Here is a 112,263-nt window from a genome sequence, read left to right as displayed (position 1 = left end):
GCGACATTCACGCCAGCGCCGACTATCGCGCCCATCTGATCGGCGTTCTGACCAAGAGAGCCGTGGCCGCGGCGAAGTGAGGTAAGCCGAGAACGCGAGCGTCCTCTGGGATCGCAGGTGTCTCGCCTGCTCTTGGCAACGGGACGCTCGCGGAAAGGAAGATGCAGGCGAGACGCCTGCGGTCCCAGGATCATGCCCGAACCAGAATTCTTCACGGATCTTGCGAAAACCCGCCTTGAAGTGGTGATCGCCAACATCACCACGCTCGCGGTGGACGCCATCGTCAATGCCGCCAACACCTCCCTGCTCGGCGGAGGGGGTGTGGACGGCGCCATCCATCGTGCCGCCGGACCGGAACTGGTGGCCGAGTGCCGCATGCTGAACGGCTGCAAGGTCGGCGATGCCAAGATCACCGGCGGATACCGGCTGCCGGCCCGCCACGTCATCCATACCGTCGGCCCGGTCTTCAACGGCGGCGGCCAGGGGGAGGCGGCGAGGCTCGCCTCCTGCTATCGGCGCAGCCTGGAAGTCGCTGCTGCCAACGCCATTGCCTCCATCGCCTTTCCGGCCATCTCCACCGGGATCTACCGCTATCCCGCCGACGAGGCGGCCGGCATCGCCATCGCGACCGTGACCGATACCCTGCCGTTGCTCACGGCGCCCCCTTCGCTGATCGTGTTCTGCTGCTTTGACGCGGGCACGGCCATCCATTACCGCCAGGCCTTCGCGGATGCGGGCCTCGCCCCCTTCTGATGCCGGAGGGCTCAAGAACCGATATCCCACGGTTTCGCTTCGACCTGACGGGACTCGTCCTCTAGAGCAAAGTGCGATATCTCTGAATCGTACTTTGCTCTAATTCTTTGTTTTTACGTGTTTTCTTAATCGAAAAGTCTTTCAACTTTTCTGGAAAACACTCTAATGCCGGCAGATTTCAGGAGTTTGCCTTGCCTACCCCCCTTCCCGCTTCCATCGACGCAACAGCCGCCCTGCTCGCCGAGGCCGATTACGTGGCCGGACGAGACCTTGCCACCGTTTTGTTCCTTGCCCTGCGCATGGGCCGACCGCTCTTCCTGGAAGGGGAAGCCGGCGTCGGCAAGACCGAGATCGCCAAGGTGCTGTCCGCGACGCTGGGACGCCCCTTGATACGCCTGCAATGCTATGAAGGCCTCGACATCGCCTCGGCGGTGTATGAATGGAACACCATGGCGCAGATGATCGAGATCCGCCTGGCCGAGGCCGGCGGCAGCGTGGACCGCGCAAGCCTGGGCTCCGATCTCTTCTCCGAACGCTTCCTGATCGCCCGGCCCATCCTGGAGGCTGTGCGCCCTCAGGCCGGTGGTGCGCCGATCCTGCTGATCGACGAACTCGACCGCACCGACGAAGCCTTCGAAGCCTATCTCCTGGAGGTCCTCTCGGATTTCCAGGTCACCATCCCCGAATTCGGCACGGTCAAGGCGGAATCCCCGCCCATCGTGGTGATCACCTCCAACCGCACCCGCGAGATCCATGACGCTCTCAAGCGGCGCTGCCTCTATCACTGGGTCGACTACCCCAGCGCCGAGAACGAGCTCGAGATCCTGCGCCGCAAGGTACCCCATGTACCGGCCAAGCTGTCGCGCGAACTGATCGGCTTCGTACAGGCACTGCGCCGGGAGGACCTGTTCAAGTCCCCGGGCGTCGCCGAGATGCTGGATTGGGCCACCGCCCTGACCGAGCTCGACGCGGTGGCGCTCGATCCCGCCCTCGTCTCCGACACGCTCGGCGTGCTCCTGAAATATCAGGACGACATTGCCCGCCTCTCCGGCAGCCAGGCCAAAAGGCTGATCGACAGCGTCAAGGCCGGGGCGCAGACCCATGCCTGAAGGTTGCAGCTTCCTGGCCGAGACGCGCGTTCTTTACCCTCTCCTGGAGAGGGAGGGGCGACGCGAAGCGTCGGGGTGGGGTGAAAAGGTGCGCTCTTGCCGGACTTGGATTGGCGAGACGGAATTCTTGCGAGGTGGTCACCCCACCCCGAACCTCCGGTCCGACCCTCCCCCTCCAGGAGAGGGTAGAAAGTCGTCCCGTTCATCCATGGCGGGAGTGGATGATGGCTGACCCCATGCCAATCACGCCCAGCCGCCTTGCCGACAACATCGCCTATTTCGGCCGCTTGCTGCGCGACGCCGGCCTGCCGGTCGGCCCCGCCAGCGTGCTCGATGCCATCCGGGCGGTGGAGACGGCAGGCCTCGGCGCCAGGCAGGATTTCTACTGGACGCTGCACAGCGTTTTCGTGACGCGGCATGAGCAGTCCCTGCTGTTCCGCCAGGCCTTCGAGTTGTTTTGGCGCCAGCGTGCCCTCACCGAAAAACTCATCGCCATGATGTCTCCCCAGGCGGTGGCGATGAAGGAACCGCCCAAACCCAAGGCCGGTGCCCAGCGCGTCAACGACGCCTTCTACAAGGAACCGCCTCGCGAGGTGGAGGAAAAGCAGCTCGTCGAGTTCGACGCGCGTCTGACCATGTCGGAGCGCGAGATTCTCAAGCAACGGGACTTCGCCCAGATGACCGCGGAGGAAATCGTCGCGGCCAAGAAGGAGATGGCGCAACTGCGGCTGCCCTTCGACATCCAGCCGACGCGCCGCCTCAGGCCCGGGGGCAGTGAGGTCATCGACCTGCGAAGGACATTGAGGGCTGCCATGCGCAGCGGCGGCGATCTCGTCACCATCGCCTATCGGCAAGCCGGCGAGAAACACCCGCCCCTCGTGGCGCTTTGCGACATATCCGGCTCGATGGCGGATTATTCCCGCCTGTTCCTGCATTTCCTGCATGCGATCTCTGAAAAGGGCCGGCGCGTGCATGCCTTCGTCTTCGCCACGCGGCTGACCAACATCACCCGGTCCCTGCGCACGCGTGACCCGGACGAAGCACTCGAACATGCCTCCCGTGCCGTCAGGGACTGGGATGGCGGCACCCGCATCGCCCATTGCCTGGAACGTTTCAACAAGGACTGGTCGCGCCGCGTGCTCGGCCAGGGCGCCACGGTGTTATTGATCACGGACGGGCTGGAGCGCCAGGTCGATCCCGGCCTCGCCAAGGAGCTCGATCGCCTGCATCGCTCCTGCCGTCGCCTGATCTGGCTCAATCCGCTACTGCGCTTCGATGCCTTCGAAGCACGGGCCGCCGGCATCAAGGCCATGCTGCCGCATGTTGACGAATTCAGGACCATTCACAATCTGAGGAGCATGGGCGATCTGGTGAAAGCCCTCGACCGCAAGGCCGATGCCTCAGCCGATCCCAAGAGTTGGTTAAAACGCGTTGGTTGACGGGCAATACAGTTCACTTAAGGAGGAAACCTTCCGAATTGTCATAGCCGGGCTTGCCCCCAACCGGACCGGTTGTCCGGTGTAGATCCACAAGCCACCCGCGCAACAGAGGCCAAGCCTGGATTGCGGGGTCAAGCCTGGATTGCCGGGCCCTAGCCCGGCAATGACAAAGGTTGTGCAAACTCCAAGACGCTCAAGTGAACTGCATTGCGGCTGAAAGCCCTGTTTCAAGGAGCAATTTCGATGAGTGATACTGCCAGCAATTTCGCCTCCGACACCGACATCCTCGCCAGCGCCCAGCACTGGCGGGAACAGGGCAAGGGCGTCGCCATCGCCACCGTGGTGGAGACCTGGGGCTCGGCGCCACGGCCGACGGGCTCGAACCTCGTGATCGACGAGGACGGCAATTTTCTCGGTTCCGTCTCCGGCGGCTGTGTCGAAGGTGCGGTGGTCACCGAAGCACTCGACGTCATCCAGCAAGGCAAGCCGCGCCTGCTCGAATTCGGCGTCGCCGACGAGACCGCCTGGCGGGTCGGCCTGTCCTGCGGCGGCACCATTCGGGTCTATGTCGAGAAACTGGACTGAAGGCCCCCTTCTTTCGCAACATTCCCGCAGGCTCTGCCATGAAACTTGCCACCCTCCAGGCCCTCAACCAGGCCAAAGCCGCCCGCAAGGCCGTTCTTCTCGTCACCGATCTCGACACAGGTGAGGAACGTCTGGTCGAGGAAAGCGCGATCCCGGCCGATCCGCTCGCCTCCGTGCTTTCGCAGCAATTGCGGCAGGGTCGCTCCGCCACGATCGAGCAGGACGGCAGGCGCCATTTCATCACTGTCCACGTGCCGCCGGTACGTCTGGTGATGATCGGCGCCGTCCATATCAGCCAGGCCCTGGCGCCCCTGGCCCGACTCGTCGGCCAGGATCCGATCATTGTCGACCCGCGCACCGCTTTTGCCACGCCCGAGCGCTTTCCCGGTGTCAAACTGTTCGCCGAATGGCCCGATATCGCCTTGCCTCCCCTCGGCATAGACCGTTACACCGCCTTCGTCGCCCTGACCCACGACCCGAAAATCGATGACGGAGCGCTGATACATGCGCTCGAACGCGATTGCTTCTATGTGGGAGCGCTTGGTTCGCGCAGGACGCATGCGCGCCGCATCGAAAGGTTGTGCGAGGCCGGGGTTGGCGAGGCGGCGCTGGCACGTATCCATGCGCCTATCGGCCTCGACATCGGTGCCATCAGCCCGGCCGAGATCGCCGTCTCGATCATGGCCGAGATCACGAGCGCACTTCGATTGGAAAGCGGCGAGAGGCAACCCAGGCCACCCGCCCTGTCAAAACCCTGTTACAAGTGATTGTTTTTTCATGTTTTTCGGTGAAATTTCTATCGATCAGGCTCTAGGCGGCGTTGCTGTCCATTCGATCCGCAAGGGCGGGCTGGTCCTCAAGAAAGGCACGCATATCCGGCCGACCGAAATCGAAGCGCTGCGCCGCGAAGGGGTCGAGTCCATCGTCATCGCCAGGCTCGATCCCGGCGATGTCGGCGAGGACATTGCCGCCGAGCGCATCGCCGCAAAACTGAGAGGCCATGGCGTGCGAGTAGCCGAGCCTTTCACCGGCCGGGCCAATCTGTTTGCCGAACAGGCCGGCGTGCTGGTAATCGATCGCGACGGCGTCGACAGGGTGAACGCCATCGACGAGAGCATCACCTTCGCAACTCTCCCCGCTTTCGATACGGTCAAGGCCGGCGAGATGATTGCGACGGTCAAGATCATCCCCTTTGCGGTCGAGGCTCCGACATTCGAGCGCGCGCTCGCCAGCCTGGGTGCCCCGATCATCCAGATCGCTCCCTTCCGCCCGCTCAAGGTCGCCGCCGTCTCCACTCTGCTTCCCGGCCTGAAGGAAGGCGTGATCGCCCGCACCCTCCAGGTCCTGAAAGAGCGCCTGGCGCCGGCCGCGGCCAGGCTCGTCCTCGACGAAAGGGTGCCGCACCAGGCCCCTGCCCTGGCGCAGGCGCTCGAGCGCGCCAAGGCGGCGCAGGCCGATCTCACCATCATCTTCGGTGCCTCGGCCATTGCCGACCGGCGCGACGTCATTCCCGCGGCCATCGAGATATCGGGTGGCGCCGTCGAACATTTCGGCATGCCGGTCGATCCGGGCAATCTCCTGCTGCTGGGGCGTTCCGGCACGATGTCTGTGCTGGGCGCACCCGGCTGCGCCCGCTCGCCCAAGGAAAACGGCTTCGACTGGATCCTGCATCGACTGCTGGCCGGCCTGCCGGTCACGCGCGCCGACATCGTCGGCCTCGGCGTCGGGGGCCTGCTGATGGAGATCGTCAGCCGTCCGCAGCCGCGCGCCGCCGCCGAAAAGCCGGCCGCGAGCCCTCCGACCGTCGCGGCCATCGTCCTTGCCGCTGGCCGCTCCACGCGCATGGGCGGGCCGAACAAGCTGCTGGAGGACTATGCCGGCAAGCCGCTCGTCCGTCACGCGGTGGAAGCGGCGCTTGCCAGCCGGGCCAGTTCGGTCACGGTGGTCACAGGCCATCAGCAGGCGGAGGTTCGTGCTGCCCTTGCGGGGCTGGCTGTTACCTTCGTGCATAATCCGGCCTTCGCAGACGGCCTCTCCACCTCGGTGCGCGCCGGCATTGCGACCCTTCCTGTCGAATGCGACGCGGCCCTGATCGCGCTGGGCGACATGCCGCTGGTGGATGGCGCCCTGCTCGACCGGCTGATATCGGCCTTCGAACCCGACAAGGGTGCCCTCATCGTGCTCCCCGTCACGCAGGGGCAGCGCGGCAACCCGGTGATCTGGGCGCGGCGATTCTTCGATGAGCTGCAAGCCATCGAGGGCGATGCCGGCGGCCGACAGATTCTCAAGGCGAACAGCGATGCGGTGGTCGAGATTCCCGTCTCTTCGATCGCCGCGAGCTTCGATGTGGACACCCAGGAGGCGCTAGCGCGGTTGCGACAAATCCCAACCTGACATTTTGTTGCTAAGCCCGGCGCCGACGCTTTCGTCTACACAGTATGTGCGCAATTATTCAGCAACATTCTTTCCCTTGATGAAGGATAGTATGGCTATCGAAATTTTTGTGTGGATCTAGACGAAATCTAACAGCCATTACACGTTTGTACGACTGGAGCCATTCAGCCGCTAAATCGTTTTTTCGGCGTTACTAGGTCAAAATTGACGCTTCCGGCGCCAGCCGACGCTATAAAATTCGCCGGGCTGCATAAATATTTCGTGATTTCCAGAAACTTCGCCTTCGAGACCACCACGGTGATTGTCAGTTTGCAAAGCGCTTGCTATGACAGGAAATCGTCGAATGACTGCCTGTCTCTTAGGCAAAAATCCCGCCAAAGGGAGACCAGGAGAAGCAAGGACGGCGTCGACAGAGGGGAAAGTTTGTAGACGATGGCAGAGTTTTTACAGCAGCTCATCAACGGGCTGGCGGTAGGATCGCTATATGGTCTCATCGCCGTAGGTTACACGATGGTGTTCGGCATCATCGGCATGGTGAACTTCGCTCATGGCGATCTGTTCATGCTCTCAGCGATCATCGCCTTCATCTGTTTCGTGATCCTGGTCACCTTGCTCGGCCTTTCATCGGTCATCGTGGCCTTGCTGGTGGTGATGGCAATCGGCATGGTCCTCACCAGTGTCTGGAACTGGGCCATCGAGCGCATCGCCTACCGTCCTCTGCGCGGCTCCTTCCGCCTTGCTCCCCTGATCTCCGCCATCGGCGTCTCCATGGCACTGTCGAACTTCGTACAGGTCAGCCAGGGCGCCGAGTCCAAGGCGATCCCCCACGCGGTAGACGCCGCCCTCAGCGCCAAGTACCAGATCTGGTCGGAGGTCTCGGCGGACGGGCGCGCCATGGACGCCTCGCTCTCTCTCAAGGCCATCCTGATCTTCGTCACCACCGCCGTGTTGCTGGCGATCTTCTGGTACATCGTGTCCAGGACCTCGCTCGGCCGCGCCCAGCGCGCCTGTGAGCAAGACCGCAAGATGGCCGCCCTGCTGGGCGTCGATGTCGATCGCACCATTTCCATCACCTTCATCATGGGTGCGGCCCTGGCCGCCGTTGCCGGCCTGATGTTCCTGGTGCTCTATGGCTCCGTGAACTTTCGTGACGGCTTCGTGCCTGGTGTGAAGGCCTTCACCGCCGCGGTGCTCGGTGGCATTGGCTCCCTGCCCGGCGCCGTGCTGGGCGGCATGCTGATCGGCCTGATCGAGAAACTCTGGGAAGGTTCCTTCGAGGGCGACGTTGCGGCCTATCGCGACGTCGCGGTGTTCTCCGTGCTCGCCATCACGCTGATCTTCATGCCGCAAGGCCTGCTGGGACGCCCCGAAGTGGAGAAGGTGTGATCATGGCCGCAACCGGCACCACGCGTATTTCATCGGCCGAGCTGTTCAAGGATCTCATCTTCTGGGCTGTGATCTCCACCTGCATGTTCCTGCCTGTGGTGGGGCTGACGACCTATTCCGACCAGGCGACCAACAGTTTTCGCTTCAACCTCCTCAATCCCGATTTTGGCTTCGGCAAGCGCTTCGGCGGCTTGATCACCACCGCCGTCCTCGTCGGCCTCATCGTCCTGATCCGCCTGTTCGTCCTGCTGCGCCCGCAGCGCCCGGAACACAAGGCGCCCTCCAAATTCGCGGCGACCATGACACGGATCGGCATGTCGCCCTGGGTGATGTGGTTCGGCGCCGGGCTTGCCGTCGTCTTCCCGCTGGTCATGCTGTGGGGTCTCGGCGACAAGGGGTCTCTGAAGTGGATCGACAGCTACGGCATCCAGATCATGATCTACATCATGCTGGGTTGGGGGCTGAACATCGTGGTCGGCATGGCCGGCCTGCTGGACCTGGGCTATGTCGCCTTCTATGCCGTCGGCGCGTATTCCTACGCGCTTTTGTCCGTCTATTACGGCATGACCTTCTGGGAGTGCCTGCCGATCGCGGGCTTCCTCGCCGCACTCTGGGGCATCATCCTCGGCTTTCCCGTGCTGCGCCTGCGCGGCGACTATCTCGCCCTCGTCACGCTCGCCTTCGGTGAAATCATCCGCAGCGTGCTGGTGAACTGGAAATCCTTCACCCACGGCAATGACGGCATCACCTCGATCAAGCCGCCCACCTTTTTCGGCATCCCCTTCACCGCCGGGCCGAACGGTTTTGCCAAGACCTTCGACCTCGCCTTCTCGCCGATCTACGGCAAGATCTTCTTCTACTATGTCATTCTCATTCTCGCGGTGATGACGGCCTATATCACCAGCCGTATGCGCCGGCTGCCGGTTGGCCGCGCCTGGGAAGCGTTGCGCGAAAACGAGATCGCCTGCCGCTCGCTCGGCATCAACACCACCACCACCAAGCTCGCGGCTTTCGCCAGCGGTGCCTTCTTCGGCGGCCTCGCCGGTGCCTTCTTTGCAGCCAAGCAGGGCTTCATCAATCCCGAGAGCTTCGTGTTCCAGGAATCGGTGATGGTGCTCGCCATCGTGGTGCTCGGCGGCTCGGGCAGCCTCCTCGGCGTGGTCGTGGCCGCCATCCTGCTCGTCGGCGGCTCGGAGATCCTGCGTGAACTCACCTTCATGAAATGGATCTTCGGACCCGATTTCGACCCGAGCCAGTATCGCCCTATGATCTTCGGCCTCGCCATGGTCTCGATGATGCTGTGGAAGCCGCGTGGTCTCATCTCCAATCGCGCTCCGACCGTCTATCTGAAGGAACGCAAGATCGTCTCCGGCGCCCTTGTACAGGAAGGTCACGGATGAGCGCGCCCGGGAACAACGACATGATCGACCCTGCCCTCGCCTCGCACGCCCATCCTGAACAGCACTGGCATGGCGATCCGATCCTCAAGGTCGAGAAGCTGACCATGCGGTTCGGAGGCCTTACCGCCGTCAACGCCGTCTCGTTCAATTGCGGCCGGGGCGACATCACCGCTTTGATCGGCCCCAACGGTGCCGGCAAGACCACGGTGTTCAACTGCATCACCGGCTTTTACAAACCAACGGAAGGCCGGATCGGCCTGCGTCACGGTTCGGCGGCGGCCTGGGACGAATTCGACGCCCTGACCGCCACCACCCTGCAAAAGCTCAGCCATGGCCAGGATACGCTCTATCTGCTTGAGCGCATGCCAGACTTCATGGTCTCCCGCCAGGCAAAGGTTGCCAGAACCTTCCAGAACATCCGCCTCTTCGCAGGCATGACGGTTCTGGAGAATCTGTTGGTCGCCCAGCATGTTCACCTGATGCGCGCGTCGGGCTTCTCCGTCTTCGGCATTCTCGGCCTGCCCACCTACAGCCATGCCGAGAAGGCCGCGGTCGAGAAGGCGAAATACTGGCTCGACAAGACCGGCCTGATGGCGCGTGCTGACGATCCGGCTGGCAGCTTGCCCTATGGCGACCAGCGCCGCCTGGAGATCGCCCGCGCCATGTGCACCGAGCCGGTCCTGCTTTGCCTGGACGAACCGGCAGCCGGCCTTAATCCGAGGGAAAGCCTCGACCTCAACAAGCTGCTGCGCACGATCCGTAACGATCACGAGACCTCTCTTCTCCTGATCGAGCACGACATGTCCGTGGTCATGGAGATTTCGGACCATGTGGTGGTGCTCAATTACGGCACCAAGATCTCTGACGGCACGCCCGAGCAGGTCCGCAACGATCCTGCCGTGATCGCCGCCTATCTCGGCACCGACGAGGAAACGGAGAGTTGAACATGTCCTCGCCCCTGCTGACCGTGCGTGGCGTCCACACCTATTACGGACAGGTGCACGCTCTCAAAGGTGTCGACGTCGACATCAACCCGGGTGAGATCGTCACCATCATCGGCGCCAATGGCGCCGGCAAGTCCACCTTGATGATGACGGTTTTCGGCTCGCCCAAATGCCGTGTCGGTTCGATCTCCTTCGACGGGCAAGACATCACCGATATGCCGATGCATGAAATCGCCCGGCTGCGCATCGCCCAGTCCCCCGAGGGACGGCGCATCTTCCAGCGCATGACGGTCTACGAGAACTTGCAGATGGGTGCCGAGATCGACGGCAATGCCCATTTCGCCGAGGACCTCGAGCGCATGTATACGCTCTTCCCCCGTCTGAAAGAGCGTGCCAGCCAGCGTGGCGGTACACTTTCAGGTGGCGAACAGCAGATGCTGGCGATCGCCCGCGCCCTGATGAGCCGGCCTCGGCTCTTGATGCTGGACGAGCCCTCGCTCGGCCTCGCGCCTCTCATCGTCAAGCAGATCTTCGACGCGGTGCGGGTGCTCAACGAGACTGAGAAATTGACCGTTTTCCTCGTCGAGCAGAATGCTTTCCATGCGCTGCGGCTAGCGCATCGAGGCTATGTCATGGTCAACGGCGCGATCACCATGTCCGGCACCGGCAAGGAACTGCTCGCCCGGCCCGAAGTGCGCGCAGCCTATCTGGAAGGGGGTCATTGAGATGGAAACCTATCTCTATGAGGACAAGCTGTTCGTCTTCGTGCTCGTCACCTTGCTGATGGGTGGCTGGGCCGCCTGGATGACCGGCAAGGCCAGCGCCTCGACCTGGAGCCGCTACCCGATCTTGTTCTTCTATCTGGTGCTGCTGACCATGGCCGTGCGCTTCCTCCACCAGGCGCCGTTCGGGGGCAACATGTTTTCCCCCTATTACTTCGTGGTCGATCTCGTCATCATCCAGCTCATCGGCCTCCTGTCTTATCGCGTCCGGCTCGCCAAGCAGATGGTCGGCAAATATGGCTGGATGTTCCAGCGATCGGGAGCACTTGGCTGGGGCGCACGCTCGAGCGGGGAATGATCGAATACAAGCAACAACGAAATCGGATGAGCTGTACGCGCAACTTTGGCTGACGGCCTCGTTCACGTCCTGACTATCCGCAGACCGGAGCCGCAAGCTCCACCAAGCCACTGGGAGAACGACATGAAAAAAGTCTGGTTGACAGGCGCAGCGCTGGCGGCAGGCCTGCTGCTCAGCACGTCCGCCTTCGCGCAGATCAAGATCGGCATCGGTGCACCGATCACCGGTCCGAGTGCTGCCTCCGGAGCCCAGATCAAGCAGGGCGCGGAACTCGCCATCAAGAACCTCAATGCGGCTGGCGGCGTGCTCGGACAGAAGCTGGAATCGACGGTCGGCGACGACCAGTCCGATCCCAAGCAGGGCGTTTCGGTTGCCAACAAGTTCGTCGGCGACGGCGTGACCTGGGTGGTAGGACACTACAACTCCGGCGTGACCATCCCCGCTTCGGAGGTCTATGGCGACAACGGTATCGTCGCCATCACCCCTGCCGCCACCAACGAAAAGGTAACCGACCGCAAGCTCTGGGGCATGTTCCGCACCTGCGGCCGCGACGACCAGCAGGCCAAGGTCTGGGTGGACTATGTCAAGGCCACCTATCCCGGCAAGAAGGTCGCCATCGTCCATGACAAGACCACTTATGGCCAGGGCTTGGGCGAAAACGCCAAGAAGCTGATGGCGGCCGACGGCATGAAGGAAGTCCTGTTCGAAGGTGTGAACACCGGCGAAAAGGACTATTCGGCCATCGTCACCAAGCTCAAGGCGGTTGGCGCCGACGTGCTGATCTATGGCGGCCTCTACACCGAAGCGGCCCTGATCCTCAAGCAGTTGCGCGACCAGGGCATGCAGACCGTGATGGTCTCCGGCGACGGCCTGGTCTCCTCGGAATTCGCCACCATTGGCGGCGATGCCGTGATCGGCACCCAGATGTCCTTCGCGCCCAAGGCCGAGGATGATCCGTCCAACGCCGCCATCGTCAAGCAGTTCAAGGACAGCGGCTTCACCCCGGAAGGCTATACGCTGAAGGCCTATGCGGCGGTCCAAGTCCTGGCCCAGGCCGCGGAACAAGCCAAGTCCGCCGATCCGCAGAAGATCGCCGAGGTCATGCACTCCGGCAAGGCCTTCAAGACGGTGATCGGCGATGTCTCCTATGACGACAAGGGCGACATGAAGCAGATCGACTACGTCATCTTCTCCTGGAAGAAGGGCCCAGACGGCAAGATCGACTTCTTCCAGAACAAGTAATCTGCCTTCTTTTCCACGATACCTCAATCGCCCCGGTTCGCTGGGGCGATTTCTTTGAAGGCCCCCTCTTCACGGCTCGGATTGGGCCGTGACGTAGGACATGACGCAGGGAGAGAGGACTAACCCGCCCTCCCCTTTGCGAATTCGCCTGAATTTCCGTGACAAGCCGTTGGAAATTTAGACAATGGCGTCATCGGGTGCAGCCGAACCGATCCAGAAAAGAACGGTCTGCGCCCAGTACAACAGGGAAGAACCCCCATGAACAAACTTTCATTGGCCGGCGCTGTACTCGCGGCGGGCCTCGCCTTGGGCGGTAGCGCGCAGGCGCAGATCAAGCTCGGCGTCGGCGGCCCGATGACCGGCCCTGCCGCCTCCTACGGCCTGCAGACCAAGGCAGGCGCCGAGATGGCGGTGAAGGACATCAACGCCAAGGGCGGCGTGCTCGGCCAGAAGATCGACGTCAGCGTCGGCGACGACCAGGCCGATCCCAAGCAGAGCGTCTCGGTCGCCAACAAATTCGTAGGCGACGGGATAACCTGGGTCATCGGCCATGTGACCTCCGGCGGCGCCATCGCTGCTTCGGATGTCTATGCCGACAACAACATCATCAACGTCACGCCGTCGGCCTCCAGCGAGAAGCTGACCGATCGCGGTTTGTGGAACACCTTCCGGACCTGCGGCCGCGACGACCAGCAGTCCAAGGTGTGGGCGGACTATGTCCTGGCTCATTTCAAGGACAAGAAGATCGCCATCGCGCATGACAAGCAGACCTATGGCGAAGGTCTTGCCAAGGGTGCGAAGAAATACCTCAACGATGCCGGCGTGAAGGAAGTGCTTTACGAGGGCGTGAACGCTGGTGAGAAGGACTATTCCGGTCTCGTCACCAAGCTGAAGTCCAGCGGCGCCGACGTGCTGCTGTGGGGCGGCTACTACACCGAGGGTGCGCTGATCCTCAAGCAGTTGCGCGACCAGGGCGGCAAGACCATCATGATGGGCGCCGACGGCCTCAACTCGCCAGAATTTGCCACCATCGGTGGTGATGCCGTGGTCGGCACGCTGATGACCTTCGCGCCCAAGATCGAAGACTACCCGGCCAATGCCGATCTGGCGAAGCGCTTCCGCGAGGGCGGCACCGATCCGGCCGGCTTCACCCTGCTGGCCTATGCCGGCGTGCAGGTGCTGGCCCAGGCGGCCGAAGAAGCCAAGTCCGCCGATCCGCAGAAGATCGCCGAGGTCATGCATTCGGGCAAGAAGTTCCAGACCGTGATCGGCGAGATCTCCTACGACAAGAAGGGCGACCTGGCCCAGCCGGCCTATGCCATCTACAGCTGGAAGAAGGCCGCGGACGGCAAGATCGCCGCCGAGCAGAACCCCTCCTGAGGCCTCTGTCTCCATCGCGATGAATGAACATGACCCGCTCCGGTTCCACCGGGGCGGGTTTTTATCTGGCGGAATTGGCGCTCTTTCGAAAAGCCCTGAACGGGCCTTCCCCTCTAAAACCAATCCCGCGTGAAGTTTGACGCGCTGACCGGTATCAGCCGAGCTTACTCAGGATCGGAAAGGTGTTCTGCAGCCAGATCGCGAAATCGGCCATGCCGCCGGTCAGGAAGGCAACGCCTGCGACCACCAGCAGCCCGCCCATCGCCTTCTCCACCGTGCCGAGATGAGTCCGGAAGGAGCGCAGGAAACGCATGAAGGGGTTCATGGCAAAGGCGGCCACCACGAAAGGCAGTCCCAGGCCGAGCGTGTAGATGGCGAGCAAGGTCACCCCCTGGCTGACGCTGCCATCCTTGCCCGCCACGGCGATCACCGTGCCCAGAACCGGCCCGATGCAAGGCGTCCAGCCAAAGGCGAAGGCCAGCCCCATCACGAAGGCGCCCCACGGGCCGGAGCCTGTGCCGGCCTGCAGGCGCGCCTGGCGATAGAGCAGGGAAATGCGCAGGATCCCGAGAAAATGCAGGCCCATGGCGATGATGACGATACCTGCCAGCAGATAGAAGGGATCGATCGAGTTGGCCCATGAGGCGGGGAGAATCCCCTTCTCGGCCAGGGCGCTGAGGCCACTGGCCATCGCCCTGCGCAGGACGAGGAGATAGGAGGCGCCGGCACCGAGAGAGATGAAGATGGTGGCAAGGCCGGCCACGAAGCACAGGGCCGAGATCACCGCACGGCGGCGGATACTCTTGTCGATGGTCTGTCCCGTCATCTCGTCCAGCGTGGAGCCGGCTAGGAAGGTCAGATAGGGCGGCACCAGCGGCAGCACGCAGGGCGAGAGGAAGGAGAACAGGCCGGCCACGAACACGGCAGGCAAGGTAATATCGGCCATGGACCCATCCAGAACAGGCATTTACGCGTCTGCACCGCCTTTGGGCGGCGAAACCCTTGCTCTAGCGCGCCCACGCCTTTTGCCCAAGCCCGTTTCGTCGAACTCCCTGTCTCGTGATCGGAAGTGATACCAGGAGGCATTGAAAATGACTCCTGGTTCCGTCCCGCGATTTTCGCCAAATCTTTGATTTGGTGTCGGAAATTGCGGAGTGTTCAAGTCTCATATGCGTCAGCATATTCGAGACTTGGTATGATGTCGCAGGGCTGCCTCGGCATGAGGCCGATTGTCTCGCTCCGCCGGCGGTGCCAAGCTGCCGACGATCGGAGAACGATTCATGCGCAATCTCATTACCGATGTCGCCGGCGTGCTGGTCGGCAATGCCGAAGACGCCAGGATCGCCTCCGGCACGACGGCGGTGGTGTTCGAGGAGCCGGCCGTGGCCGCCGTCGACGTGCGCGGCGGCGCACCGGGCACGCGGGAAACCGACCTGCTCGCCCTGGAGCGGACGGTCGAGCGCATTGATGCGATCGCCTTGTCGGGCGGTTCGGCTTTCGGCCTGGAAGCCGGCGCCGGCATCGGGGCCTGGCTGGCCGAGCACGGCCGCGGCTTCCAGGTCGGCGCCGTCAGGGTTCCGATCGTTCCCGGTGCCATCCTGTTCGACCTCCTCAATGGCGGCGACAAGCGATGGGGACGCTATCCGCCCTATCGCGAACTCGGTTTCGCCGCGGCCGGGGCAGCGGCCGATACGTTCGCGCTGGGATCGGCCGGCGCCGGGCTGGGCGCCACCACGGCCGGTCTGAAAGGCGGGCTCGGTTCGGCCTCGGTACGATGCGGGCTTCATACCGTCGGGGCGCTGGTGGCCGTCAATGCCCTCGGCAGCGCGAGCATCGGCGACGGCGCTCATTTCTGGGCAGCGCCTTATGAGCAGGCGGGGGAGTTCGGCGGCTTCGGCCTGCCAGCTCCATGGCCTGATGATGCGCTGGCGTTGCGCCACAAGGCCATGCAGGCCGGCAACACCACGATTGCGGTGGTGGCGACCGATGCCGTGCTCACCAAGGCACAGACCAAGCATTTCGCAGTGATGGCGCAGGATGGTCTCGCCCGGGCTATTCACCCGATCCATACCCCGCTCGACGGCGATACCGTGTTTGCCGCCGCCACGGGGCGCCTAGTGCTCACTGAGCCGATCGGCGATCTGATCGCCCTCGGCACCGCGGCGGCGCATGCCCTGGCACGGGCCTGTGCCCGCGCCATCTACGAAGCAAGCGCCCTGCCCTTCCCCGGCACTCTCCCCAGTTGGCGGGATCGCTTCCAGGGAGTGCAGAGGTCCTCGTCCACCGTATAGTCGGAATTCTGATTTGCAGGTGACGTTCCTGTGTCATTGCGAGCGAACAACGGAATTACGGCTCTGATCCTGGGCTGTATTTCCAAAAACGGGCGAGGACGCCCGCGCTCCCAAGCACCGCCTCAACGATTGCAATAGGCGGCCGGCTCTGGCAGGTACTGCCCGTTCACCGCGAACTTTCCAGCCCAGGATATGCCATGTCTCGCCCGATCATCATTGCCCCCTCCATTCTCTCGGCCGATTTCGCCGCACTCGGCGCGGAAGTCCGGGCGATCGAGGAGGCCGGCGCCGACTGGGTGCATTACGATGTGATGGACGGGCATTTCGTGCCGAACCTCACCATCGGCGCCGGCGTCGCTGCTGCCTTGCGCCCGCATGTGCGCACCAAGCTCGATGCCCATCTGATGATCTCGCCGGCCGATCCCTATGTGGAGGATTTCGCCAAGGCCGGCTGCGACACCATTACCATCCACGCCGAGGCCGGCCCGCATCTGCATCGCTCGTTGCAGCATATCAGGAAGCTCGGCAAGCGCGCGGGCGTGGCAATCAATCCGGGCACCTCGCCCGAGGTGGTCGACTATGTGCTCGACCTCGCTGACCTCATCCTGGTGATGACGGTCAATCCCGGCTTCGGCGGCCAGGCCTTCATTCCCGAGACCTTGTCGAAGATATCAGCCATCCGGGCCCGGGTGGGCAAGCGCGACATCGATATCGAGGTCGATGGCGGCATCACGCCAGAAACCGCACCGCTGGTGGTGCGGGCCGGCGCCAATGCGCTCGTCGCCGGTTCCTATGTATTCAAGGGCGGTCCATCCGCCTATGCCGCCAACATCGCCGCCATTCGCGAGGCTGCGACCGCCGCCCGCTGAGATATCGCGGCTCTCCCGTTTTCGATTTGCGTTTCACTTTCCCGGTGCCGCGCCTAAAAGGGCGCAAAAGGACCCTGCCATGATCCCACGCTATAGCCGCCCGCAAATGGTCTCCATCTGGGCGGAGCAGTCCCGTTTCCGCATCTGGTTCGAGATCGAGGCCCACGCCACCGACAAGCTGGCCGAGCTCGGCGTCGTGCCCAGGGAAGCGGCTGCCAAGGTCTGGGAGAAAGCCAGGGACGCAACCTTCGACGTGGCCCGCATCGACGAGATCGAACGGGAAGTGAAGCACGACGTCATCGCCTTCCTCACCCATCTCGGAGAGATCGTCGGCCCGGAAGCACGCTTCCTGCATCAGGGCATGACCTCTTCGGACGTGCTCGACACCTGCTTTGCCGTGCAGCTTTCGCGGGCCGCCGACCTGTTGATCGCCGATGTCGACGAGGTGCTCGCGGCCCTTCGCAAGCGTGCCTTGGAACATAAATACACGCCCACCATCGGCCGCAGCCATGGCATCCATGCCGAGCCGGTCACCTTCGGCCTCAAGCTCGCCCAGGCCTATGCCGAGTTTGCACGCAACCGCGAGCGCCTCGTCGCCGCGCGCAAGGAAATCGCCACCTGCGCGATATCGGGCGCCGTCGGCACCTTCGCCAATATCGATCCGGCTGTAGAGGCCTATGTGGCGGAGAAGATGGGCCTTGCCGTCGAGCCGGTCTCTACGCAGGTGATCCCGCGCGATCGCCACGCGATGTTCTTTGCGACTCTCGGTGTCGTCGCCTCCTCGATCGAACGCCTCGCCACCGAAATCCGCCATCTCCAGCGTACCGAAGTGCTGGAAGCCGAGGAGTTCTTCTCCGCCGGGCAGAAGGGCTCGTCGGCCATGCCCCACAAGCGCAATCCCGTGCTGACCGAAAACCTCACCGGCCTCGCCCGCATCGTGCGCTCGGCCGTGACGCCGGCTCTGGAGAACGTGGCGCTCTGGCATGAGCGCGACATCTCGCACTCCTCTGTCGAACGCATGATCGGTCCCGACGCCACAGTCACGCTGGATTTCGCCCTGGCTCGCCTTGCCGGTGTGATCGACAAGCTGATGATCTACCCGGAAAACATGCGCCGCAATCTCGACCGCCTCGGCGGCCTGCACAACTCGCAGCGCGTGCTGTTGGCCCTCACCCAGGCCGGCGCCAGCCGCGAGGATTCCTACCGCCTGGTTCAGCGCAACGCCATGAAGGTCTGGCGTGGCGAAGGCGATTTCCTCGCTTTCCTCAAGGCCGATCCTGAGGTCTCCGCCCTGCTTTCGGATGCAGCTCTCGAAGCGATGTTCGACGAGGGCTACCATTTCAAGCATGTCGACACGATCTTCGATCGCGTCCTCGGCTCAGAAACCTGAGCCAAGGCGCGGGAACCTGCGCCGAAATCGAGCGTTCGCTTGATAGTTGTGGACGAGCGGCGCCGCGGGAGCATCCTGGCTTCCGGTTCGCCGCCTCGCTCCAATGCAGATTCGTTGATCGGGCCACAGGCACGATCAACGAATCTGCAAGATATCAAAGATTTGCAGAGTTTCTCGGCGAGACCTGTTCGCCGGCCTCGTCGGGAAACTCTGCTTGGAATAGGCTCATGGTCTTGAGTCGCGGCGGCCTCGATCGCCTGACGATGCACTCAATCGAGCCGGGGAAACATCGACGTGCGCATTTCCGATACCGACATCCTGATCGTACCGGGCCTCGGCAATTCCGGCCCGGGTCACTGGCAGTCGCGCTGGCAGGCGAAGCTCTCGACCGCCCGCCGCGTCGAGCAGGACGACTGGGACCATCCCGAGCGTGAAGCCTGGGTGAACAGGCTCGTGGAGGCGGTGCAGGGATCGAGCCGGCCAGCCATCGTCATCGCCCATTCGATCGGCGTGATCACCACCGTGTTCGCGGCCGAGCGTCTGAAGGGGCATGTCATCGGTGCGATGCTGGTGGCGCCGTCAGATTGGGACAAGCCGGATCTGCTGCCGGGCTATGATCTCAATTTCAATCCGATCCCGATGACGGCCCTGCCCTTCCCGTCGCTCCTGGTGGCGAGCCGGAATGATCCCTATTGCGAGATCAACCGCGCCAGTTCCTTTGCCGAGGCCTGGGACAGCGAATTCGTCGATGCGGGCGAAGCCGGCCATATCAATGTGGAATCCGGCCACGGTCCCTGGCCGGAAGGCCTGTTGCGCCTGGCTTCGTTCCTGTCAAAACTCATGCACGAGAGCCAATAGCGCGCCCTAAAGAGCTCAATAACTCGGGCCCGCTGGCCCCGCATGGCCGCGCGCAGCCTTCAAAGCGGCCTGGGCGCCGGCGGTAAGGAAGGCCCAATCCGAACCGATGCCCATGATGTCGAAGCCAAGCTCGGCATTGCGGGCCGCCGCTTCGCCATTGCCGCAATAGATCGCCGTCAGCTTGTTGCGGGCTTTGGCCGCGGCGAGAACCCGTTTGATCACTTCGACCGATTCCGGGAGTTGATGATCGAGCCTGGCGCCCTTGCTCAGGCTGATCGACAGATCGCTTGGCCCGACGAAGACGCCATCGAGACCCGGCACGTCGAGGATCTCCTCCAGCGCATCGGCCGCCTGCCGCGTTTCGATCATCGCGAGCGCAATCAATTGATCGTTGGCGGCGGTGCGATAGCTTTCCGTCTCCGCACCGAACAGGGAAATGGCGCGGGTACCGCCCCAGCTCCGACCGCCAACCGGTGGGTATTTCAAGGTGTCGACCAAGCGGCGGGCATCCTCCACCGAATTGATCATCGGCAGGATGGCGAGCTCGGCGCCAACATCATAGAGCCGCGCGGCATCGCCGAAACCGTCCAGGCCGACCCGCACGCCCGTCGGCGTGTTGGCCAGATGTGCTGCGCTGATCGCATCACGCGCTTCGCCGAAGGAAGCCTCGCCATGCTGCAGGTCGATGATGACGGCGTCGAACCCGGCGCGACCGAGCGCCTCTGCCATACGCGGATAGCCCGCCCCCATCCAGGCCGCAAAGATCTTTTCGCCTTTGGCCAGGCGCGTGCGCAGCGTGGGGGCAGTCATCGCATTTCCGATCACATTGCTGCGATGCCCCGCCGAGGCGGGGCATCGTGAAAGATGGGTTGAATGAACACGGCCAAACGCCGTCGCTCAAACGCCGTTTTGGATTTCCTGCACAGCACGGCCGAGCAACTCGGTCATGACCTGGCGGACCTGCGGCTCGCTCATGCTCAGATTGGCTTCGGCGAAATCGCTGAGCACCTTGCGCACCACGTCGTGGTCGCCGGCCTCCTCGAAGTCCGACAGGACGACTGATTTGGCGTAGGCGTTGGCTTCGTCACCCGAAAGGCCGAGTTTTTCGGCGGCCCACAGGCCAAGGAGCTTGTTCCGGCGAGCGGTCGCCTTGAAGCGCAGATCCTCATCATGGGCGAACTTGCTTTCGAAAGCCTCTTCCCGCTTGTCGAAGGTGGTCATCCGTTAAAATCCTGTTCAGCTACCGGTTTTCCTTGAAGGACCGGCCATGCCTGTTGCATATAGGCGCGCAATCCCCAAATCAAATTAATGCGCCGTAACGCCCTCTCCTCCCGGGATGCCGGGCGTCTTGAAACTACACTCACGCCGGGCACTAGAAAATGTGCTTTGGCTCGATTCGTGAAGCTTGGTTCTGATCGGGCGCCCTGCCTGCACGAAGATTGTGCGCGGGGGCATGATCGGGTAAGTTGGCCGTGTCTCCGGTTTGCGCCCGCAAATCGAATCGCCAATTGCGCCGGCCACGGATCGCATTTCCAGGAGCCCAGGCCCTTTGACGGATTTTCTCAAACCACGGTACATCCCGATGAACCGCCGCCGCCGCATTTACGAAGGCAAGGCGAAGGTCCTCTATGAGGGTCCCGAGCCCGGCACGCTGATCCAGCACTTCAAAGACGACGCCACCGCATTCAATGCCAAGAAGCACGAGGTCATCGACGGCAAGGGCGTGCTCAACAACCGCATTTCCGAATATCTGTTCCAGAACCTCAACGATATCGGTGTGCCCACCCATTTCATCCGCCGCCTCAACATGCGCGAGCAGTTGATCCGCGAGGTGGAGATCATTCCGCTGGAGATCGTGGTCCGCAACGTCGCCGCCGGTTCCATCGCCACGCGCCTTGGCATCGAGGAAGGCACCCAGCTTCCCCGCTCGATCGTCGAATTCTACTATAAGAACGATGCCCTCAACGACCCGATGGTATCGGAAGAGCACATCACCGCTTTCGGCTGGGCCAGCCCGCCTGAGCTCGACGACATCATGGCGCTGGCCATCCGCGTCAACGACTTCCTGTCCGGCCTGTTCCTCGGCGTCGGCATCCGCTTGGTCGATTTCAAGATCGAATGCGGACGCCTGTGGGAAAACGACATCATGCGCATCGTGCTGGCGGACGAGATCTCGCCGGACTCCTGCCGCCTGTGGGACACCAAGTCGAACGACAAGCTCGACAAGGATCGCTTCCGCCGCGACATGGGCGGGCTCGTCGAAGCCTATACCGAAGTCGCCCGCCGTCTCGGCATCATGAACGAGATGGATAATGTCGTCGTCAAGGGGCCCAAGCTGGTTCAGTGATCGCCTTGAGTGCAACAATGCGTAAGGGGCTCGCGCGTTACGGCGTTCGAGCCCTTTTCGCTGGCGTGGGTCTCCTGACCCTTGCTGGCTGTAGCCTGTTCGACCTGTGGGCCGGCGATCCGGCCGTGTCACTGCCGGATTCCCGTTCCTGGGTGGTGTTGCCGATGCGGGCCTTCGTCTCCCGTGAGAATATCCGCGTCGACGGGCTGCAACTCTGCACCAAAATGCGCTGTGGCTATGATGCGGCGATCGAGCGCTTTACCGTCACCGGCCCGGATGCCCTGGCGATCGAGCGTTCCTTGGCCGAGCCCCAGCGGCTTGCCGCACTGCTTGCCAAACCCGACGCCAAGGCCAAGATCCCGCCCCCCAAGGTGAGCGTCGACAGTTTCGGCTCCGGCGATTGGAAGGGCATTCAGCTCGCGATGACGGGCGGCAAGAAAGCCCACCACATCAACGCCTATGCCGTCGGGCAGCGCAAGGCAGGCGAGACAAGCTTCATCGTCGTCATTGCCGGCGAACCGCGCATCGCCAGGAAGCTCATCGACGAGGCGACGCAGTAGCGCCCGTAGCGCCACGCCGAAAAGTGAATGCTGCTTTTCGGCATGATACGACAACAGCGACCTGCTACGGAATCGGATACCGTCCATGGACGACAAGAAACTCAGCAAATTCATGAGCCTCGTGCTTCGCCACGCGCCTGAGACGGCCGACCTGGTGCTCGACGCGCAAGGCTGGGTCGAGATCGACGATCTCACCAAGGCCGCCGCCGAACAGTTGGGAGCCGGCCGGCAGGACATCGAACGGGTTGTCAGGGAAAGCGACAAGCAGCGCTTCGTCATCGCCGGCACGCGCATTCGCGCCAACCAAGGCCACAGCGTCGATATCGATCTCGGCCTTGCCGCCACCGTGCCGCCTGCCGAATTGTGGCACGGCACCGCAGCCTGCAACCAGGCCGGCATTTTCGCCGCCGGCCTCCAAAAACGCTCGCGCCAGCACGTGCATCTGTCCGATGACCACGATACCGCCCGCAAGGTCGCGATAAGGCGCGCCGGCCCCTGGATCATCCTGCAGGTGGATGCCCGGGCGATGCAGGCGGAGGGGCTGCGGTTCTATCACAGCGACAACGGTGTCTGGCTGACCGAGGCCGTACCATCCCGTTTCCTCAGCGTGTTCGAGACATTTTCCCGGCCCGATCGGCAAGGCAATGATTGAACCATCGCCCGGACTGCTTTAAGCGCAAGCCAAAGATTTCTCTTCGTTGGAAGGCAGGTGCTGCATGAAGGCCCGTGTGATCGTTACGCTCAAGAACGGCGTCCTCGACCCCCAGGGCAAGGCGATCGAAGGCGCTCTTGCTTCGCTTGGCATCAAGGATGTCGCTGGTGTGCGCCAGGGCAAGGTGTTCGACATCGAACTTGGCCAGGCTGATGCCGAGACGGCGCGTGAAACGCTGAAAGCCGCATGCGAAAAGCTCCTCGCCAACACGGTGATCGAGAATTACAGCATCGACATCGCCTGATGTCATTCCGGCTGCGGCCTTGCCTGGCCCGGCTGGTTGCAGCCGCGCTGTGCCTGGCCGGAGCCGACAATGCGTGTCTCGCGGAAGAACTTGTCGAGACCGGCGGCTTCAACCTGCGCTATGATGACACCGTCTGGGTCAGGGAGACATCCGCGCCGCCGACCTTGCTCGCCTTGCGCTGCGCCGCCCCGGCCTGCCCCCCGCACGCGGTTGCGACCTTCCTGTCCGACGAACGAACCCTGCCGCTCCCGGGCTTTGCCGCCTTCGGTCCCGGAGCCGCGACAGGGGCCATGATCGAGCTGCGGATCCAGAGTCTCACCCCCGGCTCGCGCATTCGCGGCCGCCAGCCAGTCGAACCGATCATGTTAGGTGGCGCGACGGGCTATCGCGGCCTCTATGACATCGAAGACCGGGCTTTGGCGAAGACTGCCGCCGCCGTCGCCTTGCTGCGGCTTGATAACACCACCCTGGAAATAAGAATGAAGGCCGACCGGCTAACGCCGGCCGACCTGATCCTGTTCGATCGCCTCTTGGAGAAAATCGAGCTCAAAGACTGAGAGCGCCGGCGTTGCCGGCCCGGCCTATCGAGCTCTACACGGTCGACGCCTTGAGGCCGGCGACACCCGCGACGATGGCGAAGGCGCTGACGATCTTCATGGCCGTCAGCGGCTCACGCAGGAAGATGTAGCCGAAGATCACCGTTCCGAGCGTACCGACGGCCGTCCAGATCGGATAGGCGACACTGACCGGCAGGCTCTTGAGCGCCAGGGTCAGCAGGCCGACCCCGCCGATCACGGCGATGACGGTTATGGCCGTCGGAAGCGGACGGGTGAACCCCTCCGCATATTTCATGCTCAGGGCGAAAATCACTTCGAAGACCGCTGCTGCGGCCAGATAGAGCCAAGCCATGATGGCTATCCTTTGCAAAATTGAATTCATCTCATGTGAAACACGAGCCTTCCCCGCCGTATTAAGTGATTGACTTTCAAAACAACAAATTCGAAGTTCTCACTCGATGGATGATTTCAATTCATGCATAACAATCCTGGGCCCGACCACGGCGTGATGTCGATGCGCGTGGGAAAGATAACGCGGCCACGGGATGGAGCCTGGCCCGTCGTGTCAGCTCGGAGCCGATGATGCGCCGCTTGCCGCCCCTCGCCTCCCTGCGCACCTTCGAGGCCGCCGCACGGCAGGAAAGCTTCAAGAAGGCAGCGGCTGAACTCGGCGTCACCGCGACCGCCGTCAGCCACCAGATTCGCCAGCTCGAAGCCTATCTCGACGCGTCCCTGTTCGAACGGCAGACCCGCAGGGTTCGCCTGACCGTCGAAGGCCGCAGCCTCTATCCGGCTTTGCGCGCCGCCCTGGACGCCATGGCCGACGCTGTCGAAACCGTCAGAAAACGCCCGCGCCGGCGCATTGCGACCCTCTCTGCGACCGTCGCCTTCACGGCAAAACTGCTCGTGCCGCGCGTCGCCACGCTGCGCAGCCTGCATCCTGGCTGGGATCTGCGCCTGCACGCCTCCGACGACACCGTAGACCTCAACGCCGGCGATGCGGACGCCGCCATCCGCTATGGGCTCGGCCACTATGCCGGCATGACCACCCTCCCCTTGCTGACGGACAGATTCGCACCGGTCTGCAGTCCCCGCCTGCCCGTGTATGAACCGATCGATCTCCCCAGCGCAGCGCTCCTGCATTTCGACTGGGGCCCGATCGCCTCGACGGTGGACGTTCCCAATTGGCGTAGTTGGGCCCGGCGCGCCGGCGTGGAGCACCTCGATCCAGACAGCGGCATCAGCTTCAACGACGAAAGCAGCGCCATCCAGGCTGCCATCGCCGGCCAGGGCGTTGCTCTGCTGAGCCTGTCGCTGGTCGCCGACGAACTTGCCTCGGGCGTGCTGGTGCAGCCCTTCGGCCCGATCATGGAGGGGCTGAAGTTCAGCTTCGTCTATCCGGAAGGCGCGGAGAACCGGCCGGCGGTGGCCGTGCTGAAGGACTGGGTCCTGGCCGAGTTTGCCGAGGGTGCTCCTCGCTCACCCGAGCAAGACGGCAAGACTGCCGCCACACCGGGGCATTCAGGGTAGTTTCGCCCAGTTTCCGGGCTCGGCTTCCACTCTTTGCTTGACCCCGCTGCCCCTCTGGAACCATATGCGCACGCAAGGCAGAGGCTGGACGCCACAGTCTCCAGGCATCATTGCCGCAACGAACAAGCAGGATCCGATGAAAGCAGCTGTCGTCATTTTTCCCGGTTCCAACCGTGAAGGGGACGTCGCCAAGGCCCTCAGGCAGGCCGGCGCACATGTCGACATGATCTGGCATGCCGACACCGAGCTGCCGGCAGGAACCGATCTGGTCGTGCTCCCCGGCGGCTTCTCCTATGGCGACTATCTGCGTTGCGGCGCCATCGCCGCCCGTGCCGCCATCATGGATGCCATCCGCCACCACGCCGAACGTGGCGGCCTCGTGCTCGGCATCTGCAACGGCTTCCAGATCATCACCGATGGCGGCCTGCTGCCCGGCGTGCTGATGCGCAATGCCGATCTCAAATTCATCTGCAAGCGTGTTCATCTCAGGGTAGAGCGCACCGATACGGCCTATACCAACATCTATCGCCAGGGGCAGGCCATCGATGTCTGCGTCGCCCATGGCGAGGGCAACTACTTCTGCAGCTCCGAGACCTTGACGCAGCTCGAAGGCGACGGCCTGGTGGCTTTCCGTTATTGCGATGCCGCCGGCAAGGCCAGCGCCGCGACCAATCCCAACGGCTCGCTCAACAATATCGCCGGGATCTATTCGGCCAATCGGCGCGTTCTCGGCATGATGCCGCATCCCGAAAACCTGATCGATCCCCTGGCCGGCGGCACGGATGGTCGCGGCCTGTTCACCAGTGTCGTCAACGCCATGGCTTCGGCCTGATCGTCGACGACGATGCAGGATTGAGGGCCAATGACGCGCAAGGTTCACCTGATCACCACGGGCGGCACGATCGCCTCCCGGCGTGACGAAAGCACCGGCGACGTTGTCGCCGGCCTCGACGGACAGGCGCTGCGCGCCATGCTGCATGATCCGCTGCCCGGGATCGAGATCGAGGTCGAGGAGTTCTGCAACCTCAACAGCTTCGCCATCGACCTGCCCATGGCCTTCGCCTTGGCCACTCGCATCAACGAGCTTCTGGCGCTGGAAGATTGCGAGGGTGTGGTCGTCACCCACGGCACCGACACCATGGAGGAGAGCGCCTATCTCGCCGACCTCCTGCTCGCCTCGGACAAGCCTGTGGTCTTTACCGGCGCCCAGCGCGCAGCCGATGAGCCCGATGCCGACGGCCCGCGCAACATTGCCGATTCCATCCGCCTCGCTGCGGCGCCCGCCGCGCGCGGGCTTGGCGCGATGATCTGTTTCGAGCAGGAATTCCACGCCGCCCGAGATGTGAGCAAGACGCATACCTCGCGCACCGACACTTTCATGTCCTGGGAACACGGCAAGCTCGGCGAGATCGACGCAGGTGCGATCTGCCTGCATCGTCGCCCGGCCCTGCGGCGCGCCTACGCACCCAGCACCATCGAGCCCAATGTCACGCTGATCCGCCTCGCCATGGGCATGGATGGCGGTTATCTCAATTATGCCGCCGATCACGGCAGCAAGGCTATCGTGCTGGAAGGGTTCGGACGCGGCAACACTCCGCCAGCCGTGACCAAGGCCGTCGCTGATGTCATCAAGCGTGGCGTTCCGGTGATCATCTGCTCGCGCTGTCCGCGTGGTCGGGTGCTGCCCGTCTATGGCAATGGCGGGGCTACCGATCTCCAGCGCGCCGGAGCCATCTTCGCCGGAGACCTCAGCGGCCATAAGGCACGTCTTCTCGCCGCCGTCCTGCTTGGCCAGGGTCTCGACATGGAAGCGCTGCGGGCGGAAATCGAGTATCTGGGCGGTTGACCGCCCCGCGTCGGGTTACCCGGCTCGTCACCAGTGCCATCTGCACCAAGGGCCATGCCCGCCATCGACCCGGTTCGAAGCGTCTATTCAATCGTTTTCAGTCCGCGAGAAATCAGACCCGAGCAGTCATGGCGGCCCCTGTTGCGCCGCCATGACTGCCGGGATGGTTCAGGCGGCTTCGCTGAGAGTCACCATCGTTTCGGTGTTGATCGGGGGATGGGGCACCAGGCTGGCTTTGCTCTCATCCGCCCACCGCGCCAATCTTACGATGCGGACCTTGTCGAGGTCGGTATCCGCAGCCTCCACCGGCTCCACGGTACTGAGCCCGGCATTGGAAACGAAGAAAGTGTGGTCCCCGAAGATTGAGATGAGTTCCTGAACGATCGGATTGGATTCGGGAATGACCCGGCTATCCATCTGGGTCAGAGCGCGTTCGATTCGCACCGATGTCAGCTTCATGGCGTCGTCCTTTCGGGTTGAGTGGCTTGTCTGTCGACGGAGTGACGTCACGGCTGTCCTGCTCACCATCGGCATTAATCGCCTCCCGCCCCTCAGGCGGTTCGAGACGTGGAAGACACTCCGGCTGCCTCATTGTCAGCCCGGCATCCACGTCCCGGCGTCAGGAACTTCGCCGACGCCCATCCTTGTCGCGAAATCTGGCCATAGTCTGCCTCAAGCATGACCATTGCGTGAAAGAGCCGCCTCAGGCGGCCGCTTCCAGGGCCTCAAGCAATTCCTCTTCGCTGATCTGTCCCTCGGTGCGCGGCGCGACGACCACTTGCTTGCCCAGCAGATGCTTTACCTTGTGCGCCACCGGCAAACAGCGCCGATCATCGCGGTGGTAGACGTGGTAGCCGTCACCCGGGTTCACGCCGACATCCAGCGCGCAGCCCTTGCTGACGAAATGCCAGACACCGTTGCCGTCCACTATTCTGACCTTGTTCATCGAAATCTCCATATCTTCAAAAAACGGGCGGCCACCCGCAGGTAACAGATGGCCCCCGGCCGCAAGCGCCCGGAGCAAACTGCCGTTCTTTACAGGGTGATCACCGGAGCTGGCGGCGCCAAAACAGGCCCATCGTCCGGACGAGCCGGATTCCGCCCTTGGGATGGCACCCTCTATGCATGGTGAATGGGGCCATTGTCCGGCGCTGCCACGTCGACGGCTTGGCCATTCGTGCCAACTGCATGCCTCGGGCGCAGTCCAGCCATGCGAGATGCGCTCGCAAGCAAAATTCCATCTCGTCCGGCCGCGCTGTTAACGTTGTCGCAGAAGTTCTGCATGAATCTGCTATCGCGTGTGCGATTTGGCACATCCTGCGCCGGTGATTCATATCAGGTCGTGCGCAGGCACACAGCGGGTTGCCAGCCCGCCACGGTGATGCGATTCTGATTTCGGTCCACTGGAGCAGGCATATGAACCCTCATTCTTCCCGTCAGCGTCTTGCTTGGGGCTTGTCCGGAGCCGTTGCGCTCTCGCTGCTGCTGGCCGCCTGCGGTCCGCGCTCCGGCGAAGCCGGCCGGCCGGACGTTTCCAACCAGCAGCCGGTCGTCACGGCGGACGGCACCCAGCAGTTTCCCGTGCCGCAGGCCGGCCGGGCAACCCTTGCCCACAAGCTGACCCAACTCGTCTCGGGCCGCATCGCGGATGCCCGCATCTCCAACGGCTGGCGCACACCTGCCGCGGCGAAAGCCCATCCAGACGAGTATGCCGCCTGCGTCAGCGCCGATTCCGGCAGCGGCCAGCAGGTCTTCCTGATCGTCACCAATGGCGCGCGAACCGGCGACGTCATCTCCGGCTCCAAGGCGGCCGAGCGTTGCGCCGACGGCAATCGCGTCACGCAATGGGCTACCTTGCCGGAGGCCATGGGCCAGAGCTGATCGGAGCTCCTGCGTTCATTCGACTTGATAAAAAAATGGCGGCCCGTGGCCGCCATTTGCATTTGTAGCGCTTTGCGCTACTTGTCTGCCCTCTGCCGCCACGTCCCTCAGAAGGCGCGATAGGTCAGGACCGTGCGCGTATTCGCGATGCCGGGGATGGACTGCACCTTCTCGCCGACGAAATGACCGATATCGACATCGTCATTCACGTAGAATTTGGCGAGCACGTCGAAGTCGCCGGCAATCGAATAGATTTCCGAGGCGATTTCAGCTTCGGCCAAGGCGCTGGCGACCTCATAGGTGCGGCCGAGCTGGCATTTGATCTCCACGAAAAAGGTCCGCATTGCCGATACTCCGAGACTGGAAACGATGATCTGCCCACAGGAAGGCCAACAAATTTGCGGTGTCAATGCGGATCGCGACGCCTGCATGCGATCAATGGTTTACATTCGGCTCGGATACCCCTATCGCCTGCCGTGAACAGAAGCGCTGGAGCGCTGCGCTGGGGCTTGCCGGCCGGAGCCATAGGCCGTCCGCCTGATCCCTGCCGAAGCGCTGCATTGACAGGAGACTGATCCGGCATGTCCGTCCACTCGGAACCCGCCATCACAGCCGAACTCATCGCCCAGCACGGGTTGAAGCCGGATGAGTATCAGCGGATCCTGGATCTGATCGGACGCGAGCCGACCTTCACCGAGCTTGGCATCTTCTCGGCGATGTGGAACGAGCACTGCTCCTACAAGTCCTCGCGCCTCCATCTCAAGAAGCTGCCCGTCACCGGCAAATGCGTGATCCAGGGCCCGGGCGAGAATGCCGGCGTGATCGACATCGGCGATGGGCTCGCCGCTGTCTTCAAGATGGAGAGCCACAACCACCCCTCCTATATCGAGCCCTATCAGGGCGCGACGACGGGCGTCGGCGGTATCCTGCGCGACGTCTTCACCATGGGCGCGCGCCCGATCGCCTGCATGAACGCTCTGTCCTTCGGTGCGCCCGATCATCCCAAGACCCAGCACCTCGTTTCCGGCGTGGTCGCGGGGGTCGGCGGCTACGGCAATTCCTTCGGCGTGCCGACGGTCGGCGGCCAGGTTCGCTTCCACACCCGCTATGACGGCAACATCCTGGTCAACGCCTTCGCGCTCGGCCTCGCCGAGCAGGACAAGATCTTCTACGCCAAGGCCACCGGCGTCGGGAACCCGATCGTTTATCTGGGCTCCAAGACCGGCCGCGACGGCATCCACGGCGCCACCATGGCCTCGGCGGAGTTCGACGACAAATCCGAGGAAAAGCGTCCCACCGTGCAGGTCGGCGATCCCTTTGCCGAGAAGCTGTTGCTCGAAGCCTGCCTGGAACTGATGGCGACCGATGCCATCATCGCAATCCAGGACATGGGCGCGGCCGGCCTCACCTGCTCGGCCGTGGAAATGGGCGCCAAGGGCGATCTCGGCATCGAGCTCCACCTCGAAAAGGTGCCGGTGCGCGAAGCCGGCATGACCGCCTATGAAATGATGCTGTCCGAGAGCCAGGAGCGCATGCTCATGGTGCTCAAGCCCGGCAAGGAAGCTCAGGCCGAGGCAATCTTCCGCAAATGGGGCCTCGATTTCGCCGTGGTTGGCAAGACGACGGACGATCTGCGCTTTCGCATCTTCCACAATGGCGATCTGAAGGCGGATTTGCCGATCAAGGAACTGGGCGACGAAGCGCCCCTCTATGACCGCCCCCACGTCCCCTCGCCCAAGCAACCGGTGCTCGAGGCCGGATCGCTCAAGACGAACCTGTCGATCGGCGAGGCGCTGCTCAGCCTGATCGGCTCTCCGGAACTGGCATCCAAGCGCTGGGTCTACGAGCAATATGACACGCTGATCCTCGGCAACTCGATCCAGACGCCTGGCGGCGATGCTGCCGTGGTGCGGGTGCTCGACGGCCCCAAGGGACTGGCGATGACTTCCGACGTGACACCGCGCTATTGCGAAGCCGATCCGGTCGAGGGCGGCAAGCAGGCCGTCGCCGAAGCCTGGCGCAACATCTCGGCCGTGGGCGGCCTGCCGCTCGCCGTGACCGACAATCTCAATTTCGGCAATCCCGAGCGCCCCGACATCATGGGCCAGTTCGTCGGCTGCCTCGACGGCATCGGACAAGCCTGCCGTGCCCTCGATTTCCCTATCGTTTCCGGCAATGTCTCGCTCTACAACGAGACCAACGGCCGCGGCATCCTGCCGACCCCGACGATCGGCGGTGTCGGCCTCGTCGACGACGTTGCCGTGACGGCCTCGATCGCCTTCAAGGCTGAGGGCGAGACCGTCATGCTGGTCGGCGTATCAGGCACCTGGCTCGGACAGTCGATCTGGCTCGCCGAGGTTCTCAAGCGTGAGGAAGGCGCCCCGCCGCCGGTCGACCTTGCCGTCGAAAAGCGTCATGGCGACTTCATCCGGGGCCAGATCCGCGCCGGCAACCTCAAGACCTGCCATGATATTTCGGATGGCGGCCTTGCCGTCGCCGTCGCCGAGATGGCGCTGGGACGTGGCATCGGTGCGGACCTGTCGCAGGCCCCGCAGGGCAGCGAGCCGCATGCCTTCTGGTATGGCGAAGACCAGGCCCGTTATGTCGTCGCGCTTGCGAGCGAAAAGGCCGAGGCCTTCGCCAAGGCGGCAGCCGATGCCGGGGTCCCCGTCACCACGCTGGGCACAACCGGCGGCAATGCCTTGATCCTGCCCGAAGGCCGGCCCATCCTGGTTTCGGCGCTGAGCGAGCGTCACGAATCGTTCCTGCCGACGCTGATGGGCTCTACGCGCCAAGCTGCCTGACAAGTCGCCTGAAGAGGATCTATTTCCAATGCCGATGCCGGCCGCCGACATTGAAGCGATGATCAAGGAAAGTTTCCCCGATGCGAAGATCGAAATTCGCGATCTCGCCGGGGATGGCGATCACTACGCCGCGACGGTGATTTCCGAAGCATTCCGGGGAAAGTCCCGCGTCCAGCAGCACCAGATGGTCTATGCGGCGCTCAAGGGCAAGATGGGCGGCGTGCTGCACGCGCTTGCGCTCTCCACGAGCGCCCCCTGATCGATAAATTATGTTAGGTTGAGCCCTGACATTGCGCGCGAGTGTGCTTACATACTCGGCATTATCCGCGTCAGATCCAGCATTACCAAGATCGAGATTGAGCCATGAGCGATATCGCCACCTTCATCGAAAACGAGATCAAGTCCAACGACGTCGTGCTCTTCATGAAGGGCAACAAGGCGTTCCCGATGTGCGGGTTCTCCGGACAGGTCGTGCAGATCCTCGATTATCTCGGGGTCGACTACAAGGACCATGACGTGTTGCAGAATCCAGACCTGCGCAGCGGCATCAAGGACTTCTCGAATTGGCCGACGGTACCGCAGATCTACGTCAAGGGCGAATTCCTGGGCGGCTGCGACATCGCTCGCGAAATGTTCCAGTCTGGCGAGTTGGTAACCTTCCTGCAGGAAAAGAATATCCCGGTAAAGGCTCCGGCCAAGGCCTGATCGCCACTGCAAACCAGTAAGCTTGTCGCAGATACCAAGCCAGGCTGACAGCCTGGCTTTTTCGTTGGCAGGACCTGAGCCGGAGAGAGCCATGAGCAAATTGCTGATCGTCGGGACGGTGCGCCTGCCGGCCGCCAATCTGTCCGCAGCGCGCCCGGCCATGAAGCGCATGGTGGAGAGCAGCCGCGCCGAAGAGGGCTGCGAAGAATATTCCTACGCCGAGGACGTCTTCGATGCCGGTCTCATCCATGTGAAGGAGATCTGGCGCGACCACGCCGCCCTGGACCGCCATTTCGCCTCACGGCACATCGCCGAATGGCGGGCGAGTTGGCCCGGCCTCGGCATCGGCGAGCGAAATCTGCGCTGCTATGAGATCGGGGCGCCCCGCGCGACGTGAGGCTCGGGCATTGGCGGTGCTCCCTTGGAGCAATACGCTCTAGCGGCCCTTCATCACGTTGACGATCACCACGCCGAGGATCGCCAGTGCGCCGCCCAGCATGCCGACGGGCGTGGGTACCTCGCCGAGCCAGAGGAAGCCGATCAGCGTGGCCGTCGGCGGCACGCCATAGAGGAAGTTGGACGCCCGCGCCGCCGAAAGGCGCTTGAGGGCAATGGCCCAGGTAACGTAGCCGATCGCGGTGGGAAAGATCACGAGATAGGCGACGGCCCAGTTCACCTCGGCCGGAGCAACCGCCATGGCCCGGATCGTGGCCGGCACCGCCGGCAGCAACGGCAGGGCGCCGATGAACAGGATCCAGGCGGTGATTGCCAGAGCCGGAAACCGTCCGAGCAAGGGCTTTTGCAACACACTGGCAATGGCAGCGCAGACCGCGGCGCCGAAGATCATCAGCGCGTTGGGATCGAGCCTGAAGCCCGTATCCGTCGCTACGGCGATCAGGGCGACACCGGCGAAGGAGGTGGCGGTGCCGACCCAACCCCAGCGCCCGAAGCGTTCGCCGAGCGCGAAGATCGCGATCAGAGCGGTGAGCACCGGCATGGTGTTGATGATGAAGCTGGCCGGGCCAGCCGGCACGGTCTGCTCGCCGGTGTTGAGCAGCACGGCATAGACGGCAATGAACAGCACGGCCGCAATGGCGAGGCGCAGGAAATCCCGCGGCAGCGGCATGGGCGGACGCACAGCCACCAGATAGGCCAGACCGATGGCCCCGGCCGCGACGTAGCGTGCTGCGGCAAGTTCCATCGGCGTCAAGGCGGTCAGGCAGACACGGATCAGCGCGAAGGACGAGGCCCAGGAGAGAATGGTCACCAGAATGGCACCGAAGGCGACCGCGTCGAATCCGCTCTTCTTGTTGGCTACCTCAGCCTCACAGGCCACGCTGCTCATTTTCGTCTCCCAACTCTCAATTGTATTCCTGACCTAGCCTCCTTCGACGTGCTTGAAAAGCACCTCAATCAATGATCTTGTGTGCCTATGGTTCACAGCTCACCCAACCTTCCCCCCCTCGACACGCTCGAAACCTTCGCGCGGGCAGCGCGCCTCGGCTCCTTCTCGGCTGCAGCCGAGGAGAGTGGCGTCACCCATGGCGCCGTCTCCCGCCAGGTGTCGCGCCTGGAGCGCTGGATGGGCTTACGCCTGTTCGAGCGCAAAGCCCGTGGCGTCAACCTGACGCCGGAGGGCATGCGATTCTTTGCTCGGACGGAAGAAGCCCTGGCCCTGCTCGGCAATAGCGGCGAGCGCTGGTCGCCGCGCCGCGCCAAGGCCGTTGTACGCCTGTCGGTGACGCCCTCGGTCGCTTCGCTCTGGCTGTTTCCCCGGCTTACGCGCCTGGAAGGCAGCGACATCCACCTCGAACTGGTCCTCGAACACCGGCTGGCGGATCTGGGCGAAGGCAGCGATCTGGCTGTTCGTTGCGGCAAGGGGCCCTGGGCCGGCGTGCGCGGCGTGCAGCTCTGGCAGGAAAAGGCCTTTCCGATCGCCTCCCCTGCTCTTGCCAAACGCCTGCGGCACGGCAATGACGCGCACGCCTTGCTCGAACTGCCGATCCTGCACGATTCCAACATCGAAGGATGGCGACGCTGGCTGTCGCCCGAGGGCGTGGATTATGTGCCGCGCGGCCAGGACCGCCGCTTTGAAGACTACAACCTGGTCATCGATGCCTGTTGTCAGGGGCTCGGCATCGCGCTGGCGCGGCCTCCCCTCTCAGCGGCCGCCCTGGAGGACGGGCGCCTGGTGCAGGTTTCAGACCGAACGATCGATTACCACGTAGCCTTTCATCTCATCCGGTCGGACGAGGCGCTGCGTGGCCCCGCGGCGGAACTGGCCCGGCGCTTTTTGCGTGAAGCCGGCCATGACGAGGCCGATATCGCTGCCTTTACCGCTCCGGGCCGGAAGGGCTGAGCAAGCCCTCCCGATCAATTTTCCTGTTCGCCGAAATGTCGCCGCCAGATCGGCGCAATGGCAGGCCGCTGCGCCACGGTCTCGGCGATCCGGGTCAGCTTCGGGCATTCCCTGGCGCGCCATTCATTGCCGATCGCCCAATTGCTGATGGCGGCGATGGCGAGGTCGATGGCCGAAAACCCCGACAACAGGAAGCTGCCTTCGGCACTGGCGGCCTGCTCCACAAATTGCCAGCGCTCCCGAATGCGCTGGCGCACGCGCGAACGCATCGCGGTCTCGTGCGTTTCGGGCGGAGCGAAACGCAGGGGATAATCGTAGAGTTCGATGAGAGGATAGATCTCGGCCGCCACATGAATCAGCCAACGCAGTGCATGGCGCCGGTCCGGGGCATCCCGAGCCGGCATCAACCGCGCTTCGGGGTGTTCTTCGCTCAGAGCCAGCAGAATGGCGGCCGATTGCACGATCGTGGTTCCGTCGTTGAAGCGTAGCGCCGGAATCTTCCCCAAGGGATTGATCGCCAGATATTGAGCGGTGTGCTGCTCGTCCTTGGTCAGATCGATATCGATCAGGTGAACATCCTGCCCTGCCTCGGCCAAGGCGGCCTCGACCATGAAAGAGCCGGAATCCGGTTCGCCCCAAAGCGTGTAACCCATACAGACCTCTTAGCATCGACCGGCTGCAGAGCCGGTCACCTCCCGACATTATATGGCGATGGGGGAAGACCGCCCCAATCTCTTACTTGTTGGTTCTGTGCAAACCCCTGCCGCTGTTCTTGCTTGTTTCGCCAGCTCGTCGGATCCGACCATAAGCGACTGAGCGGGCGTGTCGCATGATCTTTTTGCAATACGGCCATCCCGATTTGCGGGCCTTCCAGAGTGCACAGCCTGATCAACCAATAAAAAGGGCCGCCAAAATGGCGGCCCTTATAGAAGATCTCAGTTCGTTTCGCTTAGCGCGAATAGAATTCGACGACCAGATTCGGTTCCATCTGGACCGGATAGGGCACATCCTGCAGCGTGGGAACGCGGACATACTTCGCGGTCAGCTTGCCGTGATCGGCCTCGATGTAATCGGGAACGTCACGCTCGCCGGAAGCAACGGCCTCGAGCACCAGCACGAGCTGCTTGGAGGCTTCCTTGACCTCGACGACATCACCCGGCTTGACCTTGTAGGAGGGGATGTTGACGCGGCGGCCATTGACCTTGACGTGGCCATGGCTGACGAACTGACGGGAAGCGAACACCGTCGGCACGAACTTGGCGCGATACACCACCGCATCCAGGCGCTGCTCGAGCAGGCCGATCAGGTTGGCGGAGCTGTCGCCCTTCAAACGGCGGGCTTCTTCATAGATCTTGCGGAACTGCTTTTCCGAGATCGAGCCATAATAGCCCTTCAGCTTCTGCTTGGCGCGGAGCTGGGTGCCGAAATCGGACATCTTGCCCTTACGGCGCTGACCGTGCTGGCCAGGACCATATTCGCGGCGGTTGACGGGGCTCTTCGGGCGACCCCAGATATTTTCGCCAAGGCGGCGATCGATCTTGTACTTAGCGTTATGGCGCTTCGACATTCGCGTCCTCTATGGTTTGCGAAGTTTATGAGGAACGCGCCCTCCTCTCCCGGAAACCGGGCGACAGACAACCGGAGACCGGCCATCACGGGAGCGTAAAACATCACGCGGGACCAAAAGGCCCCGCGTGTGGCGTTCGCTTAGTCGAAAGATTGCTGCATGTCAATTCCAAGACAGGATCCAATAGCCTGTACCCTGGGCAACTCGACAGTAGCATGGCGGATGTCTAGGTTGGGCGCGCTCGGCCCATGTGAGTCTTCATTGATGAAAATCCTTTCCCTCTCCGTCGCCTTTCTGGCGGCCTCCGTAAGCTTTGCCAGTGCAGCGCCGCTTGAAACCTACACGGCCCGCCTCTCCAGCGCGGATCACTTCAACACGAACGGCGAAAGGCTCACCTCCGTCGCCGCGATCATCCGGCAGGATCGTGCCAACTTCTATCTGGGCTACCATCGCGATCGGGAAGACGAATCCGACCGTTTCTTCTCCAGCAAGGAGAACCGCGCCCGCCTGGAGAACATGCTCAATCGCGGCCGCATCAGTGCCTCCGCGGCGGATGCCGTCGTGAACGGGTCACCGCTGATCAATGTCGAGATCTACGAAGATTTCATCGTCGTGACGGTCGACTAGATCGAGCGCGGGCGGATGAGGCGTCTCCCCATCCTTGCTGCCCTCATCGCCTGCATCGTCGGTCCGTCCGCCCCGGTACAGGCCGAGCCCGGCCGGCACTGGCAGGCCGTTCCCAACGAAAGCGGCTGGACCGCTGACACGGCCAAGGCCGTCACGGCCTATGCCGGCACCTACCGCCCGACAGCGCTTGCCGTAATCCGGGACGACCGTATCGTGGCCAGCGCCGGCGATCCCAGCCGGCGCGTCAACGTTGCCTCGGTCCGCAAGAGCCTGCTGAGTGCGCTCTACGGCATTGCCATCGGCGAGAACAGGATCGCTCTCGGCGACAGCCTGCAGAAGCTCGGCATCGACGATATCCCGCCCGCTTTGACCGCCGACGAAAAGCAGGCCGATGTCCGCGACCTCTTGATGGCCCGCTCCGGCGTCTATCATCCCGCCGCCTATGAAACCGCCGATATCCGCAACGAGCGTCCAGCGCGCGGAAGCCACCCCCACGGCACGTTCTGGTTCTACAACAATTGGGATTTCAACGTCCTCGGCACGATCTATCGCCAGGCGAGCGGAGAGGACATCTTCACAAGCTTCGAAAAGCGCATCGCCCATCCGATCGGCATGGAGGATTTCTCGGCAAGGGACGGGCGATACGTCTTGTCTCCCCTCTCGCGCCATCCGGCCTATCCCTTCCGCATGAGCGCGAGGGATCTTGCCCGCTTCGGGCTGCTCTTCCTCAATCAGGGGCGCTGGAACGGCCGCCAGATCGTCCCCGCCGCCTGGGTTCGCCAGTCCACCGCCGCCTATTCCCCCGTCCCCAAACGCAAAAGCGCCTATGGCTATCTATGGTGGTCTCTGCCGGCTGAGACTTGGGGTGAAGGCGCAGCCATGGCTGCAGGCTATGGCGGGCAATTCCTCGCCTATATTCCGACAAAACGCCTCGTCATGGTGCAGACCGTCGATCCGGCACAGAACCCGGCCGGCATCCATATGAGGGATTTCATGGCGCTGATGCAGCAGATCGCCACGGCCGCTCCCTGAGCGATGGCCGTCATCAGCCTTCCGCAAAATCGCGACATGTCCTTCGGCCTGCCGGCGGCGCTGCTTCTGCACGCCATTGCCTTGGCCGTGCTGTTCCTTGCTCCCCGCCCCGCACCGCTGATACCGCCCCCCGAAAACAGCATCGAGGTAGAGTTCGTCGAGGAAATCCCGAAACCGGCCTCGCCGGCGCCAGCGGCCCTCCCGCTGCCAGCCAAACCGCAGGCGCCGGCTCCCTCCCTTGATGTCACTCCGCCGGGAGGGGCGACAGCTCCCAGGCCAAGCGAGGCGCCGGTGCCGCCTCCGGCGATGATCCAGGCCAGGAGAATTCTTTCCGATCTTGCTTTGGCGGATCCACGCAGCCGGCAAGCCAGGAAGATGCTGCCTCTCCTGGGCCGCAACGAGCGCATGGAGCAATTGTGCAACATCGAGGCCATGGCCCAGTTGCGGGCCTGGAATCACGATCTCGAGCCCGATCTCACGATCGCCTATGCGCTGGCTGAAACAAGGATTGCAGATGCAAGCGTAACGGCCGATGGGGCGGCATTCCGGAGCCGGAAGCAGTGGTTCGTCCTGAAATATCGCTGCACCCTCACCGCCGGCCTCACCAGGGTTTCAGCTTTCGAATTCCAGGCCGGCACAACCATACCCAGGAAAGACTGGAGCCGTTTCAACCTGCCCGTGGGCGACAAGCCGCAGGATTGAGGCCGATACGAAACGGCCTGCGATAAACCTATGTCTCGCCACGCCGCAATTCATCGGCCAATTCATAGGTCTGCGCCGATATCGGCGCCAGTCCGGGTCCATCCAGCATCGCGTTGATGACCGCATGGGCATGATCGAGCGCACTGCCGGCGACATAGTCTCCATCGAGCCAGTCGGGCAATTCATTGAGCACATTGGTGAGGCAGGCCAGAAGCAGGGCCTCGCTGTCCGTCAGATTACTTCTGATGCGCTTGAATTCGGCGGCCACGATCGTCGGATGTTCATCGTGAGGCAGAGGCTGGAAGGTCATGGCGTTCTTTCCGAGATCGTCGACGTCCAGCCCACCCATGGGCATCCTGCCGCGACGGGTCTTAGCTGGAGATTAGACAGGAAGTGGCTCCGGAGCGGCGCGGCCTCAGGCCAGTATGTTGACCGCCCGGGCGGCGACCAAGGCAACCGTCAAAAGAGAGATCATTGCCTCGGCGAGCATCAAAAGCTTGGCCCTCGGGGTCAGCGGCATCGTATCCGTCGGCGAAAATGCCGTGGCATTGGTGAAAGCCACAAACAGATAGTCGACGAAGCCGGGCAGCCAGTCACGCAGATGCGGATCGCTCAGGGTCATCTGCGGAAATAGGAAGTCGGAGCGGGCTCGCTCGACCAGGCCGCAGGTCGGCGGGCCGCCGCGGTCCGTGCTCCAGAACCACAGGGCGAACACGATGATGTTGGTGACCCAGATGTTGAGCGCATCGATCAGCAGCGTGGTGCCGTTTCCGGCATGGCCTGCGATCAGCGTTTGAACCAGCAGGAACAACGCCCCGCAATTCATGATGCTGATGACCGCCGTCAAAATGAGAGCCGTCCGGCGGATCATGACGCGGAAACGATTGACCGCCTGCCAATGGTGATCGGCCACTGCGTTGCGGATACCGGCCTGCGTCCACGCCGTCGCGATAGACAGGGGGATCAGCAATATCAGTTCGACAGTCGGGGCCAGCCAGCGAGGCCCGAAGGAAAGCTGATTGATCACCAGCAATTGCAGGCACACGATGATCAGCACGGCGCCGCGCGCCAGCCAGAAATCGAGAGCCCTATGCCGGAAGACAATATGGCGTTCACGCATGGGAACCTCGGAAGGGGGAACGAGCCCGGATGGGGAAAGAACATCAGACATAGGCAAACACGGTGGCCACCATGCCCAACGCGCCAAGGGCCAGGGAGCAGAGCCAGGGCCAGCGCCGGCCGCGGGTGATGATCGACAGGGTCGCCACCGCGATGGAGACATGCAGCAGCGTGACCGCCAGGGTCAGGATATGGTGGCGATGGGCACGCCTGTCGCTGTCGCGCAGTCTTGCGTCGACATGTCCTTCGATTTCGACGGCCTGCGCCTGAATCGCCTTGGCATCGTCGTCATTGTGCTTGGCCTTGGCGAGAAAGTCGTCCTTGGTCGGCCCACCGCCCGCGGCCGCGATTTCATAGGCATTCTTCTTGATGCTCTTGGCTTGGTAGAAGGCCCATTGATCGCTCGCCTTGTTCTGCAGATAGGCCGCCTCGCTCTTGTCGTTGATGGCTTCGGCGGTCTCCAGCGACTCGAAACTGCCGATCGTGGCGGCCAGGACGGCGAGAACGGCAATCGTAACCGACACCGTGATCAGGAAGGGATTGCCGTCATGGGCCGCGCGCTCGGCATGCTCGGCGTGCTCGAGATGTTCCTGCGTTTCGTCTTCCATCGGCATATCCATCGCCATTCAACGGTCGCTCGAGCATTTACTGGCAAGGAGCGTGCCATGCCCTTGATTGGCGACGGTGGCCGCGGCCTCAGGCCTCCGCGGGCAGACAATTCGAGTAGGAGGCCTGCACGCCGTGGAGGAAACTACAAAACGCGTAAGGCAGGCGTCTCCGCTGCGCCGGGCATATCGCCAGGGACAAGCGCCCTCACCGCAAGGAAAAGGGCATGCGACCCTTCGAGGATCGCATGCCCTTTCTACGGCGCCGTTCCCGGCACGATGTCCTTGGATCGGCGTCAGGCCCGCTTCAGCAGGCGCAGCACAAGAAGCAAGATGACCGCTCCGACGACCGCGAAGACGATCTCATTGACGATCGCGCTGCCAATATGGATGGGAATGTAGGGCTGCACGAAGCCGCCGATGAACGAGCCGACCACGCCGACGATGAGATCGCCGATGAGGCCGAAGCCGCCACCACTGACGAGCAGGCCGGCAAGCCAGCCGGCCACGATACCCACGATCAGGAAAGTGAGCAGATGCATGGCAAACCTCCAACGATGAGGTTGAGCCTCAACCGGCCTTGCCGCCGCTCTTGATGCAGGTTTGGCGGAACTTCTTGCGATCCTTGCCGTGAAGTCCCTTGGCATCGGCCTGGGCGGAGCAGGCCTGTGACGCCGCCGACTGCGGCGCCTTCGTCTTCGCCTTTGCAGGAGCTGTCGTGGCGGCGGGCGGCGTGGCAGGCGCCGGTGTTGCGGTCTGCGCGAAAGCGCCGGTCGTAACAAATCCAGCGACGACGACGGAGGCCAACAGCGTGCTGATCTTCATGATGAGCGTTTCCAGGTTGAGCCCCCAGCCCAACCGCAGGTTGCCACCGTTCCCGCACCAACACAATGACGCTGCGGTACATCCCAAAGTATAGGGTATGGCGGCAACAGACCGCATCAGTCCAGGAAACGCCTTACAGTATCGGCTCCGCCGAAAACCAGCGTCCCCTCTTCGGCTCTATGCTCTAATGCCAACCAGGCGGCAGGGTTTCCACCGCAACCGCAGGAAGGCCACGGGCCGCAAGAACGCTCCGAAGTTCATCGGTCAGGCCGGCGCCACCGGTGAACAGGGCCAGACCGTCCTCCACCACCGTGCGCGGAGGAATTGGGCCCGCGAGATCGGCGGCGCGGCGGGCGATGGCCGGGGCGGGATCGAGCCAGGTGACCGGCCAGGGGGCGACTCGCTTCATCGCGTCCAGCACCAGCGGATAATGCGTGCAGGCCAGCACCACCACATCGGTGCGCTTGCCGTCACGATCGACGAAACAGGGGGCGATTTCACGAGCAATCGCCGCATCCTCGACGGGCTGGCCGCGCAATACGGCCTCCGCCAGGCTGGCCAGCCCCACCGCGCCGACGAGTTCCACCTCGATGGCGGCGGCGAAGGAACGGATCAGCTCGCGCGTATAGTCACGCTTGACGGTACCAGGCGTCGCGAGAATCGCCACCCGCCCCGTCTTCGTCAGCGCGGCGGCCGGCTTGATCGCGGGCACGGTGCCGACGAAGGGCACGGAGAAACGCCGGCGGAGAATGGGCAGGACGATTGTCGAGATCGTGTTGCAGGCAATGACGACCAAAGACGGCTGATAACGCGGGATCAGCCGCTCCATTACCTCGACGACGCGTTCGACCACGACGTCCTCGGCCAGGCGTCCATAAGGGAAAACGGCATCATCGGCGGCATAGACGAAGCGCGCGCCGGAAAGCGTCACTCGCAATTCGGAAAATACGGTGAGGCCACCGAGGCCGGAATCAAAGACAAGGACAGTTGGAGCGCGGTCAGACATGACCGCAGCTCCATAAACCGTGCCAGCCAGAAGGTCGACCCTCTCCAGAAGACTAACCTTCCTGGGACGCTCTTCGGAATGATCGATACCATCCGGAATCAATCGCTGCATGTCGTGTTGCCCGTACGCACTACCCAACCGGGCGCACGCCTATTCAAACCCAGATGAGTGAATGAAGCGTTTCAATCGTGATCTTTTTTTGATCCCAAAGCGGCACGTCCGGGAATTTCCTCAATAGACATCGGCAGGCAGCGCCTCTTCACTCCACCTCGTGAAGGGAAAACGCGCCAGATTCGAATTGCCGTAACGCCGATCCCCCGTCACTTCCTCGCCGACCCAGCCCGGCAATGAAACCGGCTGATCCTCATGCTCGAGCTCCACTTCGGCCAGCACCAAGCCGTCATTGGCTCCGGTGAACACGTCGACGGCCCAGCCCAATCCACCATGGTGGACATCGTGACGCGTCTTGGAAACGAGAGGCTCGATCGAGAAGCGCCTGATGATCTCGACGGCATCGGCCTGGGGGATCTCATACTCGAACTCGTGGCGGGTCCTCGTGCCCGGTTCGCTCTTGAGCGTGATGAAGCCCTTGTCGCCATAGATGCGGATGCGCGCCCGCAGCAGCGGCGTGCGGCAGAAATAACCCTGCCGGATGATGGCGGAACCCCGAACCTGCTGGCGCCAGTCGTCGTTGCGGACGAGAAATTTGCGTTCGATCTCGACAGCCATGAAACACCCATTCCGATGGAAATGGGCGCAGCCTAGCGCCCCCTTATGACAGGGGTTTCGCGTTCGGATTCGCTCAGTCGCGCTTGATACGCGTGCCCTGCCGGCCGCCGATGAGCGAGGCGACCGCTCCGCGCAAGGTCTGGACATCCTGTTCGGTCATCGCCAGCCGATGCCAGATGTTGCGGAAATTGCGCACCATGATTTCGCGCTTTTCAGGCGGATAGAAGAAGGAAACAGCGTCGAGTTCCTTCTCCAGATAGTCGAAGAAGGCGAGCATATGCTCGCGCGTTGCCGGCGGAGAGGTTCGGCTAGGCGCGATCGGCGCCTTGCCGCCAGAGACCAGCTTCCACCACTCATAGCCAACCAGCAGCACTGCCTGGGCGAGATTGATCGAGGTGAAGGCGGGACTGACGGGAAAGGAAATGATGGCATCGGCGAGCACCACGTCGTCGTTGGAAAGCCCCATGCGCTCCGGGCCGAACAGGATGCCACTACGCGCACCCTCCCCTGCCAAGGCCTGCATCTTCGTAGCCCCTTCGTCGGCAGCGAACACGTCCTTCATCTGGCCGCGCTCGCGCGCGGTGGTGGCGAAGACGTAATTGAGATCAGCGATCGCCTCTTCGGTGGTCTCGAACAGCCTGGCGTTGTCCAGCACGGCAGAAGCGCCGGATGACGCCTGGCGTGCGCCCTTTTTCGGCCAGCCGTCGCGCGGGGAAACCAGGCGCATCTCGCTAAGGCCGAAATTCATCATGGCTCGCGCACACATGCCGATGTTCTCTGCAAGCTGGGGGCGAACCAGGATCACGGCGGGAGGCGTCACGGTATTGCTCGCATTCGAGTGGGACATCACGACAGGGGCCTGGAAACAGGAAAAGTCCGGGCTGCATAGACCATTCGGCGGATAATGACAGCTTCTTTGCGCCGTCAGAACCAGGACGGTCCTTGTTCCCACGGATACAGGGCGGCAGCCGGCGTCCGGGTCAATGTGCCCGAACGCACCGCCGGGCCGGATCTGCGTCGCTAGGATGCCTTCATCAACAAGGGCACGAACCCGGCTTTAAAGGACCACGATTATGCGCAAGACCTTTCTCACCCTCGCCTTCGCCGCCACGGCCTTCACCGCCGCCACCGCCGCGTCCTTCGCCGATGACTGCGACAATGGCTATGCGAGCGCCTCCAATTACCCCACTTATTCCAATTCCTACCGCGTGACGCAGACCTATAGCCGCACCACCTATTACGACTGTCGGACGGTGAGCTATCGCGTCTGGGATGATTATGCGCAGAGCTACATCTATCGCACCCGCGAAGTGTGCAACTGACCTCGATAAGCCTGCCCCATCAGCCATAGACGTGTTGCCGACACTCCCGTGAGCCCCGCTCCGGGAGTGTTTTGCCGTGCCGGTTCCTCAGTACTCTCGCATCCATGACATGGCGGAAGCCTGCAGGCACAAATCAGTTGCCGAAGCCCGAAGCAGGTGGCAGTTTCGACCGACAGGTTCCTTTTAATCGTGACATCGGCATGATCGGGAGGAACCTGCAAAGTCTCAAACATTTGCGGCCGGTGCGATCCATCCGCGGGTCTTTCCGGGAAACGCTGCTGAGGTCATCGAGCGGCAAGTCATCGAGGTCATCCCGTTGCTGGAAAGACACGCCCCCTGACCACCCCATTCTGCAATTCACGGAGCACTCAGCGCCGATCCATGCGTCGGCGTGAGCGCTTTTTCTTGCCCTGACTCCGACCCGCCAAGGAAGCCAGCGTATGAGCGCCACACCTCCCACCATCATCTACACGCTGACCGATGAAGCCCCGGCCCTGGCAACGGCCGCTTTCCTGCCCATCGTCCGCACCTTTGCCGCGCCCGCCGGCATCGACGTCACCACCAGCGATATTTCGGTCGCCGGCCGCATCCTGGGCGAGTTCCCGGAATTCCTGACCGACGAGCAGCGTGTTCCCGACAATCTGGCGGAACTCGGCCGACTGACGCTGCTGCCCGACACCAACATCATCAAGCTGCCCAATATTAGCGCCTCAGTGGCGCAATTGGCGGCCGCCATTCGGGAATTGCAGGCCAAGGGCTACAAGATCCCCGACTATCCAGAGAACCCCAAATCGGACGAGGAAAAGGTGATCCGCGCCCGCTACGCCAAATGTATCGGCAGCGCGGTGAACCCGGTGCTGCGCGAGGGCAATTCGGATCGCCGCGCACCGCTGGCGGTGAAGAACTATGCGCGCAAGAACCCACACAGCATGGCTGACTGGAGCCAGGCCTCACGCACGCATGTCTCGCACATGCATGACGGGGACTTCTATCATGGTGAGAAGTCGCTGACGCTCAACAAGGCGCGCGAGGTCAAGATGGAGCTGATCACCAACAGCGGCGAGACCATCGTCCTCAAGCCCAAGATCTCGCTGCAGGATGGCGAGATCATCGATTCGATGTTCATGAGCAAGAAGGCGCTGCTGGATTTCTACGAACAACAGATCGAGGACGCGCACAAGACCGGCGTGATGTTCTCGCTCCACGTGAAGGCGACCATGATGAAGGTGTCGCACCCCATCGTGTTCGGTCACTGCGTGAAGATCTTCTACCGCGACGCCTTCGCCAAGCATGGCAAGCTGTTCGACGAGCTCGGTGTCAACGTCAACAACGGCATGGTCGACCTTTACAACAAGATCGCCACCCTGCCGCAAAGCAAGCAGGACGAGATCAAGCGCGATCTGCATGCCTGCCACGAGCATCGGCCCGAACTGGCGATGGTCGACTCGGCCAGGGGCATCACCAATTTCCACTCGCCCAACGACATCATCGTGGACGCCTCCATGCCAGCCATGATCCGCAATGGCGGCAAGATGTGGGGCGCGGACGGCCGCTTGAAGGACGTCAAGGCCGTGATGCCGGAAAGCACCTTCGCCCGCATCTATCAGGAGATGATCAACTTCTGTAAATGGCACGGCGCTTTCGATCCCCGCACCATGGGCACTGTGCCGAATGTCGGCCTGATGGCGCAGCAGGCCGAGGAATATGGCTCGCACGACAAGACTTTCGAAGTCCCGGAGGACGGTGTGGCCAACATCACCGACCTTGCGACCGGCGAGGTGCTGCTGAGCGAGACTGTCGAGCAAGGCGACATCTGGCGCATGTGCCAGGTCAAGGACATGGCCATTCGCGACTGGGTCAAGCTCGCGGTCACCCGCGCCCGCAATTCGGGCATGCCGGCTTTGTTCTGGCTGGACCCGTATCGCCCGCACGAGGCGCAGTTGATCGCCAAGGTGAAGACCTATTTGCGCGACCACGACACCACCGGTCTCGACATCCAGATCATGAGCCAGGTGCGCGCCATGCGCTACACGCTGGAGCGGGTGATCCGTGGCCTGGACACGATTTCGGTCACCGGCAACATCCTGCGCGATTACCTCACCGACCTGTTCCCCATCATGGAGCTCGGCACCTCGGCCAAGATGCTGTCGATCGTACCCTTGATGGCCGGCGGCGGCATGTATGAAACGGGCGCCGGCGGCTCGGCTCCCAAGCATGTGCAGCAATTGGTGGAGGAAAACCATCTGCGTTGGGATTCGCTGGGCGAATTCCTGGCGCTGGCCGTTTCGCTGGAGGATCTCGGCATCAAGACGGGCAATGCCAAGGCCAAGCTGCTCGCCAAGACGCTGGACGCTGCGACCGGCAGGCTTCTGGACAACAGGAAGTCCCCCTCGCCTCGCACCGGCGAGTTGGACAACCGGGGCAGCCAATTCTATCTGGCGCTGTATTGGGCGCAGGAGCTCGCCGGCCAGACGGACGACCCCGCGTTGCAGGCGCAGTTCAAGCCGCTGGCCGAGACGCTGGCGCGCGACGAAACCAAGATCCTGGCCGAACTCGCGGCCGTGCAAGGCAAGCCCGCGGATATTGGTGGCTATTATCTGCCCGACCGGCAGAAATGCGAAGCCGTGATGCGTCCGAGTGCCACCCTCAACGCCGCGCTGGCGCAGGTGAAACGCGCCTAGAGAGAGCAGAATCAATCGCGACCAGCCTTCTCCACAAGGCAGGGTAAGGCTGGTCGCGCCCTATCGTCCAAGAATGATGCGAAGGCGCGCCCCTGGCCAAATCCGGCCGCATGGCTATGCTCCCGCCACCACCTCCAGGAGGGCAATCCCATGAGCGATGAACTCGTCTTCTACACCAATCCAATGTCGCGCGGCCGCATTGCCCGCTGGATGCTCGAGGAAACCGGCCAGCCCTATCGCACCGAGATCCTCGACTTCGGCACGAGCATGAAGTCCGTCGACTATCTCGCCCTCAACCCGATGGGCAAGGTGCCGGCCATTTCGCATCGGGGCGTGGTCGTCACCGAGGGCGGCGCCGTCTGCGCCTATCTCGCCGATGCCTTTCCGCAGGCCGAACTGGCGCCTCCATCCGGCTCGCCGCAGCGGGGCCTTTATTATCGTTGGATGTTCTTCGCGGCCGGCCCGGTCGAGGCCGCCGTGACCAACAAGGCGCTCAATATCGAGATCCCCGACGAGCGCAAGCGCATGGTCGGCTATGGCTGCTATGCTGACGTGATCGATGCGCTCGACTATGCGGTCTCCCAGAACGAGTTCATCGCAGGAGACCGCTTTTCGGCGGCGGATGTCTATTTCGGTTCGCAGATCGGCTGGGGCCTGATGTTCAAGACGATCGAACCGCGCCCGGCTCTCGCCGCCTATTGGCAGCGAATCGCCAACCGTCCCGCCGCCATCCGGGCCCGCGAAATCGACGACAGGCTGGTCGCCGAGGCCAAGCAGGCCCAGGCCTCGCCATGAAGACCGGGTTTCGCCCGGCAAACAGCCATTGTCCCTGCCTCAAGCTTTTTTGATTTGAATGAGACGCCTCAAATCGCAAAGACGCGTTGAACCGGGGAGTTAGGCCAAAGTGCGTTTTCCCCCAAACGCACTTTGCTCCGGCGAACTTCCCCCGGCCGAAAGGCGGTGCTATAGCGCCGCCGATATTTCCCAATGAATGAGGCTTGTACGATGGCGAAGATCAAGGTGGCCAATCCGGTCGTCGATATGGATGGCGACGAGATGACCCGCATCATCTGGCAGCAGATCAAGGACAAGCTGATCTTCCCCTATCTCGACCTCCAGCTTGACTATTACGACCTCAGCATCGAGAACCGGGACAAGACCCGCGACAAGGTTACCGTCGAGGCGGCCGAGGCCACCAAGCGCCACGGCGTGGCAGTGAAATGCGCCACCATCACGCCGGACGAAGCCCGTGTGAAAGAGTTCAATCTCCAGGAAATGTGGAAGTCGCCCAACGGCACCATCCGCAACATCCTCGGCGGTGTGATCTTCCGCGAGCCCATCATCTGTCGCAACGTACCGCGCCTGGTACCGGGCTGGACCCAGCCGATCGTCGTCGGCCGCCATGCCTTCGGCGACCAGTATCGCGCCACCGATTTCCGCTTCCCCGGCAAGGGTACGCTGACGATCAAGTTCGTCGGCGAGGACGGCACGGTGATCGAGAAGGAAGTGTTCAAGTCGCCGGGCGATGGCGTGGCGCTGGCCATGTACAATCTCGACGAGTCCATCCGGGAGTTTGCGCGCGCCTCGTTCAATTACGGTCTGGCCCGCAATTTCCCGGTCTACCTGTCGACCAAGAACACCATCCTCAAGATCTATGACGGGCGCTTCAAGGACATCTTCGCCGAAGTCTTCGCGAGTGAATTCAAGGCCGAATTCGACAAGCGCAAGCTCACCTATGAGCATCGCCTGATCGACGACATGGTCGCTTCGGCGCTGAAATGGTCCGGCGGCTATGTCTGGGCCTGCAAGAACTATGATGGCGACGTGCAGTCCGACATCGTGGCCCAGGGCTTCGGCTCGCTCGGCCTGATGACCTCCGTGCTGCTCAGCCCCGACGGCAAGACGGTGGAAGCCGAAGCCGCCCACGGTACGGTGACGCGCCATTACCGTGAGCACCAGAAGGGCAAGGAGACCTCGACCAACTCCATCGCCTCGATCTTCGCCTGGACGCGCGGCCTTGCCCATCGCGCCAAGCTCGACGACAATGCCGAACTCGCCAAATTCGCCGCCACGCTGGAGAAGGTCTGCGTTTCCACGGTCGAGACCGGCTTCATGACCAAGGATCTGGCCCTGCTGGTCGGCCCCGATCAGAGTTGGCTGTCGACCACCGGCTTCCTCGACAAGATCGACGAGAACCTCAAGAAGGCCATGGCCTGATTTCAGGAGCGCGGGCTTTCAGCCCGCTCTTCCTTTCATAGTCGCACTGCGTCCAAGAGCGGACGAGATGTCCGCCCTTCCCAATGAGGTCCCTCCATGTCCGCCATCGACGCCCGCCTTGCCGAACTCGGCATCACCCTGCCCACCCCGGCCGCTCCTGTCGCCAATTATGTCGGCACGGTGCGCACCGGCAATCACCTCGTGATCTCGGGCCAACTCTGCTTCAACCATGAGGGTAAGCTGGCCGCGACCGGCAAGCTCGGCACCGGCACGGTCACGGTCGAGGACGCCCGCGTCGCGGCCCGTTACTGCGCCATCAACATTCTGGCGCAGATCAAGGCCGCCGTCGGCTCCCTCGACAATGTGGTGCGCGTGGTCCGCCTCGGCGGCTTCATCGCCGCTGCTCCGGAATTCACCACCCATCCGATGGTGATGAACGGTGCCTCCGACCTGATGGTCGAGGTGTTCGGCGACAAGGGACGCCATGCCCGCTCCACCGTGGGCGTGCCCTCGCTTCCTCTCGACGCCACTGTCGAGGTGGAAGCCCTGATCGAAGTCGCCTAGAGCAAAGCGCATTCAAGCCGAACGCTTCTTTGCTTTAGTTCTTTGTTTCGGCGCGTCCTTGCATTTCCTGGCGTCTCCGCCGAATCGCAAAACGCCCTGAGGTCGAGCTTTGGCAGGGGCATGAGTTTGAACCATGCCCCTTGCATCCGGGACGATTGTGCCCAAATTCCTCTGGCAGGCGTCAGTAGAGGGAATGCGAGCTTGAGCGAACACGGCTTTACGATCAAGGCAGCTTCCTCGATCGAAGCCATTGGACGCCAGGCCTGGGATCGCTGTGCCAATCCCCTCGCCGCAACGCCCCAGCCTTGTTCTTCTAGCCACCGCCCTGGCACCGAGGACGAAGTGGCGGCTCCAGATCCCTCGGCCGAGCATTTCAATCCCTTCATTTCCTACGATTTCCTGCACGCTCTCGAAGCAAGCGGCTGTGTCGGCGGGCGCTCGGGCTGGACGCCTCTTCATCTCTTCGTCACCCATGAAGACGGTCGCGTCGCCGGCGTCACGCCCGCTTACGGCAAGAACCACAGCCAGGGCGAATATGTCTTCGACTGGGGCTGGGCCGATGCCTATGAGCGCGCCGGCGGGCAGTATTACCCCAAACTCCAGGTCAGCATCCCCTTCACGCCGGCCACGGGCCGCCGCTTCCTCGTCGCCCCGAACGAGGATCCCGAGCTCGTCTCATCCGCCCTGGTGAGAGGCGCCAAGGCAGCCCTGTCTTCCATCGGCGGCTCCTCGATCCACGCCACCTTCATCGGCCATGGCGACTGGCAATGGCTTGGCGGCCAGGGGTTCCTGCAGCGCACCGACCAGCAGTTCCATTGGCTCAATGAGGGCTATGACGATTTCGAGGCCTTTCTGACCTCTCTTGCTTCACGCAAGCGCAAGACCATCAAGCGCGAGCGGCGCGATGCGCTCGCCAACGGCATCACCATCGAAAGGCTGACCGGAACGGCTATTACGAAGGAGGCCTGGGACGCCTTCTATGGCTTCTATATGGATACAGGCTCCCGCAAATGGGGGCGCCCCTATCTCAACCGCAAATTCTATGCCTTGATCGGCGAGACCATGGCCGAGCATGTCCTGCTGGTGATGGCCAGGCGCGAGGGACGTTACATCGCCGGAGCCATCAACTTCATCGGTTCCGACACGCTTTACGGCCGGAATTGGGGCTGTATCGAGGACCATCCCTTCCTGCATTTCGAGGTGTGCTACCATCAGGCCATCGAGTTCGCCATCGAACGCCGTCTGCGGCGCGTGGAAGCCGGGGCCCAGGGCGAGCACAAGCTCGCTCGTGGCTATCGGCCCGTGACAACCTATTCCGCCCATTATATTGCCGATCCCGGTTTCCGTCGGGCGGTCGACGACTATCTCGCGCATGAACGCGCTGAGATTGCCGCCCATCACGAAGCTCTCGACGAGGCAACGCCCTTCAGGAAAGGATAGCGGCATGACCGCTTATGATCCCGACAACATCTTCGCCAAGCTGCTGCGTGGGGAAATTCCCAACCACACGCTCTACGAGGATGATCGCACCCTCGCCTTTCTCGACATCATGCCTATTGTCGACGGCCACGCCCTGGTGATCCCCAAGAAGCCCGCCCGCAACATCTTCGATGTAGCGCCGGAGGAACTCGGCTATCTCGTTCAGGTCGCCCAGAAGGTCTCCCTGGCCGCTTGTAAAGCGTTCGGCGCGGACGGCCACACGCTGCGCCTGCATTCGGAAGTCTCGGGCGGGCAGGAAGTGCCGCATATCCATTTCCACGTCTTGCCAATGAAGACGGGTGTTGCCGTCCGTCCCCGCGCCATGGCCGATCACGCCGTCCTCGCCCAGCATGCCGCGAAGATCCGGGCTTTGCTGTAGGTCTGGAGTGCGGACTTCCAGTCCGCTCCTGGAAACATCGCGCCAACAGAGGGAGAAGAGCGGACATCGCCCCGTGAATTCACGGGGCTGAGAAGTCCGCGCTCCCAGGAAAACCCCTTCACACCACCTGACAAAACTTACCCCGGCAAAATTTCTTGCGTCTTGATTCGCCTTGGCAAGTTTTTCTTCACCATCCCGCGCAATAGTGATTCTCACTGAGGTCGCGTTGAGTTGGAGTTCGTCATGTTGGTCGCAAGTGCTGTCGATATCACTGTCGGCTGGCTTTGGCACACTGCCTATCGGGCCCGCCATCACTGGAAACTGAACCGAGAAGGTGCCTTGGTCGCCGCTGGTTTTGTGGCTTTCGTCGGCGCCATCGACGCCGCCCGCTCAATCCACGCAACACCGGCCGTATCAGCCGCCGCCGCGGCGGTGACTGTGCCAGCCCCTGTGACGGCACCGGTCATTGCCAACCTCGCTCCGGCGCCGGCTGCACCTCTGCCTGCGGCCAATGCCAATTCGATGCAGGCCGCTGCCGATCCCACCGTCGCGCCGCAATTTCCGATCATTCAGGATCAGACCGGTTCGATCGACCAAGCCGATCCGATCGAGACGATTCTGCCGATGGATCCGGAAGCCCAACGCGATGATCCCATCGCACGCAAGATCAACGAGCGTTTCGGCGACGCCACCGAAGCACCTGTGGTCAAGAAGCCCAAGCCGCGCCCGGTGAAGACCGCCGAAGCCAAGCCGGCCAAGCCCCCGGTCAAACCCGCCAAGAAGAAGCCTGAAACCGCGGCTCAGTAAGGCCCATTCAACCCCATGCAGAAGAAGGCGGGCCAATGCCCGCCTTCTTGCTTTTGTACCCTTCGTCAGCCTCGTTGCGACCAAAACTGACGTAACGGAAGGATCGTCATCCCGCTTGTTTGGGCGTACCCCCTTGCCGCGTCATCATCGTGGCCATCGCCGACCAAGCTGCAAATCTGCAGAAAAGGCCTGAGAAACAAGCGGAAATCGTGGCTTTAGCTGGCAAAACCATTGACATTTCCTGGCCTAACCCTATGGTCGCGCCGTCCGGGCCCACCCGATAGGGCCCTGTTCGTCCGTGCGGCGATGCGAGCCGCCCTCTGCCGTCCGATCGGGGCGGCCTCTGTAGGTTCGACATTTCCGCAATGAGCTTCGCTGAACTCGGTCTCTCGTCAAAGGTCCTCGCTGCTGTGGAAGCGGCCGGATACACTACCCCCACGCCCATCCAGGCCCAGGCCATTCCGCACGTGCTGCAGCGTCGCGACGTACTCGGCATCGCCCAGACGGGCACCGGCAAGACGGCGGCCTTCACCCTGCCGATGCTGACGCTGCTGGAGAAGGGCCGCGCCCGCGCCCGCATGCCGCGCACGCTGATCCTGGAGCCGACCCGCGAATTGGCGGCACAGGTCCAGGAGAATTTCGACCGCTATGGCAACAAGAGCGGCCTGTCGGTCGCCCTCTTGATCGGCGGCGTTTCCTTCGGTGACCAGGACGCCAAGATCACCCGTGGCGTCGACGTGCTGATCGCCACGCCCGGCCGCCTGCTCGATCATGTCGAGCGTGGCAAGCTGCTGCTCACCGGCGTGGAGCTTCTCGTCATCGATGAAGCCGACCGTATGCTCGACATGGGCTTCATCCCCGACATCGAACGCGTCTGCAAACTGGTGCCCTTCACCCGGCAGACCCTGTTCTTCACCGCGACGATGCCGGCCGAGATCAAGCGCATCACCGACCAGTTCCTGCACAATCCGGTACAGGTAGAGGTCGCCCGCCCCGCCACCGCTGCCGCCACGATCACCCAGGCGCTGGTGCACACCAAGTCGACGCCCGCCGAAAAGCGCGTGACCCTGCGTCGGCTGATCCGCTCGGCGGAGAACCTCCAGAACGCCATCGTCTTCTGCAACCGCAAGTCGGAAGTCGCCATCCTGCACCGGTCGCTGGTGCGCCACGGCTTCGGTGCCGTCGCGCTGCATGGCGACATGGATCAGCGCTCCCGGATGGCCGCGCTGGAAAGTTTCCGCAATGGCGAGATGCCGATCCTGGTGGCTTCGGACGTCGCCGCGCGCGGCCTCGATATTCCCGAAGTCAGCCATGTCTTCAATTTCGACGTGCCTGTCCATGCCGACGATTACATTCATCGCATCGGGCGCACCGGCCGCGCGGGCCGCTCCGGCTGGGCCTTCTCGCTGGTTTCCTCGGCTGACGGCAAGCATGTCGCGGCCATCGAGACGTTGACGGGCATCAAGATTCCCTTCACCGGCGATCCGCCTCCGATCGAGGGGGACGACGAGGAAGAGATCCACGCCAAGCCGCGGCGCGGGCGTCGCGAGCGCGGCGGCAAAAGCGAGGAGCCTCGGCAGCAGGGCAAGTCTCGCGAGGCCAAATCCCGCGAGGCCGAGCCCCCGCGCGAACGCGAGGCGAAACCAGCGCGCGAACGCGACGAGACGCCCAAAGTGCCGCGCCACGAGCCGCAGCAAACGACTGAACAGCGCCGCCCGCAATCCTCCAGGCCCCATCGGCGCGACGAGGATGACGGTCCGGTTGTGATCGGCATGGGCGACCACGTGCCGTCCTTCCTGCTCACGCCGATCCGGCGCAAGAGCAACGGCTGAGTCGATACCTTTCACTCAAGACGAATGAAGCGCATTTGCTTTCTCCCGCAAGGGGAGAAGGTTGTCGCGCCTCAAACCTGTTCTAGCTCCACCAGCGTTCCCGAGAAATCCTTGGGATGCAGGAACAGGACCGGCTTGCCGTGCGCACCGATCTTCGGTTCGCCATCGCCGAGAACACGCGCTCCAGCCTGTTTCAACTGGTCCCGGGTGGTCAGGATGTCGTCGACCTCGTAGCAGATATGGTGCATACCGCCGTCGGGATTCTTGTCGAGGAAACGGGCGATCGGCGAGTTCTCGCCCAGTGGTTCCAGGAGCTCGATCTTGGTGTTGGGCAATTCGATGAAGACCACGGTGACGCCGTGCTCCGGCAGGGCCTGGGGCTGCGAAACATGCGCGCCGAGCGTATCGCGATAGACGGATGTCGCAGCATCGAGGTTGCGCACGGCTATGGCGACGTGATTGAGGCGACCGATCATGCGCCCACCCGCTTCTGGCCCGGCACAGCAAGAATGCCGCCGGTGAGCGCCTTGCCGACGCCGGTGCTGGATGGAAAGGTCAAGGGTAGCTCCTTCAGGGATCGAGCAGCCAGATAGGCAAAAGCCTGCGCTTCCATCATGGCAGCCGACCAGCCGAACTCGTCAGCCGTACGCACCGGCACGCCGGTCTCGGCGCGCAGGAAATTGAGAATTGCCGGATTGCGGGCACCGCCACCGCAGACGATCCATAATTTCGGCTCGGCAGGCAGCCATTGCCGCGCCGCCGCCGCGCTGCGAGCGGTGAAGGCGGCCAGGGTCGCCACCGCATCCGGCGTGGGCAGATCCGCAACCGCCTCGCGGGAAAAAGCGTTGCGGTCGAGCGATTTGGGTGGTGCCTCACCGAAATAGGGATGCGCCATCAATTGGCCGAGTATGTTCTCGTCGACCTTGCCGGCCAGGGCCTGCCGGCCGTCCTGGTCCAGGGCGACACCGGTGCGCTCCATCATCAGATCGTCGATCAGCGCATTGGCGGGTCCGGTGTCGAAGGCAATCGGATCGCGCCCCTTGGCGACGTAGCTGACATTGCCGACACCGCCGAGATTGAGTACGGCGACGGGACCGGCCAGTTTGGCGGCTTGCACCAGCGCCTGGTGATAGACAGGCACCAGTGGCGCGCCCTGCCCCCCTTCGGCGACATCGGCGGCCCGCATGTCATAGACGGTCCGGATACCGAGACTGTCGGCCAGCGCCTGACCATCGCCGAGTTGCACCGTCAGCCGTTCCTGCGGGCGATGCAGCACCGTCTGGCCATGAAAGCCAATGACATCGATATCGTCAGGACTGAGATCATGCGCCTTCAGGAAATCCGAAACGACGTCGGCATGTTTGCGGGTGATCAGCCGCTCGGCCGCGACCAGAGCGCCGGGGCGCTCGTTACGACTCTTCACCGCCACCGCATCGGCGAGAGCCCGCCGCAGTAAAGTGCGCTCTTCCTCACTATAGGCGAGTTCGACCGTCGGTCCCATCTCGACCGTATCAAGACCATCCGTCTCGATCAGGGCGGCGTCGATACCGTCCATCGAGGTCCCGGACATCAGCCCGAGTGCCGTCATCATCGTCTTCATGCGCAAATCACCCGATTTCTCGGCACCCCTGTACCAAAGCGCCGCCAAACCTGTTAGACGGCGCCTAGAGAAGTTATATGCCGTTTGAGAGCGTTTGCCATGACCGCGTTAAAATCCGATTTCCTGCGTACCCTGACCGAGCGCGGCTATATCCACCAGGTATCGGATCTCGAGGGCCTCGACGAAAAGGCGGCCGCCGGGCGCATCACCGCCTATGTCGGTGTCGATCTCACGGCAAGCTCGCTGCATATCGGCCATCTCGTACCAATCATGATGATGCACTGGCTGCAGCGGACCGGCCATCGCCCGATCACCCTGATGGGCGGCGGCACGACGCGCGTGGGCGATCCGTCGGGACGTGACGAGACCCGCCGTATCCTGCCGCTCGAACAGATCGAGGAAAACAAGCGCAGCATCCAGCGCGTCTTCTCCAAATTCATCAGCTACGAGAACGACAAGGCCATCATGGCCGACAATGCGGAGTGGCTGACCAAGCTCAATTATATCGAGATGCTGCGCGACATCGGTCGCCACTTCTCGGTCAACCGCATGATGTCCTTCGATTCGGTGAAGCTGCGGCTCGACCGCGAGCAGGAGCTCTCCTTCATCGAGTTCAATTACATGATCCTGCAAGCCTATGATTTTGTAGAACTTTCCAGGCGCCATGACTGCGTGTTGCAAATGGGTGGTTCGGATCAGTGGGGCAATATCATCAACGGCATTGATCTCGGCCGCCGCATGGGCACGCCGCAGCTCTACGCCCTTACCTGCCCGCTGCTGACCACCGCTTCGGGCGCCAAGATGGGCAAGACCGCCGCCGGCGCCGTCTGGCTCAACGACGACATGCTCTCGGCCTATGACTACTGGCAGTATTGGCGCAACACCGAGGACGCCGACGTCGAACGCTTCCTCAAGCTGTTCACCACTTTGCCGCTTGACGAGATTGCCCGCCTCGCCGCCCTTGGTGGTTCGGAAATCAACGAAGCCAAGAAGCGCCTGGCCACCGAGGCGACCGCGCTCGTCCATGGCCGCGACAAGGCCGAGGCTGCCGAGGAAACCGCCCGCAAGACCTTCGAGGAAGGCACGCTGGCCGGCGACCTGCCGAGCTTCGAGCTGCCGGGCCTCAGCGAGGGTGTCGGCCTCCTCAATGCCTTCGTGCAGGCAGGCCTGGTGCCGTCCACCAGCGAGGCCCGCCGCCAGGTCGCCAACGGCGGCCTCAGGGTCAACGACGTCGTGGTCAGCGATCCCAAGGCTATGCTGACCAAGGCCGACGTCACCGCCGACGGCGTGATCAAGCTGTCGATGGGCAAGAAGAAGCACGTGCTGGCCAAGCCGGTGTAATTCGGTGTGCCGGTCTTCGGACCGGCATTGATATGTCTTGCTCCCGGAGGGGAGCTGCCGGTCACGCTCCATCTCTTGGTGGAGCTGAGAAGACCGGCTCACCGGCTTACTCGCTCTTCTGCTCCGCCTGTAGCGAGGCCTGATGGGCCTGCGCCTGCTTGCGATAATAGATGACGCCGAATGGAATGGTCGCCAGATAGCCGACGGTTAGCGAAGTCAGCGACTCCCACGGATAGAGCGCCAGCAGCATCACCACCACCACGGCGACGACGAAGATCGGCAGCACCCATTCGCGCGGAATGCGGTTGCCCAGCTTCTTGCCCGAGAAGGTTGGGATGGTGGAGATCATCAGGAAGGCGATGAGCAGCACATAGGCGAGCTCATATTTGGCATGGCTCGGCTCATGCGTGAGGCCGAGGAAATCCAGATAGATCGGCAGCAGCACCGTGCAGGCCCCGGCCGGTGCGGGCATGCCGGTGAAGAAGTTCGCCTGGAAGGCCGGCCGGTTGGGATCGCTGCTCGTCACGTTGAAGCGGGCAAGGCGCAGCACCATGCAGATGGCGAAAACCAGCGAGCCGATCCACCCAATGGATCGCAGATCGTGCAATCCCCAAAAATAGAGGACGATGCCGGGAACCACGCCGAAATTCACGAAATCGGCAAGCGAATCGAGTTCCGCACCGAATTTCGAGGTGCCCTTGAGATAACGCGCCACACGCCCGTCGATACCGTCCAGCAGCGCCGCGACCACGATACAGCCGATGGCGAGGTCGAGCTTGTTCTCGATGGCCAGGCGAATGGCCGTCATGCCCGCACAGAGCGCGAGGAGCGTGATCATGTTGGGAATCAGCACGCGCAGCGGAATGGCACGCCGCTTCGTTCCCTCGGGATCCGGACTTCCAGGCTGAAAAGGCGGGAAGAGCGGGTCCATGATCAGCCGACGCGATGGGTCAAATTCGGCATCGCGGCATTGGCATCCGCCAGGATCGTCTCGCCGGCCACCATCTTCTGGCCGATACCGACCAGGGGGCGCACCCCTTCGGGCAGATAGACGTCGACGCGCGAGCCGAAGCGGATCATGCCCAGGCGCTGGCCGACGGCGACGTGCTCGTTCTCGTTGGTCCAGCAGACGATGCGCCGCGCCACCAGGCCGGCGATCTGCACCACACCGTAGCGGCTGGTTCCCGTGTCGATGATGAAGCTGTTGCGTTCATTGTCCTCGCTGGCCTTGTCGAGATCGGCGTTGAGGAACTTGCCGGGCTTGTAGGCGATCTTGGTGATCGTCCCCGTCACTGGGCTGCGATTCACGTGGCAGTCGAAGACGTTCATGAAAACCGAGACGCGCAACAGTGACTGGTTGGCCAGTCCCAGCTCCGGTGGCGGCAGCACATTGGCGATCTGGCTGACCACGCCATCGGCCGGCGAGACCACCAGGCCCTCGCGCACCGGCGTCACCCGCTGGGGGTCGCGGAAGAAATAGGCGACCCAGGCCGTGATGATCAGCAGCGGCCAGAACAGAACCTTGATCCATACCAGCGCAATCAGCGTGGCCACGCCGGCGATCCCGAGGAAGGGATAGCCCTCGCGATTGATCGGCACTAGGACTTTGCGAATGGAGGCGGCTAGCGACATAGGCAGGGTTCCAGTTTCGCGACCTGCCTATCTCATGCAGCGGATAAAGACCAGAGCATGTCGTTATCGACAAGAGTGGCTGCCCGCACCTTGTGCAAACTGAAATGGCTGATACAGTTCTGGGCAACCGAACGTCAGATGAGGTCGCTTTATGCCAGAGGACGCCCCACAAGCGGGAGCGAGCCGGACACCCGTTGTTCAACTCGACAATATTCACAAGAGTTTCGGCCTCCTGGAAGTCCTCAAAGGCGTTTCCCTTACGGCCCATGAAGGCGATGTCATCGCCCTGATCGGAGCGTCAGGCTCGGGCAAGAGCACGATGCTGCGCTGCACGAATCTGCTGGAGGTTCCCAATTCCGGCCGCATCCTGATCGGGAACGAAGAGATTCGCCTGAAGCCGGACGGCCATGGCGCCATGTCGGTGGCTGACCACAAGCAGCTCCAGCGCATCCGCAGCCGTTTGGGCATGGTGTTCCAGAGTTTCAATCTGTGGGCGCACCGCACCGTGCTCGAAAACGTCATCGAGGCGCCGGTGCATGTCCTTGGCGAAAGCAAGGCCGAGGCGATCGCCCATGCCGAGCAATTGCTGCACAAGGTCGGCCTCTACGCCAAGAAGGACGTCTATCCCGCCTTCCTCTCCGGCGGCCAGCAGCAGCGCGCGGCGATCGCACGCGCCCTTGCCATCCGCCCTAAGGTGATGCTGTTCGACGAGCCGACCTCGGCGCTCGATCCGGAACTGGTCGGCGAGGTGCTCAAGGTCATCCGCGATCTCGCCGCAGAGGGCCGCACCATGTTGCTGGTGACTCACGAAATGGCCTTCGCCCGCGATGTCGCCAACCATGTGATGTATCTCTACAACGGCAATGTCGAGGAGGAAGGCCCGCCACGGAAGGTGTTCGGCAATCCCAACAGCGAGCGTTGCCGTCAATTCGTCACGCCGCGCCAGCACTAACACGACCTGCATGGCAGTCAGGTTCGCTTGACGAAAAAGTTCGGGGGGCAGGAGGGCACCAGAACTCACGCATCAAGTACGAAAACCCAAGAAAACGTTGAAAAAACAGACATCCATCAGGGGACCAAAATGAAACACTTCAACGCCAAGTTCCTCGTGGCGAGCGCCTTCTTTTGTGGTGTGGCCTTCGCCTCAGCCCAGGCCGACACCATCAAGGTCAGCGTCGCGGCCGAACCCTATCCGCCCTTCGCTTCGAAGGACGCCTCCGGCCAGTGGGTCGGCTTCGAAGTCGATCTGGCCAAGGCTGTCTGCAAGGCCGCCAAGCTCGACTGCGAGGTCGTCGCCACCGCCTGGGATGGCATCATCCCCGCCCTGATCGCCAAGAAGATCGACGTGATCTGGGCCTCGATGACGATCACGCCGGAACGCTCGGCCCAGATCGGCTTCACCATCCGCTATTACAACACGCCGCCGGAATTCATCGGCAACAAGGCCGACAAGTTCGACTTCACGCCGGAGGGCATGAAAGGCAAGTCGATCGGCGTGCAGACCAGCACCATTCACGCCCAATATGTCCAGAAGACCTATCCCGATGCCGACATCAAGAGCTACGGTACCCAGGATCAGGCCAATGCCGATCTGGCGGCGGGCCGTCTCGACTTGGTGATGGCCGATGCCGCCGCGCTCGACGACTTCCTGGCCGGCAAGGACGGCCAATGCTGCGAGATGAAGCTTTTCCCCAAGGATCCGGTGTTCGAAGCCGGCGTCGGCGGAGGCCTGCGCAAAGAGGACACCGACCTGAAGGCAAAGCTCGATGCCGGCATCAAGGCCGTCTATGCCGATGGCGAGTTCGATGCGATCCAGAAGAAATACTTCAAGTACGACGTCGGTACGCCGCCGAAATGAGGCAGGCCGCTGGGTTCGCTCCTATTGAGCTGAACCGAGCTTTCTCCAGCCGGCCTGAGAGTTCAGGCCGGCTCCTCTTCTTTCTGCGGGGTCGGGCGTGGAAGCTTTCTGGAATCTGCTGATGACCGGCTGGGGCGTATCGCTGCTCCAGGGCCTGGTCATCACCATCGAAATCTCGGTCGGTGGCTATCTGACCGGCCTGTTGATCGGCGGCCTCGTCGCCTGGGCCAAATTGCGTGGGCCGCGCTGGCTGGTCGCGCTCGCCAATGGCTACTCCACCATCTGCCGCGCCGTGCCCGAGGTGCTGCTGATCCTGATCCTCTATTATGCCGGCCAGCAGGGCCTCAATGCCCTGATGGCCTGGCTGGGTTACGGCACGCTGGGAATCGGCGGTTTCTTCGCCGCCATCACTGTGCTCGGCGTGGTCAACGGTGCCTATACCTCGGAGATTCTGCGCGGTGCCGTGCTCGCCTTGCCGAAAGGCCAGGTCGAGGCGGCCCGCGCCTATGGCATGCATGGCTTCGGCCTGTTCCGGCGCGTCGTCCTGCCCTTGATGATTCCCTTCGCCTTTGCCGGCCTGACCAATCTCTGGATGACCATGCTGAAGGACTCGGCGCTGATTTTCGTGGTCGGCTATAACGAGCTCACCTTCACGGCCGTGCAGGCTGCCGCGTCGACGCGCATGTATTTTCCCTTCCTGCTGCTCTGCGGCGCGATCTATTACGCGCTGACGCAATTCTCCAACATCTTCATCAAAATGTTCGAGCGTCACATCCGGCGCTGGACTCCCAAGCTGGGGTGACCATGGCCGCGGATCTGGCAAGCTGGTTTTTCGACAATTTCGGCTGGATCGGCAAATATTGGCCGGCCATCCTCAGCGGCTTCTTCACCACATTGAAGCTGCTGTTCTTCTCACTGCTCTTCGGTTTTCCCCTGGCCGTTCTGGTCGGCTTCGGCCGGGTTTCCAAGAACAAGCTGGTCTACGCCATCGCCTCCAGCTTCGTGTCCGTCATTCGCGGCACGCCCTTGCTGGTGCAGATGTTCGTCTATTACCAGGGCCTGGGCTCGCTCTTTCCTTCCATCCCCGGCATCCGGCAATCCTTCATCTGGCCGATCCTGAAGGATGGCTATTACTACGTCATCTTCGCCCTGGTGCTGAGTGTCGGCGCCTATGTCGGCGAAGTCGTGCGCGGGGCCCTGCTGTCGGTGCCCCGTGGCGAGTTGGAAGCGGCTCGCGCCTACGGCTTTCGCGGCTTCGCGCTGGTGCGCCGCATCTGGCTGCCCCGCGCCATGCAGGCGATGATGCCGACCTTTGCCGGTGAGACGGTGCTCTGCCTGAAATCGACCGCTCTGGCCTATCTGGTCAGCGTCCAGGACCTTCTGGGCCAGATCAACATCATCCGCTCACGCGAGGCGATCACCTATACGCCACTCCTGGTGGTGGCGGTCGGCTATCTCATCACCACGCTGGTGATCGAAGCTGTCTACAGGCGCCTGGAGGCTGGTTTCGCCAAGACGATGAAACCGCACTGAGAAACGACCGAACCCGAGACGCCGGTCGAGAATCGGTTCCCCGGGCTCAGTCTTCACGAAAGTCTACGGATATTGGCGGCGGAACGCCGCCTCAGGCGTGCCAGCGCAGCGACATGCAGGACAGGCCTGCATCGATCTTGGCGATCTGAGATGTCGGCAGCCGGACGACACTATAGCCTTCAGCTTCGAGCAAGGTTGCCGTGCGGGGATAGTCGATGCCGACGAAAATCCGGTCGTTCACCCGCAACGCGTTGGCACCCGCCTCCTCGCCTTCCGGCGTCAGCAGTACCCGCATGCCCTCGAACACGCCCGAAGCGGCGAGTCGGTCCGTCGACAGCATGGTGGTATCGTCGAGCAACGAACAATCGGACTTGAAATGCAGCACACCCGGCGGCGTGGTGACGACGACGCCCTTGCGGCCGAGTTCAGCCAACAGGCGGATCAGTTCCTCCGCACCTTCCCGCGTGGTGCGGTCGGAGAGGCCGATCATCACCGCCTGGGGCGTCACCAGCACATCACCGCCATCGACAAAACCCGGCCCCTGCAACGCCAGGACCTTGTCGAAGCGGCCGCGCAGCACGGGCGCAATCTCGGCCGTCTCGCCGAAACGGCTCTTGGCGCCGACCCGCAGCAGGATCGCGCCTTCCGGGAACACCAGGGCCGGATCTTCCACGAACAGCGAATCCGGGAAAGTCTCCAGGGCAGGCAGTACCTCGACGGCAACCCCCGCAGCCTGCAAGGCCTCGATATAGAGGCGGTGCTCGGTCGAAACCCCTTCATGGGTCGGCGCACCCCGATCCTCGGCCCGCAGGCCCTGGATCACGCTCGCCGGCGGCAGGCGCACGATGGCATTGTCGAATGCATAGACGGGATAGGTGCTCATACCGGCTCCGTTCGAAGGGGATTGAAGCCCGCCAGCTTCACTCTTCCGGCGGACGATATTGAATGACCTGGGTCCACAGCCCATAGGCGGCGACAGCCGCGAACATCAGGCCCCAGAACTGGTTGCCATTGTAGAGTTCGACCCCGGCCCAGACCGCCGGCAGCACGCAAAGCAGCACGCGAACCCAGAGCGGCCTCATCCAGTCCGGCGTGTTGGGCTGGGCCATCGGCTCAGGCCTCTGCCAGCGCTGCGGCGATGGCGTCGAGGGCAATCTGGGCCTTGGCACCGTCGGGGCCACCGGCCTGGGCCATGTCGGGCCGTCCACCACCACCCTTGCCGCCGAGAGCTTCCGAGCCCTTGCGCACGAGATCGACGGCATTGAAGCTACCGGTGAGGTCCGCCGTCACACCGACGACAAGGCCGGCACGGCCATCCTCGGAGGTCGCCACGATGGCGACGACACCGGAACCGACCTGCTTCTTGCCTTCGTCCGCCAGCGCCTTGAGATCCTTCAACTCGATGCCGGTGACCGCCTTGGCCAGCAGCCGGGTCTTGCCGACCATGCGGATTTCGCTGTCGCCCCCGCCGCCGCCCATGGCGAGCTTCTTGCGCGCCTCGGTCAGTTCACGTTCGAGCTTGCGGTTCTCCTCAACCAGATTGGCAAGGCGGTCCCCGGCTTCGGGCACGGGCGTGCGCAGCACATCGGCCAATCCCTGGAGCAGACGGCTCTCATTGACCAGATGCTTACGGGCTCCCTCCGCCGTCATCGCCTCGATGCGCCGCACGCCGGCTGCGACCGCGCCGTTGGAGACGATCCGGATCAGGCCGATGTCGCCGGTACGCCGCACATGGGTGCCGCCGCACAATTCCACTGACCAGGCCTTGTTCGAGCCGGGCTGGCGCTGCCCCATCGAGACGACCCGGACCTCGTCGCCATATTTCTCGCCGAACAGCGCGCGCGCACCGGAAGCGATCGCATCGTCCACGCTCATGAGATGCGTGGTCACCTCGCTGTTGTCGAGCACGACGGCATTGGCGAGATCCTCGATCTCCTTGAGTTCCTCATCCGAAATGGGCTTGGGATGCGAGAAGTCGAAACGCAGACGGTCCGGCGCCACCAAGGAGCCCTTCTGGGCAACGTGATCGCCCAGCGTCAGGCGCAAGGCCTCATGCAGAAGATGCGTGGCCGAGTGATTGGCACGGATCGCGGAGCGGCGCGCATGATCGACCACGAGTTCGAGCGGCTCCTGCACCTTGAGCGTGCCCTCCTCGACGGTGACGGCATGCACGAAGAGATCGCCGAGCTTCTTCTGGGTATCGGTAACGGTGACCTTCAGGCCACCGGCCTGCACCGTGCCCGCATCGCCCTGCTGGCCGCCAGACTCGCCGTAGAACGGCGTCTGGTTGAGGATCAGGAAGCCCTTCTCGCCCTTGCCGAGGTGATCGACCGGCTTGCCGTCCTTGACCAGGGCCAGGGCAACGCCCTCGGCGGTCTCCGTCTCGTAGCCGAGGAATTCGGTGGCGCCGACCTGCTCGCGCAGGCCGAACCAGACTGTCTCGGTGGCCGCATCGCCGGATCCCGCCCAGGCGGCCCGCGCCTTGGCCTTTTGCTGCTGCATGGCAGCCTGGTAGCCTTCGAGATCGACCGAGATGTTGCGCGCGCGCAGCGCATCCTGTGTCAGGTCGAGCGGGAAGCCATAGGTGTCGTAGAGGGTGAAGGCGACATCACCCGAAAAGACCTGGCCGTCGCCGAGCTTCACGGTCTCGGCGTCGAGTAGGGCAAGGCCGCGCTCCAGCGTACGGCGGAAGCTGGTTTCTTCCAGGCGCAGGGTCTCGCTGATCAGGGCCTCGGCCCGCACGAGTTCGGGGTAGGCGGCGCCCATCTCGCGCACCAGCGCGGGCACCAGCTTCCACATGACGGGATCCTTGGCGCCGAGCAGGGAGATGTGACGCATGGCGCGGCGCATGATGCGGCGCAACACATAGCCCCTGCCCTCGTTCGACGGCAGCACGCCGTCGGCGACCAGGAAGGAGGAAGCCCGCAAATGGTCGGCGATGACGCGATGGCTGGCAAGCGCCGGCCCTTCGGCCGGCACGCCGATCGCCTCCACCGACGCGCGGATCAAGGCCTGGAAGAGGTCGATGTCGTAATTGTTGTGCTTGTGCTGCAGCACGGTGGCGATGCGCTCGAGGCCCATGCCGGTGTCGATCGAGGGGCGCGGCAGGTTGACGCGCTCGCCACCGACCAGTTCCTCGAACTGCATGAAGACGAGGTTCCAGATCTCGATGAAGCGGTCGCCATCCTCATCCGGCGAACCGGGCGGCCCACCCCAGATATGCTCGCCATGATCGTAGAAGATCTCCGAGCAGGGGCCGCAGGGCCCGGTATCGCCCATGCGCCAGAAATTGTCCGAGGTCGGAATGCGGATGATGCGATCGTCCGACAGGCCGGCGATCTTCTTCCACAGCCGATGCGCCTCATCGTCCTCGGAGTAGACGGTCACCAAGAGCTTGGAAGCCGGCAGGCCGAAATCCTTGGTGATCAGGTTCCAGGCGAGCTCGATCGCGCGATCCTTGAAATAATCGCCGAAAGAAAAGTTGCCGAGCATCTCGAAGAAGGTGTGATGCCGTGCCGTGTAGCCGACATTGTCGAGATCATTGTGCTTGCCGCCGGCGCGCACGCATTTCTGCGAGGTCGCGGCACGCGAATAGGAGCGCTTCTCGATGCCGGTGAAGACGTTCTTGAACTGCACCATGCCGGCATTGGTGAACATCAAGGTCGGATCGTTGCGTGGCACCAGCGGCGAAGACGCCACGGCTTCATGGCCGTTCCGCACGAAATAGTCGAGGAAGGTGGATCGGATCTCGTTGACGCCGCTCATGTCCAATTTGCCTATTTGGCCCAAATGCCTGTTTTGGCTGGTCCCTTCCTTTCGGCATGGCCAGCAACATGGTGGTGGGGCGTTGTAGCGGGGCTGTTTCGGCCTGTCGAGGCGCGCATACATGAAAAACCCGACTGCCGGGAGCGACAGACGGGTTATTCGGTGTGAATTGGCTCTGCTTAGGCCAGACGTGAGAAGCCGGTCGAGGCCGACCTCATTCGCCCTCGGCTTCGGACGGGTCGATATTGTCGAGGATACGCTCGGCAATCAGGCCGGCATTCTGGCGAATCTGGCCCTCGATCTTATCCGCCACATCCGGATTGTCCTTGAGGAACTGCTTGGCGTTCTCACGGCCCTGGCCGAGACGCTGGCTCTCATAGCTGAACCAGGCGCCTGATTTTTCGACCACGCCGGCCTTGACGCCGAGGTCGACCAATTCGCCCACCTTCGAGATGCCTTCGCCATACATGATGTCGAATTCGATCTGCTTGAAGGGCGGCGCCACCTTGTTCTTGACGACCTTCACGCGGGTCTGGTTGCCGACCACCTCTTCCCTGTCCTTGATCGCGCCGATACGGCGAATGTCGAGGCGGACCGAGGCATAGAATTTCAGGGCGTTGCCGCCCGTGGTGGTTTCCGGGCTGCCATACATCACGCCGATCTTCATGCGGATCTGGTTGATGAAGATGACCATCGAGTTGGAACGCCCGATCGAGGCCGTCAGCTTGCGCAGCGCCTGGCTCATCAGGCGGGCCTGCAGGCCGGGCTGCACATCGCCCATTTCGCCTTCGATTTCGGCCTTGGGCGTCAGCGCCGCCACGGAATCGATGACGATGACGTCGATCGCCCCCGAGCGCACCAGCGTGTCGCAGATTTCAAGGGCCTGTTCGCCGGTATCGGGCTGCGAGATCAGCAATTCGTCGAGATTGACGCCCAGCTTGCGGGCATAGACCGGATCGAGCGCGTGTTCGGCGTCGATGAAGGCGCAAACGCCGCCTCTCCTCTGGGCCTCGGCGACGCTGTGCAGCGCCAGCGTGGTCTTGCCGGAGGATTCCGGCCCGTAGATCTCGATGACGCGCCCCTTGGGCAGGCCGCCGACACCGAGCGCAATATCGAGACCAAGGGAGCCGGTGGAGATCGCCTCCACCTCCATCGTCTTGGAACCCTTGCCGAGCCGCATGATCGAGCCCTTGCCGAAAGCGCGTTCGATCTGTGATAGGGCGGCGTCGAGCGCCTTCGTCTTGTCCATGGAGCTTCCTTCGACCAAGCGCAGCTGCGTCTGACTCATATGCCCGTTTCCCTATCAAGCACGAACGGATTCGTCATCCGAACCAATCGTTTTCAACACTGGGCTTGCATCTTGTCGCAATTCAAAGCCCCGTGGCGGTATGTACCCATTTTGTTCTCATTCATGCAAGTTCTATTTTTGTTCTCATCGTTCTTATTTAACAGAAGCTGACTGCTCGGTGCAGGCCGACCTTCGATAAATCATCATACCATTGCACCATCGGGCTTGCGCCCGAAGCCCATCCCCGTCCACACTCACCGTCGGCAGGATGCGCCGGCAACCCGCGTCGGAAATGCGGGACAGGAAACGGGACGATTGCAATGACGAATGCGCAGGAAAGCGTCGGCTTCATCGGGGTCGGCTATATGGGCCATGGCATGGCCAAGAACATCGTGGAGAAGGGCTACGCCCTGACGGTGATGGGCCACCGCAACCGGGCGCCGGTGGAGGATCTCGTGGCCCGCGGCGCCAAGGAGGCCAAGACCCCGCGCGAGGTGGGCGCCGCTTCCAGCATCGTCTTCCTCTGCGTCACCGGTTCGCGACAGGTGGAAGCGCTGGTACACGGTCCCGATGGGCTGAAGGCCGGCCTGAAGCCGGGGGCCGTCGTCGTCGACTGCTCGACCTCCGATCCCAATTCCACCCTCGCCCTCGCGGCCGAACTCGCCGAAGCCGGCATCGATTACGCCGATGCGCCGCTCGGCCGCACGCCGAAGGAAGCCTGGGAAGGCACGCTCGATACCATGGTCGGCGCAAGCGACGCCCTGTTCGAGCGCCTCAAGCCGGTGATATCAACCTGGGCCGGACGCATCGTGCATATCGGCGGCACGGGCGACGGTCACCGCATGAAGCTGCTCAATAATTTCCTGTCGTTGGGCTATGCCGCCCTCTATGCCGAGGCCCTCGCTTTGTCGCAGAAGGTCGGCATCACACCCAAGCGCTTCGACAGCGTCATCCGCGGCGGCCGCATGGATTGCGGTTTCTACCAGACCTTTTCGCGCTGGGTCCTGGAGGGCGACAAGGATGCCCACAAATTCACCATCGCCAACGCCTACAAGGATCTAAGCTATCTGGAGGCGATGGCCAGTGCGGCAGGATTGGTCAATCCGATCGGCAATGCCGTGAAGAACTCGTTCGGCGTGGCGATGGCCGCCGGTGGCGCGCAGCGCTACGTGCCGATGCTAACCGACTATATCGGCAGCCTGAACGGCACCGATCTTACCCCGGCCAATCAGAACTGACCGGGCGCCGAATACAGGAACGCCGCGCCCAGGAGAGCGCAGCGTCCATGCTTCTTCCTCTATAGGCCGGATCAGAAGGTGCGGCGCAGACGCACACCTGCACCGACAGCGTCGACCGTCTTGGTGTTCGCGCCCTCCGCGTCCTTGTTCTGGTACCAGACTTCAGCGCCGGCAATGAAGCCCTTGACGATGGTGTAGTTCACCTGGCCGCCGATGACGTAATATTTGAAATTGTCGCTGACGTTGGTCGCCACGCGCGGCGCATCAAAGTCCAGGTAACCACCAAACAGCACGGCCTGCAGTTGCTTGGTAACGTTCAGGCCAGCCTCGGCCTGCACGGCAAAGCCCTTGGCGCTGTCGAGATCATATGGCGCGCCGTTGGTCGGATAGGCATCCCAGCCCCCGATACCCAGAAGCGAGGACCCATTCGGGTTGGAAGCAGCGCCGACACCGAGATAGCGCGTCGCACCATCGGCATAACTGGCTTCGACGGCCACATAGCCGCCTTCCAGAACCGGAATGTTCACATTGCCGCCGAAGCCGATCGAGTAGCCCCATTTGTCACCGTAATTCGACACGGCGGAGCGATTCTGGTGAAGAGCGCCCATGATCTGCAGGCGGCCCCAACCGTTCTTGTTGTCGTCATAGCCGATCACGCCGACGATGTCGGGCACCTGCGAACCGCCGAGGCCGCGAATGTTGGCATTGCCGGTATTGCCGAAGGTTGTGGTGTTGGCACGATGATCGCGGCCATCTTCGATCGACAGGGTGGCGTAGGCCTTGTCGAATTGAGCCGTATAGCTGATCAGGTTACGCCGGCCCTGCTCGCCGAAATAAGGGGCGAAAAACTCGGCCTGATAATTGGGATCGTAGAAGGCGTAAGGCGACCAGGCGTAACCGGCCGTCAATCCGCCAAACTGCAGATAGGCCTGACGCACCTGGAAGGTGTCGTGCGTGGCCGCACCCGCATTCGATTCAGCCTGGAGTTCGAAGAAGGAGCGCAGCATGCCCCAGTCGGTCTGGGTACGGGCATCGAAGCGGATGCGGGCATTGGTTCGAAACTGCGTCTGGCTGATGTTGCGCTTGCCCGTCGCATTGCTGGGCGCCTGCGCATACCAATAGTCGGCCCGGATCTGGCCACTGATCTTGAGGCAGGTATCGGTGCCCGGAATGTAGAAGAAGCCCGGACCGAATGCCGTACAGACCTTCACATATTCAACGGCTTCGCCCTTGCTCATGGGCAAGTCCGCAGCAGAAGCTGCGACGATGCTGAGAAATCCAGCGCCAGCGCCGAGTAAAATTGCACGAATAGACATGGAAATACCCCGATCTTATAAGATAGCCCTCAATCAGGGCCGCTCTCTTCGAAAAGCTGGCAAACCAATATTCAGCCAATCGAAGAGGCGCGGTCGTTGTGCACCGCGATATCGAAGCTTTCCTCCCAGGCGAGACATTACACAATGTTAAGGTAAGTCATCGTTCTGACACAAAAGGGCTTTGTCCATGACAGTTGCGATTTTGCAACAACACGCAGAACGTGCATGAAAAAGGCCCCTCCCTTTTCAGGAAGAGGCCTCGCCGAAAAGCAGGGTGAGCGAACTCAACCCAGATTGAGTTCCTTGAAGAAATCATTGCCCTTGTCGTCGATGACGATAAAGGCCGGGAAGTCCTCGACCTCGATGCGCCAGACCGCTTCCATGCCGAGCTCGGGATATTCGAGCACCTCGACCTTCTTGATGCAGTCCTGGGCGAGGCGCGCGGCGGGGCCACCGATCGAACCGAGATAGAAGCCGCCATGCTTGGCGCAGGCCTCGCGGACCTGGGCGGAACGGTTGCCCTTGGCCAGCATCACCATCGAGCCGCCGGCCGCTTGGAACTGGTCGACATAGGCGTCCATCCGGCCCGCCGTGGTGGGGCCGAAGGAGCCCGAGGCATAGCCGGCGGGTGTCTTGGCCGGGCCGGCATAGTAGACAGGATGGTTCTTGAGATAATCGGGCATCCCCCCACCCGCTTCCAGGCGCTCGCGCAGCTTGGCATGGGCAAGGTCGCGGGCCACGATGATGGTGCCGGTCAGCGACACGCGCGTCTTTACCGGATGGCGCGACAGGGTTTCCAGGATGTCAGACATCGGCTGGTTGAGGTCGATCTTCACCACCGCCCCGCCAAGCTTGCTCTCATCGATCTCCGGCAGGAAGCGCGCCGGATTGTGCTCGAGCTCCTCGAGGAAGACACCCTCGCGGGTGATCTTGCCCATGGCCTGGCGATCGGCCGAGCAGGAAACGCCAAGGCCGATCGGCAGGCTGGCGCCATGGCGCGGCAGGCGGATGACACGGACGTCGTGGCAGAAATACTTGCCGCCGAACTGGGCGCCGACCCCGAGCGACTGGGTGAGCTTGTGCACTTCTTTCTCGAGCTCGAGGTCGCGGAAGGCATGGCCGAGTTCGGAGCCCTCGGTGGGCAGGCTGTCGAGATAGCGCGCCGAAGCGAGTTTCACGGCCTTCAACGTGATTTCGGCAGAGGTACCGCCGATCACCACCGCCAGATGATAAGGCGGGCAGGCTGCCGTACCGAGCGTGAGGATCTTCTCCTTCAGGAAAGCGATCAGGCGGTCCTTGGACAGGATGGAGGGTGTGGCCTGATAAAGGAAGGTCTTGTTGGCCGAGCCGCCGCCCTTGGCAACGAAGAGGAACTTGTAGGCCTCCTCCCCTTCCGCGGAAATGTCGATCTGGGCCGGCAGATTGGTCTTGGTGTTCTTCTCCTCGAACATTGACAGCGGTGCGAGCTGCGAATAGCGCAGATTCTTCTTCTCATAGGCATCGCGGATGCCCTGGGCGATGGCGCCCTCGTCCTCACCTTCCGTCCAGACTTTGCGGCCCTTCTTGGCCATCACGATGGCCGTGCCGGTGTCCTGGCACATCGGCAGCACGCCACCGGCGGCGATGTTGGCGTTCTTGAGGAGGTCATAGGCGACGAAGCGGTCATTGTCCGTCGCCTCGGGATCTTCCAGAATGTTGCGCAATTGCTGGAGATGGCCGGGGCGCAAGAGATGATTGATGTCCATGAAGGCCTGCTCGGCCAGAAGCCGCAACGCCTCGCCATCCACCTGCAGAATCTCGCTGCCTCCGAGCTTTTCGACCCGCACGCCCTCGCTGGTCAGCTTGCGGTAGGGCGTCTCGTCCGCTCCCAGGGGGAACAGGGGAACGTGGGGATAGCGGGAATTGGCAGCGGAATCGGCAGGCATGGAGAGGATCTCCGAACAGAGCGTTTTGCGATTTGACGGCTTCGGCAAGAATCGCAAAGACGCGTCAAAACAAGGAGCTAGAGCAAACAAGCGTTTCCGTCTAAACGCGCTTTGCTCCAGGGCTGGCAGAGGTGGCGCAGGGGTGCCACCGGTTTGGCCCTGATTTAGTCGTTTTTCTCACCGCTGCCTATGATCAATTGGAATCGTTCCATGCTGAAGCCCCCTCGGCCTTTCGTGCACGGCCAGACGAGGCACTCAGGCAGGCGCCGCCATCGACACCGGGCTTGTGGTTGCGATTGAAGCCGAGCAAAGGCCGCCGCGAGGTCGCGATCCAAGGGCAACCTATGATCGCATGGCATGCCTATATAAACATGTCTTTATGTCGACCTTGACTTTCACGACGTCTTGTCGTTTGCTTGCCCAGTCGAGGTTCTTCCATTCTCGCAATGGAAGCTAAGAGGGAAGCCGGTGCGATGCCGGCGCTGCCCCCGCAACTGTAGACGGCGAGAACTTGCCTCATCATGCCACTGCCTGCCCTGCGCAGGTGGGAAGGCAGGCAAGCTCGGTGAGCCGTGAGCCAGGAGACCTGCCCCGACGAATGTAAACGTCCTCGGGCGGGGTGTCCCGGTGGTTGCTTGACCAAGTCAATGTCCTTGGCCGCGTCAGGCGCTCCCGTACGGCCTTTGCCCCCAGTTCTTCATGGGGTCTGCCGATGTTCAAGCTTCAAACTGCCATCATGCGTGAAGGTGCAGTCGATCCGACTGCTCGACGACGAATGCGTTGCGGCGTGCCCTAACGGTACGCCGCTCCCTCCTCGATCCGATCCATTCACCACGAACCGGGACCTATCGGTCACCGGCCGGAGACGCGCATGTCCATTCCCATTTCGACGCTCGGCACGCCACGCATCGGCCCACGTCGCGAACTCAAGACGGCCCTCGAAGCCCACTGGGCCGGAAGGCAGAACGAGACCGCCTTGCTCGCAACGGCAGCCCAGTTGCGCGCGAGCAACTGGGCTCGACAGAGCCTGCTCGGCGTTACCCATATCCCGTCCAATGACTTTTCGCTCTACGATCAGGTTCTCGATATGAGCGCCGTGGTCGGTGCCATCCCCTCTCAATATGGCTGGGAGGGTGGCTCCGTCCCGCTTTCGACCTATTTCGCCATGGCGCGCGGCAGGCGGGGCCATGACGATCGTGGCCATGAGGGCTGCTGCCATGGCGGCGGCGGTGTCCCCGCTCTCGAGATGACCAAATGGTTCGACACCAACTATCACTACATGGTTCCCGAATTTCGCCGCGGCCAGGCCTTCGAACTCGCTTCGGCCAAGCCCATTGACGAATTCAGGGAGGCCGTAGCGCTCGGCTTCCACACGCACCCCGTGCTCATCGGCCCGGTGACCTATCTGCTGCTCGGCAAGAGCAAGGACGAGGGCCTGGATCCGCTCACCCTGCTGCCAGGCCTCTTGCCCGTCTATGCCGAGATCCTGCACAGGTTGGCCGCGGCCGGCGCGGACTGGGTGCAGTTCGACGAACCCTGTCTCGTGCTCGATCTCGACGAGAACGCGCGGGCCGCCCTGCGCCATGCCTATGGCGTCCTTTCCAGCACGGTCTCCGATCTGAAGATCATGATCGCGACCTATTTCGGCGGCCTCGGCTACAATCTCGACCTGGCACTCGACCTGCCCAGCGCCGGCCTGCATCTCGACCTGGTGCGGGCGCCAAGCCAGCTCGGGCAGGCGGTCGCACGAGCCAGCGCCGACAAGGTGCTATCGCTGGGCGTGATCGACGGGCGCAATGTCTGGCGGAGCGACCTGACTGCCCTTCTTGATCGGATCGAGCCGGCGGTTGCAGCCCTCGGCCCCCACCGCGTCGTCCTCGCTCCGAGCTGTTCCCTGTTCCACGTTCCCTACGATGTCGAGGCCGAGAGCGCGTTCGATCCTGAACTCCGGAGCTGGCTGGCCTTTGCGATACAGAAAATCGGGGAACTGAAGACCCTGTCGGCAGCCCTGGTCGACGGGCGGCGGGCCGTCGCTGATGAACTCGCCCAATCGGACGCAGCAGCTGCGGCCCGCCGTGTATCCGCTCGTATACATGATGCCGGCGTCGCCGCCCGCATGGACGGGCTCACGCCGGCCATGAGCGAGCGCCGGCATCCCTACACGCTGCGCCGCCGGGCCCAGGAATGGCTCGGCCTGCCGCAATTTCCCACCACGACCATCGGTTCCTTCCCCCAGACCGACGCCGTGCGCAAAGCACGCGCTGACCACGCAAAGGGCTGGATCGACGACGCCGACTATCAGCGTTTTCTGCGACAGGAAACCACCCAGGCGATCACTTGGCAGGAAGAGATCGGCCTCGACGTTCTCGTGCATGGCGAATTCGAGCGCAACGACATGGTGCAGTATTTCGGCGAGCAACTGGCCGGCTATGCCTTTACCCAGCATGGCTGGGTCCAGAGCTACGGCTCGCGCTGCGTGCGCCCGCCGATCATCTATGGCGATGTCTCGCGTCCCCGGGCCATGACGGTGGAATGGGCACGCTTCGCACAATCCCTGACCAAGCGTCCTGTCAAGGGCATGCTGACCGGACCGGTCACCATGCTGCAATGGTCCTTCGTGCGGGACGACCTCGAGCGCGAGCAGGTCTGCCGGCAGATCGCCCTCGCCTTGCGCGACGAGGTCGGCGATCTGGAACGGGCCGGCATCCGCATCATCCAGATCGACGAGCCGGCCATTCGCGAAGGCCTGCCGCTCAGACACGCCGAAAAGGAGGCCTATCTGACCTGGGCGGTCGCCTGTTTCCGCCTCGCCGCCTCAGGCGTCGACGATGCCACGCAGATCCACACCCATATGTGCTACTCGGAGTTCAACGACATCATCCATGCCGTTGGAGGCCTGGATGCAGACGTGATCTCGATCGAGACTGCTCGGTCCAAAATGGAACTTCTCGATGCGTTCCGGGCCTATCGCTACCCCAACGAGATCGGGCCGGGCGTCTATGACATCCACTCTCCCCGCTGCCCCACCGTGGCGGAGATGCGCGACCTCCTTGCCAAGGCACGCGAGCGGATCGCCGGCGATCAGCTCTGGGTCAACCCCGATTGCGGCCTGAAAACCCGCAGCTGGGACGAGGTCCGCCCGGCCCTCGTCAACATGGTTGCCGCCGCCCGCAAACTTCGTGAAGAGACCGCTCCAGCGAGAGTGGCGGCGTCCGCGTGAAAAACCTGCCGGGGGACAAATTTCGTCCTCCGGCACGCCTTGTCCCCGTTGAAAAAAAGGGCATCATACACCATGTATTGACATAGAGACACCCAGGCATACTAGATGCTGTATCCACAGGTCCTCGGATTCGCTGTCCGAGGCTAAGAGGGAATCCGGTGAGCCCGAGAGCAAAGCGCGTTTGGTGAAAACGCACTTTTCCTCGAACTTTTTGTTCGACGCGTCTTTGCGATTTGAAGCGACGCTTTCAAAACACAAGACGCTCTAGGGCAAAGCCGGGGCTGCCCCCGCAACTGTAAGCGGAGAGCGGGCTGTCGCTGTGCCACTGGCCGGAAGGCGGGTTCAACCCGCCCTTCGCCGGGAAGGCAGACAGTTCGCAACGACCCGCGAGCCAGGAGACCTGCCTGTGGCTGGTTATCGTTTCCTCGGGCGGGGTGCCCCGACGGATCGCTTTGCTCGTGGCGCATATGCCTGCGCCGACGCGGAACGCGTTCCTTCGGCCCAAGCCTCCAACATTTTGGGGTTTGCCGAATGTCTTTCGATCTCGAAACTGCCACGACCACAAAGACGCCTTTTCCGGCTGCCGGCGCCGACAGGGCGAAGCCGGCCTCGGAACCGGGCTATCAGGTCATTCGCCGCAACGGCGCCGTCACGCCTTTCGATGCCTCCAAGATTTCGGTGGCCCTGACCAAGGCCTTTCTCGCCGTCGAGGGCAATTCGGCCGCTGCTTCGCGCCGGGTGCATGACATTGTCGCCGAACTCACGGCCCAGATCGTTGCCGGCCTGACCCGCCGTGCCGATGCGGGCCGAACCTTCCATATCGAGGACATCCAGGACCAGGTGGAACTCGCCTTGATGCGCGGCGAACACCACAAGGTGGCGCGTGCCTATGTGCTCTATCGCGAACAGCACGCCCAAGAGCGCGCCCTGGAACGAGCAACCGAGACAGAGGCACGGACCGCCATCGCCCCTGCCCTGCGGATGAAGACGGCGGAGGGCTCCTTGCTACCGCTCGACCACGCGCGCCTCACCGCCCTGGTGCGCGAAGCCTGCGCAGGTCTTGCCGACACCGATGCAGAGACCGTGCTGAACGAGACGCAGCGCAATCTCTATGACGGCATCAGCCAGGACGAACTGGCGATCGCGCCGATCCTCGCCGCCCGCACCCTGATCGAGACCGAACCTGATTACGCCAAGGTCAGCGCCCGGCTGCTCAACGACAAGCTGCGCCGCGAGGCGCTCAGCTTCGTCGGAGGCCGTCCCGACCAGGCGACGCAGGCCGAGATGGCGACCCGCTACGCCGAGTATTTCCATGACTATATCCGCGTCGGCATCGCCAACGAACTGCTCGACCCGGAGCTCGGCCGCTTCGACCTCGCCCGCCTTGCCGCTGCCCTCAAGCCCGAACGCGATCTCAAGTTCGACTATCTCGGCCTGCAGACACTTTATGACCGCTATTTCCTGCATGTGCGCGGCACGCGTTTTGAGCTGCCGCAGGCCTTTTTCATGCGCGTGGCCATGGGCCTGGCCTTGCGCGAGATCGACCGGGAGGCGCGGGCGATCGAATTCTATGATCTTCTCTCCTCCTTCGACTTCATGGCCTCGACGCCGACTTTGTTCAATTCGGGAACGCTGCGCGCCCAGCTCTCCTCCTGCTTCCTGACCACTGTGTCCGACGACCTCGAAGGTATCTTCAAGGCGGTGAAGGACAATGCGCTGCTCGCCAAATATTCCGGTGGCCTCGGCAATGACTGGAGCAATGTGCGTGGGCTCGGCGCCCATATCAAAGGCACCAACGGCGAAAGCCAGGGCGTGGTGCCCTTCCTCAAGGTCGCCAACGATACCGCAATCGCCGTCAATCAGGGCGGCAAGCGCAAGGGCGCGGTCTGCGCCTATCTGGAGACCTGGCATGTCGACATCGAGGAATTCCTCGATCTTCGCAAGAACACCGGTGACGACCGCCGCCGCACCCATGACATGAACACCGCCAACTGGGTGCCGGATCTGTTCATGGAACGTGTGGAACAGGATGGCCCCTGGACCCTGTTCTCACCGGACGAAACGCCGGACCTGCACGACCTCTACGGTCCCGCCTTCAAGGTCGCCTATGAGGCGCATGAGGCACGCGCCGCGCGCGGCGAGCTCCGCGTCTTCAGGCAGATCCGGGCCATCGATCTCTGGCGCAAGATGCTGACCATGCTGTTCGAGACCGGGCATCCCTGGATCACCTTCAAGGACCCCTGCAACATCCGCTCGCCCCAGCGTCACGTCGGCGTGGTACATTCCTCGAACCTGTGCACCGAAATTACGCTGAACACCTCCCATGACGAGGTTGCCGTGTGCAATCTCGGCTCGGTCAACCTCGCTGCCCATGTCGACGCCGACGGCCTGATGTTCGACAAGCTCAAGGCGACGGTGACGACGGCGATGCGCATGCTCGACAACGTCATCGACATCAATTTCTACACCATTCCCGAGGCACGGCGTTCCAACCTCAAGCACCGGCCCGTCGGTCTCGGCATCATGGGCTTCCAGGATGCCCTGCAGGCCCTGCGCCTGCCCTATGCCTCCGAAGCCGCCGTGTGCTTTGCCGACGAGAGCATGGAAGCCGTGTCCTTCCATGCCATCTCGGCCTCAACAGACCTGGCGGCCGAGCGTGGTCGCTACCCCAGTTTCGATGGCTCGCTGTGGTCGCAGGGCGTCCTGCCGATCGACTCGGTCGGCCTGCTGGCCGAGACGCGCGACAACGCGGCCTTCGATACCGGCACGACCGTGCCCTGGGACGCCCTGCGCGAGCGGGTGAAGACCGTCGGCATGCGCAATTCCAACACCATGGCGATCGCGCCGACGGCGACGATCTCCAACATCTGCGGCGTGTCCCAGTCAATCGAGCCGGCCTATCAGAACCTCTTCGTGAAATCGAACATGTCGGGCGATTTCACAGTGGTGACCTCGGCCCTGGTCCACGATCTCAAGGCACGGGGCTTGTGGGACGAGGTCATGATCTCCGATCTCAAATATTTCGACGGCTCTCTCGGCCAGATCGATCGCATCCCCGAAGAGCTGAAAGCGCTTTACGCCACCGCTTTCGAGATCGACACCGCCTGGCTGATCGAAGCCGCGGCGCGTCGGCAGAAGTGGATCGACCAGGCCCAGTCGCTCAACCTCTATATCGCCAATCCCTCCGGCAAGAAGCTCGATACGCTCTACCGCCTGGCCTGGAAGCGTGGCCTGAAGACGACCTATTACCTGCGCTCGCAGTCGGCCACCCATGTCGAGAAATCGACGCTGAAGGGCACCGACGGCAAGCTCAACGCCGTCTCTGCCACGGTGCCGCACGCGGCCGCGCCGATCCTGATCGAGACTCAGCCGGAAACACTGCAGTCGGAAGCGTGGGGCAAGGCCTGCTCCATCCACGACCCCGACTGCGAAGCGTGCCAGTGAGCCGAGAACGAGGTGCGATTTTTCCCTTTCGCGCCTTGCTCTCCAACTCTTTGTTTTGACGCGTTTTCTTAAGCGAAAAGTCTATCAACTTTTCTGGAAAACGCTCTGAGGATAAGAAAACGATGACGATGCTCGACTGGTCCGAACCCACCTCGCCCGCAGCCCAGCTTCCCCTGCCACAGAGCACGGCGGATGCGACCGGCCTCGGCGCGATCGACCGCAAGGGCGGCCGTGTCACGGTCGACGAGAAACGGATGATCAATGCCCGCGCCGACGTAAACCAGCTCCTGCCGCTCAAATACAAATGGGCCTGGGAGAAATATCTCGCCGGCTGCAACAACCATTGGATGCCGACCGAGGTATCGATGCAGGCGGACATCGCGCTGTGGAAGTCCAAGGACGGCCTGACACAGGACGAGCGGCGCATGCTCAAGCGCAATCTCGGCTTCTTCGCCGCCTCCGAGAGCCTGGTCGCCAACAATATCGTCCTGGCGATCTACCGCCACCTCACCAATCCTGAGTGCCGGCAATATTTGTTGCGTCAGGGTTTCGAGGAGGCCGTACATACTCACACCTTCCAATATATCGTCGAGAGCCTCGGGCTCGACGAGGGCGAACTCTTCAACATGTATCGCGAGATCCCCTCGATCACCGACAAGGCGGCCTGGGCGCTCAAGCATACCCAGCATCTCGACGATCCCGATTTCAAGACCGGCACGCCGGACGCCGACCAGGCCTTCCTGCGCGATCTCGTCGCCTTCTACGTCATCTTCGAGGGCATGTGGTTCTATACCGGCTTTGCCCAGATCCTCTCGCTCGGCCGGCGCAACAAGATGGTGGGGATCGCCGAGCAGTATCAGTACATCCTGCGCGACGAGAGCATCCATCTGAACTTCGGCATCGACGTGATCAACCAGATCAAGATCGAGAACCCGCATCTGTGGACGCTGACCTTCCAAGCCGATCTCCAGCAGATGATCCGCGAAGCCGCTGAACTGGAGGCCGCCTATGGCCGGGACACCATGCCGCGCGGCTTCCTCGGCCTCAACGCGGTGTCCTGCGAACAATACATGCATTTCATCGCCAACAGGCGCTGCGCCCAGCTCGGGCTCATGCCGGTATTCCCGGACGTGGAGAACCCCTTCCCCTGGATGAGTGAGGCGATGGACCTGAAGAAGGAGAAGAACTTCTTCGAGACGCGTGTCATCGAATATCAGAACGGTGGCGCGCTGAGCTGGGATTGAAGGCACGCTTTCGAGGTCTTCGGAACAAATCGGAGGAAAGCTGGGATGGGGAATCATGGCCCCTCATCCAGATTTCAGATCCCAACATCTCGAAAGGAGTGGGACAGGTTGCTCCATCATCCCCCGCCACGCGGGGAATGATGGACATTCAATGTCTCCTTCCCGACCTTCCGTCCTCAAGCTCTCGATGACAATGTCCTGAACACACCATCATCCGTCGCATCGCCTCTAGTCGGTGCGCCGACTCGATGTATTCTAATCCTCATTCGAGGTGCCGGTTCGCCCCCAAGGCGGGCCGGAGAATTGGGAAGCCGGTCCAAATCCGGCGCTGCCCCCGCAACGGTAGAGGAGAAGATCGCGGCAAGTGCCACTGGGTCGGGAAGACCTGGGAAGGCGTCGCGATCGGGCCGGAAGGCCGCTCCTGAGCCCGGAAACCAGCCACGAAGAAAACCGACGGACGCGGTGGGCGTTCCGGGAGGAGGTTTGGCTGCGCCTTTTCACCGGCGCAGATCACCGAGCCGCTTTCCCATCCCGCTGCCAAGTCAACGCATTGGTTGTCACGCGGGATTTTGACATGACAGCGCATCAGGACATGCTGGGCCGCCTCCGGACCCATCAACCGGGCACCACGCTCGAGGGCAAATTCTACACAGACCCGGAGTACTTCCGGCTGGATATGGAGAATATCTGGTACCGTGAATGGCTGTTCGCGGGCCATGATTGCGAGCTCGGCAAGCCGGGCAGCTATTTCACTCTCCAGGTCGGCGACTATCCGGTGATCGTGCTGCGCTCCGGTGACGGCGCCATCCGCGCCTTTCACAATTCCTGCCGGCACCGGGGATCACGGCTCTGCGCGGCCGAGCGCGGCAGCGTCGCCAAGCTGGTCTGCCCCTATCATCAGTGGACCTACGAGCTCGACGGGCGCCTGCTGTTCGCCCGCGACATGGGCCCCGGCTTCGACGCCACGCAATATGGGCTGAAGCCCGTGCATTGCGAGAGCGTGGCCGGCTATATCTGGATCTGCCTTGCCAAGGAGGCACCCGATTTCGAGACCTTCCGCGCCGGCGCCATGCCCTATCTGGCACCGCATGGCCTGAAAAACACCAAGGTGGCCTTCGAGAGCACCATCGTCGAAAAGGGCAATTGGAAGCTGGTGTGGGAGAACAACCGCGAGTGCTACCACTGCGCGGGTAATCATCCCGAGCTTTGCCGTACCTTCCCAGAAGCCCCGACGGTGACGGGTATCCAGGGTGCCGACAAGGATCCGCTCATCGGCCAGCATTGGCGGCGTTGCGAGGAAGCCGGCCTGCCCAGCACCTTCAGCATTTCCGGTGACGGCCAGTTCCGCATGGCCCGCATGCCGCTGCTGCGCAATGCCGCCAGCTATACGATGTCGGGCAAACCGGCGGTGCAACGCCCCCTCAGCCCGACGATCGAAGAAGGCAATATCGGCGCCCTCCTGCTCTTCCACTATCCCACCACCTGGAACCACGTGTTGGGCGACCATGCCGTGAGCTTCCGCGTGCTTCCGATCGGGCCGAAGGAAACCCAGGTCACCACCAAATGGCTGGTGCACAAGGATGCGGTCGAGGGGGTCGACTACGACCTCGAGGAACTCACCCATGTCTGGCAGATGACCAACGACCAGGACCGCCAGATCGTCGAGGAAAACCAGCTCGGCGTCTCTTCGCCCCTCTACACGCCCGGACCCTACGCCCCCGAACACGAGGGCGGCGTTATGCAGTTCGTCGAGTGGTATCGCAACGCCATGGAAGCGGCGCTGGGTAACGACGGCGTCCGCCTGCGCAGCGTGGCCTAGCGCCTTTTCACCCTCCCCTGGAGGGGGAGGGTCGGACGAAGTACGGGGTGGGGTGAGAAACACAGCAGCCGGTGAAAATCACCCCACCCCGACGCTTCGCGTCGACCCTCCCCCTCCAGGGGAGGGTGTTAGCGAAACCGACATATACAAGGGCAGACATCATGCCGATCGCCACACAAAAATTCAGGCATATCGACGAAACGCCGCCGTGGAACGATCAGAGCCAGGCGCTCGAATGCGTTTCGATCATCCATGAGGGCCGCGACGTCGCGACCTTCACCTTCCGCGCCGCCGAACAGGGTTGGTTCCGCTACGAACCCGGCCAGTTCATCACGCTGGAGATCCCGGCCGAGGCCGGGCCGGTGCTGCGCACTTATACGCTGTCGTCGAGCCCTTCCCGCCCGCTTTCTATCAGCGTCACCGCCAAGGCGCAGGCCTCCAGCATCGGCACGCGCTGGATGCTGGACAACCTCAAACCCGGCACGCGGTTGAAGGCCTACGGCCCGCTCGGCCAGTTCAGCTTCTCTCGTCATCCGGCAGAAAAATACCTCTTCATCTCGGCCGGATCCGGCATCACGCCGATGATGTCGATGACCCGTTTTGCCGAAGACCACGGCGCCGCCACCGATATCGCTTTCGTCAACTGCGCACGCCGGCCGGGCGAGATCATCTTCCGCCAGGAGTTGGAGCGCATGGCCGGACGCATGCAGCGCCTCCGCCTCGCCTGGATCGTGGAAGAGACCGAGGCCCATGAAGCCTGGACCGGCTTCCAGGGTCGGCTCAACGCTCCGGCCCTGCGCTTGATCGCACCGGATTTTCGCGAGCGCGAAGTGTTCTGCTGCGGCCCCGCGCCTTTCATGGCAGCGGTCAAGGACATGCTCGAAGCCAATGGCTACGACATGCGCCGCTATCATGAAGAGAGCTTCCAGCCGGCCGAAACTCCAATGGAGGACATCGGTGCGGACGAAGCCCTTGCCGGCGAAGCCAGCGTGGCCTTCACCAGATCCGGCATCGAGGTGCCGGCCTCCAGCCGCGAGACCATTCTTCAGCTCGCCCGCGGCGCCGGCCTCAACATTCCGACCGGTTGCACAATGGGCCTGTGCGGCACCTGCAAGGTACAATGCCTGTCGGGGGAGACCGCCATGACCCACCAGGGCGGCATCCGCGAGGAGGAAATCGCCGCCGGCCTGGTGCTGGCCTGCTGCACCCGGCCGCTCGGCCGTGTCGAGATCGAGGCTTGAGATGACGATTGCCGCGCAGAACACCGTCGACGTCGACGCCGCCATCGTGCACTCCATCCTGGAGGCTTCTCGGGACGAAGGTCCGACACTGCCAGAAGAGCGAGCCCGCACCTTGATGCTGGCCTGGATCCTCAGCCGCGAAGACGGTGCGGACCTGGCCAGGGAAGCCGTCGATCTGAAAGTCCTGCTGCTCGAGGCCTCGATCCCGGACAATCCGCTGCTGCCGCATCTGAGCAGCCTGCTCGACGAGGTGCGCGATCATGTCGGTCGGCGACGAGGCCGGCGGCGTTTGCGGGCAGATGCCTAAGCCAGCCAGATATAGCAGAGGTTAGAGGGCGGACGACACATCCATAGGCGCGGGATCAAGGCGAAAAGCGCAATAATATCCTCCCCTGGAGGGGGAGGGTCGACCCATAGTGTCGGGGTGGGGTGAACTTCTTCGCAAGAACTGCCGCTTTTGTCGGCAACGAGGCGGATAATCACCTCACCCCGGCCTTCCAGGCCGACCCTCCCCTTCCAGGGGAGGGTAAAGAATTGAGGCCTCGCTGCCTTGACCCAGCGCCTATGGACGTCTCGTCCGCCTCTTCCCCTCCATGTATCTCGCTCCCATCCCAGCATCATCAGACAGAAAACCGGCGCTTCCGGGATAGTTCACCTTGACCTCTCTTTTCTCAACGCTATCATATAAGGATATCTTGATATCGTAATTCCGTTATAGGAGCTTGTGATGAGCGCTCCGGTCGAAGCCCTGTTCGCCGCGCCTGCCCCAACCGATCGGGGCGCGGAGATCCTCGCCGCCCTTACCGCCGCCGCGCGCGAGCGCATCCTGATCCTGGACGGCGCGATGGGCACGCAGATCCAGGGGCTCGGCTTCGAGGAGGACCATTTCCGGGGTGAGCGCTTCGTCGGCTGCGACTGCCATCTCAAGGGCAACAACGACCTTCTCACCCTCACCCAGCCTGCCGCGATCGAGGCGATTCATTACGCCTATGCCATGGCCGGGGCCGACATCCTGGAGACGAACACCTTTTCCTCCACCTCGATCGCGCAGGCCGATTACGGCATGCAGGAGGCGGTCTACGATCTCAATCGCGACGGTGCGCGCCTCGCCCGCCGAGCCGCAATCAAGGCAGAGCAGCAGGACGGGCGCCGGCGCTTCGTCGCCGGCGCGCTTGGCCCAACCAATCGCACCGCCTCCATCTCGCCGGACGTCAACAATCCCGGCTATCGCGCCGTCAGCTTCGATGACCTCCGGATCGCCTATGCCGAGCAGATCCGCGGCCTCATCGACGGCGGCGCCGACATCATCCTGATCGAGACCATTTTCGATACGCTCAACGCCAAGGCCGCCATCTTCGCCTGCGAGGAAGTGTTTGGCGAAAAGGAAGTGCGCCTGCCCGTGATGATCTCGGGCACCATCACGGATCTCTCAGGCCGCACCCTCAGCGGGCAGACGCCGACGGCGTTCTGGCACTCGGTGCGGCATGCCCGTCCCTTCACCATCGGCCTCAACTGCGCGCTCGGCGCCAATGCGATGCGGGCGCATCTCGACGAGATCTCCACGGTCGCGGATACCTTCGTCTGCGCCTATCCCAATGCCGGCCTGCCCAACGAGTTCGGCCAGTATGACGAGAGCCCAGAGGCGATGGCGGCGCAGATCGAGGGCTTTGCCCGCGACGGCCTGGTCAATATCGTCGGCGGCTGCTGCGGCTCGACGCCGGAGCATATCCGCGCCATCGCCGAAGCGGTCGGCCGGCACGCGCCGCGCCCGATTCCAGAGATCGAACCCAAGATGAAGCTGTCGGGGCTCGAGCCCTTCACGCTCGACGCGACCATCCCCTTCGTGAATGTGGGCGAGCGCACCAACGTCACCGGCTCTGCCAAGTTTCGTAAGCTCATCACCGCCGGCGACTATGCGACCGCACTCGACATCGCCCGCGACCAGGTCGCCAATGGCGCCCAGATCATCGACATCAACATGGACGAGGGCCTGATCGATTCCGAAAAGGCCATGGTCGAGTTCCTCAACCTGATCGCCGCCGAGCCGGACATCGCCCGCGTGCCGGTTATGATCGATTCCTCGAAATTCTCAATCATCGAGGCTGGGCTGAAATGCGTGCAGGGCAAACCGCTGGTCAATTCGATCTCCATGAAGGAAGGCGAGGAAGCCTTTCTTCACCATGCCCGCCTGGTGCGGGCCTACGGCGCGGCCGTGGTGGTGATGGCCTTCGACGAACAGGGACAGGCCGATACGCTGGAACGCAAGGTCGCCATCTGCAGCCGAGCCTATAAGCTCTTGACGGAGCAGGCGGGCTTCCCGCCCGAGGATATTGTCTTCGATCCCAACATCTTCGCCGTCGCCACCGGCATCGAGGAACATAACGGCTATGGCGTCGCCTTCATCGAGGCGACGCGGCAGATCAGGACCACCCTGCCCCACGCCCATATTTCGGGCGGTGTATCCAATCTCTCCTTCTCGTTCCGCGGCAATGAGCCGGTGCGAGAGGCCATGCACGCCGTGTTCCTCTACCATGCCATCCAGGCCGGCATGGACATGGGCATCGTCAATGCCGGGCAACTCGCCGTCTATGAATCCATCGATCCGGACTTGCGCGAAGCCTGCGAGGATGTCGTGCTCAACCGGCCCTCGCGCGGGGCGCTGAACCCGACCGAACGCCTGCTCGAACTGGCCGAGCGTTTCCGTGGCGCCGCCGGCAAGGAAGCTAAGGAAAAGGATCTCGCCTGGCGTGAGTGGCCGGTCGAGCAGCGCATATCCCATGCGCTCGTCAATGGCATTACCGAGTTCATCGATGCCGATACCGAGGAGGCGCGTCTTGCGGCCGCACGTCCCCTGCACGTCATTGAAGGGCCACTGATGGCCGGCATGAACGTGGTTGGCGATCTCTTCGGTGCAGGCAAGATGTTCCTGCCGCAAGTGGTGAAGTCGGCTCGTGTGATGAAGCAGGCCGTCGCCAGCCTCCTGCCCTATATGGAGGCCGAGAAGCTTGCCAATGGTGGCACTGGCGAACGCCAGAGCGCCGGCAAGATTTTGATGGCGACCGTGAAGGGCGACGTGCACGATATCGGCAAGAACATCGTCGGCGTCGTGCTCGCCTGCAACAATTACGAGATCATCGATCTGGGCGTGATGGTGCCCTCCGCCAAGATCCTCGAAGTTGCGCGGCAGGAGAAAGTCGACATCATCGGGCTGTCAGGCCTGATCACCCCCTCGCTCGACGAGATGGTGCATGTCGCCGCCGAGATGGAGCGCGAGGGCTTCGACATCCCCCTCCTGATCGGCGGTGCCACCACCAGCCGCGTCCACACCGCGGTGAAGGTGCATCCGCGCTACGACCGCGGCCAGGCGGTCTATGTCACCGATGCCAGCCGTGCCGTCGGCGTGGTCTCCAGCCTGCTCTCCCCGACGATCAAGCCGGGTTATGTCGAAACCGTCCAGGTCGAATATACCAAGGTCGCGGCGGCCCATGCCCGCAGCGAGGCCGACAAGCTGCGCCTGCCCCTCGCCAAGGCCCGGGCTAACGCCCACAAGGTGGATTGGACCGGCTTCGTCGCCCCCAAGCCGGGCTTCCTCGGCACGCGCGTGTTCGAGAATTACGATCTCGCCGAGCTGGCGCGCTATATCGACTGGACGCCCTTCTTCCAGACCTGGGAGCTCAAGGGGCGCTATCCTGCCATCCTCTCCGACGAGAAGCAGGGCGCGGCCGCTCGCCAGCTCTTCGACGATGCCCAGGCTATGCTCGCCCGCATCATCGAGGAGAAGTGGTTCCATCCCAAGGCCGTGATCGGCTTCTGGCCTGCCAACGCCGTCGGCGACGATATACATCTGTATACGGACGAGAGCCGCAGCCGGGAGCTCGCCAGCCTCCACACCTTGCGCCAGCAGCTCACCAAGCGCGATGGCCGCGCCAATGTCGCCCTTTCCGACTTCGTCGCCCCTGAGCCCAGCGGGCACGGCGACTATCTCGGCGGCTTCGTGGTCACGGCCGGCATGGAAGAGGAAGCGATCGCCCATCGTTTCGAACGTGCCAATGACGATTACGGCTCGATCCTGGTGAAAGCCCTGGCCGACCGTTTCGCCGAAGCCTTCGCCGAGCGCATGCATGAGCGCGTGCGCAAGGAATTTTGGGGCTATGCGGCCGACGAAAACCTGGCTCCCGACCAGCTCATCGGCGAACCTTATCGCGGCATCCGGCCCGCCCCCGGCTATCCGGCCCAGCCCGACCATACCGAGAAGGGCACACTGTTCCGCCTGCTCGACGCCGAGGCTCGCATCGGCGTGCGCCTGACCGAGAGCTATGCGATGTGGCCGGGCGCCTCGGTGTCCGGGCTCTATTTCGCCCATCCCGAGGCCTATTATTTCGGGGTGTCGAAGATCGAGCAGGACCAGGTCGAGGACTATGCGGCCCGCAAAGGCATGACGGTGCAGGAAGCCGAACGCTGGCTCTCGCCGGTGCTGAACTATGTGCCCGGCGTCAAGGAGGCGGCGGAGTAGGCCTGGGAGCCTTATGACGAGGAGGCCTATCCCCAACCATATGTTCCAATTGCCAACGATCGGATGGCATCACAAAATTGTATGTAACGGCATGCATTCATGCTGAGCAACTTCTTGCAAAAATCGGAAAAAGGCATAATTTTCGCTAGGAGCCCTGGTAGAAAATACGGCCTACAATGGTCAGAACAACAAAGATACATCTTACCGCTGCGGTTCTCGCGATCTCGCTCATATTGGCACCCGTTTCTTATGCCCAGGCTGATGATGGCGATGACGCCATCGCTCGAGGGGATTATGCAGGTGCGTTCCACTATTATGAGCCTCTTGCCAACCGGGGCGATGCCCATGCCCAGGCTCAGTTGGGCATGCTTTACCTGAGGAAGGAAGGTGGTCCAGCGGACGACGAAAAAGGCTTGTCGTGGCTGCGAAAAGCTGCCCAACAGGGTTCGCCTCAAGCCGAAGTGTTACTTGGCTTTCTACACATGGCAGGCAAAGGCGTAACTCAGGATAACTTTCAGGCCGCCGCATGGCTCCGCAAAGCGTCCGACCACGGCGACGCTATGGCGGCGATTGCCCTAAGCGATTTGTACTTGTCTGGCCGTGGAGTTCCCAAAGATCCCCTGCAGGCCGTCGAATTGCTGCGCAAGGCGGCAGACAATGGTTCTGCACAAGCGAAGGTCAAGTTGGGCCAGCTCTATGCCTTAGGCATTGGCGTCTCACGGGACGAAGCCAAGGCGAAGATTCTTCTGCATGATGCCGGTCTCAGCGATTTTCATGTGACGATGTACTTGATGGCAACGCGGGCAGTCATTCCAGGGCAGAAACCGGACAATACAGATAATTTAGGAGCATCCAGCGATAGCAAAATCAAATACTCCTCATATCAAGACCTGGTTATTGCCATGAAAAATAATACAATAAAGAATATGTGGGCAAACACAATGAATAGAGATATGGGATCTATAATATACGTAACCGGACATTTCGTGGATGGGCGCCCATTCTTCGCAAATTTACCCAACGACCCGTCAATTCGAGAGGCCTTGAAAAGGGCTGGCGCAAAAATGATGAACTAAGTGTTCATCCCCCTCTTTGTACCAGCCACTGTCAGCTTCCCCGTTGATTTCTGCACGCGCCAGGATTACCTCTTCTCCCGTGGTGATTTGGCCGGCCGGCTTGCAGCCACGTTAAACAACTCGCTAAAGGGCCGCTGGATGCATTCCATCCGTGGACCTGTCGCATTGCTTTCCGGCTGGCCCAACGTCGATCGAGTGCAACATGCCTATCAAGATTCCGGATACTTTGCCTGCCTTCTCCACCCTGGTCAGCGAAGGGGTGCGGGTGATGACGGAAACGGCCGCCATCCGGCAAGACATCCGCCCGCTACAGATCGGCCTGCTCAACCTGATGCCGAACAAGATCCGCACCGAACTGCAGATGGCGCGCCTGGTCGGAGCGACGCCGCTGCAGGTCGAACTCTCGCTGGTGCGCGTCGGCGGCCACCGTGCCAAGAATACCTCCGAGGACCACCTGCTTGCCTTCTACGAAACCTGGGAAGAGGTGCGGGAGCGCAAATTCGACGGCTTCATCATCACCGGCGCGCCGGTGGAGACCCTGCCCTTCGAGGACGTGACCTATTGGAAGGAACTCGAGCAGATCCTGGACTGGACCACGACCAACGTGCATTCCACGCTGAACGTGTGCTGGGGCGCGATGGCCGCCATCTGGCATTTCCACCGCATTCCCAAATATGACCTGACCGAGAAGGCCTTCGGGGTCTACCAGCACCACAACCGCAAGCCGGCCTCCATCTATCTGAACGGCTTTTCGGACGACTTCCACATCCCGGTCTCGCGCTGGACGGAAGTGCGTGGCGAAGATGTGCGCAAGAACCCGGAGCTGGAGATCCTGATGGATTCGGACGAGACCGGCGTGTGCCTCATCCACGAGCAAAAGGGTAACCGGCTCTATCTGTTCAACCATGTCGAATATGAATCGACCTCCCTGGCCGACGAGTATTTCCGGGACGTCGATTCGGGCGTGCCGATCAAGCTGCCGAAGAACTACTTCCCCTATGACGATCCGTCCTTCCCGCCGCGCAATTTCTGGCGCAGCCATGCCCATCTCCTGTTCGGCAACTGGATCAACGAGATCTACCAGACGACATCCTATGACCTGAGCGAAGTCGGCAGGGGGCGCTGAGATTCTCTCGGGTGCACGGGCGCTTAGGCGCGGATTGGAGGGTCGATCTCCAGATCCACCATCTTGGAAGTACCGTCGCGCAGGAAAGGAAGAAGGTCGATCTGGAGATCGACCCTCCAATCCGCGCTTATCCTGCTAAAGAAAGTGCCCGCGCCCCCGGAAGCCCCTCAATCCTTGGCGCGATCCATGCGCATCAGCAACTGCTCGGTCTTGGCGTCTTCGATGCGGTTGTGCAGCCGGCCGGCCTCCTGCTGGTCCGTGCAAGGTCTTGATCGGCGTCACGCAGGTCTGGATCAGCATCACCGTGCCCATGGCCAGATAGGCCTTGATCCAGGCCGAGGCGGGTGGCAGTCGGCGCACCATCGCCAATCGCACCTTGATCGCGCTCGCCAATGGCTATCTGGATTTCGCCGCCGAGCATGGCGGGCGCTGGCATGCCTTGTTCGACTTCCGCCTTCCGGACGGCCAGGACCTGCCGGAAGACCATTTGCGCCAGCAGGATGCGCTCTTCCAGCATCTGGAAGCCCCGCTCGCCGTGCTCCAGCCGGGTCTGCCTCTTTCCGAAAGATCTCTTCTCGCCCGCCCTCTCTTCTCGGCCGCCCATGGCATGGTGCTGCTCGGACTGGAGGGCAAGCTGGTGCAGTTGCCCTTGCCCTATCTGCGCGAACAGGTCGCCCTGATGGTCAGCGCCATGGGCCGAGGCCTCGAATGCAGCTGAGGGCTTGTTCCTCTGCAGGCGTCAAAGCAAGCCCAATCGCCTCGCAACACGCCTGCGCTGGTCGATGATGGTGTGCCGATAAAGGGAGGGCTCCAATCGAAACTCTGGTGAAATCGGCCATGTCATGCCTGCAAGATCGAGCATGGTCTGGGCATTGCTGCCCATCTTGGACATGCCGGTTCCCCCTTCGCCGAAGCGAACCACCACATTGTCGCCAAGCCGGACGATCTGGCCGTTGTTGGGGCCGTTGACGCCGCGGGCGCAAGGCCAGGCGCAGACCACATCTTCGAATGTCAGCCCGCAATCGGGCGTGAGGATGCTGAGTATGCTCGCCAGCGCGCTGATGGCGTAGCTTCTGCTGTAGACAGGCAAGCCGATGACCCCGCCGCAGGTCAATTTCATGACGAGATGGCTGGACGTCCGCCCGACCTCGACAAAATGCGTCTGCTTCATGCCGGTGAATGGCAGATTTCTCACCCTATCGGGATCGGTGATCCGAAACAGGAGCTGCGCCGAAAGCCCGGTCGCGATGGTCTGATGGGGTACCGGCAGGTCGAACCGAAGGCGATCCGATAGGCGAGACAGTGCCGAGCCCACCCGATCATAGTGAAAGGTCGCTGTCGGGCCGAGGGAGAGACATAGATGGTCTAGGGCAACATGCGTGCGTGCGCCTGTCTGGAGATCCTCTAGCGCAATCGCAGCCGCTCGTGGCATGCCTTTTTCGTCCCTGTCGAAATAGACAGAAGTCAGGCGTTGCCGATGCCGGCATTCGATGCCGTGCCGCTGCATCGCCTCCATGCAGACGCGATCAAAGCCGTGGCGAATGCAGCCATTGCCCAGGAAGAGGTCGCCGGACACCACGCGCTCCAGGATGCCGGGGCCATAAAAGCGTCGCAGGCCAGCGGCATCGAGCTTTTCGACGGCAAGGCCGACGTCCTCCGCAAGCTCCCTGTTGTCGACCAGTGAAGCGTCGTGGTTCTTGCGGGAGAGATAGAGGAAAACAGCGCGGGGTCCGTCCTGGTCGAGACGCAGTCGGATCGACAGCCGCCTTTCGATTTCGCTCAGGATCCGTGTCGAGACCTTGCTGGCTAGGCGGCTCTTCACATGATCCGTCTGCAGTCCGAGAAGCCTGCGAAGGCGCTGTACCAGACCATGCCACTCATTGTGAAGATAGACAGGCAGGTCCCTCAACCGAACACCACGAGGCCACAGATCAACCTTCTTGTAGTCGAGGTCGAGGGCGACCGATGCATCCTTCTCGCCCAAAATCGCCCGCTTGAGGGCGGTCGCCAGGATGCCAAGCCCCGTATTGTCGAGCTCGGCATTGAGCGCATTGGCGTGATTGACATGCTCGTAGCTCGCCGACCCGCTCTCATTGGATTGCTCAGCGCCATCGAGGACGAAAATCACCTCCGAAGCCTCGGCCTGATCTGTCTCCAGGCCGCTGAGGAGAGCCCCGATCTTAGCGGCGGGGCCCCCGACGAAAATCGCCCTCGGCCGACAAGACCCCGCCTCCCGCGCCGCTCGGTGTTCCCCTACGAGGCGCCGCACTTCCGCGGGGGCCTGGTCCAGTCGTGCAATGAAAACCTGGTTTTCTCCCCTCACCCTTACGCCTCGAAGGGCGAAGGCAGGCTGGTAGGGACTTTCGGAAACCAGGGAGGGACTGGCCTCGACCATGGCCTCATAGGCCTGGCGTACGCGAGAAGACGGATTTACCCAGACGGCCTTGCCCGCGAAATAATCTCCTTCCAGTAGATAATCCAGGAACCTGTCGCCGGCGGGATTGGCATGCGTCATTGCCTTCCGCAGATGGTCGAGCGAAGGAAAAGCTGCCCTCGGCATCGCATTGAAAAAGGACTGAGAAGCCTCAGGCGTGGGCTCGTCGCGATCTAGGTCGGGAAGAGTGAGTTCGGAAGGCATGCTGCGATCTGCGAAGACAGGAAAATTGTACCTTCATGCAATATCGCTTTCTACAGCCGCAAGTAGAACAATTTGCAAAGCACCACCCGGATCGCGACATCCGGATGGCTAGGCCGGCTGATGCGGCGATATCGACGACAGCCCGGCTGACGCAAGCCGATACTCGAACGACGATTAGCGCCAGTTCCTCGATCCGGCCTATCCTTCGACTTATTGTGGCAGAGCCAGCCTGCCCGATCCCAACGCCGAGGTAATGGCCCAGCCGAAACCCGCCAGAATGCTATTGCGATGGTTCTTGCCCGGCACCACCAGCGAGCGGATGCTCAGGCCCGGAAAGCCGCGTTCTCGCAGGCGCGCCTCGAATGCCTTCACGCCGCCAACCATATCCTTGGTATAGCCGCGCCGTCCCGCATCGTAGCGGGAGACTTCGTCGCCACCGACATACATCAGGACCTCTGCCTTCAAGTCGCTGTTGACCTTGGCATAATCGGCTTCGATCGCCAGGATGGCCTGATCGCCGAACCAGAAAGAGGGGCTGCCGAGCATATAGGTCGCGAACAGGTCGGGCTCCGTCAGCAGGATGCGCGTACCGAGCAGGCCGCCATAGGAATGGCCCCAGTAAAGGCGCCGGCCGGGATCGGCCCGATATTGCCGCTCGACATAGGGGATCACGGTCTGGCGCAGATAGAGCTGATAGGCGCTCGCCCCGCCATAGGCGGTGTCTCCGGGCTTGAGGGCAACCGGCGTGTAGTCGCGCTTGCGGCTCACCTCCAGATTTTCGCCCTTCGCATAGGAAAGACCGACGATGATGGGATCCTCCCGCAGGCTCCCTTCGCCGTAGAGTGCCCTCACCTCACAGGCCAGCGGCCTGACAGCACGGCCGCCATCGGCCAGATAGAGAACGGGATAGAGCTTGGCCGCGGCCGCGTCATAGCCGGAGGGCAGGCTGACCTCGATGTCATAGGATCGGCCCGAGACGGGATCGGGCACGGATTGGGTGAGGATGCCGCCGGGATCGCATGAGCGCCATTTTCCGGCCTTGCCTTCGGCGGCTTCGATGGGAGCGCTCAGGCAGGCGGCGATGAGGGCGGCCAAAGCGAGCACGAGAGCAAAACGTGATCTTCCTGAATCACATTTTCTCTTCAACCCATTGTTTTGGCGTCGTTTCACAGCCAGCCGCCCCTCCGTTTACCCGCGACGCTCATCCGCCGGCGAGTGCGGAGGTGATGGCCCAGGCAAAGCCCGGGGGAATGGTGGTGCGGTGGTTCTTGCCCGGCACCACGAGAGAGTGGATCGTCAGGCTTGGAAAACCGCGAGATTTCAAGAGCTTCTCGAACGTCCTGACATCGCCGACCATATCCTGGGTATCGCCGCGCCGGCCTGGATCGTAGCGGCTGATCTCGTCGCCGCCGACATAGATCAGGACATGGGCCTTCAGGTCGCGGTTCGCCCTGGTGTAGTCGGCCTCCATCGTCAGGATGGCGTGGTCGGCGAACCACAAGGACGGGCTGCCGAGAATATAGGAACGGAAGAGGCCGGGTTCGGTCAGCAGTATCCGAGCTCCGAGAAGCCCGCCATAGGAATGGCCCCAGAACAGGCGTCTTCTGGGGTCGATCCGATAAAGGCCCTCGATCACGGGCATGACGGTCTTGCCGAGATAGGCCTGAAAGGCCCCGGCTCCGCCATAACCAGGCTTGTCGGCAACCGGGGTGTAGTCGCGAGCCCGGCTTACCGCAAAGCCCTCGCCCTTGGCATAGGACAGGCCGACGAGGATAGGTTCTTCCGCCAGCTTGCCGTCGCGATGGAGCTTTCTGACCAGCCGGAGCGCCTCCTGGCGCCGCGGTTCCTTCGACAGGCAGGTTGCGGACGCGGCAAGGTGGCCGCCATCGGCATAATACAGCACCGGATAGCGCTTGGCGGGATTGGCCTGGTAATCCGACGGCAAGGTGACCTCGACATCATAGGATCGGCCCGAGACGGGATCGGCGATGGAACGGATCTGGGTGCCGCCTAGATCGCAACCCGTCGGGGTGCCGTCCCTGGCCTCGGCTGACATTGCGCCGAGCACCACCAGGCCGGCGGCCATCCAAATTCTTGCGTGATAAAACAATGACGCAATATCCAAAATTACAGTTCAAGCAATTGCTTAAGTCGTCATGAGGAGCTGGCCAGCTCGAACGCCGCGCATCGCCCGAAAACCGTTCCAGCCGCCAATCTACGGCTTCATATTGGACTTCACGGCCTCGACCAACTGCTTCATCGAGAAGGGCTTGGGCAGGAAGGCGAATTCCTCGCCCTCAGGCATGTTCTTGGCGAACGCCTCTTCGGCATAGCCGGAGACGAAGATGATCCGCGTCGTCGAATTGCGCTTGCGCATTTCCTTGAGCAGGGTCGGCCCATCCATTTCGGGCATCACCACGTCGGATACGACGAGATCGATCTCGTTCTCGCCTTCGTCGATGATCTGCAGGGCCTCGATGCCCGAACCGGCTTCGATGACCTCGAAGCCACGGGCCGTCAGGGTTCGGGCAGAGAGCGCCCGCAGGGCCTCCTCGTCCTCGACCAGCAGGATGCGGCCGCGCCCGGTGAGATCGGGCATGTCCTTGGTCTTGGCCGGTGTCGACCCAGCCTGGCCCGGCGGGGTGTCGGCCTCGACGCTGGCTGCCTTCGCCAACTCGATCATACGCGGCAGGAAGATCTGGAAGATCGTGCCCTTGCCCTCCACCGAGTGGACGAGGATGGAGCCGCCGGTCTGCTTGACGATGCCGTAGACGGTGGAAAGCCCGAGGCCGGTGCCCTTGCCGACATCCTTGGTGGTGAAAAAGGGCTCGAAGATCTTGTCCAGGACGGCCGGCGGAATGCCGCTGCCATTGTCCTCAACCTCGACGGTGACATAGTCGGCCGGCGGCAATTCGCTGCGATCGAGGGCGCTCGCCTCCGAGATCGGCACATTGCGCGTACGGATGATCACCTTGCCGCCATCGGCCATGGCATCGCGCGCATTGACGGTGAGGTTCATCACCACCTGTTCGAACTGGTTGACGTCCACTTTCACCGGCCAGAGATCGCGGCCATGCACGACCTCCAGCGCGACTTTCTCGCCGAGCAGGCGCCGCAGCAGCATCGACAGGTCCGACATCGCGTCATTGAGGTTCAGCACCTGCGGGCGCAGGGTCTGCCGGCGCGAGAACGCAAGCAACTGGCGCACCAGATTGGCGGCGCGGTTGGCGTTGCTCTTGATCGCCATGATGTCCTGGAAAGCGGGATCGCCGGGCTTGTGGCTGCCGAGCAGGGAATCGGCCGCCAGCATGATCACCCCGAGCACATTGTTGAAATCGTGCGCTACGCCGCCGGCAAGCTGGCCGACCGCATTCATCTTCTGGCTCTGGGTGAACTGCTCCTGCAGCGTGCGCTGCTCGGTGGTGTCGATCATATAGACGATCGCTGCTTCCTTCTCGTTCTCGCCGCGATCGACGGGCGCGAACCAGAAGCGGGCGGAGCGGCTGCCCTGTCCGGCCAGGGAAGCCTCGGCCGGTTCGATGTCGCCGCGGCCGGCCATGGCGAGACGGGTCAGTTTGCTCAAGCCCTCGCGGTCGCGCTCGACCACGGCCTCGAGCAGGGAATGGCCCGGTGCGTCGCCATTGAGGGACTCCTTGAACAGGCGCATGAAGGCCGCGTTGGTACGCACGATCCTGGCGTTTTCGTCAATGGTCGCAATAGCCAAAGGCGAGTTGTTGAAGAAGCGCGCAAAACGAACTTCCGCCGCTCGCAAGCCTTCTGAAACGTCGCCGCCCGGCCCGCGATAGATCACCAGGGTCCGCGAGGGGCCGGGCTGGCCATCGGCGGCGAAGGCGATCTTGTGGAACAGGCGCACGGGCATGATGGTGCCGTTGCGGCGCCTGAGATCGATGTCGAAGATCTCGGTGCGCACGCTGCCCGGCTCGCTGGCCTGCGTCACCACCAAAGCGCCGGCATTACCGGGCGCGATGTCGGCCAGAGTCAGGCCGCCTGTGCCGAACTGGGCGAGGTCATAGTCGAGCCAGCCGGCGAGCGTGGCGTTGAGATAAACGATCTCGCCCGAGGGATCGGCAGAGAAGAAGCCGGCCGGGGCGTGATCGAGATAGTCTATGGCGTGCTGCAGTTCCTGGAAGACGTTCTCCTGGCGCTCGCGCTCGCGCGTGATGTCGGCAACGGTCCACACCGTCTCCCCTGCACCGGAGGGGCGTGCGATCGGACGCACCCGCACGCGATACCAGGAGGCCGTTCCGGAAGGCGGCGCCGAGGCGATGCGAAATTCCTCGGCGAGGCGCTGCCCGGCCCGCGCAGCCTGCGCCAGGCGATAGGTCGCCTCCGAAACGTCGGGGTCCCCCGTGAAAGCCCGCTCCACCGTGCGGATGTCCTGCTCGCCCATGGCGCCGGTCAGCGTCAGATACGCTTCGTTGGCATAGATGATACGGCCATCCTTGTTGGTGACGAGGATGCCTTCCGGAGAATCGTCGGCGATCAGCTTGGTGAGGTCGTTGCGGGCGATCGAGCTCTGGCCGAAATGGGCGATCCCCATCGCCCAGGCGAACATCGCAATCATGCCGACGATGGCAAAGACGGCCAGGATGCCGAAACTGGCGACCTTGCCCCAGTCATAGGGCAGCAGCGACACCCCCACGGCGATGAGGATGATCACCGCGGCAAGCGCCAGCACCCAGAAGATGCCGCTGGGCCGCTCGCTGCGATCGACTGCGGCGCCGCGTGCCGCCGCCTCCTCGCCTTCAGCCATGTTCAACCCCACCGCGCATCGTCAAAGGGCGATTCGCTCCGGCGAACCGCATAATGGTCAGTTTGGCTTAGCAGTTCACATTTCAAAATGTGTTAACCTCGTTGACCAAAAATATCGTGGTCCCTTGCAGCGTTTTAGCTCCGTCCAAACGCATGCTCGACCATGGTATATCCTCAGCGAAACGGCTGAGAGGGAAGACAAATCCGCCCCTTTTGCGGCATTTCTCCGAATTTTTGGCCAATTCCAAGGGACAAGCCTTAGTTTTGCGACTTTGCTGTTGATTCTTGCACGTTAACCGTCTTCTAAGAAACCAGCCCGGAAAGAGTACTGGTCGTATCAGGCTGCCATCCCCTATCGGCACCGGACCAGATCTAAGGAAATGTATCGATGGATTCGTTGAACTCTTGGCTGCCCGCGCAGTTGTTCGCCTTGGCTGGCCTGCTGGTGGTGGGAGTCGTCCTGATGTTCATCTGGCGCACGCTCAACCGGCCCCAGCTCGGCGGTGGCGTCAAGGGCGGTCGGCAGTCGCGGCTCGGCGTGGTGGATTCCTATGGCGTCGGCGCCCGTCAGCTCGTGCTGGTTCGGCGTGACAATGTCGAACATCTGATCATGATCGGCGGCCCGAACGACGTGGTCGTCGAATCCAGCATTCTGCGCGCCCGTTCGGCCGGCCAGGCTCAGCGCCCGGCTTCGCCCGGTGCAGCAACGCCGCCGGTGCAGGAGCGGGCGACTGCCGTCGCGGCCCCACCGCGGCAGGTCGAGGAAGACTTCGCCCGTCCGACCCCGGTCGCGCCCCCGCCTGTCGCCAGGATCGATACGCCAACTCCGGCACCGACCACCACGCCGGCCAGCAGGACACCCGCTGCCCCTCCTACCCTGGCCGCTAGCACGACCCCGGCGCCTTCAACCACTTCCCCCGCGCGTTCGGGCGTGGTGCCCCCGCGCGAGCCCGGCTTCTTCCAGCGGGCCACTTCGCGTTTGCCGAATTTCGGCCGGGCCGCCGCTCCTGCAACGACGCCGACCCCGGCCGCACCTGCCGCACCGGTGACCGAAGAGCCGCGCGCCACGATCGATACCGCGCATTTCGAGGAGCTTCTAGCCGACGAGACGCCTACGACGACGCCGGCGCCCAAGCCAACGGTATCGGCCGCACAAACCACGCCAGCACCCAAGCCCAAGGCTGACCTTCACTTCGAAGTCGCGGAGGGGCTCGATCTCGAACCCGCGCCCGAAACGCAGGAGCCACCGCCTCCGACCACCACCGCACGCCTGACGCTGCCCGAGATCCGTCTGCCGGATCTGCGCTTGCCGGAATGGCGTCGCCCCGAGGCCACACCCGCTCCCACTCCTGCGCCGCGCCAGGCGTCGGAGCTTCGGGTCGAACCTCGTTTCTCCGCCGATCCGCGTCCGGCCAGCGAGCCGTCGCACGCTCCCGGTGGCCGCATCGAACCCTCGCTGGGAACGCCGGCGCCACGCGCCCAGGCCGAGCCGACGCGTACGGAACCCTTCCGGGTCGGCGAAAGACTGACGACGCCGACCCGCCCGGCCACCACACCGCCGGCGCCCACCTCGAGCACCCCGGCCGCACCGACCGCCACTGCGGCACCGACGCCGGCGCCAACACCGGCTCCCACACCAACGCCGCCTCCGGCTCCAACGACTACCCCGGCTCCAGCCGAGGTCGAAGACCCCTTCGCCAGCCTCGAGGAGGAAATGGCGAGTCTCCTGGGGCGAAGCCGAGACGACAGCAAGAAGTCCTGAACGGACAAGCAAGCAACGGGCGGATCTTCCGCCCGTTTTCTTTTGGTGCCCTGAACACGAACCGGACACGCGAAGAGGCTCGTCGATACGCGCGCCAATGGGCGGCCTATCTGGAGGCCGAGATTTGGATGTGCATGCCCGCGGAGAATACGGGCAGAGAAATCCTCACCTCCAGCTCAAACCGGCCTGGTTTGATCTCCCAATCCGTCTGACATATGGCTTGCACATTTCGTGTCGGGGCCCGAATAAAGCAGTCTCGTGCTACGTCCGTCTCAATAAATCTGGTTCCCCTCGCCATGCGTTCCTTCTTTGCAGACCTCAACGGCCAGTCGGCCGGCATGGGCGTGCTTACCGCTGTGGTCGGCTATACCAGTTCGGTGGCGGTGGTGATCAACGGCATGAGCGCCGTCGGTGCATCGCCAGGCCAGATCGCCTCGGGCCTTGCCACTTTGTGCGTCACCATGGGCCTGTGCGGTGCCGGCCTGAGCCTCATGACCCGCATGCCGATCTCGACGGCGTGGTCGACGCCCGGCATGGCGCTGCTGGCGAGCCTGACGGCGCCGGCCGGGGGCTATCCCGCGGCCGTGGGCGCCTTTCTGATCGTCGGCGTGCTGATCATGATCGCCGGCTTGTGGGCGCCACTCGGCAAGCTGATCACGCGCATTCCCCGTCCTATCGCGGGCGCGATGCTGGCCGGCATCCTGTTCAAGCTCTGCCTTGCCCCGATCGCCGCCCTTGGTCAGGTGCCCAAATTCGCCATACCCGTGGTGCTGACCTGGCTGGCTGTGGGTCGCTTCTACCGTCTGTGGGCTGCGCCCGCGGCGCTTGCTGTCGCCTTGGGCGCCATGGCGTTCGATGGCCAGGCGAGCACGCTGCCCCTGACTCTTCCGTCGCTTGAATTCGTTGCCCCAAGCTTCGATTGGCAAACTCTGATTTCGATCGGCCTGCCGCTCTTCGTCGTCACCATGGCCTCCCAGAACATTCCGGGCCTGACCGTGCTGGCGACCTATGGCTATCAGCCGCCGACAAGGCCGGCCTTCCTCGCGACCGGGGGCGTATCGGCGCTCTCCTCCCTGCTGGGTGCTCCCACCATCAACCTCGCAGCGATCACCGCCGCCCTCTGCGCCGGTCCCGATGCCCACCCCCAGCCCGAACGGCGCTATACCGCCGCGGTGGTGGCTGGGCTGTTCTATGCGGCGATCTTCTCGTTGCTGTCGGCGATCGCCACTGGCCTGGTCACGGCATCCTCACCGATCCTGATCGAAGCGGCGGCGGGACTGGCCCTGGTGAGCGCTTTCGGTGCTTCCCTGCTCGGCGCCGTGCAGGAGGAAAGCCAGCGCCTGCCGGCGCTTGCGACCTTCCTGGTCACCGCATCCGGCTTCAGTCTGTACGGCATCGGTGCCGCCTTCTGGGGCCTTTGTGCGGGGCTTGTCGTGACCATGCTCTATTCCACCGCAAACAGAGGCACGACAAAGGCAAAAAAAAGCGCTACATAGACATGCGATGTTCCACGTATCTCCACAGGGCTGAGAGATGCGGGACGCTTGGGCTCATCTTGTATGCAAGCCTCAGCGTGATGAGTTCCGGCCGGCTGACAGGGAAGCCGCCCGACGCTCCAATCGCCGAACATTGAAGCGGTCTGTCCGCATCACACGAGCTGGCCGGCATTTTTATGCCGCACCAGGATTGTGCTTGAGCTGCCATGATCATTGTTGAGATACCCTGGATCGATCCCCTAGAAGCCGCGGCCGCCATGGCCAGCCAGCCGCGACTGGCCCTGCTCGACAGCGCCATGCCGCATGCGACGCTCGGGCGATGGTCCTATCTGGCTGCCTCCCCCTTCGGCCGGTTCAAGGTCGTCGACGGCGTTGCGCGCTGGAACGATGCCGCCATCGACGGCAAGCCGATGGAGGCCTTACGCGATCTGCTGCGGCAGCATGCCCGCCCCGCTATGCCGGGGGCGCCTCCCTTCACAGGCGGTGCCATCGGCAATTTCGCCTATGAGGCAGGTCATCTGTTCGAGCGCTTCGGATCATCAGTTCCATCCGCCGCTCCGGGCACCCCGCAGATCGACTTGCCCTTCTATGATCGCCTCCTCGCCTTCGACACCATCGAGAAACGCGCTTTCGCCATTGCACCGGACTGGGCTTGCGCCGAACGGCTCGTCGAGGGCCTCCAGGCCCAGCCTCACCGGGCGTCGGCGCCGCGCGCACTGACCTGGCACGACAGCCGCAGCCGGAGCGAGTACGAGGCCGAGGTCGCCCGCGTGGTCGGCTATATCCGCGACGGCGACATATTCCAGGCCAATCTCTCCCATCGCTTCAGCGCAACGCCCCAGCACGGCGCCGACCCGCTGGCGACCTATCTCGCCTTGCGGCGGTCCAATCCGGCGCCATTCGCCGCCCTGCTGGTCGACGGTATCAACTTCATCGCCTCGACCTCGCCCGAGCGCTTTTTGCGTCTGAACACCGGCCAAGATGAAGGGTTGGTCGAAGCCAGGCCAATCAAGGGCACCAAGCGTCGCTGCACCCATCCCGCCATGGACATCGCCATCGCCCAGTCGCTCGCCCGCAGCGAGAAGGACCGGGCCGAGAACATCATGATCGTCGATCTCCTGCGCAACGACCTGTCACGCGTCTGCGAAGCCGGCAGCGTCGAGGTTCCGATGTTGTGTGGCGTCGAAACCTATGCCTCGGTTCACCACCTGACCTCGGCAGTGACGGGCCGCCTGAAGGCGGGGCTCGACGTCACCGACCTGATCGCGGCCACCTTCCCTGGCGGCTCGATCACAGGGGCGCCGAAGATTCGCGCCATGGAAATCATCGGCGAACTCGAGCGCGAGCCGCGCGGTGCCTATTGCGGTGCCATCGGCTGGATCGGCTTTGACGGCGCCGCCGATCTCAACATCGCCATCCGCACCCTCAGTTATGACGGCAAGGACCTCTCTGTACGGGCGGGCGGCGGCATCACGCTGCTCTCCGACCCCTTTGCCGAGTATGACGAGACGCTGGCCAAGGCCGAGCGGCTCATCGCGGCCTTCGAGGATGCCTCCCGCGCGGAGGAAGCGGCATGATCCTGATCGTCGACAATTACGATTCCTTCGTCTTCAACGTCTCCCGCTATTTCGAGGAGGCCGGTGCCAAGACTCATGTCGCCCGCAACGACGCCGTCTGCGCCGATGACGTCGTCAGCCTGGGTGCCAAGGCGCTGGTGTTCTCGCCGGGTCCCAAGGCACCGCGCGATGCTGGCGCTTCGCTCGACCTGATCAAGCTGTTTTCCGGCAGACTGCCCATTCTCGGCATCTGCCTCGGCCATCAATGCATCGGCGAGGTCTTTGGCGGGCGCACCGCCCATGCTCGCACTCCCATGCATGGCCGCGCCTCGCGCATCGAGCATCAGGGTGGCGGCCTGTTCGCCGGGCTGCCACGCCCCTTCGAGGCCGCGCGCTATCACTCGCTGATCGTCGAGATCGACGAGGACGGCCCGCTGGAGGTCACGGCCCGCAGCGACGAGGGAGAGATCATGGCACTCACCCATCGCCAGCACCCCACTTTCGGCGTGCAATTCCACCCCGAATCGATCCTGACGCCGCAAGGACATCAGATCATCCGCGCGTTCCTGGATCGCGTGCAGTGAGTTTCCTTCTTTATCGTCTCCTGGCGGACGGCACCGCCGACGCCCCCCAAATCGATGCCCGTCAACCCGACATTCCTTGGGTCAACGCCCTCGATCGTGGCTTCCAGCTCGGCGACGGCGTGTTCGACACCATGAGCTGCTTCAGGGGCCGTCCCTTCGCGGAAGAACGACACCGCGCCCGCCTCATCCAGCATGCGGCCGCCATCGGCATCGATGTCGATTCGGCCCGGTTGCAGGAGGCGCTCGCCGGCGTGCTGGATGAGCTGGGCGAACGCCATGCCATCGTGCGCACCACGGTGACGCGAGGACAGGCAGCCCGGGGCTTGTGGCCGCCACCGGGCAATCCACCCACCATCCTGGTGACGGCGCAGCCTTGGGGTCCGAGCCTCGTCGGCCAGCCCGCATGCCTGTGCGAGGCCGGGCTGCCGCGCAACCAGTTCTCGCCGCTCGCCCGCCTGAAATCCCTCAACTACCTCGAAAACATCCTCGCCGCCCGCCGGGCCACCGAGATCGGCGCCGACGATGCCCTGATCCGTAATCTCGACGGCAATGCCGTCTCAACCACCATCGCCAACCTCTTTGCCATCGTCGACGGCCGGTTCGTCACGCCCCCCTGCGCCGATGGCTGCCTCGACGGCGTCATGCGCGCCGTGCTGTTGGAAGAGGCGAAGGCCCTCGGCTTCGATATCAGCGAGACCAGTCTTACACCGCCCCTGCTCGACCAGGCCGAAGCGCTGTTTCTCACCAATTCCGTGCGCCTGGTCCGGCCCGTCATTGCGCTAGGCAAGCGGAGCTTGATCCCGCCCCCCCGCGCCGCCGAATCCATCAATCGCCTCTTCAACGCCCTCCTGGCCCGCATCGAATACGACATCGGCATGCGCCTCGAGGTTGCCCTTCCCATCCAGTGAGCAAAGTTCCATGATCTACGTTGCCCTCGGTGCCAATCTTCCGTCCTCCGAAGGAGCTCCCCGTGAGACCCTTCGCCGGGCAGTCTCTGCCCTGGCCGCCCGCGGATTGACGATTTCGGCGCGTTCACGCCTGTTCCTGACCGAACCCGTGCCCCGCTCGGACCAGCCCTGGTATGCGAACCAGGTCATCGCCGTCGACAGCGCCCTCCCGCCCCATCAGATTCTTTCCCTCTTGCTCGAGGTCGAATTGCAGTTCGGGCGTGAGCGCAGCGAACGTAATGCCGCACGCACGCTGGATCTCGATCTGATCGGCTATGGCAGCGAAGTCATCGACACGCCAGACCTAGTCGTGCCGCACCCGCGCATGCATGAACGCGCCTTCGTGCTCGCGCCGCTCGCCGACATCGCGCCAGGCTGGCGCCATCCCGTCAATGGCGAAACCGTGAGCCTGATGCTGGCGCGCAGCGATCGCGCCCATGTGCGTGCCCTCAGGACGGTGCCGCTGCTGATGGGGATCGTCAACGTCACGCCGGACTCATTCTCCGATGGCGGGCGCTACGACAGCGCCGAGACGGCCATCGATCATGCCCGCCAACTCATGGAGGAAGGTGCCGACATACTCGACATCGGCGGTGAGTCGACCCGTCCGGGCGCCGCCCCCGTCGACATCGAAACCGAGTGGCAGCGCGTTGGCCCGGTGATCTCAGCCCTGGCCGAGGAGGCCAGGCGACGCTACCGCCTGATCTCCGTCGATACCCGTCACGCCGAAATCATGGCCCGGGCGCTCGCAGCCGGCGCCACCATGATCAACGACGTCACCGCCCTGGACGATCCAGCCAGCCGCAGGGCCGTGGCTGGCCATGATGCACCCGTGGTGCTGATGCATATGCAGGGCGATCCGCAAAGCATGCAGGTCAACCCTGTTTATGCCGACGTGGTGAAGGATGTGTGCGCCGAACTGAGCTTCAAATGCGAGCGCGCCATCAAGGATGGCATCGCCGCATCGCGCCTGTGGCTCGACCCCGGCATCGGCTTCGGCAAGACAATGGAACACAATCTGGCCCTGCTCGACGCCACCCCGCAATTGCGTGCGCTCGGCTTCCCCGTGCTGATCGGAGCCTCACGCAAGATCTTCATCCGCGGCGTCGATCGCCATGGTCCGGCTTCGGAACGCGTAGCCGGATCGGTTGCCGCCGCTCTCTCTGCCGCCCAGCGCGGCGCCGACGCCGTACGCGTCCACGATGTCGCACAGACGCGCCAGGCCCTGGCTGTGTGGAGCGCCGTCGAGGGCCAGGCGATGAGCTGATCCGGGTTTCAGACGACCCGCCGCAACCGTGGCTGGCGGTCAAAGAAACGAAAGAGAAGCAGGCCGGCCAGGAAGCCGCCTATGTTGGCCGGCCAACCGGGCATCACCTGCGAAGTGGTTATAATCAGCGGGCTGACGGCGTTCCACGCCGTGATGAAGGCGAAGACGGCGAGCCAGATGCGCACATTCTGGTCCGCCAGAGCGTCCCGCAAGGTCCAGGCCGGCTTGCGAAATGCCGCACCGCCGGCGACCCGAAAAGCCGCCATGGCCGACCCGCCCTTGAACAGGAAATGGATGGAGGCTGCGAACAGGCCCGACAAGCCACCGCCTGCCCCAACCATGGCTGCTGCACTGCCCCAGTAGAACAGCAGGCAGGTGAACGAGCCTGCGACGGTACATAGCGCTGTAAAGGCCAGGAACCGCAAGGCTCCGAAGCGCCAGGCCACTGCTGCCCCAAGGATCAGCATGGCTGCGCCATTGATCATCAGCGTGCCAGGATCGGACTGAAGGAAGAAACAGGTCAGGAAGCCGGCAATATCGGCAAGGTGCCCCCCGGGCCAGGCAATGCTCTCTCCGATCGCGGGGTCGTAGCGCAGGGGGGTGAAGGCAAAGATGCCGACCAGCCAGGCGCTCCAACTGACGGGCATCACGGCCCGTGCAATGTGAACGGCGACGACGAGGCCGGTGAGCAGCAGGACGACCGCCGGCACGTTAAAGGCCGCTGGCGGATCGATATTGCCGCGCGATTTCAATGACAAAGAAGTGTCTCCTAAAGCAAGGAGGAAGCCATGACCATCCACCCCGCCTTTCTTAACATCGATTCGGCACCATTAACCTTTTGTTAACATTAATAATTCGTTTCCAGGCGGTAACCATCCTGCCCTCTGCCCCCCTCTCCCCCGCCAGTGCTATCGTCACCTCCTAGCCCGCCTATGACGGGCGGGAGCGACGTTCGAACGAAGGTCGTTCGCGATGATTGAAGCGAAGGCATGGGCCGATCCCAAATCGGAACATGCCAATAGCGTCCAGTGATCCGCAAGGAACCACAAAGACGCTCTAGCCAATTCGTCGGATTGGCTTGGAAACAAGGCGTCAGAGCAAACAAGCGTTCAGCCTTGAACGCGCTTTGCTCAAAGCGTTTTACGATTTGAAGGCAGTGCCAAAAATCGCAAAGACGCGTCGAAACAAAGAGTTAGAGCAAATAAGCGTTCAGGCATGAACGTGCTTTGCTCAAGGGGCGGCTGACCAATGAAGAATACGGCGACACGCGACCTCTATGGCTATTGGGATCAGTTGCGCGGTCAGCGGCCGGCCCCCGAACGCGTCGACATCGATCCGGCCGCCATCCGCCGGGTTCTCGGCGATACCTTCATCGTAGAGATCGACAAGAGCCGCAGCTTTCCTTTCCGCCTGGCCGGAACTCGCATGTGCGCCCTGCTGGGCCAGGAGTTGCGCGGCGCTTCGTTGCTGGACCGATGGGCCGATCCGGCTGCCTTGGCGGAGTTGGTGACGGCGGTATCCTTCGACCTCACGGCGCGGGTGATCACGCTGAGTGGCAGCACGCTGCAAGGCCATCGTCTCGACTTGGAATTGCTGCTTCTGCCGCTCCATCATCGCGGCAAGGCGAATTCGCGCATCCTCGGCAGCCTTACCCCGGGCGAAACACCCTATTGGATCGGCCTGCATCCCATTTCGCGTTTCGATATCGTCGCGGTGGAAGAAATCCCGGCGGCTTCCCGCGTCCAGCGTCGCTCAGCCTTGCCCAGCGGAGCCCGGCGCTATGGCCATCTCACCTTGGTCGAGGGTGGCAAGGCTACCGCCTGATCAGCAGAATATTTCTTGGTTCCGACGCGTTTTTTTACCGACAAGTCCATCAACTACTCTGGAAAAATGACTTAGTGCAGTCGATGGGCCTGATCGCGCAGGGAACCTGCCCGGCTGCAGCGAAGCAAGGCACCACCCACGCCATCATCGGACAGACGGTCGCGAATGGTGGTAAAACGATCCAGCTCGTGATGATAATCGTCGGCGAGGGCCTGCCAGTCCTCGACTTCTTCAACCTCGTCGAGCCGTGATGCAGCGAAGCGGTCCGCTGCGGCTGCCATATCGGCATAAGCCAAGGCCACAGGCGAAGTGCGGAACAACGTGGTTTCGTTCAGGGAAACTTCACCGGTATCGAGATCGCGAACCTGGACGAGAAAGCCGTCAGACTGCGCGATGACTTCGTAGCACCAGCCCTGCCCTTCTGTACTTGCGATCAACATGGCGTCCTCCATCCACTCAACTTACGGCCATGATGCCAGAGCGGTGAAACTTCGAAGTGCCATCCTGCACACGTCATGGTTAACGCTCGATAACGAATGACGGACAGGTAAGCGGCGATTACGTGCCATAATGACGCATGGTGTGTGACTATAGCGTGAACACGCCTTGCAGCTTTCTTGCAACCGGCCAAGATGGCCTTTCGGCTCACACGAGGCCGATGGTGCGCAGCTCGCGCTGGAGCTCGATGGGCAGGTCGGCATCGGCCGTGCCGGCCTTGGCAAGATCCGGCGGTGCATCGGTCGCGCTGAGATAGCGCCAGCCCTGGAAGGGACCGCGCGGACGGGGATCGACCGCGACGACCACCGGATCGAGCAGGATATCGCAACGCGAGATGCCGTCCTCGTCACGGCGCGCACGCAAATCGGTGATGCGCTGGCGGCAGGAGACGATACCCTTGATCACCCAATAGAGCGAGCCGCCACCGAGGATCGCCTCGCGGTTCTTCGGCATCATCCGGGTGGTGTGGATCTGCTCGCCCGCCAGGCGCAGGCGCAGGGCGATCCACTCCTCGAGGTCGGCGATCGATTCGGCGCCGACGCACAGCTTGATCAGATTAAGGCTCATCACACTGAATCAATATCGACGATCGTTTCGGTTTCTTCGAGCGCGGCCGCTTCCCATTCACGCCACATCGGCGTCGCCATCGCCGCATCCATATAGCGGCGCACCGCGGCCGGCACCTTGACGTCATAGGCGTGCAGGCGGTTCACCACCGGTGCCCACATGGCATCGGCATTGTTGAACTTCGCGCCGAACAGGAAATCGCCGCCACCGCCGAAGCGTGTACGGCAATCGATGATGAGATCGACCACCCTTTCCACACTCGCCTGGGTTTCGTCGTCGAGCGCGATCGCCCTCGGCCGGCGCTTGATATTCATCGGACAGTTGCGGCGCAGCGGCAGGAACCCGGCATGGATCTCAGCGCTGATGGCTCGGGCGTGAGCCCGGCTCTCGCGATCGTCAGGCCAGAGCTCCGGCGCGATCTCGGCCAGATATTCGAGGATGGCAATGGATTCGTGCACCATGATGTCGCCATGGATCAGAATGGGCACCTTGCCGGCTGCCGAGGTCGCCTTGATCATCGCCGACGTTTCGGGATGGCGCAGCCAGATGATCTGTTCCTCGAAGCTCAAACCGGCCGACTTTGCCGCGAGCCAGGGACGCATGGACCAGGAAGAATAATTCTTGTTGCCGATGATCAGTTTCAAGGGGCGTACTCCAGCACCGGCCGCACCATGCCGCCTCCTGCACGGGCGCGCAAACGGAGATTTGCCTCCGTCAACATGCCGTATGACTGCTCAGTTAAACGACCCTGGTGCCAAACATCCGGTTGCAAGCCGGCGGGAGCGCCTTCATTGTTCGATCCACGAACTGCAACGCATCTGAGAGTCGTACCCATGAAGAAAATGCTCGTGCTTGCCGGCCTGCTCACCCTCCCTCTCGCAAGCTGCGTCACGCCGGAGGGCGGTTACGCCGACCGCCCCTATTATAGCGACCCTGGCTATTACGGTGGCGGCTATTATGGCGATCATCGTCGCGACCGTCGCGATCGCTACCCGGGTCGCCCACGCCCCGGTCGGCCGATTCCTGGGGAACCAGGTCCCGGTACAGGCCCCGGCACGGGTCCGGGACCGACTCCAGGCGGTGATTTCAGCTGGCGGAACGCCCCCCCCGGCGGACGACCTCCGATCACCTCGAATGTTGGCGGTTCTCCCGGCTTGTCACGCCCTGGCTGGTCAGCACCCGCCCCTCGGGTCGAGAGCCCATCAGCGGCTCCTAGCGCGCCGCGGGTCGACAGCCCTTCGCCAACTCCCGGTGCGCCAGCCGGTGCTGGTCCAATCCGCAATTGCCCCCCCGGTACAGCCGGCTGTTGAACAAACACCGACCCTGGCAGGGCAAGCCTTCCCGGGTAATCCCAAACCAACGGCCGCTTTGTTCAGCTTAGGCTTGGAATTTCAGGCTCATAGAGCGGTTTCCGTTTCATGGCGACGGAAGCCGCTCAGCAAAACTTCAGTAGGGAAGCGCCGCTTCCGCATCCAGATCGTGAGTTCAATGGTAGACAAGGACGCTCTCGAACAGACGGCGCTGCGCCTGATCGCAACTTTGCCGGTAGGCAAGACCCTCGCCCCCTCTGACATCGCTCAGGAGGTGGGAGGCAAGGCTGCCGATCAATGGGGGCCGCTGATGCAGCCGCTTCGTCGCATCGTCGTGCGTCTGGCCAAGGAGGGCCGGCTGATGATCTATCGCAAGGGTGCTCCAGCCGACCCTGACGACTTCAAGGGCGTTTATCGACTGGGGCCGGTACGGATCGATTAGACATTGCAGAGGGCGCCTGGAAGCTCCCTCTGTCGACATACGCAGCCTCAATTGGCGGCGATGCTGCCTGTGGCGACGTTCTGAGCCAGGAAGTCCTGCCATTGCTGCTCGGACCCTGCGAAGGCGTTGCGGTCCACCTGCCCTTGGACTCCCGGCACCGAACCGGTGGCGGTATATTGCCAGAAGGCCCAGGAACGCTTGCCATAGCGCTCGGAAGGATGGCCCTTCACCGAGCGCACCCAGAAGGGATAGGCCTCCAGTTCACCGGTCAGAATTTCGCGGTGGAAATCCACCGTGGTGTAGATGATCGGCTTCTTACCGTAGAAGCGCTCCATCTCGCGTAGGAACACCGCCATGTCGGCATGGATCTTCGGGGCGGGCGGACGCAGCTTGCAGGTCGGCGAAAGGTGATTCCACTCCATGTCCAGAACCGGCGGCAAGGCGTCGCTTGCCGGTGGCACATGGGTCTTGAACCAGGCGACCTGATCCTCCACCGGCCGGCAGAAATAATAGAAATGATAGGCGCCTGTCGGTATGCCCGCAGCGCGGGCTCCCTCCCAATTCGCCCTGAACTTGTCGTCGACGCGGTCGCCACCTTCCGTCGCCTTCAGATAGGCGAAGCGCACGCCGCCCCGGGCAGCGGCATTCCAATCGATAATGCCCTGATATTTCGAGACGTCGATGCCATGCACCGGAAACTTGTTCGCCTCGGGGTAGGCCTGCTGAACGGTCGAGCAGGCACTGAGCACCAGCACACCTGCTGCAAGAAACCCGTGCTGGATGAAGCGCGACAGCGATCGCATTGTGAAACCCATTATGAACGGCCATTCCGTCTGGCGCAAAGCGCGTCCATGACTGAACGCTTGTTTGCTCCAACTCATCGTTTCCAAGCCAATCCAACGGATTGGCTAGAGCGTCTTTGCGATTCAAGGTGAGTCCGTCGAATCGCAAAACGCTTCGGCACTTCAACGACTGGAAACACAGGATAGAGAGAGAAGCTTAACCGCATCTCACTGTCGACAAAAATCTTTGAAGACTCGCCTCGCAAAGTGCTTATCAGGCGAATCATCCCCCCATTTTCGGTCGTACCCGTCATGAAAGTCTTGGCCCTAAGCAGATGTCTCCTGATCGCGCTCGTGGCGCGATCAGGAGACATCTGCAAGATATCAAGCATTTGCAGAGTATCCCGGCGAGACCCGCGGATGAGCCTCGCCGGGATACTCTGCCTGGCTGCTGCGCTCGCCTGCGCCCTGCCTGCATCCAGCCTCGCGGGTTGCCCGCCGGAGGCGCTGGGCGTGTCGCGTACGCTGCCTGTCGGCACCGTCGGCGGCGGCGCGGTCGGGCTCAAGACCTATCCCCAGACCTTGCTGCTGGCGCCGGGAGAGGTGGTTCTGACATTCGACGACGGTCCCATGCCCGGACGCACGGAAAAGATCCTGGACACGCTTTCGGGCCAATGCGTGAAAGCCACCTTCTTCATGATCGGCCGCAACGCCGCTGCCGCACCCGCCCTCGCCGCCCGGGTCGCGAGGGAAGGACATACCGTCGGCTATCATTCGATGACCCATCCCATCCTGCGCCGCCTGCCCTTCGAACGAGCTCGAGCCGATATCGAGAACGGCTACCGTGCCGTCGACAGGGCCGTCTGGGGTGCGGCGGGAGAGCGTCCACACCAGCCCTTCTTCCGCTTTCCCGGCTTTGCCGACTCCCCAGCCCTCAACCAATGGCTGGCCTCGCTCGACATCGTGGCGTTCGGCGCCGATCTGTGGGCAAGCGATTGGGAGCCCGAAACGCCACAGGAGGAACTCAAGCTGGTGCTCGGGCGGCTCGAGAAGAACAAAGGCGGCATCGTGCTCCTGCACGACATCCAGCCGCGCACCGTGGCGATGCTGCCTCAGTTTCTCCAGGAACTCAAAAGGCGCGGCTTTCGAATCGTGCATATCGTGCCCGGCCCCGGTGAACTCGAAACCAAACCTGCTCCCGCCGGCTGGTTCTCCCAGACCGAGCGCATCCTCGCCAACCAGGGCAAGCCTGTTGGCAAGGCCCGCCGCGCCGCGCCGCAATAGACTCCAGCCAAACAAAAAGGCGATCCATCGCTGGATCGCCTTTCCGGAGCCTTGCTCTAATTTGGTGCGGTCAAGAGGACTCGAACCTCCACTGGTCTCCCAACTACCACCTCAAGGTAGCGCGTCTACCAATTCCGCCATGACCGCGGTTGCTGCACAGGGCCGATCCGAAGACCGTGTCGCCATGTGAAGCGGCGCATCGTCTAACAGATCGATCACAGGGCAGCAAGGGCAATTCACGCTTTTCCTGCACTTCGCATGCAAGCCCTTGTCGAAGCCCAAAAATCCGCCGATATGAAGAGGCTGTCCACCCCGATTGGAACCTATCCAGTGACTAGCCGTAATGCCCTCGACCATCATCTCCTGCCCGGCAGCGATTCTCCGCCAGTAGAGTGGCAGGTCATCGCGGGCCTCAGCCCTTATGAGGAAACCGTCGCTGCGATGGAGGCCAGAGCAGCCGCAATTGCGGACGGGGTGGCCGGCGAGTGCGTCTGGCTGCTCGAACATCCGCCACTCTATACCGCCGGCACCTCGGCCAGGCACGAGGATCTGGTCGCTCCCGACCGGTTCCCGGTGCACCAGACCGGTCGCGGCGGACAATACACCTATCACGGCCCCGGCCAGCGCGTGGCTTATGTCATGCTCGATCTCAAGCGCCGCCGACAGGACGTCCGGCGGCTGGTGACGGCGCTGGAAGCCTGGCTGATCGAAACGCTTTGGGCCTTTCACGTGCGCGGCGAACGCCGCGAGGACCGGGTCGGCGTCTGGGTTCGGCGCCCCCAGCGCGGCGAAGGTGCCGAGGACAAGATCGCCGCCATCGGCATCCGCCTCAAGCGCTGGGTCTCCTTCCACGGCATCGCTATCAATGTGGAACCCGATCTCGAGCATTTCTCCGGCATTGTACCCTGTGGCGTCCGCGACCACGGCGTGACCAGTCTGGTCGATCTCGGGCTGCCGGTGACGCTGGAGGATGTCGACCTTGCCTTGCGCCAGACCTTCGAACCGATCTTTGGAGAGACGCGCCTGTCGAGGGAAGATATCGAATCGGGAAATGCCGCCAAGGCATTGGTTTGAGCGGACTTTGCGCCTACCAGCTCGTTCTCGCACTGGAGGCGAGTCCGTTGCCCGGTATGATGGCCAGTGCGATCAGCCAGCCGACCATCGGGCCGCTGAACAGGCCGAATGTCGCCAGAGCC

General features: G+C 62.7%; 108 protein-coding genes, 1 tRNA gene and 4 riboswitches (2 of these 113 running past the window's edge). Of the genes, 70 read left to right on the top strand and 39 right to left on the bottom strand.

Annotated features, from left to right (window positions below):
* The 14 genes from ACZYTC_RS06585 to ACZYTC_RS06520 all read left to right on the top strand — a co-directional run.
* A protein-coding gene (locus tag ACZYTC_RS06585; RefSeq protein WP_488989151.1) for an FAD binding domain-containing protein crosses the window boundary here: on the top strand, positions 1-80 show its final stretch. The gene continues 718 nt to the left of window position 1, outside the view; 80 of the gene's 798 nt are visible here — the last part of the coding sequence; its start codon lies beyond the left edge, outside the window; the stop codon is at positions 78-80.
* Positions 81-192: 112 nt separating this feature from the next.
* Complete coding sequence (locus ACZYTC_RS06580; RefSeq protein WP_488989150.1) at positions 193-753, top strand: O-acetyl-ADP-ribose deacetylase; 561 nt, start codon at positions 193-195, stop codon at positions 751-753.
* 191 nt (positions 754-944) lie between these two features.
* The gene (locus ACZYTC_RS06575) at positions 945-1,862 is read left to right on the top strand and encodes an AAA family ATPase (protein ID WP_434956845.1); all 918 of its coding nucleotides are present in this window, start codon (positions 945-947) and stop codon (positions 1,860-1,862) included.
* A gap of 236 nt (positions 1,863-2,098) precedes the next feature.
* Positions 2,099-3,301: a vWA domain-containing protein gene (locus ACZYTC_RS06570; protein WP_488989149.1), complete on the top strand. Its 1,203-nt coding sequence runs from the start codon at positions 2,099-2,101 to the stop codon at positions 3,299-3,301.
* 243 nt (positions 3,302-3,544) lie between these two features.
* Positions 3,545-3,886: an XdhC family protein gene (locus ACZYTC_RS06565; protein ID WP_434956847.1), complete on the top strand. Its 342-nt coding sequence runs from the start codon at positions 3,545-3,547 to the stop codon at positions 3,884-3,886.
* A 38-nt stretch (positions 3,887-3,924) separates the two neighbouring features.
* The gene (locus ACZYTC_RS06560; protein WP_488989148.1) at positions 3,925-4,653 is read left to right on the top strand and encodes an XdhC family protein; all 729 of its coding nucleotides are present in this window, start codon (positions 3,925-3,927) and stop codon (positions 4,651-4,653) included.
* 10 nt (positions 4,654-4,663) lie between these two features.
* A complete protein-coding gene (locus ACZYTC_RS06555) occupies positions 4,664-6,280 on the top strand; it encodes an NTP transferase domain-containing protein (RefSeq protein ID WP_488989147.1) in 1,617 nt (538 codons plus the stop codon).
* A gap of 432 nt (positions 6,281-6,712) precedes the next feature.
* Positions 6,713-7,666 (top strand): branched-chain amino acid ABC transporter permease, encoded by a 954-nt coding sequence (locus ACZYTC_RS06550; RefSeq protein ID WP_434956850.1) that lies wholly within the window; start codon positions 6,713-6,715, stop codon positions 7,664-7,666.
* Between the two features lie 2 nt (positions 7,667-7,668).
* The gene (gene livM, locus ACZYTC_RS06545; protein ID WP_441773477.1) at positions 7,669-9,066 is read left to right on the top strand and encodes a high-affinity branched-chain amino acid ABC transporter permease LivM; all 1,398 of its coding nucleotides are present in this window, start codon (positions 7,669-7,671) and stop codon (positions 9,064-9,066) included.
* A 20-nt stretch (positions 9,067-9,086) separates the two neighbouring features.
* The gene (locus ACZYTC_RS06540) at positions 9,087-10,010 is read left to right on the top strand and encodes an ABC transporter ATP-binding protein (RefSeq protein WP_434959651.1); all 924 of its coding nucleotides are present in this window, start codon (positions 9,087-9,089) and stop codon (positions 10,008-10,010) included.
* 2 nt (positions 10,011-10,012) lie between these two features.
* On the top strand, positions 10,013-10,735 hold the full coding sequence (locus ACZYTC_RS06535) for an ABC transporter ATP-binding protein (protein WP_434956852.1): 723 nt from the start codon (positions 10,013-10,015) through the stop codon (positions 10,733-10,735).
* A 1-nt stretch (position 10,736) separates the two neighbouring features.
* Positions 10,737-11,090, top strand: a complete 354-nt coding sequence (locus ACZYTC_RS06530; protein WP_488989146.1) for a DUF6867 family protein — start codon at positions 10,737-10,739, stop codon at positions 11,088-11,090.
* A 123-nt stretch (positions 11,091-11,213) separates the two neighbouring features.
* Positions 11,214-12,332 carry a branched-chain amino acid ABC transporter substrate-binding protein gene (locus tag ACZYTC_RS06525; protein WP_441773476.1) on the top strand — a complete coding sequence of 373 codons (1,119 nt, stop codon included), beginning with the start codon at positions 11,214-11,216 and terminating at the stop codon, positions 12,330-12,332.
* Positions 12,333-12,590: 258 nt separating this feature from the next.
* Positions 12,591-13,712: a branched-chain amino acid ABC transporter substrate-binding protein gene (locus tag ACZYTC_RS06520; protein ID WP_454814247.1), complete on the top strand. Its 1,122-nt coding sequence runs from the start codon at positions 12,591-12,593 to the stop codon at positions 13,710-13,712.
* 154 nt (positions 13,713-13,866) lie between these two features.
* Here the strand turns inward: ACZYTC_RS06520 and ACZYTC_RS06515 are convergent, their stop codons facing one another.
* Positions 13,867-14,658 carry a cytochrome c biogenesis CcdA family protein gene (locus ACZYTC_RS06515; RefSeq protein ID WP_488989145.1) on the bottom strand — a complete coding sequence of 264 codons (792 nt, stop codon included), beginning with the start codon at positions 14,656-14,658 and terminating at the stop codon, positions 13,867-13,869.
* 334 nt (positions 14,659-14,992) lie between these two features.
* On the opposite strand from ACZYTC_RS06515, the gene ACZYTC_RS06510 reads away from it, so the two are divergent.
* From ACZYTC_RS06510 to ACZYTC_RS06495, 4 genes are all read left to right on the top strand, one after another.
* Complete coding sequence (locus ACZYTC_RS06510; RefSeq protein WP_488989144.1) at positions 14,993-16,003, top strand: P1 family peptidase; 1,011 nt, start codon at positions 14,993-14,995, stop codon at positions 16,001-16,003.
* A 197-nt stretch (positions 16,004-16,200) separates the two neighbouring features.
* On the top strand, positions 16,201-16,872 hold the full coding sequence (gene rpe / locus ACZYTC_RS06505; RefSeq protein WP_434956858.1) for a ribulose-phosphate 3-epimerase: 672 nt from the start codon (positions 16,201-16,203) through the stop codon (positions 16,870-16,872).
* Positions 16,873-16,951: 79 nt separating this feature from the next.
* On the top strand, positions 16,952-18,262 hold the full coding sequence (gene purB, locus ACZYTC_RS06500; RefSeq protein ID WP_434956859.1) for an adenylosuccinate lyase: 1,311 nt from the start codon (positions 16,952-16,954) through the stop codon (positions 18,260-18,262).
* Between the two features lie 294 nt (positions 18,263-18,556).
* Positions 18,557-19,120: an RBBP9/YdeN family alpha/beta hydrolase gene (locus tag ACZYTC_RS06495; protein ID WP_434956860.1), complete on the top strand. Its 564-nt coding sequence runs from the start codon at positions 18,557-18,559 to the stop codon at positions 19,118-19,120.
* Positions 19,121-19,135: 15 nt separating this feature from the next.
* Here ACZYTC_RS06495 and ACZYTC_RS06490 read toward each other — a convergent pair whose 3' ends face one another.
* Positions 19,136-19,930 carry an HpcH/HpaI aldolase family protein gene (locus ACZYTC_RS06490; protein ID WP_434956861.1) on the bottom strand — a complete coding sequence of 265 codons (795 nt, stop codon included), beginning with the start codon at positions 19,928-19,930 and terminating at the stop codon, positions 19,136-19,138.
* 87 nt (positions 19,931-20,017) lie between these two features.
* A complete protein-coding gene (locus tag ACZYTC_RS06485; protein WP_311938783.1) occupies positions 20,018-20,341 on the bottom strand; it encodes a DUF1476 domain-containing protein in 324 nt (107 codons plus the stop codon).
* A 361-nt stretch (positions 20,342-20,702) separates the two neighbouring features.
* Here ACZYTC_RS06485 and purC point away from each other — a divergent pair, with 361 nt between their 5' ends.
* The 5 genes from purC (at position 20,703) to ACZYTC_RS06460 (ending at position 23,540) form a co-directional block, all read left to right on the top strand.
* Positions 20,703-21,467 carry a phosphoribosylaminoimidazolesuccinocarboxamide synthase gene (gene purC, locus ACZYTC_RS06480; protein WP_434956862.1) on the top strand — a complete coding sequence of 255 codons (765 nt, stop codon included), beginning with the start codon at positions 20,703-20,705 and terminating at the stop codon, positions 21,465-21,467.
* A 17-nt stretch (positions 21,468-21,484) separates the two neighbouring features.
* Entirely contained in the window at positions 21,485-22,027 is a 543-nt protein-coding gene (locus tag ACZYTC_RS06475) for a hypothetical protein (protein ID WP_441773472.1), read from the top strand.
* Between the two features lie 85 nt (positions 22,028-22,112).
* Complete coding sequence (locus tag ACZYTC_RS06470) at positions 22,113-22,679, top strand: RNA 2'-phosphotransferase (RefSeq protein ID WP_488989143.1); 567 nt, start codon at positions 22,113-22,115, stop codon at positions 22,677-22,679.
* Between the two features lie 64 nt (positions 22,680-22,743).
* Positions 22,744-22,983 carry a phosphoribosylformylglycinamidine synthase subunit PurS gene (gene purS, locus ACZYTC_RS06465; protein ID WP_149254815.1) on the top strand — a complete coding sequence of 80 codons (240 nt, stop codon included), beginning with the start codon at positions 22,744-22,746 and terminating at the stop codon, positions 22,981-22,983.
* Positions 22,983-23,540, top strand: coding sequence for a hypothetical protein (locus tag ACZYTC_RS06460; protein ID WP_488989142.1), 558 nt, complete (start codon positions 22,983-22,985; stop codon positions 23,538-23,540). Before purS ends, ACZYTC_RS06460 begins: the two co-directional genes overlap by 1 nt.
* A gap of 34 nt (positions 23,541-23,574) precedes the next feature.
* Here the strand turns inward: ACZYTC_RS06460 and ACZYTC_RS06455 are convergent, their stop codons facing one another.
* A complete protein-coding gene (locus ACZYTC_RS06455; RefSeq protein WP_434956866.1) occupies positions 23,575-23,922 on the bottom strand; it encodes a DMT family transporter in 348 nt (115 codons plus the stop codon).
* A 197-nt stretch (positions 23,923-24,119) separates the two neighbouring features.
* Here ACZYTC_RS06455 and gcvA point away from each other — a divergent pair, with 197 nt between their 5' ends.
* The 3 genes from gcvA to ACZYTC_RS06440 all read left to right on the top strand — a co-directional run bounded on the left by gcvA (position 24,120) and on the right by ACZYTC_RS06440 (position 26,916).
* Positions 24,120-25,070, top strand: a complete 951-nt coding sequence (gcvA, locus tag ACZYTC_RS06450; RefSeq protein WP_488989141.1) for a transcriptional regulator GcvA — start codon at positions 24,120-24,122, stop codon at positions 25,068-25,070.
* Between the two features lie 136 nt (positions 25,071-25,206).
* Positions 25,207-25,902 carry a phosphoribosylformylglycinamidine synthase subunit PurQ gene (purQ, locus tag ACZYTC_RS06445; RefSeq protein WP_488989140.1) on the top strand — a complete coding sequence of 232 codons (696 nt, stop codon included), beginning with the start codon at positions 25,207-25,209 and terminating at the stop codon, positions 25,900-25,902.
* Between the two features lie 30 nt (positions 25,903-25,932).
* The gene (locus tag ACZYTC_RS06440) at positions 25,933-26,916 is read left to right on the top strand and encodes an asparaginase (RefSeq protein WP_441773467.1); all 984 of its coding nucleotides are present in this window, start codon (positions 25,933-25,935) and stop codon (positions 26,914-26,916) included.
* Between the two features lie 168 nt (positions 26,917-27,084).
* Here ACZYTC_RS06440 and ACZYTC_RS06435 read toward each other — a convergent pair whose 3' ends face one another.
* Together ACZYTC_RS06435 and ACZYTC_RS06430 are read right to left on the bottom strand one after the other, a co-directional pair.
* Positions 27,085-27,375, bottom strand: a complete 291-nt coding sequence (locus ACZYTC_RS06435) for a hypothetical protein (protein ID WP_434956870.1) — start codon at positions 27,373-27,375, stop codon at positions 27,085-27,087.
* A 244-nt stretch (positions 27,376-27,619) separates the two neighbouring features.
* Entirely contained in the window at positions 27,620-27,862 is a 243-nt protein-coding gene (locus tag ACZYTC_RS06430; RefSeq protein ID WP_434956871.1) for a hypothetical protein, read from the bottom strand.
* A gap of 470 nt (positions 27,863-28,332) precedes the next feature.
* On the opposite strand from ACZYTC_RS06430, the gene ACZYTC_RS06425 reads away from it, so the two are divergent.
* Positions 28,333-28,797 carry a hypothetical protein gene (locus ACZYTC_RS06425; RefSeq protein WP_434956872.1) on the top strand — a complete coding sequence of 155 codons (465 nt, stop codon included), beginning with the start codon at positions 28,333-28,335 and terminating at the stop codon, positions 28,795-28,797.
* A 107-nt stretch (positions 28,798-28,904) separates the two neighbouring features.
* On the opposite strand, the gene ACZYTC_RS06420 is transcribed toward ACZYTC_RS06425, so the two are convergent.
* Complete coding sequence (locus ACZYTC_RS06420; RefSeq protein ID WP_068294951.1) at positions 28,905-29,141, bottom strand: Lrp/AsnC ligand binding domain-containing protein; 237 nt, start codon at positions 29,139-29,141, stop codon at positions 28,905-28,907.
* A 237-nt stretch (positions 29,142-29,378) separates the two neighbouring features.
* Here ACZYTC_RS06420 and purL point away from each other — a divergent pair, with 237 nt between their 5' ends.
* The 4 genes from purL to ACZYTC_RS06400 all read left to right on the top strand — a co-directional run bounded on the left by purL (position 29,379) and on the right by ACZYTC_RS06400 (position 32,703).
* The gene (purL, locus tag ACZYTC_RS06415; RefSeq protein WP_434956873.1) at positions 29,379-31,601 is read left to right on the top strand and encodes a phosphoribosylformylglycinamidine synthase subunit PurL; all 2,223 of its coding nucleotides are present in this window, start codon (positions 29,379-29,381) and stop codon (positions 31,599-31,601) included.
* Between the two features lie 28 nt (positions 31,602-31,629).
* Entirely contained in the window at positions 31,630-31,860 is a 231-nt protein-coding gene (locus ACZYTC_RS06410) for a BolA/IbaG family iron-sulfur metabolism protein (protein WP_105862715.1), read from the top strand.
* 104 nt (positions 31,861-31,964) lie between these two features.
* Entirely contained in the window at positions 31,965-32,306 is a 342-nt protein-coding gene (grxD, locus tag ACZYTC_RS06405) for a Grx4 family monothiol glutaredoxin (RefSeq protein WP_434956874.1), read from the top strand.
* A gap of 91 nt (positions 32,307-32,397) precedes the next feature.
* The gene (locus ACZYTC_RS06400; protein ID WP_434956875.1) at positions 32,398-32,703 is read left to right on the top strand and encodes a putative quinol monooxygenase; all 306 of its coding nucleotides are present in this window, start codon (positions 32,398-32,400) and stop codon (positions 32,701-32,703) included.
* Positions 32,704-32,742: 39 nt separating this feature from the next.
* Here the strand turns inward: ACZYTC_RS06400 and ACZYTC_RS06395 are convergent, their stop codons facing one another.
* The gene (locus tag ACZYTC_RS06395) at positions 32,743-33,651 is read right to left on the bottom strand and encodes a DMT family transporter (protein WP_488989139.1); all 909 of its coding nucleotides are present in this window, start codon (positions 33,649-33,651) and stop codon (positions 32,743-32,745) included.
* A gap of 87 nt (positions 33,652-33,738) precedes the next feature.
* Between ACZYTC_RS06395 and ACZYTC_RS06390 the strand changes: the two genes are divergently transcribed.
* Positions 33,739-34,665, top strand: a complete 927-nt coding sequence (locus tag ACZYTC_RS06390; RefSeq protein WP_434956877.1) for a LysR family transcriptional regulator — start codon at positions 33,739-33,741, stop codon at positions 34,663-34,665.
* A gap of 14 nt (positions 34,666-34,679) precedes the next feature.
* Here ACZYTC_RS06390 and ACZYTC_RS06385 read toward each other — a convergent pair whose 3' ends face one another.
* Both ACZYTC_RS06385 and rpsD read right to left on the bottom strand, forming a co-directional pair.
* Positions 34,680-35,318 carry a glutathione S-transferase family protein gene (locus ACZYTC_RS06385; protein ID WP_434956878.1) on the bottom strand — a complete coding sequence of 213 codons (639 nt, stop codon included), beginning with the start codon at positions 35,316-35,318 and terminating at the stop codon, positions 34,680-34,682.
* Between the two features lie 296 nt (positions 35,319-35,614).
* Positions 35,615-36,232 carry a 30S ribosomal protein S4 gene (gene rpsD, locus ACZYTC_RS06380; protein WP_149254801.1) on the bottom strand — a complete coding sequence of 206 codons (618 nt, stop codon included), beginning with the start codon at positions 36,230-36,232 and terminating at the stop codon, positions 35,615-35,617.
* A 264-nt stretch (positions 36,233-36,496) separates the two neighbouring features.
* Here rpsD and ACZYTC_RS06375 point away from each other — a divergent pair, with 264 nt between their 5' ends.
* Genes ACZYTC_RS06375 through ACZYTC_RS06365 form a run of 3 tightly spaced genes read left to right on the top strand, consistent with a single transcriptional unit; the run spans position 36,497 to position 38,593 of the window.
* Positions 36,497-36,859 (top strand): hypothetical protein, encoded by a 363-nt coding sequence (locus ACZYTC_RS06375; protein ID WP_434956879.1) that lies wholly within the window; start codon positions 36,497-36,499, stop codon positions 36,857-36,859.
* A gap of 15 nt (positions 36,860-36,874) precedes the next feature.
* A complete protein-coding gene (locus ACZYTC_RS06370; RefSeq protein ID WP_488989138.1) occupies positions 36,875-37,891 on the top strand; it encodes a serine hydrolase domain-containing protein in 1,017 nt (338 codons plus the stop codon).
* Positions 37,892-37,894: 3 nt separating this feature from the next.
* The gene (locus ACZYTC_RS06365; protein ID WP_488989137.1) at positions 37,895-38,593 is read left to right on the top strand and encodes a DUF930 domain-containing protein; all 699 of its coding nucleotides are present in this window, start codon (positions 37,895-37,897) and stop codon (positions 38,591-38,593) included.
* 28 nt (positions 38,594-38,621) lie between these two features.
* Here the strand turns inward: ACZYTC_RS06365 and ACZYTC_RS06360 are convergent, their stop codons facing one another.
* The 8 genes from ACZYTC_RS06360 to ACZYTC_RS06325 all read right to left on the bottom strand — a co-directional run bounded on the left by ACZYTC_RS06360 (position 38,622) and on the right by ACZYTC_RS06325 (position 43,697).
* Positions 38,622-38,942 carry a hypothetical protein gene (locus ACZYTC_RS06360; RefSeq protein ID WP_441773460.1) on the bottom strand — a complete coding sequence of 107 codons (321 nt, stop codon included), beginning with the start codon at positions 38,940-38,942 and terminating at the stop codon, positions 38,622-38,624.
* A gap of 66 nt (positions 38,943-39,008) precedes the next feature.
* Complete coding sequence (locus tag ACZYTC_RS06355; protein WP_488989136.1) at positions 39,009-39,713, bottom strand: hypothetical protein; 705 nt, start codon at positions 39,711-39,713, stop codon at positions 39,009-39,011.
* 43 nt (positions 39,714-39,756) lie between these two features.
* Complete coding sequence (locus ACZYTC_RS06350; protein ID WP_441773458.1) at positions 39,757-40,320, bottom strand: DUF4337 family protein; 564 nt, start codon at positions 40,318-40,320, stop codon at positions 39,757-39,759.
* 293 nt (positions 40,321-40,613) lie between these two features.
* Positions 40,614-40,859, bottom strand: coding sequence for a GlsB/YeaQ/YmgE family stress response membrane protein (locus tag ACZYTC_RS06345; protein WP_434956885.1), 246 nt, complete (start codon positions 40,857-40,859; stop codon positions 40,614-40,616).
* A 28-nt stretch (positions 40,860-40,887) separates the two neighbouring features.
* Complete coding sequence (locus tag ACZYTC_RS06340; protein ID WP_434956886.1) at positions 40,888-41,142, bottom strand: PsiF family protein; 255 nt, start codon at positions 41,140-41,142, stop codon at positions 40,888-40,890.
* Positions 41,143-41,326: 184 nt separating this feature from the next.
* Entirely contained in the window at positions 41,327-42,148 is an 822-nt protein-coding gene (gene murI, locus ACZYTC_RS06335) for a glutamate racemase (protein WP_441773457.1), read from the bottom strand.
* Positions 42,149-42,379: 231 nt separating this feature from the next.
* Positions 42,380-42,877, bottom strand: a complete 498-nt coding sequence (locus ACZYTC_RS06330; protein ID WP_488989135.1) for a CYTH domain-containing protein — start codon at positions 42,875-42,877, stop codon at positions 42,380-42,382.
* A 73-nt stretch (positions 42,878-42,950) separates the two neighbouring features.
* Positions 42,951-43,697, bottom strand: a complete 747-nt coding sequence (locus tag ACZYTC_RS06325) for an RNA methyltransferase (RefSeq protein WP_488989134.1) — start codon at positions 43,695-43,697, stop codon at positions 42,951-42,953.
* 253 nt (positions 43,698-43,950) lie between these two features.
* Between ACZYTC_RS06325 and ACZYTC_RS06320 the strand changes: the two genes are divergently transcribed.
* The 9 genes from ACZYTC_RS06320 to ACZYTC_RS06280 all read left to right on the top strand — a co-directional run bounded on the left by ACZYTC_RS06320 (position 43,951) and on the right by ACZYTC_RS06280 (position 54,158).
* Positions 43,951-44,199: a hypothetical protein gene (locus tag ACZYTC_RS06320; RefSeq protein ID WP_434956890.1), complete on the top strand. Its 249-nt coding sequence runs from the start codon at positions 43,951-43,953 to the stop codon at positions 44,197-44,199.
* Between the two features lie 440 nt (positions 44,200-44,639).
* Positions 44,640-46,880: an NADP-dependent isocitrate dehydrogenase gene (locus tag ACZYTC_RS06315; protein WP_441773454.1), complete on the top strand. Its 2,241-nt coding sequence runs from the start codon at positions 44,640-44,642 to the stop codon at positions 46,878-46,880.
* Between the two features lie 150 nt (positions 46,881-47,030).
* On the top strand, positions 47,031-47,675 hold the full coding sequence (locus tag ACZYTC_RS06310; RefSeq protein ID WP_434956892.1) for a glutathione S-transferase family protein: 645 nt from the start codon (positions 47,031-47,033) through the stop codon (positions 47,673-47,675).
* A gap of 210 nt (positions 47,676-47,885) precedes the next feature.
* Positions 47,886-49,097 (top strand): NADP-dependent isocitrate dehydrogenase, encoded by a 1,212-nt coding sequence (locus ACZYTC_RS06305; protein ID WP_434956893.1) that lies wholly within the window; start codon positions 47,886-47,888, stop codon positions 49,095-49,097.
* 96 nt (positions 49,098-49,193) lie between these two features.
* Positions 49,194-49,661 carry a RidA family protein gene (locus ACZYTC_RS06300; RefSeq protein WP_434956894.1) on the top strand — a complete coding sequence of 156 codons (468 nt, stop codon included), beginning with the start codon at positions 49,194-49,196 and terminating at the stop codon, positions 49,659-49,661.
* 201 nt (positions 49,662-49,862) lie between these two features.
* Entirely contained in the window at positions 49,863-51,101 is a 1,239-nt protein-coding gene (locus ACZYTC_RS06295; RefSeq protein ID WP_488989133.1) for a GNAT family N-acetyltransferase, read from the top strand.
* A 4-nt stretch (positions 51,102-51,105) separates the two neighbouring features.
* Positions 51,106-51,519, top strand: a complete 414-nt coding sequence (locus ACZYTC_RS06290) for an HIT family protein (protein ID WP_488989132.1) — start codon at positions 51,106-51,108, stop codon at positions 51,517-51,519.
* Positions 51,520-51,762: 243 nt separating this feature from the next.
* Positions 51,763-52,326: a hypothetical protein gene (locus ACZYTC_RS06285; protein WP_488989131.1), complete on the top strand. Its 564-nt coding sequence runs from the start codon at positions 51,763-51,765 to the stop codon at positions 52,324-52,326.
* 365 nt (positions 52,327-52,691) lie between these two features.
* Positions 52,692-54,158: a DEAD/DEAH box helicase gene (locus ACZYTC_RS06280; protein WP_488989130.1), complete on the top strand. Its 1,467-nt coding sequence runs from the start codon at positions 52,692-52,694 to the stop codon at positions 54,156-54,158.
* Between the two features lie 71 nt (positions 54,159-54,229).
* On the opposite strand, the gene mce is transcribed toward ACZYTC_RS06280, so the two are convergent.
* Together mce and ACZYTC_RS06270 are read right to left on the bottom strand one after the other, a co-directional pair.
* Entirely contained in the window at positions 54,230-54,634 is a 405-nt protein-coding gene (mce, locus tag ACZYTC_RS06275; RefSeq protein ID WP_441773449.1) for a methylmalonyl-CoA epimerase, read from the bottom strand.
* Positions 54,631-55,758, bottom strand: coding sequence for an anhydro-N-acetylmuramic acid kinase (locus ACZYTC_RS06270; RefSeq protein WP_434956900.1), 1,128 nt, complete (start codon positions 55,756-55,758; stop codon positions 54,631-54,633). Before ACZYTC_RS06270 ends, mce begins: the two co-directional genes overlap by 4 nt.
* Positions 55,759-55,857: 99 nt before the next feature.
* Between ACZYTC_RS06270 and tyrS the strand changes: the two genes are divergently transcribed.
* Positions 55,858-57,099 (top strand): tyrosine--tRNA ligase, encoded by a 1,242-nt coding sequence (tyrS, locus tag ACZYTC_RS06265; protein ID WP_441773448.1) that lies wholly within the window; start codon positions 55,858-55,860, stop codon positions 57,097-57,099.
* A gap of 106 nt (positions 57,100-57,205) precedes the next feature.
* Here the strand turns inward: tyrS and pssA are convergent, their stop codons facing one another.
* On the bottom strand, positions 57,206-58,030 hold the full coding sequence (gene pssA, locus ACZYTC_RS06260) for a CDP-diacylglycerol--serine O-phosphatidyltransferase (RefSeq protein WP_434956902.1): 825 nt from the start codon (positions 58,028-58,030) through the stop codon (positions 57,206-57,208).
* Between the two features lie 2 nt (positions 58,031-58,032).
* Complete coding sequence (locus ACZYTC_RS06255; RefSeq protein ID WP_434956903.1) at positions 58,033-58,731, bottom strand: phosphatidylserine decarboxylase; 699 nt, start codon at positions 58,729-58,731, stop codon at positions 58,033-58,035.
* A gap of 151 nt (positions 58,732-58,882) precedes the next feature.
* Between ACZYTC_RS06255 and ACZYTC_RS06250 the strand changes: the two genes are divergently transcribed.
* From ACZYTC_RS06250 to ACZYTC_RS06235, 4 genes are all read left to right on the top strand, one after another.
* Entirely contained in the window at positions 58,883-59,683 is an 801-nt protein-coding gene (locus ACZYTC_RS06250; protein ID WP_441773447.1) for an ABC transporter ATP-binding protein, read from the top strand.
* Positions 59,684-59,812: 129 nt separating this feature from the next.
* Positions 59,813-60,589 carry a transporter substrate-binding domain-containing protein gene (locus tag ACZYTC_RS06245; RefSeq protein WP_441773446.1) on the top strand — a complete coding sequence of 259 codons (777 nt, stop codon included), beginning with the start codon at positions 59,813-59,815 and terminating at the stop codon, positions 60,587-60,589.
* A gap of 121 nt (positions 60,590-60,710) precedes the next feature.
* Positions 60,711-61,391: an ABC transporter permease gene (locus ACZYTC_RS06240; RefSeq protein WP_434959652.1), complete on the top strand. Its 681-nt coding sequence runs from the start codon at positions 60,711-60,713 to the stop codon at positions 61,389-61,391.
* Positions 61,392-61,393: 2 nt separating this feature from the next.
* Complete coding sequence (locus ACZYTC_RS06235; RefSeq protein ID WP_434956906.1) at positions 61,394-62,122, top strand: ABC transporter permease subunit; 729 nt, start codon at positions 61,394-61,396, stop codon at positions 62,120-62,122.
* A 91-nt stretch (positions 62,123-62,213) separates the two neighbouring features.
* Here ACZYTC_RS06235 and ACZYTC_RS06230 read toward each other — a convergent pair whose 3' ends face one another.
* The 4 genes from ACZYTC_RS06230 to recA all read right to left on the bottom strand — a co-directional run bounded on the left by ACZYTC_RS06230 (position 62,214) and on the right by recA (position 67,175).
* Positions 62,214-63,005 carry an arginine deiminase family protein gene (locus ACZYTC_RS06230; RefSeq protein WP_441773445.1) on the bottom strand — a complete coding sequence of 264 codons (792 nt, stop codon included), beginning with the start codon at positions 63,003-63,005 and terminating at the stop codon, positions 62,214-62,216.
* A 37-nt stretch (positions 63,006-63,042) separates the two neighbouring features.
* A complete protein-coding gene (locus ACZYTC_RS06225; protein ID WP_434956908.1) occupies positions 63,043-63,231 on the bottom strand; it encodes a hypothetical protein in 189 nt (62 codons plus the stop codon).
* 4 nt (positions 63,232-63,235) lie between these two features.
* Positions 63,236-65,887, bottom strand: coding sequence for an alanine--tRNA ligase (gene alaS, locus ACZYTC_RS06220; protein ID WP_441773444.1), 2,652 nt, complete (start codon positions 65,885-65,887; stop codon positions 63,236-63,238).
* 214 nt (positions 65,888-66,101) lie between these two features.
* On the bottom strand, positions 66,102-67,175 hold the full coding sequence (gene recA, locus ACZYTC_RS06215) for a recombinase RecA (RefSeq protein ID WP_434956910.1): 1,074 nt from the start codon (positions 67,173-67,175) through the stop codon (positions 66,102-66,104).
* Positions 67,176-67,495: 320 nt separating this feature from the next.
* Here recA and ACZYTC_RS06210 point away from each other — a divergent pair, with 320 nt between their 5' ends.
* Positions 67,496-68,413, top strand: coding sequence for an NAD(P)-dependent oxidoreductase (locus ACZYTC_RS06210; RefSeq protein WP_441773443.1), 918 nt, complete (start codon positions 67,496-67,498; stop codon positions 68,411-68,413).
* A gap of 71 nt (positions 68,414-68,484) precedes the next feature.
* On the opposite strand, the gene ACZYTC_RS06205 is transcribed toward ACZYTC_RS06210, so the two are convergent.
* Both ACZYTC_RS06205 and ACZYTC_RS06200 read right to left on the bottom strand, forming a co-directional pair.
* On the bottom strand, positions 68,485-69,651 hold the full coding sequence (locus ACZYTC_RS06205) for a porin (RefSeq protein WP_441773442.1): 1,167 nt from the start codon (positions 69,649-69,651) through the stop codon (positions 68,485-68,487).
* Between the two features lie 362 nt (positions 69,652-70,013).
* Positions 70,014-71,654, bottom strand: a complete 1,641-nt coding sequence (locus tag ACZYTC_RS06200) for a fumarate hydratase (protein WP_434956913.1) — start codon at positions 71,652-71,654, stop codon at positions 70,014-70,016.
* A gap of 410 nt (positions 71,655-72,064) precedes the next feature.
* A riboswitch (cobalamin riboswitch) is annotated at positions 72,065-72,262 on the top strand.
* 263 nt (positions 72,263-72,525) lie between these two features.
* Here ACZYTC_RS06200 and metE point away from each other — a divergent pair.
* The 10 genes from metE (at position 72,526) to ACZYTC_RS06150 (ending at position 90,055) form a co-directional block, all read left to right on the top strand.
* Positions 72,526-74,874, top strand: a complete 2,349-nt coding sequence (gene metE, locus ACZYTC_RS06195) for a 5-methyltetrahydropteroyltriglutamate--homocysteine S-methyltransferase (RefSeq protein ID WP_441773441.1) — start codon at positions 72,526-72,528, stop codon at positions 74,872-74,874.
* 101 nt (positions 74,875-74,975) lie between these two features.
* Positions 74,976-75,296, top strand: a riboswitch (cobalamin riboswitch).
* 109 nt (positions 75,297-75,405) lie between these two features.
* On the top strand, positions 75,406-78,318 hold the full coding sequence (locus ACZYTC_RS06190) for a ribonucleoside-diphosphate reductase subunit alpha (RefSeq protein WP_488989129.1): 2,913 nt from the start codon (positions 75,406-75,408) through the stop codon (positions 78,316-78,318).
* A 128-nt stretch (positions 78,319-78,446) separates the two neighbouring features.
* Positions 78,447-79,562, top strand: a complete 1,116-nt coding sequence (locus tag ACZYTC_RS06185) for a ribonucleotide-diphosphate reductase subunit beta (protein ID WP_488989982.1) — start codon at positions 78,447-78,449, stop codon at positions 79,560-79,562.
* A gap of 252 nt (positions 79,563-79,814) precedes the next feature.
* Positions 79,815-80,019: riboswitch (cobalamin riboswitch) on the top strand.
* Between the two features lie 117 nt (positions 80,020-80,136).
* Positions 80,137-81,381, top strand: coding sequence for an aromatic ring-hydroxylating oxygenase subunit alpha (locus tag ACZYTC_RS06180; protein ID WP_488989128.1), 1,245 nt, complete (start codon positions 80,137-80,139; stop codon positions 81,379-81,381).
* A 161-nt stretch (positions 81,382-81,542) separates the two neighbouring features.
* Positions 81,543-82,622, top strand: coding sequence for an FAD-binding oxidoreductase (locus ACZYTC_RS06175; protein WP_434956917.1), 1,080 nt, complete (start codon positions 81,543-81,545; stop codon positions 82,620-82,622).
* 1 nt (position 82,623) lies between these two features.
* Positions 82,624-82,929: a hypothetical protein gene (locus ACZYTC_RS06170; RefSeq protein WP_454814315.1), complete on the top strand. Its 306-nt coding sequence runs from the start codon at positions 82,624-82,626 to the stop codon at positions 82,927-82,929.
* 420 nt (positions 82,930-83,349) lie between these two features.
* Positions 83,350-87,135 carry a methionine synthase gene (metH, locus tag ACZYTC_RS06165; RefSeq protein ID WP_488989127.1) on the top strand — a complete coding sequence of 1,262 codons (3,786 nt, stop codon included), beginning with the start codon at positions 83,350-83,352 and terminating at the stop codon, positions 87,133-87,135.
* Positions 87,136-87,311: 176 nt separating this feature from the next.
* Positions 87,312-88,211, top strand: coding sequence for a tetratricopeptide repeat protein (locus tag ACZYTC_RS06160; protein WP_488989126.1), 900 nt, complete (start codon positions 87,312-87,314; stop codon positions 88,209-88,211).
* Positions 88,212-88,280: 69 nt separating this feature from the next.
* Positions 88,281-88,358: riboswitch (SAM riboswitch) on the top strand.
* A gap of 55 nt (positions 88,359-88,413) precedes the next feature.
* On the top strand, positions 88,414-89,337 hold the full coding sequence (gene metA, locus ACZYTC_RS06155) for a homoserine O-acetyltransferase MetA (RefSeq protein ID WP_488989125.1): 924 nt from the start codon (positions 88,414-88,416) through the stop codon (positions 89,335-89,337).
* A gap of 325 nt (positions 89,338-89,662) precedes the next feature.
* Complete coding sequence (locus ACZYTC_RS06150; RefSeq protein WP_488989124.1) at positions 89,663-90,055, top strand: TetR-like C-terminal domain-containing protein; 393 nt, start codon at positions 89,663-89,665, stop codon at positions 90,053-90,055.
* 21 nt (positions 90,056-90,076) lie between these two features.
* On the opposite strand, the gene ACZYTC_RS06145 is transcribed toward ACZYTC_RS06150, so the two are convergent.
* The 4 genes from ACZYTC_RS06145 to cckA form a co-directional block, all read right to left on the bottom strand.
* Positions 90,077-91,852, bottom strand: coding sequence for a hypothetical protein (locus ACZYTC_RS06145; RefSeq protein ID WP_488989123.1), 1,776 nt, complete (start codon positions 91,850-91,852; stop codon positions 90,077-90,079).
* A gap of 333 nt (positions 91,853-92,185) precedes the next feature.
* The gene (locus ACZYTC_RS06140) at positions 92,186-93,079 is read right to left on the bottom strand and encodes an alpha/beta hydrolase (RefSeq protein ID WP_488989122.1); all 894 of its coding nucleotides are present in this window, start codon (positions 93,077-93,079) and stop codon (positions 92,186-92,188) included.
* A gap of 97 nt (positions 93,080-93,176) precedes the next feature.
* Positions 93,177-94,061, bottom strand: a complete 885-nt coding sequence (locus ACZYTC_RS06135) for an alpha/beta hydrolase (protein ID WP_488989121.1) — start codon at positions 94,059-94,061, stop codon at positions 93,177-93,179.
* Between the two features lie 129 nt (positions 94,062-94,190).
* Positions 94,191-96,749 (bottom strand): cell cycle histidine kinase CckA, encoded by a 2,559-nt coding sequence (cckA, locus tag ACZYTC_RS06130; RefSeq protein ID WP_434956925.1) that lies wholly within the window; start codon positions 96,747-96,749, stop codon positions 94,191-94,193.
* A 387-nt stretch (positions 96,750-97,136) separates the two neighbouring features.
* Here cckA and ACZYTC_RS06125 point away from each other — a divergent pair, with 387 nt between their 5' ends.
* From ACZYTC_RS06125 to folP, 6 genes are all read left to right on the top strand, one after another.
* Positions 97,137-98,510, top strand: a complete 1,374-nt coding sequence (locus tag ACZYTC_RS06125; RefSeq protein ID WP_488989120.1) for a hypothetical protein — start codon at positions 97,137-97,139, stop codon at positions 98,508-98,510.
* Positions 98,511-98,806: 296 nt separating this feature from the next.
* Entirely contained in the window at positions 98,807-100,006 is a 1,200-nt protein-coding gene (locus ACZYTC_RS06120) for a benzoate/H(+) symporter BenE family transporter (protein ID WP_488989119.1), read from the top strand.
* Between the two features lie 206 nt (positions 100,007-100,212).
* Complete coding sequence (gene pabB, locus ACZYTC_RS06115; protein ID WP_488989118.1) at positions 100,213-101,583, top strand: aminodeoxychorismate synthase component I; 1,371 nt, start codon at positions 100,213-100,215, stop codon at positions 101,581-101,583.
* Positions 101,580-102,146: an anthranilate synthase component II gene (locus tag ACZYTC_RS06110; protein WP_441773428.1), complete on the top strand. Its 567-nt coding sequence runs from the start codon at positions 101,580-101,582 to the stop codon at positions 102,144-102,146. Before pabB ends, ACZYTC_RS06110 begins: the two co-directional genes overlap by 4 nt.
* On the top strand, positions 102,143-103,054 hold the full coding sequence (locus tag ACZYTC_RS06105; RefSeq protein ID WP_488989117.1) for an aminotransferase class IV: 912 nt from the start codon (positions 102,143-102,145) through the stop codon (positions 103,052-103,054). The genes ACZYTC_RS06110 and ACZYTC_RS06105 overlap by 4 nt, the downstream gene beginning before the upstream one ends.
* A 10-nt stretch (positions 103,055-103,064) precedes the next feature.
* Positions 103,065-104,360, top strand: a complete 1,296-nt coding sequence (gene folP, locus ACZYTC_RS06100) for a dihydropteroate synthase (RefSeq protein ID WP_434956931.1) — start codon at positions 103,065-103,067, stop codon at positions 104,358-104,360.
* Between the two features lie 8 nt (positions 104,361-104,368).
* On the opposite strand, the gene ACZYTC_RS06095 is transcribed toward folP, so the two are convergent.
* Positions 104,369-105,118, bottom strand: coding sequence for a rhomboid family intramembrane serine protease (locus tag ACZYTC_RS06095; RefSeq protein ID WP_441773426.1), 750 nt, complete (start codon positions 105,116-105,118; stop codon positions 104,369-104,371).
* Positions 105,119-105,608: 490 nt separating this feature from the next.
* Between ACZYTC_RS06095 and ACZYTC_RS06090 the strand changes: the two genes are divergently transcribed.
* Positions 105,609-106,184 (top strand): PAS domain-containing protein, encoded by a 576-nt coding sequence (locus ACZYTC_RS06090; RefSeq protein WP_434956933.1) that lies wholly within the window; start codon positions 105,609-105,611, stop codon positions 106,182-106,184.
* A gap of 71 nt (positions 106,185-106,255) precedes the next feature.
* Here the strand turns inward: ACZYTC_RS06090 and ACZYTC_RS06085 are convergent, their stop codons facing one another.
* From ACZYTC_RS06085 to ACZYTC_RS06075, 3 genes are all read right to left on the bottom strand, one after another.
* On the bottom strand, positions 106,256-106,624 hold the full coding sequence (locus ACZYTC_RS06085; RefSeq protein ID WP_434956934.1) for a hypothetical protein: 369 nt from the start codon (positions 106,622-106,624) through the stop codon (positions 106,256-106,258).
* Positions 106,625-106,829: 205 nt separating this feature from the next.
* Positions 106,830-107,249 (bottom strand): DUF1489 family protein, encoded by a 420-nt coding sequence (locus ACZYTC_RS06080; protein WP_434956935.1) that lies wholly within the window; start codon positions 107,247-107,249, stop codon positions 106,830-106,832.
* On the bottom strand, positions 107,249-107,893 hold the full coding sequence (locus ACZYTC_RS06075; RefSeq protein WP_434956936.1) for a glutathione S-transferase: 645 nt from the start codon (positions 107,891-107,893) through the stop codon (positions 107,249-107,251). The genes ACZYTC_RS06080 and ACZYTC_RS06075 overlap by 1 nt, the downstream gene beginning before the upstream one ends.
* An 844-nt stretch (positions 107,894-108,737) precedes the next feature.
* Between ACZYTC_RS06075 and ACZYTC_RS06070 the strand changes: the two genes are divergently transcribed.
* A complete protein-coding gene (locus ACZYTC_RS06070) occupies positions 108,738-109,001 on the top strand; it encodes a DUF3253 domain-containing protein (RefSeq protein ID WP_434956937.1) in 264 nt (87 codons plus the stop codon).
* A gap of 47 nt (positions 109,002-109,048) precedes the next feature.
* On the opposite strand, the gene ACZYTC_RS06065 is transcribed toward ACZYTC_RS06070, so the two are convergent.
* On the bottom strand, positions 109,049-109,795 hold the full coding sequence (locus tag ACZYTC_RS06065) for a glycoside hydrolase family 25 protein (protein ID WP_434959654.1): 747 nt from the start codon (positions 109,793-109,795) through the stop codon (positions 109,049-109,051).
* A 408-nt stretch (positions 109,796-110,203) separates the two neighbouring features.
* On the opposite strand from ACZYTC_RS06065, the gene ACZYTC_RS06060 reads away from it, so the two are divergent.
* On the top strand, positions 110,204-111,067 hold the full coding sequence (locus ACZYTC_RS06060; RefSeq protein WP_488989116.1) for a polysaccharide deacetylase family protein: 864 nt from the start codon (positions 110,204-110,206) through the stop codon (positions 111,065-111,067).
* A 62-nt stretch (positions 111,068-111,129) separates the two neighbouring features.
* Here ACZYTC_RS06060 and ACZYTC_RS06055 read toward each other — a convergent pair.
* A tRNA-Leu gene (locus ACZYTC_RS06055) sits at positions 111,130-111,214 on the bottom strand.
* 147 nt (positions 111,215-111,361) lie between these two features.
* Here ACZYTC_RS06055 and lipB point away from each other — a divergent pair.
* Complete coding sequence (lipB, locus tag ACZYTC_RS06050; protein ID WP_441773424.1) at positions 111,362-112,141, top strand: lipoyl(octanoyl) transferase LipB; 780 nt, start codon at positions 111,362-111,364, stop codon at positions 112,139-112,141.
* A 13-nt stretch (positions 112,142-112,154) separates the two neighbouring features.
* Here the strand turns inward: lipB and ACZYTC_RS06045 are convergent, their stop codons facing one another.
* Positions 112,155-112,263, bottom strand: partial view of a hypothetical protein gene (locus ACZYTC_RS06045; RefSeq protein ID WP_068292206.1) — the end only. It continues 323 nt past the right edge of the window; the window shows 109 of its 432 coding nt (coding positions 324-432); its start codon lies off the right edge, out of view; its stop codon occupies positions 112,155-112,157.

This window comes from Labrys sp. F242 (genome assembly GCF_057813875.1).
The sequence above is the reverse complement of the archived record's forward strand: the minus strand, read 5'-3'. Positions and strand labels throughout refer to the sequence as shown.

What these genes read in the sequence shown, in the direction of transcription:
- ACZYTC_RS06580 (WP_488989150.1), top strand. Translation starts at nt 193, where the DNA reads ATGCCCGAACCAGAATTCTTCACGGATCTTGCGAAAACCCGCCTTGAA.
- ACZYTC_RS06570 (WP_488989149.1), top strand. Translation starts at nt 2,099, where the DNA reads ATGCCAATCACGCCCAGCCGCCTTGCCGACAACATCGCCTATTTCGGC.
- ACZYTC_RS06565 (WP_434956847.1), top strand. Translation starts at nt 3,545, where the DNA reads ATGAGTGATACTGCCAGCAATTTCGCCTCCGACACCGACATCCTCGCC.
- ACZYTC_RS06560 (WP_488989148.1), top strand. Translation starts at nt 3,925, where the DNA reads ATGAAACTTGCCACCCTCCAGGCCCTCAACCAGGCCAAAGCCGCCCGC.
- ACZYTC_RS06555 (WP_488989147.1), top strand. Translation starts at nt 4,664, where the DNA reads ATGTTTTTCGGTGAAATTTCTATCGATCAGGCTCTAGGCGGCGTTGCT.
- ACZYTC_RS06550 (WP_434956850.1), top strand. Translation starts at nt 6,713, where the DNA reads ATGGCAGAGTTTTTACAGCAGCTCATCAACGGGCTGGCGGTAGGATCG.
- livM (WP_441773477.1), top strand. Translation starts at nt 7,669, where the DNA reads ATGGCCGCAACCGGCACCACGCGTATTTCATCGGCCGAGCTGTTCAAG.
- ACZYTC_RS06540 (WP_434959651.1), top strand. Translation starts at nt 9,087, where the DNA reads ATGATCGACCCTGCCCTCGCCTCGCACGCCCATCCTGAACAGCACTGG.
- ACZYTC_RS06535 (WP_434956852.1), top strand. Translation starts at nt 10,013, where the DNA reads ATGTCCTCGCCCCTGCTGACCGTGCGTGGCGTCCACACCTATTACGGA.
- ACZYTC_RS06530 (WP_488989146.1), top strand. Translation starts at nt 10,737, where the DNA reads ATGGAAACCTATCTCTATGAGGACAAGCTGTTCGTCTTCGTGCTCGTC.
- ACZYTC_RS06525 (WP_441773476.1), top strand. Translation starts at nt 11,214, where the DNA reads ATGAAAAAAGTCTGGTTGACAGGCGCAGCGCTGGCGGCAGGCCTGCTG.
- ACZYTC_RS06520 (WP_454814247.1), top strand. Translation starts at nt 12,591, where the DNA reads ATGAACAAACTTTCATTGGCCGGCGCTGTACTCGCGGCGGGCCTCGCC.
- ACZYTC_RS06515 (WP_488989145.1), bottom strand. Translation starts at nt 14,658, where the DNA reads ATGGCCGATATTACCTTGCCTGCCGTGTTCGTGGCCGGCCTGTTCTCC.
- ACZYTC_RS06510 (WP_488989144.1), top strand. Translation starts at nt 14,993, where the DNA reads ATGCGCAATCTCATTACCGATGTCGCCGGCGTGCTGGTCGGCAATGCC.
- rpe (WP_434956858.1), top strand. Translation starts at nt 16,201, where the DNA reads ATGTCTCGCCCGATCATCATTGCCCCCTCCATTCTCTCGGCCGATTTC.
- purB (WP_434956859.1), top strand. Translation starts at nt 16,952, where the DNA reads ATGATCCCACGCTATAGCCGCCCGCAAATGGTCTCCATCTGGGCGGAG.
- ACZYTC_RS06490 (WP_434956861.1), bottom strand. Translation starts at nt 19,930, where the DNA reads ATGACTGCCCCCACGCTGCGCACGCGCCTGGCCAAAGGCGAAAAGATC.
- ACZYTC_RS06485 (WP_311938783.1), bottom strand. Translation starts at nt 20,341, where the DNA reads ATGACCACCTTCGACAAGCGGGAAGAGGCTTTCGAAAGCAAGTTCGCC.
- purC (WP_434956862.1), top strand. Translation starts at nt 20,703, where the DNA reads ATGAACCGCCGCCGCCGCATTTACGAAGGCAAGGCGAAGGTCCTCTAT.
- ACZYTC_RS06475 (WP_441773472.1), top strand. Translation starts at nt 21,485, where the DNA reads ATGCGTAAGGGGCTCGCGCGTTACGGCGTTCGAGCCCTTTTCGCTGGC.
- ACZYTC_RS06470 (WP_488989143.1), top strand. Translation starts at nt 22,113, where the DNA reads ATGGACGACAAGAAACTCAGCAAATTCATGAGCCTCGTGCTTCGCCAC.
- purS (WP_149254815.1), top strand. Translation starts at nt 22,744, where the DNA reads ATGAAGGCCCGTGTGATCGTTACGCTCAAGAACGGCGTCCTCGACCCC.
- ACZYTC_RS06460 (WP_488989142.1), top strand. Translation starts at nt 22,983, where the DNA reads ATGTCATTCCGGCTGCGGCCTTGCCTGGCCCGGCTGGTTGCAGCCGCG.
- ACZYTC_RS06455 (WP_434956866.1), bottom strand. Translation starts at nt 23,922, where the DNA reads ATGAATTCAATTTTGCAAAGGATAGCCATCATGGCTTGGCTCTATCTG.
- gcvA (WP_488989141.1), top strand. Translation starts at nt 24,120, where the DNA reads ATGATGCGCCGCTTGCCGCCCCTCGCCTCCCTGCGCACCTTCGAGGCC.
- purQ (WP_488989140.1), top strand. Translation starts at nt 25,207, where the DNA reads ATGAAAGCAGCTGTCGTCATTTTTCCCGGTTCCAACCGTGAAGGGGAC.
- ACZYTC_RS06440 (WP_441773467.1), top strand. Translation starts at nt 25,933, where the DNA reads ATGACGCGCAAGGTTCACCTGATCACCACGGGCGGCACGATCGCCTCC.
- ACZYTC_RS06435 (WP_434956870.1), bottom strand. Translation starts at nt 27,375, where the DNA reads ATGAAGCTGACATCGGTGCGAATCGAACGCGCTCTGACCCAGATGGAT.
- ACZYTC_RS06430 (WP_434956871.1), bottom strand. Translation starts at nt 27,862, where the DNA reads ATGAACAAGGTCAGAATAGTGGACGGCAACGGTGTCTGGCATTTCGTC.
- ACZYTC_RS06425 (WP_434956872.1), top strand. Translation starts at nt 28,333, where the DNA reads ATGAACCCTCATTCTTCCCGTCAGCGTCTTGCTTGGGGCTTGTCCGGA.
- ACZYTC_RS06420 (WP_068294951.1), bottom strand. Translation starts at nt 29,141, where the DNA reads ATGCGGACCTTTTTCGTGGAGATCAAATGCCAGCTCGGCCGCACCTAT.
- purL (WP_434956873.1), top strand. Translation starts at nt 29,379, where the DNA reads ATGTCCGTCCACTCGGAACCCGCCATCACAGCCGAACTCATCGCCCAG.
- ACZYTC_RS06410 (WP_105862715.1), top strand. Translation starts at nt 31,630, where the DNA reads ATGCCGATGCCGGCCGCCGACATTGAAGCGATGATCAAGGAAAGTTTC.
- grxD (WP_434956874.1), top strand. Translation starts at nt 31,965, where the DNA reads ATGAGCGATATCGCCACCTTCATCGAAAACGAGATCAAGTCCAACGAC.
- ACZYTC_RS06400 (WP_434956875.1), top strand. Translation starts at nt 32,398, where the DNA reads ATGAGCAAATTGCTGATCGTCGGGACGGTGCGCCTGCCGGCCGCCAAT.
- ACZYTC_RS06395 (WP_488989139.1), bottom strand. Translation starts at nt 33,651, where the DNA reads ATGAGCAGCGTGGCCTGTGAGGCTGAGGTAGCCAACAAGAAGAGCGGA.
- ACZYTC_RS06390 (WP_434956877.1), top strand. Translation starts at nt 33,739, where the DNA reads ATGGTTCACAGCTCACCCAACCTTCCCCCCCTCGACACGCTCGAAACC.
- ACZYTC_RS06385 (WP_434956878.1), bottom strand. Translation starts at nt 35,318, where the DNA reads ATGGGTTACACGCTTTGGGGCGAACCGGATTCCGGCTCTTTCATGGTC.
- rpsD (WP_149254801.1), bottom strand. Translation starts at nt 36,232, where the DNA reads ATGTCGAAGCGCCATAACGCTAAGTACAAGATCGATCGCCGCCTTGGC.
- ACZYTC_RS06375 (WP_434956879.1), top strand. Translation starts at nt 36,497, where the DNA reads ATGAAAATCCTTTCCCTCTCCGTCGCCTTTCTGGCGGCCTCCGTAAGC.
- ACZYTC_RS06370 (WP_488989138.1), top strand. Translation starts at nt 36,875, where the DNA reads ATGAGGCGTCTCCCCATCCTTGCTGCCCTCATCGCCTGCATCGTCGGT.
- ACZYTC_RS06365 (WP_488989137.1), top strand. Translation starts at nt 37,895, where the DNA reads ATGGCCGTCATCAGCCTTCCGCAAAATCGCGACATGTCCTTCGGCCTG.
- ACZYTC_RS06360 (WP_441773460.1), bottom strand. Translation starts at nt 38,942, where the DNA reads ATGGGTGGGCTGGACGTCGACGATCTCGGAAAGAACGCCATGACCTTC.
- ACZYTC_RS06355 (WP_488989136.1), bottom strand. Translation starts at nt 39,713, where the DNA reads ATGCGTGAACGCCATATTGTCTTCCGGCATAGGGCTCTCGATTTCTGG.
- ACZYTC_RS06350 (WP_441773458.1), bottom strand. Translation starts at nt 40,320, where the DNA reads ATGGAAGACGAAACGCAGGAACATCTCGAGCACGCCGAGCATGCCGAG.
- ACZYTC_RS06345 (WP_434956885.1), bottom strand. Translation starts at nt 40,859, where the DNA reads ATGCATCTGCTCACTTTCCTGATCGTGGGTATCGTGGCCGGCTGGCTT.
- ACZYTC_RS06340 (WP_434956886.1), bottom strand. Translation starts at nt 41,142, where the DNA reads ATGAAGATCAGCACGCTGTTGGCCTCCGTCGTCGTCGCTGGATTTGTT.
- murI (WP_441773457.1), bottom strand. Translation starts at nt 42,148, where the DNA reads ATGTCTGACCGCGCTCCAACTGTCCTTGTCTTTGATTCCGGCCTCGGT.
- ACZYTC_RS06330 (WP_488989135.1), bottom strand. Translation starts at nt 42,877, where the DNA reads ATGGCTGTCGAGATCGAACGCAAATTTCTCGTCCGCAACGACGACTGG.
- ACZYTC_RS06320 (WP_434956890.1), top strand. Translation starts at nt 43,951, where the DNA reads ATGCGCAAGACCTTTCTCACCCTCGCCTTCGCCGCCACGGCCTTCACC.
- ACZYTC_RS06315 (WP_441773454.1), top strand. Translation starts at nt 44,640, where the DNA reads ATGAGCGCCACACCTCCCACCATCATCTACACGCTGACCGATGAAGCC.
- ACZYTC_RS06310 (WP_434956892.1), top strand. Translation starts at nt 47,031, where the DNA reads ATGAGCGATGAACTCGTCTTCTACACCAATCCAATGTCGCGCGGCCGC.
- ACZYTC_RS06305 (WP_434956893.1), top strand. Translation starts at nt 47,886, where the DNA reads ATGGCGAAGATCAAGGTGGCCAATCCGGTCGTCGATATGGATGGCGAC.
- ACZYTC_RS06300 (WP_434956894.1), top strand. Translation starts at nt 49,194, where the DNA reads ATGTCCGCCATCGACGCCCGCCTTGCCGAACTCGGCATCACCCTGCCC.
- ACZYTC_RS06290 (WP_488989132.1), top strand. Translation starts at nt 51,106, where the DNA reads ATGACCGCTTATGATCCCGACAACATCTTCGCCAAGCTGCTGCGTGGG.
- ACZYTC_RS06285 (WP_488989131.1), top strand. Translation starts at nt 51,763, where the DNA reads ATGTTGGTCGCAAGTGCTGTCGATATCACTGTCGGCTGGCTTTGGCAC.
- ACZYTC_RS06280 (WP_488989130.1), top strand. Translation starts at nt 52,692, where the DNA reads ATGAGCTTCGCTGAACTCGGTCTCTCGTCAAAGGTCCTCGCTGCTGTG.
- mce (WP_441773449.1), bottom strand. Translation starts at nt 54,634, where the DNA reads ATGATCGGTCGCCTCAATCACGTCGCCATAGCCGTGCGCAACCTCGAT.
- ACZYTC_RS06270 (WP_434956900.1), bottom strand. Translation starts at nt 55,758, where the DNA reads ATGAAGACGATGATGACGGCACTCGGGCTGATGTCCGGGACCTCGATG.
- tyrS (WP_441773448.1), top strand. Translation starts at nt 55,858, where the DNA reads ATGACCGCGTTAAAATCCGATTTCCTGCGTACCCTGACCGAGCGCGGC.
- pssA (WP_434956902.1), bottom strand. Translation starts at nt 58,030, where the DNA reads ATGGACCCGCTCTTCCCGCCTTTTCAGCCTGGAAGTCCGGATCCCGAG.
- ACZYTC_RS06255 (WP_434956903.1), bottom strand. Translation starts at nt 58,731, where the DNA reads ATGTCGCTAGCCGCCTCCATTCGCAAAGTCCTAGTGCCGATCAATCGC.
- ACZYTC_RS06250 (WP_441773447.1), top strand. Translation starts at nt 58,883, where the DNA reads ATGCCAGAGGACGCCCCACAAGCGGGAGCGAGCCGGACACCCGTTGTT.
- ACZYTC_RS06245 (WP_441773446.1), top strand. Translation starts at nt 59,813, where the DNA reads ATGAAACACTTCAACGCCAAGTTCCTCGTGGCGAGCGCCTTCTTTTGT.
- ACZYTC_RS06240 (WP_434959652.1), top strand. Translation starts at nt 60,711, where the DNA reads ATGACCGGCTGGGGCGTATCGCTGCTCCAGGGCCTGGTCATCACCATC.
- ACZYTC_RS06235 (WP_434956906.1), top strand. Translation starts at nt 61,394, where the DNA reads ATGGCCGCGGATCTGGCAAGCTGGTTTTTCGACAATTTCGGCTGGATC.
- ACZYTC_RS06230 (WP_441773445.1), bottom strand. Translation starts at nt 63,005, where the DNA reads ATGAGCACCTATCCCGTCTATGCATTCGACAATGCCATCGTGCGCCTG.
- ACZYTC_RS06225 (WP_434956908.1), bottom strand. Translation starts at nt 63,231, where the DNA reads ATGGCCCAGCCCAACACGCCGGACTGGATGAGGCCGCTCTGGGTTCGC.
- alaS (WP_441773444.1), bottom strand. Translation starts at nt 65,887, where the DNA reads ATGAGCGGCGTCAACGAGATCCGATCCACCTTCCTCGACTATTTCGTG.
- recA (WP_434956910.1), bottom strand. Translation starts at nt 67,175, where the DNA reads ATGAGTCAGACGCAGCTGCGCTTGGTCGAAGGAAGCTCCATGGACAAG.
- ACZYTC_RS06210 (WP_441773443.1), top strand. Translation starts at nt 67,496, where the DNA reads ATGACGAATGCGCAGGAAAGCGTCGGCTTCATCGGGGTCGGCTATATG.
- ACZYTC_RS06205 (WP_441773442.1), bottom strand. Translation starts at nt 69,651, where the DNA reads ATGAGCAAGGGCGAAGCCGTTGAATATGTGAAGGTCTGTACGGCATTC.
- ACZYTC_RS06200 (WP_434956913.1), bottom strand. Translation starts at nt 71,654, where the DNA reads ATGCCTGCCGATTCCGCTGCCAATTCCCGCTATCCCCACGTTCCCCTG.
- metE (WP_441773441.1), top strand. Translation starts at nt 72,526, where the DNA reads ATGTCCATTCCCATTTCGACGCTCGGCACGCCACGCATCGGCCCACGT.
- ACZYTC_RS06190 (WP_488989129.1), top strand. Translation starts at nt 75,406, where the DNA reads ATGTCTTTCGATCTCGAAACTGCCACGACCACAAAGACGCCTTTTCCG.
- ACZYTC_RS06185 (WP_488989982.1), top strand. Translation starts at nt 78,447, where the DNA reads ATGCTCGACTGGTCCGAACCCACCTCGCCCGCAGCCCAGCTTCCCCTG.
- ACZYTC_RS06180 (WP_488989128.1), top strand. Translation starts at nt 80,137, where the DNA reads ATGACAGCGCATCAGGACATGCTGGGCCGCCTCCGGACCCATCAACCG.
- ACZYTC_RS06175 (WP_434956917.1), top strand. Translation starts at nt 81,543, where the DNA reads ATGCCGATCGCCACACAAAAATTCAGGCATATCGACGAAACGCCGCCG.
- ACZYTC_RS06170 (WP_454814315.1), top strand. Translation starts at nt 82,624, where the DNA reads ATGACGATTGCCGCGCAGAACACCGTCGACGTCGACGCCGCCATCGTG.
- metH (WP_488989127.1), top strand. Translation starts at nt 83,350, where the DNA reads ATGAGCGCTCCGGTCGAAGCCCTGTTCGCCGCGCCTGCCCCAACCGAT.
- ACZYTC_RS06160 (WP_488989126.1), top strand. Translation starts at nt 87,312, where the DNA reads ATGGTCAGAACAACAAAGATACATCTTACCGCTGCGGTTCTCGCGATC.
- metA (WP_488989125.1), top strand. Translation starts at nt 88,414, where the DNA reads ATGCCTATCAAGATTCCGGATACTTTGCCTGCCTTCTCCACCCTGGTC.
- ACZYTC_RS06145 (WP_488989123.1), bottom strand. Translation starts at nt 91,852, where the DNA reads ATGACGCATGCCAATCCCGCCGGCGACAGGTTCCTGGATTATCTACTG.
- ACZYTC_RS06135 (WP_488989121.1), bottom strand. Translation starts at nt 94,061, where the DNA reads ATGGCCGCCGGCCTGGTGGTGCTCGGCGCAATGTCAGCCGAGGCCAGG.
- cckA (WP_434956925.1), bottom strand. Translation starts at nt 96,749, where the DNA reads ATGGCTGAAGGCGAGGAGGCGGCGGCACGCGGCGCCGCAGTCGATCGC.
- ACZYTC_RS06125 (WP_488989120.1), top strand. Translation starts at nt 97,137, where the DNA reads ATGGATTCGTTGAACTCTTGGCTGCCCGCGCAGTTGTTCGCCTTGGCT.
- ACZYTC_RS06120 (WP_488989119.1), top strand. Translation starts at nt 98,807, where the DNA reads ATGCGTTCCTTCTTTGCAGACCTCAACGGCCAGTCGGCCGGCATGGGC.
- pabB (WP_488989118.1), top strand. Translation starts at nt 100,213, where the DNA reads ATGATCATTGTTGAGATACCCTGGATCGATCCCCTAGAAGCCGCGGCC.
- ACZYTC_RS06110 (WP_441773428.1), top strand. Translation starts at nt 101,580, where the DNA reads ATGATCCTGATCGTCGACAATTACGATTCCTTCGTCTTCAACGTCTCC.
- folP (WP_434956931.1), top strand. Translation starts at nt 103,065, where the DNA reads ATGATCTACGTTGCCCTCGGTGCCAATCTTCCGTCCTCCGAAGGAGCT.
- ACZYTC_RS06090 (WP_434956933.1), top strand. Translation starts at nt 105,609, where the DNA reads ATGAAGAATACGGCGACACGCGACCTCTATGGCTATTGGGATCAGTTG.
- ACZYTC_RS06085 (WP_434956934.1), bottom strand. Translation starts at nt 106,624, where the DNA reads ATGTTGATCGCAAGTACAGAAGGGCAGGGCTGGTGCTACGAAGTCATC.
- ACZYTC_RS06080 (WP_434956935.1), bottom strand. Translation starts at nt 107,249, where the DNA reads ATGAGCCTTAATCTGATCAAGCTGTGCGTCGGCGCCGAATCGATCGCC.
- ACZYTC_RS06070 (WP_434956937.1), top strand. Translation starts at nt 108,738, where the DNA reads ATGGTAGACAAGGACGCTCTCGAACAGACGGCGCTGCGCCTGATCGCA.
- ACZYTC_RS06060 (WP_488989116.1), top strand. Translation starts at nt 110,204, where the DNA reads ATGAGCCTCGCCGGGATACTCTGCCTGGCTGCTGCGCTCGCCTGCGCC.
- lipB (WP_441773424.1), top strand. Translation starts at nt 111,362, where the DNA reads ATGAAGAGGCTGTCCACCCCGATTGGAACCTATCCAGTGACTAGCCGT.